This is a genomic window from Candidatus Villigracilis saccharophilus (assembly GCF_016711665.1).
Window position 1 is genome coordinate 1 of the sequence record NZ_JADJSO010000016.1, and the last position, 94,065, is coordinate 94,065.

96 protein-coding genes and 7 pseudogenes are annotated in these 94,065 nt (G+C 48.9%); 45 read left to right on the plus strand and 58 right to left on the minus strand.

Annotated elements, in window-relative coordinates:
- Positions 1-287: 287 nt before the first annotated feature.
- A pseudogene (locus tag IPL17_RS06860) lies at positions 288-822 on the minus strand (dihydrofolate reductase family protein).
- A gap of 143 nt (positions 823-965) precedes the next feature.
- A pseudogene (locus IPL17_RS06865) lies at positions 966-2,125 on the minus strand (CoA transferase).
- A gap of 117 nt (positions 2,126-2,242) precedes the next feature.
- Here IPL17_RS06865 and IPL17_RS06870 point away from each other — a divergent pair.
- Positions 2,243-2,986 (plus strand): hypothetical protein, encoded by a 744-nt coding sequence (locus IPL17_RS06870; protein ID WP_345306338.1) that lies wholly within the window; start codon positions 2,243-2,245, stop codon positions 2,984-2,986.
- A gap of 117 nt (positions 2,987-3,103) precedes the next feature.
- Here IPL17_RS06870 and IPL17_RS06875 read toward each other — a convergent pair whose 3' ends face one another.
- The 5 genes and pseudogenes from IPL17_RS06875 to IPL17_RS06895 form a co-directional block, all read right to left on the minus strand.
- Positions 3,104-3,313, minus strand: a complete 210-nt coding sequence (locus IPL17_RS06875) for a cold-shock protein (RefSeq protein WP_345306339.1) — start codon at positions 3,311-3,313, stop codon at positions 3,104-3,106.
- Positions 3,314-3,485: 172 nt separating this feature from the next.
- Positions 3,486-3,977 (minus strand): nitroreductase family deazaflavin-dependent oxidoreductase, encoded by a 492-nt coding sequence (locus IPL17_RS06880; RefSeq protein ID WP_345306340.1) that lies wholly within the window; start codon positions 3,975-3,977, stop codon positions 3,486-3,488.
- Between the two features lie 5 nt (positions 3,978-3,982).
- Complete coding sequence (dtd, locus tag IPL17_RS06885; RefSeq protein ID WP_345306341.1) at positions 3,983-4,420, minus strand: D-aminoacyl-tRNA deacylase; 438 nt, start codon at positions 4,418-4,420, stop codon at positions 3,983-3,985.
- Between the two features lie 43 nt (positions 4,421-4,463).
- A complete protein-coding gene (trpS, locus tag IPL17_RS06890) occupies positions 4,464-5,450 on the minus strand; it encodes a tryptophan--tRNA ligase (protein ID WP_345306342.1) in 987 nt (328 codons plus the stop codon).
- 3 nt (positions 5,451-5,453) lie between these two features.
- Positions 5,454-5,645: pseudogene (locus tag IPL17_RS06895) on the minus strand (Rdx family protein); the annotation flags it as partial.
- 175 nt (positions 5,646-5,820) lie between these two features.
- On the opposite strand from IPL17_RS06895, the gene IPL17_RS06900 reads away from it, so the two are divergent.
- The gene (locus IPL17_RS06900) at positions 5,821-6,126 is read left to right on the plus strand and encodes a zinc ribbon domain-containing protein (RefSeq protein WP_345306343.1); all 306 of its coding nucleotides are present in this window, start codon (positions 5,821-5,823) and stop codon (positions 6,124-6,126) included.
- A 56-nt stretch (positions 6,127-6,182) separates the two neighbouring features.
- On the opposite strand, the gene IPL17_RS06905 is transcribed toward IPL17_RS06900, so the two are convergent.
- Positions 6,183-7,415, minus strand: a complete 1,233-nt coding sequence (locus IPL17_RS06905; RefSeq protein WP_345306344.1) for an MFS transporter — start codon at positions 7,413-7,415, stop codon at positions 6,183-6,185.
- Between the two features lie 94 nt (positions 7,416-7,509).
- A complete protein-coding gene (locus IPL17_RS06910; protein ID WP_345306345.1) occupies positions 7,510-9,768 on the minus strand; it encodes an NADP-dependent malic enzyme in 2,259 nt (752 codons plus the stop codon).
- 446 nt (positions 9,769-10,214) lie between these two features.
- On the opposite strand from IPL17_RS06910, the gene IPL17_RS06915 reads away from it, so the two are divergent.
- The 3 genes from IPL17_RS06915 to IPL17_RS06925 all read left to right on the plus strand — a co-directional run bounded on the left by IPL17_RS06915 (position 10,215) and on the right by IPL17_RS06925 (position 13,689).
- A complete protein-coding gene (locus IPL17_RS06915) occupies positions 10,215-10,868 on the plus strand; it encodes a RecX family transcriptional regulator (protein WP_345306346.1) in 654 nt (217 codons plus the stop codon).
- Positions 10,865-12,394 (plus strand): ribonuclease Y, encoded by a 1,530-nt coding sequence (gene rny / locus IPL17_RS06920; RefSeq protein WP_345306347.1) that lies wholly within the window; start codon positions 10,865-10,867, stop codon positions 12,392-12,394. Before IPL17_RS06915 ends, rny begins: the two co-directional genes overlap by 4 nt.
- 119 nt (positions 12,395-12,513) lie before the next feature.
- Complete coding sequence (locus IPL17_RS06925) at positions 12,514-13,689, plus strand: threonine synthase (protein ID WP_345306348.1); 1,176 nt, start codon at positions 12,514-12,516, stop codon at positions 13,687-13,689.
- Between the two features lie 55 nt (positions 13,690-13,744).
- Here the strand turns inward: IPL17_RS06925 and IPL17_RS06930 are convergent, their stop codons facing one another.
- The 15 genes from IPL17_RS06930 to aroH form a co-directional block, all read right to left on the minus strand.
- Positions 13,745-14,635 (minus strand): quinate 5-dehydrogenase, encoded by an 891-nt coding sequence (locus IPL17_RS06930; protein WP_345306349.1) that lies wholly within the window; start codon positions 14,633-14,635, stop codon positions 13,745-13,747.
- A 7-nt stretch (positions 14,636-14,642) separates the two neighbouring features.
- Positions 14,643-15,764, minus strand: coding sequence for an SPFH domain-containing protein (locus IPL17_RS06935; RefSeq protein WP_345306350.1), 1,122 nt, complete (start codon positions 15,762-15,764; stop codon positions 14,643-14,645).
- A 34-nt stretch (positions 15,765-15,798) separates the two neighbouring features.
- Positions 15,799-16,437, minus strand: coding sequence for an MBL fold metallo-hydrolase (locus tag IPL17_RS06940; protein WP_345306351.1), 639 nt, complete (start codon positions 16,435-16,437; stop codon positions 15,799-15,801).
- Entirely contained in the window at positions 16,430-17,557 is a 1,128-nt protein-coding gene (locus IPL17_RS06945; RefSeq protein ID WP_345306352.1) for an MFS transporter, read from the minus strand. Before IPL17_RS06945 ends, IPL17_RS06940 begins: the two co-directional genes overlap by 8 nt.
- Positions 17,547-18,332 carry an alpha/beta fold hydrolase gene (locus IPL17_RS06950; RefSeq protein WP_345306353.1) on the minus strand — a complete coding sequence of 262 codons (786 nt, stop codon included), beginning with the start codon at positions 18,330-18,332 and terminating at the stop codon, positions 17,547-17,549. Before IPL17_RS06950 ends, IPL17_RS06945 begins: the two co-directional genes overlap by 11 nt.
- The gene (gene aroQ, locus IPL17_RS06955; protein ID WP_345306354.1) at positions 18,329-18,763 is read right to left on the minus strand and encodes a type II 3-dehydroquinate dehydratase; all 435 of its coding nucleotides are present in this window, start codon (positions 18,761-18,763) and stop codon (positions 18,329-18,331) included. The genes IPL17_RS06950 and aroQ overlap by 4 nt, the downstream gene beginning before the upstream one ends.
- A 2-nt stretch (positions 18,764-18,765) precedes the next feature.
- Complete coding sequence (gene aroB / locus IPL17_RS06960) at positions 18,766-20,271, minus strand: 3-dehydroquinate synthase (protein ID WP_345306355.1); 1,506 nt, start codon at positions 20,269-20,271, stop codon at positions 18,766-18,768.
- A gap of 39 nt (positions 20,272-20,310) precedes the next feature.
- Positions 20,311-21,477, minus strand: a complete 1,167-nt coding sequence (aroC, locus tag IPL17_RS06965; protein WP_345306356.1) for a chorismate synthase — start codon at positions 21,475-21,477, stop codon at positions 20,311-20,313.
- Positions 21,478-21,531: 54 nt separating this feature from the next.
- A complete protein-coding gene (locus IPL17_RS06970; protein WP_345306357.1) occupies positions 21,532-21,879 on the minus strand; it encodes a hypothetical protein in 348 nt (115 codons plus the stop codon).
- Positions 21,857-22,363: a hypothetical protein gene (locus IPL17_RS06975; protein ID WP_345306358.1), complete on the minus strand. Its 507-nt coding sequence runs from the start codon at positions 22,361-22,363 to the stop codon at positions 21,857-21,859. Before IPL17_RS06975 ends, IPL17_RS06970 begins: the two co-directional genes overlap by 23 nt.
- Positions 22,360-23,655 (minus strand): 3-phosphoshikimate 1-carboxyvinyltransferase, encoded by a 1,296-nt coding sequence (gene aroA / locus IPL17_RS06980; RefSeq protein ID WP_345306359.1) that lies wholly within the window; start codon positions 23,653-23,655, stop codon positions 22,360-22,362. The genes IPL17_RS06975 and aroA overlap by 4 nt, the downstream gene beginning before the upstream one ends.
- A complete protein-coding gene (locus IPL17_RS06985; protein WP_345306360.1) occupies positions 23,652-24,506 on the minus strand; it encodes a prephenate dehydrogenase/arogenate dehydrogenase family protein in 855 nt (284 codons plus the stop codon). The genes aroA and IPL17_RS06985 overlap by 4 nt, the downstream gene beginning before the upstream one ends.
- Positions 24,493-25,530, minus strand: a complete 1,038-nt coding sequence (gene aroF / locus IPL17_RS06990) for a 3-deoxy-7-phosphoheptulonate synthase (protein ID WP_345306361.1) — start codon at positions 25,528-25,530, stop codon at positions 24,493-24,495. Before aroF (IPL17_RS06990) ends, IPL17_RS06985 begins: the two co-directional genes overlap by 14 nt.
- 111 nt (positions 25,531-25,641) lie before the next feature.
- Positions 25,642-26,700: a 3-deoxy-7-phosphoheptulonate synthase gene (aroF, locus tag IPL17_RS06995; RefSeq protein ID WP_345306362.1), complete on the minus strand. Its 1,059-nt coding sequence runs from the start codon at positions 26,698-26,700 to the stop codon at positions 25,642-25,644.
- 30 nt (positions 26,701-26,730) lie between these two features.
- Positions 26,731-27,102 (minus strand): chorismate mutase, encoded by a 372-nt coding sequence (aroH, locus tag IPL17_RS07000; protein WP_345306363.1) that lies wholly within the window; start codon positions 27,100-27,102, stop codon positions 26,731-26,733.
- Between the two features lie 273 nt (positions 27,103-27,375).
- Between aroH and coaBC the strand changes: the two genes are divergently transcribed.
- From coaBC to IPL17_RS07030, 6 genes are all read left to right on the plus strand, one after another.
- A complete protein-coding gene (coaBC, locus tag IPL17_RS07005) occupies positions 27,376-28,581 on the plus strand; it encodes a bifunctional phosphopantothenoylcysteine decarboxylase/phosphopantothenate--cysteine ligase CoaBC (RefSeq protein WP_345306364.1) in 1,206 nt (401 codons plus the stop codon).
- Between the two features lie 2 nt (positions 28,582-28,583).
- Positions 28,584-29,315: a metallophosphoesterase family protein gene (locus IPL17_RS07010; RefSeq protein ID WP_345306365.1), complete on the plus strand. Its 732-nt coding sequence runs from the start codon at positions 28,584-28,586 to the stop codon at positions 29,313-29,315.
- Between the two features lie 75 nt (positions 29,316-29,390).
- Complete coding sequence (locus IPL17_RS07015; protein WP_345306366.1) at positions 29,391-30,368, plus strand: DUF4349 domain-containing protein; 978 nt, start codon at positions 29,391-29,393, stop codon at positions 30,366-30,368.
- A gap of 93 nt (positions 30,369-30,461) precedes the next feature.
- A complete protein-coding gene (gene rsmG / locus IPL17_RS07020) occupies positions 30,462-31,172 on the plus strand; it encodes a 16S rRNA (guanine(527)-N(7))-methyltransferase RsmG (protein ID WP_345306367.1) in 711 nt (236 codons plus the stop codon).
- Between the two features lie 98 nt (positions 31,173-31,270).
- A complete protein-coding gene (locus IPL17_RS07025; protein WP_345306368.1) occupies positions 31,271-31,945 on the plus strand; it encodes a lysoplasmalogenase in 675 nt (224 codons plus the stop codon).
- Positions 31,946-31,960: 15 nt separating this feature from the next.
- On the plus strand, positions 31,961-32,398 hold the full coding sequence (locus IPL17_RS07030; RefSeq protein WP_345306369.1) for a DMT family transporter: 438 nt from the start codon (positions 31,961-31,963) through the stop codon (positions 32,396-32,398).
- 2 nt (positions 32,399-32,400) lie between these two features.
- Here the strand turns inward: IPL17_RS07030 and IPL17_RS07035 are convergent, their stop codons facing one another.
- Complete coding sequence (locus IPL17_RS07035) at positions 32,401-33,471, minus strand: hypothetical protein (RefSeq protein WP_345306370.1); 1,071 nt, start codon at positions 33,469-33,471, stop codon at positions 32,401-32,403.
- Positions 33,472-34,028: 557 nt separating this feature from the next.
- Here IPL17_RS07035 and polX point away from each other — a divergent pair.
- The 9 genes from polX (at position 34,029) to IPL17_RS07080 (ending at position 43,712) form a co-directional block, all read left to right on the plus strand.
- Complete coding sequence (gene polX / locus IPL17_RS07040) at positions 34,029-35,750, plus strand: DNA polymerase/3'-5' exonuclease PolX (protein WP_345306371.1); 1,722 nt, start codon at positions 34,029-34,031, stop codon at positions 35,748-35,750.
- An 89-nt stretch (positions 35,751-35,839) separates the two neighbouring features.
- Positions 35,840-36,814, plus strand: coding sequence for a ribose-phosphate pyrophosphokinase (locus IPL17_RS07045; protein WP_345306372.1), 975 nt, complete (start codon positions 35,840-35,842; stop codon positions 36,812-36,814).
- 11 nt (positions 36,815-36,825) lie between these two features.
- Positions 36,826-37,335, plus strand: a complete 510-nt coding sequence (locus IPL17_RS07050) for a GNAT family N-acetyltransferase (protein ID WP_345306373.1) — start codon at positions 36,826-36,828, stop codon at positions 37,333-37,335.
- A gap of 48 nt (positions 37,336-37,383) precedes the next feature.
- On the plus strand, positions 37,384-37,878 hold the full coding sequence (locus IPL17_RS07055; RefSeq protein WP_345306374.1) for a ferritin: 495 nt from the start codon (positions 37,384-37,386) through the stop codon (positions 37,876-37,878).
- A 62-nt stretch (positions 37,879-37,940) separates the two neighbouring features.
- Positions 37,941-38,381, plus strand: coding sequence for a GNAT family N-acetyltransferase (locus tag IPL17_RS07060; protein WP_345306375.1), 441 nt, complete (start codon positions 37,941-37,943; stop codon positions 38,379-38,381).
- A 16-nt stretch (positions 38,382-38,397) separates the two neighbouring features.
- Positions 38,398-40,413: a sensor histidine kinase gene (locus tag IPL17_RS07065; protein ID WP_345306376.1), complete on the plus strand. Its 2,016-nt coding sequence runs from the start codon at positions 38,398-38,400 to the stop codon at positions 40,411-40,413.
- Complete coding sequence (locus IPL17_RS07070; protein WP_345306377.1) at positions 40,413-41,051, plus strand: response regulator transcription factor; 639 nt, start codon at positions 40,413-40,415, stop codon at positions 41,049-41,051. The genes IPL17_RS07065 and IPL17_RS07070 overlap by 1 nt, the downstream gene beginning before the upstream one ends.
- A gap of 156 nt (positions 41,052-41,207) precedes the next feature.
- Positions 41,208-42,527: a cytochrome P450 gene (locus tag IPL17_RS07075; protein WP_345306378.1), complete on the plus strand. Its 1,320-nt coding sequence runs from the start codon at positions 41,208-41,210 to the stop codon at positions 42,525-42,527.
- A gap of 81 nt (positions 42,528-42,608) precedes the next feature.
- The gene (locus tag IPL17_RS07080; protein WP_345306379.1) at positions 42,609-43,712 is read left to right on the plus strand and encodes a hypothetical protein; all 1,104 of its coding nucleotides are present in this window, start codon (positions 42,609-42,611) and stop codon (positions 43,710-43,712) included.
- Positions 43,713-43,798: 86 nt separating this feature from the next.
- On the opposite strand, the gene IPL17_RS07085 is transcribed toward IPL17_RS07080, so the two are convergent.
- On the minus strand, positions 43,799-45,511 hold the full coding sequence (locus IPL17_RS07085; RefSeq protein ID WP_345306380.1) for a hypothetical protein: 1,713 nt from the start codon (positions 45,509-45,511) through the stop codon (positions 43,799-43,801).
- A gap of 204 nt (positions 45,512-45,715) precedes the next feature.
- On the opposite strand from IPL17_RS07085, the pseudogene IPL17_RS07090 reads away from it, so the two are divergent.
- Positions 45,716-46,291: pseudogene (locus tag IPL17_RS07090) on the plus strand (JAB domain-containing protein).
- Between the two features lie 44 nt (positions 46,292-46,335).
- Here IPL17_RS07090 and IPL17_RS07095 read toward each other — a convergent pair.
- The 6 genes from IPL17_RS07095 to IPL17_RS07120 form a co-directional block, all read right to left on the minus strand.
- Positions 46,336-46,635, minus strand: coding sequence for an acylphosphatase (locus IPL17_RS07095; protein ID WP_345306381.1), 300 nt, complete (start codon positions 46,633-46,635; stop codon positions 46,336-46,338).
- A complete protein-coding gene (locus tag IPL17_RS07100; protein WP_345306382.1) occupies positions 46,619-47,845 on the minus strand; it encodes a peptidase MA family metallohydrolase in 1,227 nt (408 codons plus the stop codon). The genes IPL17_RS07095 and IPL17_RS07100 overlap by 17 nt, the downstream gene beginning before the upstream one ends.
- A 4-nt stretch (positions 47,846-47,849) precedes the next feature.
- Entirely contained in the window at positions 47,850-48,767 is a 918-nt protein-coding gene (locus IPL17_RS07105; protein WP_345306383.1) for an AEC family transporter, read from the minus strand.
- A 73-nt stretch (positions 48,768-48,840) separates the two neighbouring features.
- Entirely contained in the window at positions 48,841-50,181 is a 1,341-nt protein-coding gene (miaB, locus tag IPL17_RS07110; RefSeq protein ID WP_345306384.1) for a tRNA (N6-isopentenyl adenosine(37)-C2)-methylthiotransferase MiaB, read from the minus strand.
- 112 nt (positions 50,182-50,293) lie between these two features.
- Positions 50,294-50,656 carry a Flp family type IVb pilin gene (locus tag IPL17_RS07115; RefSeq protein WP_345306385.1) on the minus strand — a complete coding sequence of 121 codons (363 nt, stop codon included), beginning with the start codon at positions 50,654-50,656 and terminating at the stop codon, positions 50,294-50,296.
- Between the two features lie 120 nt (positions 50,657-50,776).
- A complete protein-coding gene (locus IPL17_RS07120) occupies positions 50,777-52,804 on the minus strand; it encodes a hypothetical protein (RefSeq protein ID WP_345306386.1) in 2,028 nt (675 codons plus the stop codon).
- Positions 52,805-52,883: 79 nt separating this feature from the next.
- Here IPL17_RS07120 and IPL17_RS07125 point away from each other — a divergent pair, with 79 nt between their 5' ends.
- On the plus strand, positions 52,884-54,602 hold the full coding sequence (locus IPL17_RS07125) for a glycosyltransferase family 39 protein (RefSeq protein WP_345306387.1): 1,719 nt from the start codon (positions 52,884-52,886) through the stop codon (positions 54,600-54,602).
- Positions 54,599-56,317 (plus strand): glycosyltransferase family 39 protein, encoded by a 1,719-nt coding sequence (locus IPL17_RS07130; RefSeq protein WP_345306388.1) that lies wholly within the window; start codon positions 54,599-54,601, stop codon positions 56,315-56,317. Before IPL17_RS07125 ends, IPL17_RS07130 begins: the two co-directional genes overlap by 4 nt.
- 48 nt (positions 56,318-56,365) lie before the next feature.
- On the opposite strand, the gene IPL17_RS07135 is transcribed toward IPL17_RS07130, so the two are convergent.
- Together IPL17_RS07135 and IPL17_RS07140 are read right to left on the minus strand one after the other, a co-directional pair.
- Positions 56,366-56,758, minus strand: a complete 393-nt coding sequence (locus IPL17_RS07135) for a hypothetical protein (RefSeq protein ID WP_345306389.1) — start codon at positions 56,756-56,758, stop codon at positions 56,366-56,368.
- A 63-nt stretch (positions 56,759-56,821) separates the two neighbouring features.
- Positions 56,822-58,543: a glycosyltransferase family 39 protein gene (locus IPL17_RS07140; RefSeq protein WP_345306390.1), complete on the minus strand. Its 1,722-nt coding sequence runs from the start codon at positions 58,541-58,543 to the stop codon at positions 56,822-56,824.
- A gap of 262 nt (positions 58,544-58,805) precedes the next feature.
- On the opposite strand from IPL17_RS07140, the gene IPL17_RS07145 reads away from it, so the two are divergent.
- From IPL17_RS07145 to IPL17_RS07175, 7 genes are all read left to right on the plus strand, one after another.
- The gene (locus IPL17_RS07145) at positions 58,806-60,092 is read left to right on the plus strand and encodes a sensor histidine kinase (protein ID WP_345306391.1); all 1,287 of its coding nucleotides are present in this window, start codon (positions 58,806-58,808) and stop codon (positions 60,090-60,092) included.
- 156 nt (positions 60,093-60,248) lie between these two features.
- On the plus strand, positions 60,249-60,881 hold the full coding sequence (locus IPL17_RS07150) for a response regulator transcription factor (RefSeq protein ID WP_345306392.1): 633 nt from the start codon (positions 60,249-60,251) through the stop codon (positions 60,879-60,881).
- A 530-nt stretch (positions 60,882-61,411) separates the two neighbouring features.
- Positions 61,412-61,570: a hypothetical protein gene (locus tag IPL17_RS07155; RefSeq protein ID WP_345306393.1), complete on the plus strand. Its 159-nt coding sequence runs from the start codon at positions 61,412-61,414 to the stop codon at positions 61,568-61,570.
- A gap of 536 nt (positions 61,571-62,106) precedes the next feature.
- Positions 62,107-63,054, plus strand: a complete 948-nt coding sequence (locus IPL17_RS07160) for a nucleoside hydrolase (RefSeq protein ID WP_345306394.1) — start codon at positions 62,107-62,109, stop codon at positions 63,052-63,054.
- A gap of 60 nt (positions 63,055-63,114) precedes the next feature.
- Entirely contained in the window at positions 63,115-63,804 is a 690-nt protein-coding gene (locus IPL17_RS07165) for an ECF transporter S component (RefSeq protein WP_345306395.1), read from the plus strand.
- Between the two features lie 108 nt (positions 63,805-63,912).
- Entirely contained in the window at positions 63,913-64,674 is a 762-nt protein-coding gene (locus tag IPL17_RS07170) for an energy-coupling factor transporter transmembrane component T (RefSeq protein WP_345306396.1), read from the plus strand.
- A 4-nt stretch (positions 64,675-64,678) separates the two neighbouring features.
- Positions 64,679-65,527, plus strand: a complete 849-nt coding sequence (locus IPL17_RS07175; RefSeq protein WP_345306397.1) for an ABC transporter ATP-binding protein — start codon at positions 64,679-64,681, stop codon at positions 65,525-65,527.
- A 117-nt stretch (positions 65,528-65,644) separates the two neighbouring features.
- Here IPL17_RS07175 and IPL17_RS07180 read toward each other — a convergent pair whose 3' ends face one another.
- Entirely contained in the window at positions 65,645-66,694 is a 1,050-nt protein-coding gene (locus IPL17_RS07180; protein ID WP_345306398.1) for a transposase, read from the minus strand.
- Positions 66,695-66,804: 110 nt separating this feature from the next.
- Between IPL17_RS07180 and IPL17_RS07185 the strand changes: the two genes are divergently transcribed.
- The 7 genes from IPL17_RS07185 (at position 66,805) to IPL17_RS07215 (ending at position 70,380) form a co-directional block, all read left to right on the plus strand.
- Entirely contained in the window at positions 66,805-67,242 is a 438-nt protein-coding gene (locus tag IPL17_RS07185; protein WP_345306399.1) for a hypothetical protein, read from the plus strand.
- A gap of 86 nt (positions 67,243-67,328) precedes the next feature.
- Positions 67,329-67,676, plus strand: coding sequence for a hypothetical protein (locus IPL17_RS07190; RefSeq protein WP_345306400.1), 348 nt, complete (start codon positions 67,329-67,331; stop codon positions 67,674-67,676).
- Positions 67,657-68,109, plus strand: coding sequence for an amidohydrolase family protein (locus IPL17_RS07195; RefSeq protein WP_345306401.1), 453 nt, complete (start codon positions 67,657-67,659; stop codon positions 68,107-68,109). The genes IPL17_RS07190 and IPL17_RS07195 overlap by 20 nt, the downstream gene beginning before the upstream one ends.
- Positions 68,110-68,216: 107 nt before the next feature.
- Positions 68,217-68,597 carry a carbonic anhydrase gene (locus IPL17_RS07200; protein ID WP_345306402.1) on the plus strand — a complete coding sequence of 127 codons (381 nt, stop codon included), beginning with the start codon at positions 68,217-68,219 and terminating at the stop codon, positions 68,595-68,597.
- 97 nt (positions 68,598-68,694) lie between these two features.
- Entirely contained in the window at positions 68,695-68,901 is a 207-nt protein-coding gene (locus IPL17_RS07205; RefSeq protein ID WP_345306403.1) for a SulP family inorganic anion transporter, read from the plus strand.
- Between the two features lie 47 nt (positions 68,902-68,948).
- Positions 68,949-69,935 carry a SulP family inorganic anion transporter gene (locus IPL17_RS07210; protein ID WP_345306404.1) on the plus strand — a complete coding sequence of 329 codons (987 nt, stop codon included), beginning with the start codon at positions 68,949-68,951 and terminating at the stop codon, positions 69,933-69,935.
- A gap of 82 nt (positions 69,936-70,017) precedes the next feature.
- Positions 70,018-70,380 (plus strand): sodium-independent anion transporter, encoded by a 363-nt coding sequence (locus IPL17_RS07215; RefSeq protein ID WP_345306405.1) that lies wholly within the window; start codon positions 70,018-70,020, stop codon positions 70,378-70,380.
- Here IPL17_RS07215 and IPL17_RS07220 read toward each other — a convergent pair.
- From IPL17_RS07220 to IPL17_RS07260, 9 genes and pseudogenes are all read right to left on the minus strand, one after another.
- Positions 70,347-71,009, minus strand: coding sequence for a lysophospholipid acyltransferase family protein (locus IPL17_RS07220; protein ID WP_345306406.1), 663 nt, complete (start codon positions 71,007-71,009; stop codon positions 70,347-70,349). The two genes, IPL17_RS07215 and IPL17_RS07220, sit on opposite strands and share 34 nt — an antisense overlap.
- Positions 71,010-71,014: 5 nt before the next feature.
- Positions 71,015-71,656, minus strand: coding sequence for a lysophospholipid acyltransferase family protein (locus IPL17_RS07225; protein ID WP_345306407.1), 642 nt, complete (start codon positions 71,654-71,656; stop codon positions 71,015-71,017).
- A 94-nt stretch (positions 71,657-71,750) separates the two neighbouring features.
- Positions 71,751-72,140, minus strand: a complete 390-nt coding sequence (locus IPL17_RS07230) for a PilZ domain-containing protein (protein WP_345306408.1) — start codon at positions 72,138-72,140, stop codon at positions 71,751-71,753.
- A 70-nt stretch (positions 72,141-72,210) separates the two neighbouring features.
- The gene (locus tag IPL17_RS07235; RefSeq protein WP_345306409.1) at positions 72,211-72,507 is read right to left on the minus strand and encodes a hypothetical protein; all 297 of its coding nucleotides are present in this window, start codon (positions 72,505-72,507) and stop codon (positions 72,211-72,213) included.
- A gap of 13 nt (positions 72,508-72,520) precedes the next feature.
- Positions 72,521-72,907 carry a hypothetical protein gene (locus tag IPL17_RS07240; protein ID WP_345306410.1) on the minus strand — a complete coding sequence of 129 codons (387 nt, stop codon included), beginning with the start codon at positions 72,905-72,907 and terminating at the stop codon, positions 72,521-72,523.
- Between the two features lie 221 nt (positions 72,908-73,128).
- Positions 73,129-73,359: a hypothetical protein gene (locus tag IPL17_RS07245; protein ID WP_345306411.1), complete on the minus strand. Its 231-nt coding sequence runs from the start codon at positions 73,357-73,359 to the stop codon at positions 73,129-73,131.
- A gap of 43 nt (positions 73,360-73,402) precedes the next feature.
- Positions 73,403-74,530 (minus strand): transposase, encoded by a 1,128-nt coding sequence (locus IPL17_RS07250; protein ID WP_345306412.1) that lies wholly within the window; start codon positions 74,528-74,530, stop codon positions 73,403-73,405.
- Between the two features lie 29 nt (positions 74,531-74,559).
- A pseudogene (tnpA, locus tag IPL17_RS07255) lies at positions 74,560-74,942 on the minus strand (IS200/IS605 family transposase); the annotation flags it as partial.
- Between the two features lie 313 nt (positions 74,943-75,255).
- A complete protein-coding gene (locus IPL17_RS07260) occupies positions 75,256-76,506 on the minus strand; it encodes an IS110 family transposase (protein ID WP_345306413.1) in 1,251 nt (416 codons plus the stop codon).
- A gap of 327 nt (positions 76,507-76,833) precedes the next feature.
- Between IPL17_RS07260 and IPL17_RS07265 the strand changes: the two genes are divergently transcribed.
- Positions 76,834-77,031 carry a hypothetical protein gene (locus IPL17_RS07265; RefSeq protein WP_345306414.1) on the plus strand — a complete coding sequence of 66 codons (198 nt, stop codon included), beginning with the start codon at positions 76,834-76,836 and terminating at the stop codon, positions 77,029-77,031.
- An 828-nt stretch (positions 77,032-77,859) separates the two neighbouring features.
- Here the strand turns inward: IPL17_RS07265 and IPL17_RS07270 are convergent.
- Genes IPL17_RS07270 through IPL17_RS07280 form a run of 3 tightly spaced genes read right to left on the minus strand, consistent with a single transcriptional unit; the run spans position 77,860 to position 79,602 of the window.
- Complete coding sequence (locus IPL17_RS07270; RefSeq protein ID WP_345306415.1) at positions 77,860-78,951, minus strand: aminotransferase class I/II-fold pyridoxal phosphate-dependent enzyme; 1,092 nt, start codon at positions 78,949-78,951, stop codon at positions 77,860-77,862.
- A gap of 11 nt (positions 78,952-78,962) precedes the next feature.
- Positions 78,963-79,238, minus strand: a complete 276-nt coding sequence (locus IPL17_RS07275; RefSeq protein WP_345306416.1) for a hypothetical protein — start codon at positions 79,236-79,238, stop codon at positions 78,963-78,965.
- The gene (locus IPL17_RS07280) at positions 79,213-79,602 is read right to left on the minus strand and encodes a class I SAM-dependent methyltransferase (protein ID WP_345306417.1); all 390 of its coding nucleotides are present in this window, start codon (positions 79,600-79,602) and stop codon (positions 79,213-79,215) included. Before IPL17_RS07280 ends, IPL17_RS07275 begins: the two co-directional genes overlap by 26 nt.
- 171 nt (positions 79,603-79,773) lie before the next feature.
- On the opposite strand from IPL17_RS07280, the gene IPL17_RS07285 reads away from it, so the two are divergent.
- Positions 79,774-80,382, plus strand: coding sequence for a transposase (locus IPL17_RS07285; protein WP_345306418.1), 609 nt, complete (start codon positions 79,774-79,776; stop codon positions 80,380-80,382).
- Here IPL17_RS07285 and IPL17_RS07290 read toward each other — a convergent pair.
- Together IPL17_RS07290 and IPL17_RS07295 are read right to left on the minus strand one after the other, a co-directional pair.
- Positions 80,366-80,572 carry a hypothetical protein gene (locus tag IPL17_RS07290; protein WP_345306419.1) on the minus strand — a complete coding sequence of 69 codons (207 nt, stop codon included), beginning with the start codon at positions 80,570-80,572 and terminating at the stop codon, positions 80,366-80,368. The genes IPL17_RS07285 and IPL17_RS07290 overlap by 17 nt on opposite strands.
- A 61-nt stretch (positions 80,573-80,633) precedes the next feature.
- Entirely contained in the window at positions 80,634-81,722 is a 1,089-nt protein-coding gene (locus tag IPL17_RS07295; RefSeq protein WP_345306420.1) for a GGDEF domain-containing protein, read from the minus strand.
- Positions 81,723-82,030: 308 nt separating this feature from the next.
- Here IPL17_RS07295 and IPL17_RS07300 point away from each other — a divergent pair, with 308 nt between their 5' ends.
- The 5 genes from IPL17_RS07300 to IPL17_RS07320 all read left to right on the plus strand — a co-directional run bounded on the left by IPL17_RS07300 (position 82,031) and on the right by IPL17_RS07320 (position 85,890).
- Entirely contained in the window at positions 82,031-82,429 is a 399-nt protein-coding gene (locus IPL17_RS07300; protein ID WP_345306421.1) for a hypothetical protein, read from the plus strand.
- Between the two features lie 115 nt (positions 82,430-82,544).
- On the plus strand, positions 82,545-83,075 hold the full coding sequence (locus IPL17_RS07305) for a hypothetical protein (protein ID WP_345306422.1): 531 nt from the start codon (positions 82,545-82,547) through the stop codon (positions 83,073-83,075).
- The gene (locus IPL17_RS07310; RefSeq protein ID WP_345306423.1) at positions 83,032-83,472 is read left to right on the plus strand and encodes an alpha/beta hydrolase-fold protein; all 441 of its coding nucleotides are present in this window, start codon (positions 83,032-83,034) and stop codon (positions 83,470-83,472) included. The genes IPL17_RS07305 and IPL17_RS07310 overlap by 44 nt, the downstream gene beginning before the upstream one ends.
- A 53-nt stretch (positions 83,473-83,525) precedes the next feature.
- Positions 83,526-84,503 (plus strand): UDP-glucose 4-epimerase GalE, encoded by a 978-nt coding sequence (galE, locus tag IPL17_RS07315; RefSeq protein WP_345306424.1) that lies wholly within the window; start codon positions 83,526-83,528, stop codon positions 84,501-84,503.
- Between the two features lie 139 nt (positions 84,504-84,642).
- A complete protein-coding gene (locus tag IPL17_RS07320; protein ID WP_345306425.1) occupies positions 84,643-85,890 on the plus strand; it encodes an NAD(P)/FAD-dependent oxidoreductase in 1,248 nt (415 codons plus the stop codon).
- A gap of 2 nt (positions 85,891-85,892) precedes the next feature.
- Here the strand turns inward: IPL17_RS07320 and IPL17_RS07325 are convergent, their stop codons facing one another.
- The 8 genes from IPL17_RS07325 to IPL17_RS07360 form a co-directional block, all read right to left on the minus strand.
- Entirely contained in the window at positions 85,893-86,369 is a 477-nt protein-coding gene (locus IPL17_RS07325) for a DUF3592 domain-containing protein (RefSeq protein WP_345306426.1), read from the minus strand.
- A gap of 32 nt (positions 86,370-86,401) precedes the next feature.
- Positions 86,402-87,736, minus strand: coding sequence for an alpha-amylase domain-containing protein (locus IPL17_RS07330; protein ID WP_345306427.1), 1,335 nt, complete (start codon positions 87,734-87,736; stop codon positions 86,402-86,404).
- A 68-nt stretch (positions 87,737-87,804) separates the two neighbouring features.
- A complete protein-coding gene (locus tag IPL17_RS07335) occupies positions 87,805-88,404 on the minus strand; it encodes a histidine phosphatase family protein (protein WP_345306428.1) in 600 nt (199 codons plus the stop codon).
- Complete coding sequence (locus IPL17_RS07340; RefSeq protein WP_345306429.1) at positions 88,401-88,787, minus strand: nitroreductase family deazaflavin-dependent oxidoreductase; 387 nt, start codon at positions 88,785-88,787, stop codon at positions 88,401-88,403. The genes IPL17_RS07335 and IPL17_RS07340 overlap by 4 nt, the downstream gene beginning before the upstream one ends.
- A gap of 33 nt (positions 88,788-88,820) precedes the next feature.
- Positions 88,821-89,396 carry a hypothetical protein gene (locus IPL17_RS07345; RefSeq protein WP_345306430.1) on the minus strand — a complete coding sequence of 192 codons (576 nt, stop codon included), beginning with the start codon at positions 89,394-89,396 and terminating at the stop codon, positions 88,821-88,823.
- Between the two features lie 20 nt (positions 89,397-89,416).
- Positions 89,417-89,869: a YqhA family protein gene (locus IPL17_RS07350; protein ID WP_345306431.1), complete on the minus strand. Its 453-nt coding sequence runs from the start codon at positions 89,867-89,869 to the stop codon at positions 89,417-89,419.
- 98 nt (positions 89,870-89,967) lie between these two features.
- The gene (locus IPL17_RS07355; RefSeq protein WP_345306432.1) at positions 89,968-90,798 is read right to left on the minus strand and encodes an MBL fold metallo-hydrolase; all 831 of its coding nucleotides are present in this window, start codon (positions 90,796-90,798) and stop codon (positions 89,968-89,970) included.
- Between the two features lie 69 nt (positions 90,799-90,867).
- Complete coding sequence (locus tag IPL17_RS07360; RefSeq protein ID WP_345306433.1) at positions 90,868-91,878, minus strand: uroporphyrinogen decarboxylase family protein; 1,011 nt, start codon at positions 91,876-91,878, stop codon at positions 90,868-90,870.
- Positions 91,879-91,942: 64 nt separating this feature from the next.
- Here IPL17_RS07360 and IPL17_RS07365 point away from each other — a divergent pair.
- A pseudogene (locus IPL17_RS07365) lies at positions 91,943-93,174 on the plus strand (aminoacetone oxidase family FAD-binding enzyme).
- On the opposite strand, the pseudogene IPL17_RS07370 reads toward IPL17_RS07365, so the two are convergent.
- Positions 93,175-93,939 (minus strand): annotated as a pseudogene (locus IPL17_RS07370) (alpha/beta hydrolase).
- Between the last annotated feature and the right edge of the window lie 126 nt (positions 93,940-94,065).

The following is a 94,065-nucleotide window of genomic DNA, read 5'->3' on the forward strand; positions in this document are numbered from 1 at the left end:
AAACTTTTATCAAAACCTCATTGTCCCCAGCACAGTTTTTCCACATCTTTATACTGTAGAACATCCGGTGATCCGTATTCCGTGAATAGTATAGCTTTCATGATTCTCCTCGATAAATAAAATTGGTTATTTCTTTACGTATTACAGCGTAGGAGGTTTCAAGAAAGTCCTGCAATTTTTACTGCTTCGATCATTCGGCTTTTAACTCCCTCAACACTTCCTGCGTATACTCCTATCAACGGCGAAGATGAGCGATACGCCCATGGTGTATCGCTCATCTTCAAAAGCTATTTCTTATAATGTAACGCAACAACTCCCGAACGAAACGTTTTTGACCCGACAAGTTTTAATGTCAGGTCCCTGCCCGTTTCGAACAAGCGCGGACCTTTTCCCGCAATGATCAGGTGAACGACAAAGTGATACTCTCGTCAATGAGATCCCATTGTGCAACTTGCGCTGCGATGTTTAATCCACCAATGAAATATTTCCCTGGCTGTTGTTTTAACTTCATAATCTCTTCTCGAAGATTTGCGTGGAAAAGCGTCGTGTTGTTCCACTCCGCTCTTCAACGTCGTTGAAAAGACAATCTTTGGGATTGAATCGAATGTACGCGCAATTCGTTGGTCCGTTCGTTTCCGATTGATCCACTGCGACATCGTGCCAGTACGGATACATCAAGTGATACGTGTTGCGTCCGAGAATTTCAACGCCTGAATCACGCAAGAGCAGTGAAGTACTCGTGCATTTGTCGTCGACGATCCCCGTTTCATGACCACAACAGCCGTCTATCGTGATGTTGATTGCAAAAATAACTTTTCTCATTTGTTGTTCTTCTGACATTATTTTAATCCTTTATTATCGAAGGAAAGTGTGCCAACGCAAACATGAAGATTTCAAACGCAATGACTCTGAAATAAAAAATCGTTGGAGATAGTATAAACCCAATTATTTTTAGCATTAAATTTTTATTCATCCCATCCATCATCATTCGGCCTTAACTCCCTCAACACCTGATCCGTATGCTCCCCCATCAATGGCGGATGCAGACGATACTGCACGGGCGTATCGCTCATCTTCAATGGTGAGCCAACCAAAGGCAGTTCGCCAATTGTCGGGTGATCCATCTTCACAAGCATCCCACGCTCTTTGACAGTCGGCATTGAAAAGACCTGCTCAAAGCCTTGGATCGGTCCGCATGGGATTTCGGCTTTGTCCAGTTTCGCCAGCCACTCAGAGACAGAAGCGTTGTTAAAAATGGATGCCAGCAAGGGAATGATCTCTGCGCGGTTTTGCACACGCCCAGAATTCGTGGCGAATTTTTCATCCACTGCAATTTCAGGTTTCCCAAGCATTTCACACAAGCGCAAAAATTGTTTATCATTCCCCACCGCGATCGCAAACCAACCATCACTGGCTTGAAAACTTTGATACGGAACAATGTTCGCATGCGCATTGCCGTGACGTTTCGGCAGTTTGCCAGAGATCAAATAATTACTAGCCACATTCGCCAGCCAGCCCAACTGCGAATCAAATAATGAAATATCAAGATGCTGCCCGCGCCCGGTCATTGTCCGCGCCTGTAATGCGGCTAGGATCGCAATGATCGCATTTTGCCCCGCGAACAAATCCACGACTGCCACGCCTGTTTTCATCGGCTCGCCTTCGGGCTCACCCGTGATGCTCATCAATCCGCCCAGCGCCTGGATCATAAAATCATAACCGGGCTTATCCTTCATCGAACCTGTCTGCCCAAAACCTGTGATCGAGCAATAGATCAACTTTGGATTCAACTCATGCAGGGTTTCAAAATCCAGACCAAATTTTTCCAGCGTACCGGGGCGGAAATTTTCAACCAGCACATCACTTTGCAATGCAAGGTCGCGCAAAACTTTTTGCCCTCATCCGTTTTCAAGTTGATCACAATCCCGCGCTTGTTACGGTTGACGCATAAATAATACGCGCTCTCCCCTCCCGCGAACGGCGGCCCCCAGCCGCGAGTCTCATCACCTTCGGGCGGCTCCACTTTGATCACATCCGCACCCAAGTCACCGAGAACCATCGTACAATAAGGGCCAGCCAACACGCGGCTTAGATCCAACACACGAATTCCTTGTAAGGGTTGCATAACTCTCCTACTTCCCGTCATTGCGAGGAGCGGAGCGACGAAGCAATCTCCGTGACAATGTTGGAGATTGCTTCGGGCGAAAGAACACCGCCCTCGCAATGACGAAAAAAAAACAATATGAAACGTGACCTCTATTTTAGCAAACCAATCATGAATGCGGCGGGATCATTGGGATTCGCGCCTGATCCGCGCAACGGGATTGATCTGGATTCATTCGGGGCGTTCATCACGAATCCGATCTCTCTGCGCTCGCGCCTGCCGGCTGCCCAACCGGCTGTGATCGAATTCCCCGGCGGATTCCTGCTACATACCGGCCTGCCGAATGACGGGTTATCGTCTGTGATCAAAAAACATGGCGCACGCTGGAACCGCGCAGACATGCCCATCATTGTCAACCTGATGGCTGACCGCCCCGAAGAGACTCAGCAAATGGTAAGAAGCCTTGAGAATATCGAGAACGTGATGGCGGTGGAACTTGGCTTCGCGCCATTATTATCGGACGATATTATTCTATTGAATTTGGAAATGTGTGTTGGGGAATTGCCGTTAATATTTTCATTGCCCGCTGAACAAGTATTATCACTGGGGCCAAAGTTAATTCAAGGCGGCGCAGCGGCCATCAGCATATCAAGTCCGCGCGGGGCGGTGATGCAGGGCGAAAAATTGATCACTGGCAGGCTGTATGGCCGATCATTATTTCCGCGCTCGTTGGATCTTGTCCGCTCGGCGAGGATGATCGGGCTTCCCATCATTGGAGCGGGAGGGGTGTGGACAGAACAAGACGCGGCGGATATGCTGTCAGCTGGGGCAATGGCTGTCGAAACAGATGCCCAGCTATGGGTCCCGAAAGAAGCGATTTAGACCATTGACCATAGATGATGGACCATCCCCAGCAACAATAGTCAACAGTCAATTGTCTATCTTCTAAAAAGAAAAGAGCCCCGCTTTTCAGCGGGACTCTTTTTGGTTGGTTAAGAATTACAGAACTACGACGTCAGCAGCTTGTAAACCTTTGGGGCCTTTTTCGATTGTGAATTCGACTTTCTGGCCTTCCTGAAGGTTCTTGAAGCCGTCGCCCTTGATGGCAGAGAAGTGGACGAAGACATCCGGGCCGCCTTCACGTTCGATGAAGCCGAAACCCTTAGTACCATTGAACCATTTAACCGTACCGATTACACGATCAGACATTTTTTGCCTCCTACAGCAAATAAAAAAATAAGGTGACGCAGTATGTCTTTCATCGGGCGGTCAAAAAAACTTCTCAAAGTCGTCCCTTGATCCATTGTCTTTATACTTCCACAACGAAAAGCCACTTGCATCCTACGAGCGCAACTTTATCATGAAATTCTCATATTGACAATTATTTTGCGGGTACCAAAATCATGACAGGAATATGACGGTGAGCGGCGCGGATCTTGTAAAGATCATAGCCTTTGTAATAGGACACAGCCATGTCCCAATATTTTTGGTACTCCTCACCAGCGGCTTCATGAGCGATGTATTCAGCCGATCGCCCTTTCCATTCAACCTGACATTTCGGGTTGGCTTTGAGGTTGTAATACCATGAGGGGTTGTTTGTTTGCCCAAAGTTAGAGGCGATCAACGCGATTTTTTCATGCTCACTAAATCCATACAAGACAAGAGAGCGCGGCTGTTTACTTTTTGCGCCGATCGTTGTGATCCGCAATGCGGGTATCCCCACAAGCTTGCTGGAAAAGAAAAAACGCCCCGCGCTTATCTTCCAGAAAAAGCCATCCACTCTGTGAAGGACGGGAGTGATTACTGCCGTGACCGATCTTTGCATAAAGATGGTAAGCAAGCCGCGTTGGAATTTGTTGGGATGTGATCTCATTACAATTATTTTTCCAGCCAGATCGTGACAGGTCCATTATTGTGAATTTCCACATCCATGTGCGCGCCGAACTGACCCGTTTGAGTCGGCACACCGTGACTGCGTAATAACTCAACAAATCGATCCACTAACGGAGAAGCAACTTCGGGTAATGCCGCGTCAATAAATGACGGGCGTCTTCCCTTGCGGGTATCAGCATACAAGGTGAATTGTGAAACGACAATGGCTTCCCCTTTCACATCCAACACCGAAAGATTGGTCTTGCCTTGATCATCTTCAAAGATGCGCAGGTTCGCTACTTTTTCAGCAAGGAAGGCCGCCTGCGATTCACCATCGCCATGACCAATGCCTAATAAAATCAGCAGACCATTTCCTATTTGGGAAATGGTCTTTTGTTCTACCATAACACTTGCCTGGGAAACTCGCTGGATCAATAAACGCATAAAATTTTCAAGGCAGGGGCGGGGTAACCCCGCCCCTACAAGATTATGGAAGTTGCATCGCTTCGCGCACTTCGACCATGGTCTGCTCGGCGATGGCACGGGCACGGTTTGCACCGTCATGCAAAATATCTTGGATCTTATTTGGGTCAGCCGCCAGTTCTGCGCGTTTGGCGCGGAAAGGCTCAAGATGTTTGTTCAGATTATTGGCGAAGCGTAGTTTGCAATCCACACAGCCAATACCCGCCTTGCGGCATTCGGTATTGATCATGTCCACTTCCTCTTGTTGAGAGAAGAGTTTGTGCATGGTGAACACGTTGCAAATATCCGGGTTGCCCGGGTCCGTGCGGCGCAGGCGAGCAGGGTCAGTGACCATTTCCTTGACACGCTTGACCGTCGCTTCGGGTGTGGTGGCGAGTTCAATGTGATTATTCAAACTCTTGCCCATTTTATCTTTGCCGTCAATGCCAAGCACCTTCAAGACTTCAGTATGTTTCACCTGTGGCTCAACCAACGCCTTTGTATGATAGCGATAATTGAAGGAGCGCACGATCTCGCGCGCGAATTCGATATGTGGGGCCTGGTCAATGCCGACTGGGACAATGTCCGTCTTGTACAGCACGATGTCCGCGGTCATCAACACAGGATAACCAACCAGACCATAATTAATATTCTCAGGCTGCTGGCGGACTTTCTCCTTGAAAGTCGGCAGATCGGTCAACTTGCCGAACTGTGTCACCATCGAAAGATAGGTATGCAGTTCCATCACCTGCGGCACATGCGACTGAACGAAGACAATGGAATCTTCTGGGCGGATCCCCGCCGCGAGCCAATCCAGCGCCATTTCCAAGGTATTCTGTTTCAGTTCCTGCGTGGTCTCGACCGTGGTCAGCGCGTGGACATCCACGATGCAGTAGATACAATCATACTCATTCTGCATCGCGACATAATTATTAATTGCGCCCAAATAATTTCCAAGATGCTGCTTCCCAGTTGGGCGTGCGCCCGAAAATACTCTGCCTTTTTTCGCCATTCTTTATCCTTCAACCATTTTATGAATGAGAGTGAGAACCTCGCCCGCTTCCGCGTGACGTTTCGCCTGTAATTTCGAGAAGACCAGTTCCCCGTTCACGCTGACCTCGAACCTGCCCCCGTCCGAGGGAATTAAAGCCACCGATTCGATCACATGCTCGACCTCTTTGAGTAATTCGTCCACCAGGCTCACGGCCCGATTGGTATAGTGTCAAACTGCGCAGTAGGTGATCTCTATTTTCAGCATGGAATTCTCCGTTTTCGATACTTTTATTAGAAAATTATAACATGGGGTCTCACAGACTTGCCCCTCCCCACCAATCACGCTATAATCTGTAGCGTTGTTATGGAAAGAAATGCAAGGAGAAAAAATGCCAGTCTATACTTATCGTTGTGAAGCTTGTGGGATCCAATTCGAACGCCATCAATCCTTCACAGACACCCCATTGAAGACCTGCCCCGAGTGCCGCAAGAAAGCGCTTAAGAAGGTCATTACCCCAACCAAGATCATCTTTAAGGGTTCAGGTTTCTACGCGACCGATCATAAATCCCCTTCGGGCGATACTTCCAAGATGAAGAAAGCCGACAAGGAAGAAAAGAAAAGCGAATCGAAGGAAACCACATCCACAGAAAGCAAGCCTGCTGCGGCTGAAACCAGCAAAAGCTCGGAAAAATAAAGGGTTGATTGAATAGAGCGGGACGATGGTCCCGCTCTATTTTTTTAAGAGAATGCCTATTTTTTTCGCCCCAGTTTCAAGGTCCAGATCGAAGCGAAGATCAGGGGAATGACAGCGAATGCCGCGCTGACAAACGCCATCGTGTTATATCCCAATGCGGCGAAGATAAATCCGCTGCTTAAACTCCCAACGGCGGAAGCTGACCCGACCATCAGGTCACTGAAGCCCTGCGTGCGCGAACGTTCCAACGGGGAAAGTTGATCGGCCAGCAGAGTGGAGCCGCCCACATAACAAAAATTCCAACCGAGTCCCAACAGAAATAGAGCAACGCCCAGCGGAAGCACATCGGGAGAGATCGTTGCCGCAACACAGGCGATCACAAGCGTCGCCGCGCCGACCATGATGACCTGTCCCCGCCCCCACTGGTCGGAGAGCCGCCCGGAAATGATCGAGAAGGCATACATGCCGACCGTGTGGGCAGAGATGACGATCGAGATGTCACCGAGCATGTGATCATGGTCGCGCATATGCAGGGATGTGATCACCATGACCAGCACCATCACCATCTGTCCCAGCACCATGCTGATCACTGCAACTTGCGCGGCAGGTTGACGAAGGATTTCGCGCACGCTTCGCACTTCGCCCGAGCCTGTCACTGCCTCCGGGAATTTTGCCGCCACCTCTTTACCGATCTCACGCGGATCGGGGCGCAGTCCAAAGAAAACGACCACTGCCGCAATTGCAAACAGGATCATACATACCAGGTAGACCCCTGCGAGTTCATCACCTGTAAAAGGTTTGACCAACGCACCGGCGGGTCCTGCCACAAAAGGACCGATCACCGAGCCGACCGTCCCGCCGATGACCACATTGGAAATGGCGCGTCCGCGATGTTCGGGACGATTGACTTCCGCCGCCGCAAAACGACCTAATTGGACCGCAGAATTTGTAACGCCCATCAGGATCATGCCGCCAAGAAAGACCGGGAATGAGTGGATCATGATGGCATAGAACGCAATGCCCGAACCCAGAACGCCAATGCTCAAGCCAACAGTCAACCCGCCGCGGCGGCCGATGGCATCAAAAACATAGCCCCACATAAATGCGGCAAACGCGCCTGCCAAAAGATACACGGCAGACGGAACACCCGCCCAGCTTGAATGGCCGCTAAGTTCTTTGCCGACAATGGAGTTGAGGGTTGCCGCCGCGATAAATCCCGCCGAAGCCAGGGACTGTTGAGCAAAAAGAATGGTCGTTATTTTGCGCGCAATGGATTCAAGATTCGTCATCGATTGTCCTTATATAAAGATGCGAGATTATACCTGCAACAAAAGCGACCTTGAGCAAAAACTCAAGGTCGCTTTCAAATCAATTATTTTTTTACTATCGTCCCATCGCATCCATGATCGCTACGGAAGCGATCTGAACGATGGCATTCACATCGTCACCAGTCTGCAGGACGTGTACAGGTGCGCCGACGCCGAGCAAGATCGGTCCGATGGCTTTGGCATTTCCAAGACGAGCCAAAAGCTTGTAGGCGATGTTCGCTGACTCAAGCGATGGGAATACCAATACATTGGCATCCTTCACCGCGCTGAACGGATAGCGTTCTTCTCCGATTTCCGGCACAACAGCGGTATCCGCTTGCATTTCGCCATCCACGCGCAGGTCGGGGCGGCGGGCTTTGATCAACTCAACAGCCTTGCGGACCTTGTTCGAAAGCGGGTGCGGCGTGGAACCGAAGTTCGAGAAGGAGAGGAAAGCCACATGCGGGTCTATCTCCAGCTTCTTGGCGTAATCCGCTGCCAGGGCGGCGATGTCCGCGAGGTCTTCAGCTGTCGGATCGATATTCACAGTCGCATCGGTGAAGAGGAAGACTTTTTCCTCAAAGATCATAATGTACACACCCGCTGCGCGTGCGACACCGGGGGCGGTGCCGTGGACCTGCAAGGCGGGACGGATCACATCAGGATAATCATAGGTCAGACCGGAAATAAACGCATCCGCATCACCCATCTTGACCATCAATGAACCGAGGATGTTGGGGTCACGCACTTTCTTGATCGCGTCATGCAGCATCATGCCCTTGCGCTGACGCAGCTCATAGAAGGACTTGGCGTAGGCCTCGATCTTTCCGAATTTATCGGGATCAACCACCTCGGGTTTGTACTCCATGCCAAGGGTGGTAATCTGTGCTTCGATCACATCCTGACGTCCGATCAAAACAGGAGTGGCAATGCCTTCCTCCTGAATTTGATACGCGGCACGGATGATCTTCTGCTCTTCGCCTTCCGCGAACGCGATGCGTTTTGTGCCGCCCGAAGATCGCGCCTTGTTCTGGAAGAAGTAGCGGATGCGCTCGCCCTTGCCCTGGCGGTACGCAAGCTGTTCCTTGTATTCGTCAATGTCAATGGGCTTGCGCGCAAAACCGGTCTTCATCGCCATTGCAGCAACGGCGGGAGCTTCCCAAAGCAGGACACGCGGATCCAATGGTTTGGGGATGATGTACTCGCGCCCAAACTTGATCGCTTCGCCGCCATAAGCGCGGATAACAGAATCCGGCACATCCTCCTTGGCAAGCGCGGCCAAAGCCTGGGAGGCAGCGAACTTCATCTCTTCGTTGATCTGCCTTGCGCGCACATCCAAAGCACCGCGGAAGATGTATGGGAAGCCAAGCACATTGTTCACCTGGTTTGCATAATCAGAACGACCTGTCGCGATGATCACGTCCTTGCGGGCCGCCTTTGCCAACTCAGGCTTGATCTCGGGGTCGGGATTCGCCATCGCAAAGATGATCGGGTCAGCCGCCATGGTCTTGACCATCTCGGGCGTTAATACATTCGCCACAGAAAGGCCGTAGAACACATCCGCGCCTTGAACTGCATCGGACAGGGTACGGTGTCCTTTATCGTCCACTGCAAGAAGGTCCTTGTACTTGTTCATACCTTCCTTGCGTCCTTTATAGACAACACCCTTCGTATCCACGAGCATGATATTTTCGCGCTTCACACCCCAACTGATCGCCAGTTCCGCGCAAGAGATGGCCGAAGCGCCCGCGCCGGAAATAACAATGTTGATCTCATCATGCCGCTTGCCGACAATCTCCAAAGCATTTGCCAAAGCCGCAGATGAAATGATCGCAGTGCCGTGCTGATCGTCGTGGAAGACGGGAATATTCAGCATCTTCTTGAGTTCTTCTTCGATGTAGAAACATTCGGGGGCTTTGATATCTTCGAGATTGATCCCGCCAAAGGTCGGAGAGATCGCGGCCACTACCTTGATGATCTCATCCGGGTCGTGGGAATCCAATTCAATGTCAAAAACATCAATATCCGCAAATTTTTTAAATAACACCCCTTTGCCTTCCATAACAGGCTTGCTTGCCAGGGCACCGCGGTCGCCAAGACCCAGGATCGCTGTACCATTGGACACAACCGCCACTAAATTGCCTTTGGACGTGTATTCATAGGCGTCATCAGGGTTTTTCTCGATATCCAAAACAGGTTCCGCCACGCCAGGCGAATACGCCAAACTCAAATCTCTCTGCGTATCCATCGGTTTGGTCGGCACAACTGCGATCTTGCCAGGCTTACCCTTTAGACGATGATATTCAAGCGCATCTTCACGTGTGATCTTAGCCATACAGCCTCCATTGAAATAGACAGAAATCGTACAAATCCTCCGAATTATTGCACAACCTGTCAGATTCACCTAGTTCCATTTGTCACGAATTTTTTGATTAGGTTTCCCCCTATGCGCAAAAATTAATGTATAATTCAAATAATCCTTCGGGATTTCATTACGAAACTTTCGCCGCGTACGGCTTGGCTTGAAACTAACTGGAAAATGGTGCACGCTCCTCCCCCAATAAATGGGAGTTAATTTGTGAAGTCTATCAGGGATATTTTTTGAGAACATTCAACAGGCTTCACCTGAAATTCTGTGCTGTAGATGATGTAAACCGTCATTTACGTTTTGAACTATCTCCTCTCGCCTCTTAAGCGACTGTGAGTTGACTCAGCCAACCCAGACATTTTCAACAGCCAGGGCCGATTCCGTCGGAGGCCTTGGCTGTTTACTTAATGTTAATGAAAAAGATAACCGCCATCACAGCACAAAAGCACAAACCCGATCGGGTGAATATTTTCCTCGATGGAGAGTTCGCTTTCGGGCTGGCACGCATCACAGCCGCATGGCTAAAAACGGGAGATGTACTCAGCGAAGAAAAGATAGGCAAATTGCAGGCAGACGATACACGCGAACGCGCCTATCAACAAGCACTGCTCTATCTTAGTTATCGCGCCCGTTCAGAAAAGGAAATAAGACAGAACTTACGCAAGCATGAAATCCCAGACGAGATCGTAGAGGAAACTCTTGAACGACTCAAAAGGTCCAGGCTTGCGGATGACAATCAATTTGCCCAAATGTGGGTGGAAAATCGAAGTACATTCCGCCCGCGCAGCAAACGAGCATTGGAGATCGAATTACGCCAAAAGGGACTCAACAATGAAGCAATCCAGGCATCCCTGTCCGAAGTGGACGAAGATGCCCTCGCCTACGAAGCAGGCCTGAAACGAGCGGCCCGATTCAAAGGTCAGGAGTGGAACGAGTTTCGTAAGAAGTTGAGCGAATTCCTTGCCCGTCGTGGATTCTCATATTCCACCATCGCGCCCATCGTCACCAGAATATGGAACGAAACACGCCTTGATGCACAACAATACGAAGACGAGGACATACCATGAATCCTATTTTAGTTTTACTTATTGATTTTATAACGCTGATCATAGGCGTTGCCGCAGGATATTTTTTCCACCGCTATCAAGCTGATATCGCCGCCAAAGCGAAGCAGGAAAAAGCCGACGATATTTTAAAAGCCGCAACGTCACAGGCGCGTTTGATCGAAAGCGGTTCGCGTGAAAGCGCGACCAAGATCATTCAGGCGGCAGAATCAGAAATGAAGGAACGCCGCATAGAGTTGAACCGCGAAACTGAGCGGCTTGACAAACGCCGCGGCGAACTTGACAGCCGCTTCGACAAGATCGAACAACGCGAAGCAACATTGAATAAGCGCCAATCACAAGTTGACAAGCGCGCCAATGAAATTGACAAACTGTACGAAGATCAAGCAAAAAAACTTGAGCAAGTCGCCAACATGACCCAGGATGAAGCGCGCAAGGAATTGTTCGCTTCGGTTGAAAAAGAAGCTCGCGGCGATATGGCGCGCATCATCCGCCAGATCGAAGCGGAAGCACGCGAAGAAGGCGAAAAACGCGCCCGCAAGTTGATCGCAGACGCGATCCAGCGTGTGGCATCTGAACATGTGGCTGAAGTCACTCGCGCCGTTGTGACGCTGCCAAGCGAAGAAATGAAGGGACGCATCGTCGGCCGCAACGGACGCAATATCAAAGCCTTCGAACAGGCAGCTGGCGTGGATGTGATCGTGGACGATACTCCCGATTCTGTGACCGTCTCCTGCTTTGACTCGGTGCGCCGTGAAATTGGCCGCCGCGCGTTATCCAAGTTAATTCTCGATGGACGCATCCATCCCGCACATATTGAAAAGATCGTGGAAGATGAGACCAAGGCGGTTGAAAAGATCATCAATGAAGCAGGTGAACAGGCCGCATACGAAGCCAATGTGACCGGCTTGCATATCGAAGTCCTGCGTATGATGGGGCGTCTGAAGTTCCGCACATCGTATGGACAGAATCAGCTTGCCCATGCAGTCGAAGTTTCCAAGCTGGCTGGCATTCTCGCCGCAGAACTTGGCGCGAACATCGAGCTATCCAAGCAAGGCGGTTTCCTGCATGATATTGGCAAAGCCATGGATCATAATCAGGATGGCACGCACGCAGGCCTGGGCGCGGAATTCTGCAAACGCTATGGCGTCAACCCTGTTGTAGTGAATGCGATCGCTTCGCACCACCATGAAATTGATCAGGATACTGTTGAAGCGGTCATCGCTGAAGCAGCAGACGCGATCTCCGGCGCCCGTCCCGGTGCCCGCCGCGAAGATCTCGAAGCCTACATCAAACGCATCCGCTCACTCGAAGAAATGTCCATGTCATTTGACGGCGTACAACAAGCCTTCGCCATTCAGGCGGGACGCGAAGTCCGCATTCTCGTCAAACCCGATCAAATTGACGACCTATCCTCCGCAAGATTGGCTCGTGACATTGCGAAAAAGATCGAAGAGACCATGCAATATCCAGGTCAGATCCGCGTGACCGTTATCCGCGAAACACGCTCCACTGAATACGCCAAGTAAACATTAAAAAATTAAAGCAATGAACTTCCCCATCGCTCAAGATGCTAAAATCACCATTGCATCTTGAGCGATGTTTTTTATTAAAAAATCACTGTGCTAGAGTTGGCTATGGAGGATCTATGAAAACATCCTATCTCACGAATCTCACCTGCTCAAACTGCGGAAAATCCTATTCCGCAGAAACAGTTCAAACATTCTGTACGGACTGTAATTCAGCGCTTATTTCCAATTACTATCTAAATGCTGCAAGAGAGCATTTGGATCGGGATGAAATTACCAAACGTCCAAAGGGCATGTGGCGCTGGCAAGAACTACTGCCGGTGCGCGAACCGCAAAATATGGTCACCTTGGGCGAAGGCGATACAGGCTTATTACCACTCCCCCGCATTGGAAACACGCTTGGTCTTTCCAATCTCTTTGTAAAAGATGAAAGCACCAACCCAACCGGTTCGTTCAAGGCACGTGGACTTTCAGCGGCGGTATCCAAAGCCAAAGAACTGGGAATCAACAAGGTCATCATCCCCACCGCAGGCAATGCCGGCGGAGCGATGGCCGCCTATGCCGCGCGCGCCGGGATGAGATCGCTTATCTACATGCCCAGAGATACACCCTCGGCAAACATGATCGAAAGCCGCATCGTCGGCGCGGAAGTCATCCTGGTAGATGGACTCATCAGCGACGCTGCAAAATTAGCCGGCGAAAAAGCCCGTGCCGAAGGCTGGTTCGATCTTTCCACATTTAAGGAACCCTACCGCATGGAAGGCAAAAAGATTATGGGATACGAACTGGCAGAAGCCTTCAACTGGACATTGCCTGATGTCATCATCTACCCAACCGGGGGAGGCACAGGTCTGGTCGGCATGTGGAAGGCATTCAATGAACTTGAAGAACTTGGCTGGCTGGAGAAGACCAAACGTCCGCGCATGGTCTCGGTGCAGGCGGAAGGCTGTGCGCCGGTGATAAAAGCTTTCAACTCAGGCGCATCATCTTGTGAGTTTTGGACAGGCGCGCAAACAATGGCGTCTGGTCTGCGCGTGCCAAAAAGTTTCGCAGACCGTCTCATTCTTGCAAATATCCGCGAGAGTGCAGGGACAGCGGTTGCGGTCAGTGACGCTTCCATCATCAAAGCACAAAAAGAGCTTGCCGTGCAGGAAGGCATCTTCGCGGCTCCGGAAGGAGCCGCAACATTAGCGGCTTTGAAGGAACTTGTCATGCAAAAATGGATACAACCTGATGAACGAGTTGTTCTATTCAACACAGGCACAGGATTGAAATATCTCGATCTGGTTGAATAAAAGTTAAACTCAAAGGCGGGAAGGTTAGGCGCTCCCGCCTTTGAGTCGGGGGGGCTTAAAATTGAATCACTGTTGGGTAAAGCATTAATTCATCAATAAATTCATTCAATTCGTCATCCGTCAATCTTCTCCCCATACCCGCATACGCCACGAGCATGGCTTCGTTCATATTTGTACCAAAAGAACGGCCATCGAAACGCGGCGTAGTGGTGATCAATATTTTCACGCCGCGAGACCTTAGCAGATCGATATTTTCTTCCGTAGTAGTGTTCGTCACAACAGTTTTTCCAGACAGATCCATCGGCATGTATTTCCGCATAAAAAGAAAATCACCGGCGATCAAGTCAGACTCATTAAAGTATTTCGTGTACTTCGGTTCTTGTTCCGCGCCGTCACTGCCATAGAAGATCATGTTCATCGGGAAATGACTGACAATCGGCAGCATGACTCGCGCGACTCGTTTGAAGGCGGGGATACCATAAATGGGAATTGGAACTCCCAGGGCAACCATCAAATCACCGAACACAGTTCTATCCGCGACCTCGGCAACTGCTTCAGCCAGACCAGATCGATCCACTGCCACGGGGACAAATGCCTGCTTAAAGTGGACATCTCCCAGTTGAGATTTTGCCAGTTGAAACACACGCCGCTCTAGGGTGTGCTTAAGTCCACGACCATCACAGAGCGGAGTCTGCTTGATACCAGAGACAAGCTTGAGCGCGGCGTGAAGCGGGTATTCTTTTTCATCCAAACGAAGATAAAGATCCACGCCGCCTACGCCAAATGCATCCACTTTTCCGTCCAAATCCAGATACATGCGGCGCGCCTTCTCGATGTCGCCATCTGTGCCAATGCGCTCAACAAGGATCTCCTGCCCATTAAGGTTCACCCGCACACTTTTATCGCGACTTGAGCTTCCAAGACTGATGCTAACCGCGCGTTTCATAACAGCATTATGGATTTACATTGAATGTCGGCAGGGTGCCGTTCGAAAAAATTAAATTTGGGAAGACGCCATCCGGAGTAAATATAAGTTTATCGGTATCCTTGATTGCCGCCGAATTTGCCAGCGCAATTTGCAAGGAAACAAATGCCGGGGAATTCCTGTAAAGTTCAGCCAGAGCCAATTCCTTGGCGATATCGACCAAAGCCTGTTGATCTGCGACTTTTTGCTGGAGTGCGATTAATTCCAATTGGACTTGCGTATTAATTTTTTCCTGCTCGATCACGGCAAGTTCGGCTTCCAACTGCTGGCGCTTGATATCCTGCAAAATAGCCTGCTGCCTTGCCTCTTCCTGCAGTTTGGATTGTTCTACACGAATGCGGCCTTCTTCTACAGCTTGTTGGGCAATGGCTTCCTGTTTGGCCTTTTCTGCGTCCTGTTTTGCTTTTTCAGTGGCCAAGCGGCTTTGCACAATGGCATCCAACCCAGCCTGCACTTCGGGTGATATGGAAATTTGCGGCACGGCTACGTTGCGGACTTCCAATCCCAGCGGTTCAGCCAAACCGCCCAGCTCATCATCGATGCATGCCCGCAGATCGTCGCGCCCGGACCCAATGACAGCTTCATCAAATTTCTTATCACCTACACAAACCTTCATGGCTTGCAAAGTAAAAGCGGTCATGCGTTGCTGAAGAGATTCATCGTTCAAATAAATATTTCGATAGCGTGAATAATTCGAGATAACAATATCAGCTTCGCGCGGACGAAACACATCAGCAGTGACTTCCAAGCCAATACGCTGCTTATCAATCGTGATCAATTCGGGGTCATCGACCGTAATGGCAACAGCGCTGGTCGTGATCTTAACCAGATCCACGAACAGGCCAAAATCATATGCAATTCCAGGCTGTACTACACCCTGGATCTCACCAGCTTCGATCCGTACACCAACCTGATCATTCTCGATTACTTCAAAATACCAGAAAGAACGGCTGATTCCGGCGAGCACAGCGATCACAACGACCGCGATAATCGAACCAATCAGCCAGCCTGGAATTAATGAAAAGAAGGATCTTCTTGGACCAAAAGATGATGAGTCTGTCTTTGGGTTTTGAGCATTCGGGTTTTTCATTTTCATCTCCTTACATTTTGTGAATATAGTGGAATTACTTGATTCCCACGAATGGATTATGTTTCTTCTCATGCCCCACCGTTGTTTCAGAACCGTGGCCTGACAACAAAAGGGTTTCATTGGGCATTGTAAAAATTTGTGTGCGGATACTATTTTCCAATGCAGCCCAATCCCCCCCGGGCAGATCTGTTCGGCCAACGCTGTCTTTGAAGATCAGGTCACCGCAGAAGCAAATACCATCTTTGGCAACATATAAAACGCAAAGTCCGCGCGTATGCCCAGGGGTGTGCCGGACCTCAAATTCGTTCGAGCCAAGTTTGAGAGTCATGCCATGCACAAAATCGATCGTCGGTTCGGGACCGGGGTCAATATCAAAGCCATAGAGTGCGCCGCCCCCGCCCGCACGCCAGAGGACATGGTCATCTGGATGCAGTGCCACATGCGGAAGTGGATTCAACGCATCCGCGATCGCCGCCGCACCACCGATATGATCGAAATGCGCGTGCGTGTACCAAAGATGACCGATCCGCCAGCCGCGATCTTGAGCAGTTTTGAGGATGAGATGTCCATCCCATGAGGGGTCAATGACAGCCGCTTCTTTAGTTTCAGCATCAGCAACAAGATAGGCGTTCGTTTGGGCAGGACCCAAAGTAAAGGATACTATTTCAAGCATGGCTCACCTTCCGGGGTAAAAACATATAACTTACAACGATCGAAACCATGATCAACCCAACCGCAAGCGGATAAAGGATCATCGGGTCACGTTCAAACAAAAAACCAGCGATTGGCGGTGTGAGAATAAAGATGATCGCGCTGACAGTTTCCATGATGCCATAGGTCACCCCCATTTGCGATTCATGCACAAGCTCGCGCGCCTGCGCCATTGCCATCGGACGGCTTGCGCGGAATCCGCCCAACAGGAAATATCCCAAGGCGAAAGCAGGCAGAGACGTACCTTTCCAAATTAACAAAGCGAACAGGATCACCAAAGCCTGAGTAAATAAATATCCGCGGCGGGGGTTGGCACGGCTGAACGTGATGGCCAGCAGTGAGTTTCCCAAGGCACCCGCTGTAAAGATCAAGCCAGTCTGGCTCAGGGAAAGTCCGCGCACCCCTTCAAGGAAATTCGGAGTGAGCGGCTGTGCGATGTACATTGAAAAAATGGCAAATGCAAGCACCCCGATGAGCGTGATAAATTGTTTGTTGCTCCTCAGGCTCGGCGGAGGATCATCCGGGTCATGATGGTCGATTGGCTGACTTTCAATAAAGTACATAAAAATATTTGAAAAAACAAACACAACTGCGGCAACATAAAAACTCATGCGCATGCCGTAATGGTCACCAATCCATCCGCCTGTAACAGGTCCCAGCACCATGCCCATGCCAAAGGTCGCAGTGGTGAGCGAGAGCACAGTTCCCACAGGCCACTTCCCACGCGCAGCAGTCACATAACTACCCAAAGGGGATGAGACAAAAGCCGTCAACCCGTAAGCAAACAGGCCGACCAGAAAAAGCGGCAGTTTCAGAGCAATGCCCATGGTCAATGTAGAAACCAATCCAAGTACCCACGCGCCAACCAGCAGCGGTCTGCGCCCGATTCGATCAGCAAGATGCCCCGCAGGGATATGCGTGATCGCCATGAAAAAACCAAAAGCGCCGAGGATCAATCCGATCTCAGATTTACTTAAAAGAAATTGCAGGTCAAGATAGATCGGCACAAAATTAAAGAACATCCCTTCGCCAAATCCCCACAGGAATAAAGCCGCCGCCACGAAAAACAAATTACGATTCAATTCGACTCTCCACCCGCTGGATAAATTTTCCGGCAGTTTCAAACACCTGATGGCGAGCCGCATCACGCGTAACAACATGACCTGATCCAGTCACGTATAGCTTGGTCTTGTCTGATGCATTCACCAGACGTTCGTAAATCTTCTCCATATTCTCAGGCAGCACATACGCATCATCTTTTGAATGGATCAGCATCACAGGCACGGTTATTTTAGGCAAAGCCGCATGCATCTTATCCAGCAAAAGCTTCAACTCCGCCGCCGAGCGGATCGGATTCAAAGGATATGAGATATGTTCCTGATAGGCTTCCTTGTCAAACCAGCCTGTGCCAGGCTCGCCCTTGGTCTTTGGAAGATATGTTTTGAAATAGCTATAGAGTTGAATTTGCCACGCGGGATGTTCATCTGGGATCTCATACGGCGCGGAAATGGTTAACACCCCTCTCACATCCAGTTTTGTGGACATCAGCAAAGACAATGCCCCGCCCATCGAAAGTCCAACGAAATAGATCCGATCCGTTACACCCCGCAGGAGATTGTAACCATCTTCAACAGAAGCAGTCCAATCGGTCCAGCGCGAACGAACCATATCCTTGGGGCGGGTTGCGTGTCCCGCCAGTCTCACACCGAGACAGGTGAAACCAAGTTCACGATTAAGGTATTCCCCCATCCAGCGCATTTCCTTGGGCGTGCCGGTGAATCCATGAATAAGCAAAATGCCTGTACGATTACCAGGCAGGAAAAAAGGTTCAGCAGTTTGTATGGTTTGAGTGTTCACGCGTTGATTATATCAATGAGCCCGCGCAACCCCAATTCATACGAACGCCAGCCAAACCCGCTGACCTTCCCCTTACACACCGCCGAAACAAAAGATGTATGCCGAAACTCCTCGCGCGCATACACATTTGAAAGATGAACCTCGATCACAGGAATCACAATTGCGGAAATCGCATCACGCAGCGCAACAGAAGTGTGAGTGTACCCGCCAGGATTAAATACCACACCGCTCGCCCAAGTCCGCGCATCGTGCAACGCATCAATCAACGCGCCTTCATGATTCGATTGCAGACATTTTATTTCCGTGCCAAGTTCTTTTCCCAGCGCGATCATCTTTTCGTTAATATCATCCAAAGTCATCGCGCCATAGATTTCTGGCTCACGAGTACCAAGCAAATTTAAATTCGGACCGTGCAAAAGTAAAATTTTCATATTCACTCCAATACCGATTCCAAGTCAGTCACCTCCACCAACTCCACCTTGCCGATCTCAACAGGCAAAGCAAAGCGAATGGCTTTCACATTCTTCTTTTTATCCACCCGCATCGCGCGGATGATTTCTTCACGCGGCATGGCTTCAGGGATTTGAACTGGTAGTCCCAGCGACTTGAACGACTGAGTCACCGCCTCTACCAACCCGTCGCCTGCCAGCCCTACACGGGCAGCATACTTCGCCTCAGCCACTGTGCCAATAGCAATCGCCTCTCCATGCCGCAGTTTAAACTTGCTGACAAGTTCCACCGCGTGCCCAACCGTATGTCCCAAATTCAACGCCGCGCGGATTCCCTTTTCGTACGGGTCCTCCTCAATGACTTTGATCTTGACCGCCATCGCGCGTTTGACAACTTCTTCGAGATTGGCTTTCACCCAATCCAATCCACGTAAACATAAATTGAATAATTCAGGGTCAGAAATAATTCCATGCTTGACCACTTCCGCCATGCCAGAGATCAACTCCGCTTCGGGCAATGTACCAAGCAATTGCGGATCAGCCAACACCAACTTTGGTGGGTAAAAAGCACCGATCAAATTCTTTCCTTCGGGCAAGTCAAAGCCCGTCTTCCCGCCAAGGGACGCGTCCACCATGGAAAGCAAAGTTGTTGGCACACCAACCCAATTAATTCCGCGCATATAAGTTGATGAAGCAAATCCCGCCATGTCACTGATCACACCGCCGCCAAGGGCAATGACTGTGCTTTTACGATCCAATCCGTTTTCGAGAAAGGCTTTCCACATACGAGAGATGGTTTCAAGGTTTTTATGCTCTTCACCTGCAGGGATAATGATAGCCTTCGCCTGCAAGAGGGCTTGCATCTTTTCGAGATGAAATTTCGCCACGTTCTCATCGGTGACAAGGATGGGGTTTTGCATGGGGAAGTTTGCCAGGTTGGAAACCTGACCTACGATTGCATCGTACTCGCCCATCGCGGAGAGATGATGTCGTCCCAACACAACTTGCGCATGGTGGGCATTTTGCTCGGCAGTTTTTCCATCCACATGGATCAGCATGGGGAAAGAATTGTAATGTTCTGCGCGCTTTGACAACAAAGAGGTTAACTTCTCGTGCAAGTCACCAGCCAGCAAAGGACGATTTCCAGCCTCATAATGCAATCGTTCGAGCAAAGTAGACAACTCCGCCATCAGAAGTAGAACCTTGCCATTGCTTTCAGCGATATTACGATTCTCATCACGCAACAAAGCGCCGCCACCCAAGGCAAACACGCTTTCTTTTTCATTCAACAAATTTCTCAACGCTGTAGATTCAAGATCACGAAAAGTAAGCTCGCCTTGCTGTTCCATGATTTGCGAAATAGGCATCCCTGCATTTGTTTCAATGACGCGGTCAAGATCAATGAAGGGAAGTTTGAGATTATGGGCAAGTTTTTTTCCGACTGTGGATTTGCCAGTCCCAGGAGGGCCGTAGAGGAAGATGTGAGTCATAGTGAAAAGAATGAATGATGAATAGGGGATGTTTACTTCTCATTCCCAAAAAATATGCGAGACGTTATCCATCGGCAGGTCTTCGAGGGTGGCTTTACGCAAGGATTCGAAGCGCGGCTTCATTTCGTTGAGCGAGTCACCACCGAGTTTTTCGAGGAGCGCATCTGCTAAAACGAAAGCAACCATTGATTCCAAAATTGGCACGGCACGCGGCACGGGGCAGAAATCGGAGCGTTCATATTTGGTGGGAGATTCTGTCCCTGACGCCAGATCAACTGTCGGCTGGGGAAGAAGCGTGGTGGCGATCGGCTTCATCGCGGCGCGGATGATGATCGGCTGCCCATTGCTGATTCCCCCTTCGATACCGCCTGCTCGATTCGAGTGACGAGTAACGAGTGACGAGGCAAGAGACATTGCATCGTGGGCTTCGGTACCGATTCGTTTTGCATTTTCAAATGCATCGCCAACTTCCACGCCTTTAATGGCTTGCACAGACATAATGGCGAGTGCGAGTTTGGCTTCGAGACGGCGATCCCATTGGACAAAACTTCCCAGGCCAACAGGGACATTGAGTGCAACGATTTCAAGCACACCACCGAGAGTGTTTTTGCCATGAATGGTCTTTTCGATTTCATCACGCATTTTTTTTGCAGAGGATTCAACGGGGCAGCGCACATCGGATTCTTCAGCGCGGGCGAAGCGTTCTTCAAAAGGCATGTCGCCGAAATCAGTTTGCACTTCACCAATGGATGAGACATACCCTCCGACGATTATCCCAAACTGCGCAAGAAAATGTTTGCATACCGCACCAGCTGCGACACGCATGGTAGTTTCGCGGGCAGAAGCGCGTTCCAACGCAGGGCGTAGATCTTTGTATCCATATTTGACCGCGCCTGTTAAATCCGCGTGGCCTGGGCGAGGGGCGGTCATCGGCTCGATGGCTTTTCCCTTCCATTTGACATGGTCATCGTTTTGCACGAGCAATGCAATCGGCGCACCTGTGGTCTCGCCGCCCATCACACCACCGAGGATTTGGACGGTATCTTTCTCGATCTTCATGCGCCCACCAGAGCCGTATCCCTGCTGGCGGCGGGCAAGTTCTTTGTTGATAATTTCGGGTGTGAGGGGAAGTCCAGCGGGGAGACCATCGAGGATGGTGGTTAATGATGGACCGTGGGATTCTCCAGCAGTTAAAAATCGAAGCATAATTTCTCCATTCACAAAGTAGGGGCGACCCATCATGGTCGTCCATGGTTTTAATTAATCAGGTCGGGTCGCGCTTACGGCATCAAACAGCACATCTCTTGGCGGGGTGTGACCTGTCCAGAGTTGAAAGGCGAGGGCGGCTTGTTCAATTAACATGCCAAGTCCTGTGACAGCAGAACATCCCTGTGCACGGGCGTCTTTCACCAATTTTGTTTCGCGTGGATTGTAGACCAGATCATAAATCATGGTATGTTTGGAAAGAATTGCATCTTTAGGCAAAGGTGAGGTCCCAATGTTGGGGGTCATTCCCAAAGGTGTGGTGTTGACGATCAAAATGAAGGTTGAAGGTTGAAAGTCAAAGGTCGAAAGTCGTAATTGGTCAACTTCGCAAATGATTGGCAAGTTGTTGGGCTTGTTCGATTCTGCGGGCGGCGAGGGTAATGTTCCAACCGTCATTGAGCAGAGCATACACAACAGCCCGCGCTGAACCACCTGCGCCTAAAATCAATGCGGAATGATGATTGATGAATGATGAATTCCAAACCCGTTTCAAATCAGTAAGAAATCCTAGCGCATCAGTATTTTCTCCAATGAGTTTATTTTCACGCATATAAATCGTATTAACAGCACCAATGGCTTGAGCAGTTGGTGTGAGTTCATCCATGAATTCGATCACATTTTGTTTATGGGGAATGGTGACATTTAGCCCAGTTATTTCTCCAGAGCGGATGCGGCCAAGCAAATCTTTCAATCCCTGCTTATCGTCAGGAGCAATTGGAAACAATGAATAGTTCCCATTCAAGCCACATGCTTTCAATGCCGCGCCATGAATTTTTGGGGACAAACTATGCCCGAGTGGATAACCGATCAATCCAAGTTGAATCATCGCAAGGTATCCAATACTTCAAAAAAGTCAGGGAAAGTCTTGGAAACACAGGATGGGTTTTCGATAGTTACCCCGTCGAAGCGCAAACCTATAAGAGAAAATGCCATTGCCATGCGGTGGTCATTATAGGTTTGAACGTTGGCAGGTTTGAAGGTTTGGCACGGATAAATGGTCATGCCATCTTCGTGTTCTTCGACTTCTACTCCAAGCCGTTTAAGCTCGGTGCAGGTTGCATGGACGCGGTCTGTCTCTTTGACACGCGCGGAAGCAATACCGCGAATTCTGGTTGGGGATAAAGCAAATGGCGCAACAGCCGCAAGTGTTTGGGCGGTATCAGGGATGTCGCGCATATCCACGTCAACTCCGTGGAGGGACGATGGAGAGTAGACAGTGATTGAGTTATCGGCTTCTTCAACTTTACATCCCATCTGCTTCAAGACATCGAGGAAGGCGATATCACCTTGCACAGATTTACGCGAGATGTTTTCCACTTTGACCGTTCCACCGCAAATGGCGGGAGCGGCGAAGAAGTAAGAAGCAGCGGAGGCGTCAGATTCAATCGGGTAATTGGTAAGTGGTAAGTAAGATGAAGGATGAATAGTAAAACGTGAATATTGATCGCGCTGGATATCCACGCCAAAATCTTTCATGATGGCAATGGTCATGGCCACGTAAGGTTTGGAGTTTAAGTCGGTGGTGAGTTCGATTTCAATGGCAGATTGAGCGTAAGGGGCGGTCATCAGCAAAGCGGATAAAAACTGAGATGAAATATCCCCCGCAATTTTTGTCTTTCCTCCCTTCAAACCTGTCGCAGTAATTTTTACTGGCGGACAAATCTGCTTTCCGCCTTCTGTCTTCTGCAACGGTTGAATATCACACCCTAGCTCCTCTAAGGCTTCGACTAAATCTCCAATTGGACGCTCGCGCATGCGCGGCTCGCCGTCCAAAATGTATTCACCATTTCCGAGGGTGAGAAACGCGGAGAGGAATCTCGCGGCAGTGCCAGCGTTGCCGATAAAGAGTTCTGCTTTGGCTGAAGGGATTTTTCCGTCCATGCCTGTGACAGTCATTGAGTGATTGGCCTCATCGAGTTGAACATCAAATCCGAGGGTTTGCAGCGCTTTTGCAAAGTAACGGGAGTCATCGGAAAACAAAGCATTTATTAAGTACGTGGTCCCATTTGCAAGCGAAGCAATGAGCAAGGCGCGATTGGTCAACGACTTTGACCCAGGCACGCGGACAGTCGCATTCAGCGGGTGTGAGATCGGGTTGATTTTTAGTGAAGAGTTCATTGAGTAAAAGTCTGGTATTTGCTTTGTGCTTCGTTCAAAATGGATTCGAGTTTTGAGAAATCTTCCAAGGTCAAAGCGGATTCGATCTCTGTCAGTTGACTTTGCATTCCATGCAAAGCGTTTAATACATTTTCGCGGTTTGATTGCAAGACACCCAGCATCATGGATGAAGATGTGCCAGCCAATCTACTTGTCGATTTGAAACCTGGGCCGATAAAGGATGTGACATCTTCTGAAGTGGCGAGTGCAAGCGCAGAAGATATCAAAAACGGTAAATGGCTCGTAGATGCGAGGATGCGGTCATGTTCAACAGCATCGAGGATTTTGCCTTTTGCTCCAAGAGATTCAATGATCTGATTCGCGGCGGAGAGTGCTCGCTGAGATGTTCTCGCCAGCGGGGTCAGCAAAAACGGCGCTGCGTAATATAAAGTTCTTTCAGCGTTTGCCAGCGAAAGTTTTTCCTTACCGCAGATAGGATGTCCGCCGATAGGGTCAAAATTTCCGGGCAGGCGTGACATGGATTCAACGATCAACTTTTTCGTAGAACCCATGTCCATTACGATGCAAGAGTTGGGTGTGAACGATGGCAGCTGCTCAAGCAGAGTCAAGATCGCGGGGACAGGCGCGGACAGGATCACAAGGTCAACTTCAGGGAGCAGGCTGGCGGGGTTACTGTCGGCAAAATCCACAATATGTTGGGACAAAGCAAGATCGAGCGTAGGGGGGTGCGGATCAATCCCATAAAGCGCAGCACATTTGCCGCGTAAACCCAACGCGAGCGAGCCGCCCATCAATCCCAATCCGATGATCGCGATTTTTGATTCTGCGAGATTAAAGTCAGGCTGTTGCATGTTGAGAGACGACGAGACGACGATCAACCGCTTCTGCCACCGCTTTGACCTGCTTCACCATTTTGGCAAATGCCTCAGGGGTGAGAGATTGCTTGCCATCTGAGATGGCATGTGCGGGATCTTGATGAACCTCGACGATGATGCCGTCAGCACCTGCGGCAACGCCTGCCTTTGCAACAGCGGAAACAAATGCTGAGTCACCTGTGGAGTGACTTGGATCAATGATGACGGGCAGATGTGTAAGTTTCTTGAGAACAGGAACAGCATTGATATCAGTGGTATTGCGCGTGGCGGTTTCAAAAGTGCGGATGCCGCGTTCGCACAACATGACGCGTGTGTTGCCGCCACTGATGATGTATTCACTCGCCATCAACATTTCTTCGATGGTGGCGGACATACCGCGCTTGAAGAGTACAGGCGTGCGGGTTTCGCCGATGGCGCGCAGCAAATTAAAGTTTTGCATGTTCCGCGCGCCAAGTTGAAAGACATCCACATACTTGGTCATCATTTCAATTTGCGAAACAGCCATCACTTCGACAACCAGAGGCAGACCTGTTTTTTCGCGGGCCTCGACCATATATTCGAGGCCCTCTTCACCAAGACCCTGAAATGCATACGGTGATGTACGCGGCTTAAAGACGCCGCCGCGCAACGCGTTTGCGCCGCCTTCCTTAACTGCCTGCGCGATCTCGAGAATTTGCGCGCGGGACTCAACTGAGCATGGACCTGCAATGATCGGGATTTCAATGCCACCAATGGAGAAACCGTCAAGCTGAAAAACAGAATCCTGTTCGTGGAATTGACGTGAGGCGAGTTTATACGGTTTGGAAATACGCTGGACTTCCATCACACCTGGGAAGGCTTCGAAGATTTCCTTGGCAACGTAGTGACCGTCACCGACCGCGCCAATAATGGTTTGCTCCACCCCAAAGATGGGATGGGATGTTAATTTTTGTTTTTCGATCTCGGCAATAACTGCGTCAATTTGTTCGCGGGGCGCACCTGGGTGCATGATGATCATCATAGTGGAACTCCTTAAGGATGAAATATGAATTATGAAAGATAAATAAAACGTATTGCGAATGCGTTTTTTGCTTTTCACATCACGCTTTTACTTTTTACTGATCACTGCTCTTTATGCCCAACCTTGTTTCAATGGTTGAACACTTCCCTGAGTAGTTGCAAGTCTGCGGCCCATGATTTGGGCAATTTGGCCAACCTGCTTGACCATCTCGGCAAATTTTTCTGGCTTGAGAGATTGCTTGCCATCGGAGACTGCCTTGGCTGGGTCAGGGTGGACTTCTATGATGAGTCCGTCCGCCCCCGCGGCAATGCCTGCGCGCGCAATGGCGGCGACATAATCCGCGTGACCTGTGGAATGGCTTGGGTCAAGAATAATGGGCAGGTGTGTTAAATGCTTTAGAACGGGAACAGCATTGATATCGGTTGTGTTGCGTGTGGATGTTTCAAAAGTCCGAATGCCGCGCTCGCACAACATCACACGTTGATTTCCCCCGGCCAAAATATATTCGGCAGACATAAGTAATTCTTCGATGGTGGCGGAGAGTCCGCGCTTAAGTAGAACAGCAGTGCGAGTCTCGCCAATGGCACGCAACAAATTGAAATTCTGCATGTTACGCGCACCTATTTGAAACACATCCACATATTTCACCATCATATCCAATTGCACCTGTGACATGATTTCCACAACGATGGGTAAACCTGTTATCTGGCGTGCTTCGGCGAGAAGCTCGAGGCCTTCCTCACCCAGACCTTGAAATGCGTAAGGTGATGTGCGCGGCTTGAACACTCCCCCGCGCAAAGCGGACGCGCCCGCTTCTTTCACAGCGATGGCTGTTTCTATTATCTGTGAGCGACTCTCCACTGAACACGGTCCCGCAATGACAGCGATCTCATTCCCGCCGACAGCGAATCCACTCAAAGGGATCACCGAATCTTCGGGATGAAACTGGCGCGAGGCAAGTTTGTAAGGCTGGGTGATGCGCTGGACAATATCCACGCCATCCAAACCTTCGAAACGTTCCATGGGAATGCTGTGCGTTTCGCCGATCGCGCCGATAATTGTGGCTTCGACGCCCTGCGAAAGATGGACGGCAAGTCCCATTCCTTTAATTTGCGCGATCACCGCTTCCACTTCCTGCGGCGTGGCGTTGGCTTTCATTATGATCATCATGGTGATTTCTCCTTGTTTACTGTTTTCTTCTCACTGTGCCGCGACCAAATCTGGTCTTAGTTTCACTGCATCCCGCAAATATACGTGAGTGATCTCATTCTGGCGCTTTTCTGTATTCCAGTGAACAAGCACGCGGATCACTTTGGGCAAACTTCCTGGGACGGGAATTTCGCGCGCACAGGTCATCGGGACAAGACTCCAACCCATTTGCCGCGCCGCCTGCGCCGGGAAGGTGGAAGCGAGGTCATCGGTCACAGTGAATAGCGCGCTGCCTACATCTTCGGGGCTCATGCCGGCGTTGGCATTCAAAATAGCCTCCAATAATTCCCGTGTGGCTTCGAGAATTAATTCAGGTTCATCTGCCGATACAGTTGTTGCACCACGGATGCCACGAATTGACATTGATCGCTCCTTAAGATCCCTGTCTCAAAAAAGGAGAGGGATGGGGTGAGGGTAAACAAAAAAGAGCAAGACCGTGTGGTCTCGCTCTTTTTGCATACAGACTTATATTCTGTCTACTTAAGCGCCACCAACGGCAACCAGATCCTGGAAACCGTAATAAAAGTAAAACGCAAACCAACGACTGGACTTAAGCATATTGGGCGCTATTCTATGCTTGTACTTCAGATGCGTCAAGGGGCAATTTAATAGTGAGGTGGAAGTATAATTAACAGCATGTCCGTATTCACTGAAAAACACATACTGCTCGGCGTGACAGGTTCCATTGCGGGATACAAAGCCGCTGACCTCGCTTCCAAGCTAGCACAGTCAGGCTCACAAGTGGATGTGATCCTGACAGGCGCGGGCGAAAAATTTGTAACACCACTTACATTTCAATCAGTAACCGGCCGCCGCGCTTACATTGACAGTGACCTGTGGGGAAACGAAGCCCATGTGCTGCACGTCAGTTTCGGCAAATCAGCGGATTTGCTTGTCATTGCGCCGTGCACGGCTCACACCCTTGCAAAGCTCGCGCACGGGCTCGCAGATAACTTGCTCACAGTAACAGCCCTGGCTGCTGAATGTCCATTGGTGATCGCCCCTGCAATGGACGGTGGTATGTTCTACCACCCCACTACGCAGGAAAATATTGCAAAATTAAAAGCAGGCGGAGCGATCATCGTCGGCCCAGCGGAAGGTCATCTAGCCTCTGGATTAACTGGCAAAGGCAGAATGATTGAACCTGCGGAGATCCTGGGGCATATTCGAATCATTCTTGGCAGAAATGGAAAATTAGCGGGAAAAAAAGTCGTTGTCACCGCGGGCGGGACTCAGGAATCAATTGACCCGGTGCGTGTCATTTCAAATCACTCGTCTGGCAAACAGGGATATGCTCTCGCTCAAGCCGCGCTCGATTCAGGCGCAGAGGTATGCCTGATCACTGCGCCGACGGCACTACCGCCGCCTGTAGGCGCACGCGTGATAAATGTAAATAGTGTGCAGAACATGCTGGATGCAGTAATGGGTGAATCAGCGGACGTCCTGATCATGGCGGCAGCTGGGGCAGATTTCCGCCCGACCCATATCGCTAAAGACAAATTAAAAAAGCGCGACGGTATTCCACAGATCGAACTCGAAGCTGCTCCTGATATTCTTAAAACAGTGGCAGGCTCAAACTCAGAAAAGAAGCGTTTCAAAGTCGTGGTCGGGTTTGCGGCGGAGAACCGCGACCTGCTTGAGAATGCATCCGAAAAGTTAACATCCAAAAAATTGGACCTCATCGCCGCCAACGACATCTCCGCAAAAGACGCCGGATTCGCAGTGGATAATAATCGCGTAACGTTATTGTTCGCGTCCGGAACGACAGAAACTTTGCCATTGCTGAGTAAAATGGAAGTGGCGGAAAAGATCATTGAACACACCTCAAGATTGCTGGAGTAAACATGCGCGTTTTGGTCGTATCAGATATTCACGCGAACTACACCGCCCTTAAGGCGGTGTTGGAAGATGCTGGACAGGTGGATGAGACTTGGTGCCTTGGAGACCTTGTCGGCTACGGTCCCGACCCGAATGCAGTGGTTGAGGAAGTGAGTGATATTCCAAACCTAACCTGTATCCTTGGGAATCATGATGTGGCGGTCATCGGCAGAATGCCATTTGAGTCATTTAACGGCGACGCGCGACGCGCGCTGATCTATCATGAAAAAGTTCTGTCCGCGAGCAATATGGACTTTATGCGCGCTTTATCATCAAACGCAAAAGTGTGCGGCGACGCCACGCTCGCCCACGGAAGCCCGCGCGAACCTTTGTGGGAATATATTCTGAACTCCGTATCGGCACGCACCAACTTTGACCACTTCAGCACCCCGTGGTGTTTTGTGGGGCATTCTCATATTCAATGTCTGTTCGCCTTAAATGAAAAAAATGACCGTGTGACTCTTGAACAAACGCAGCCCGAAAAATTAATCTCACTTAAACCAAGGTTGATCTTGAATCCAGGTTCAGTCGGCCAACCGCGGGACCGTGATCCGCGCGCCGCGTATGCCATCTATGAAACTGAGGATCGCACCTGGACTCCTCGTCGTGTGGAATACAACATCGCCGAGGTTCAGCAGCGCATTCGAGAATCAGGCTTGCCTGAGAAACACGCCGTGCGCCTCTCCGATGGCTGGTAGCTTGGAATATAAAAGCAGGAACTATTTCTCTATAAGGTTCGTCCAGTGTGTAGAGAAATCAAAGGAGAAGAAGTCATGAAAAACATAATGTCATTTGGTTTGATCCTGGTTGCCGCTTTGATCCTTACCGCATGCGGAACAGCAGCGGCAACAGAGGCTCCGGCAGATTTTTATAGCATTTCCCCGGAAATGGGCGGCGCCCCTGCTGGAGCACAAGACGAACTGATGCCTGCCAGCGCACCAGAAGCGAGGTCGGCAGAACAAACTGTGTCAAACACCGCCTCGGGAGTTTCGGCATCGGCGGTGGAACGTATCGTCATCAAAAATGCAGACCTTGCCATTGTTGTCGCGGATGTGGAAGGGCGCATGAAGAACATTCAGATATTGGCTGAGCAAATGGGTGGATTTGTAGTCTCCTCAAATTTATATCAGAGCTACACAAGCGATTATATTGAAGTCCCCGAAGCGCAGATCGTCATCCGCGTGCCGTCTGAAAAATTAGACGGCGTACTGGAACAGATCAAGAAAGATACAGTTGAGGTTCAAACTGAAAATATCTCAGGCCAAGATGTCACTGCTGAATATGTAGACCTGCAATCACGCTTGAAGAACCTGGAAGCCGCCGAGGCGCAATTGGATGATATCTTGAAGACAGCCACAGAGACTGAAGATGTGGTTAATGTTTTCAATCAACTCGTCTACTATCGTGAACAGATCGAGCTGGTAAAGGGACAGATCAAATACTACGAAGAAGCTGCCGCGCTCTCAGCCATTAGCGTTCGCATTATCGCCGAAGAAACCATTCAACCTGTTGTTATCGGCAAATGGGAACCCAAAGGTGTGGCGCTTGAAGCAGTCCAAGATCTGATCAATTTCCTGAAAGACTTCACTGAATTTATCATCCGCTTTGTGATCTACACGCTGCCAGTATGGATCATTGTGGGCATCCCGTTGTACCTGATATTCCTTGGCGCGCGAAAACTCTTCCGCAAGCTGCGCGGCAACAAAGCCAGAAATGAACAGCCGCAGGAAGCTTCTGTGGAAAAGAAGTAAATGGTAAGTAAAAAAGAGGCCGCCGCTGGCGGCCTCTTTTTTACTTGAATAGTTTTTTCCTGAAGCAATCGCTCGTTAGGTATAATCACTTCCATGGAAAACCTGACGCGTGAGGCGCTCTCCCTCTTCAATATTCATTTAACAACACGGCAAATCACAGCGCTCATCACCTACGAGCGGGAATTGATGGAGTGGAATCAAAAATTCAACCTCACCGCCATACGAGACGTGGAGTCGATTCGCACTAAACATTTTTTGGACTCTTTTTCGTGTGTACTGGCATGGAAAGCCACTCCCCCGCTTCGCCTTATAGATGTGGGAACTGGCGCTGGTTTCCCGGGCATTCCTTTAAAAATACTGTACCCCGCCATGCAGTTGACATTGGTGGAGTCTGTCGGGAAAAAAATCATGTTCTGCCAGCACATTGTCCGCGAACTGGGCCTTGAGGGCGTATCCGTCATTCAAGCCCGGGCAGAAGAGCTTGGGCAAAAGCACGAACATCGCGAGATGTATGATTGGGCAGTCGCGCGCGCAGTGGCCAATCTCAATGTACTTAGTGAATACCTACTGCCGCTGGTAAAGATCGGCGGGACAATTCTGGCACAAAAAGGTGAAAGTGGGCCTGCTGAAGCGCAGTCTGCTGAACAAGGGATGAAGCTATTGGGTGGAAAATTAAAAAAGTTGATCCCTGTTAATTTGCCCGGAATCGCGGATGACCGTTTTCTCGTTCTTGCAGAAAAAGTTGCAGCCACTCCGCCAAAATATCCGCGCAATGCAGGCGTCGCGGCAAAATCTCCGTTGTAGGCGTAAAAAATATCCTTATCGATGAAAATCTTGCATAAAAATTGGAAAGTATTTTGCGTTAATAGAAATTGATAGATGGTACGATAACAGACAAGGAGATGAACATTAATATTTTTCTTTTATTCGCAATTCTTTTTGCCGCACTCGAATCACTGGCTTTATGGAAACGCTGGCTGAAATTAGAATGGGTTGCAAAACCCGCTGTCATGGTCATCCTTTTCATTTGGTTGTTCACCTCCACTGGATTGAAAGGAGCTTCACTTTGGTTCGGGTTGGGAATAATCTTTTCACTAGCCGGGGATATTTTATTGATGTTCTCGCTCGATCGCTTCTTTATCTTTGGATTGGCCGCGTTTCTTCTGGCGCACCTTGCGTATGTGATCGGATTCAACATCCCAATGCCTGATTTTTCAGTCTGGGGAATCGTCTTTGCAGTCATGGTCAGTCTCGGCGGGGCACGCATCATTCGCCGCATTTTGGATGCGCTTGCCTCAAAAGGTCAGGCGCACATGCGAATGCCGATCATTATTTACAGCACAGTCATTTCGTTCATGTTATTGTCAGCGATGATAAAGTTAATGGACATCACTTGGGGCGCGTCTGAAGCGTTATTGGTCAGCGGCGGTGCGTTCCTGTTCTATATATCAGACATTATTCTAGCGTGGAATAAGTTTGTAGCTCCCATTCAACATGGACGCATCTATAACATCGGCGCGTATCACATAGGTCAAATTATATTGATCGCAGGCGTGATCTCGCAGTTCGGCAATTAATCAAAAGAGACAAACATGCAAACGGTATTGATCATTATTTTCATTGGCTTGCTTGGTGGAATGGCGGTTGGGGTACAAGCGCCCCTGTCGAGCATGATCACACAACGACTTGGAGTGATGGAAAGTGTTTTCATTGTGCATATCGGCGGCGCGCTGGCAGCGTTAGTTCCACTAATTTATTTTGGCGGCGGAAAACTTGGGAACTGGCGCAGTGTTCCCTGGTACGCTTTAGCAGCGGGAGTTTTCGGTCTCGTGGTTATTTTTTCCATGAGCTACATGATTCCCCGCATTGGAGTGGCGACCGCCTTAATCATTCTCCTGGCAGGCCAGCTGGTTATCGGCACCATCCTGGATCATTTTGGATTGCTGGGAGCAAGCGTCAGGCCGATTGACGGTACCCGGGTCATCGGATTGTCTGTTGTATTGCTGGGTGTATGGCTGTCAGTCAAATAATATCAATTCACAACTCGATACACAGTGACATTATGTTCATCGCTGCGATACACAAGAGTGTATTTTCCAGGGGCACTATTCAAAATCGGCAAAAGCTGTTTTTCGACACCTTCATCCAGAATTGTGCTTCTAGGTGTCTGGAGTAAAGGCGAAATAACGATGTAGTCGATACCCTGATTAACTACATAATTCTCGATGTTTTGCAGATCCCTGGGGTACCCCACTGTTTTTCTGTGTGCCTGCACATAAGCAGGTACAGGTTCATTAACCATGACAATCGCATCTTTCGGGGCGTTCTCTGCGATCCAATCTGTTCCAATAGACAAGTCTGTCATCTGCAAGTTGACCGGATTCAGCCAATCCTGAACATTGCGCGCCACCAGGGATAAAGTAACCGCCACCGCAACTCCAAACACCAATCGCGCGGTAATTAAATGATTTTTTGTAACCCGTTCAAATATCCACTTCATCCCCCCTATTAGATAAAAATACAAAAATGGAATCATCGGAATTAAGAAACGCACCTTGACGCTGCCTACTTTGGGATTCCAAAAGGCTAGAATAGCAACAAGATAAATCAACACATACACATCGAATAATTTAACTCTCTTCCAAGAGATCAGAACCCCTAGAATGACCAAAAGCAAAATCCCTGTATTGGCCATCCACGGAATAGCTGAACCTAAAATGTATGTAACCCTTTCTCCAAATACAGGGATCAATCCACCTGCTATCGTCTCGTTAAGATAGCCAAGCAAGTTGGTCCACATCTGTCCGATCTTCTCCAGGATCGAGCCATTGAATACTTGAGATTCATACCCGGCTGAAATCACGGATCCGCCGTTTCTGAGATTTAACCAAAATTGGAACAGAGCTCCAAAAGAAAATACTCCAAATGTAATTGCACTTTCTTTAATTCGGCGTGAAAATAGCAAATATAGGAACAATGCGAAAAAAATAGAAATCCCGATTGTGCGGATCAATTGAGTAAATAAAGCTGCCAAAGCGATCAGAATGACAAGCCAGTAATTTGGTCTATCGTTCTGCGAATCGAAAAGAACCAGTGTGATCAAGGAAAATAGCAAATAAGAAGACTCAGACATGACTGTGACGGACATCCCCACTAATAAAGGATTAAGCGCAAGTAGTCCGAAAATTATTTCAAGATACGGGGATTCGACCTTCTTCATAAAAAGTTTGTATATTAATAAAAGAGATATCAGCCAGATAATTAATGTATAGACCTTGAGAACGCGATAATTGCCCGGGAAAACGGATGTCAATGGCGCAAGTAATATCGGCCAACCGGGCGGAAATGCTCGCTCGATCTGCGGTCTGGGGAAGTTGATCAACTCATACCCTTCCCCACTGGACAGACTCTCTGCCAGAATAATGTAATGAGCGTCATCGTACGAAGCACCCAGTTGCAGAGAATTAAATCGCAACAATCCCAGCGCAGCGCTGATGACCATGAATAAAACAAGTATATATTTTGAGAAACGATCAGCTTGCAACATTACGCGCAATCATATCAGCAACCCCAAACTTCGGAAATCTTTAAAGACTTCCGAAGTTTGGGGAGAGACAGGTTTTACACGTATAATTTATCAATGGAGAAAGGATTATCGTTATGATGAACAACCGCCAGCTCGCAGACACATTCACCCTGATCGCCAATCTATCCGAGATCAAGGGCGAAGTCATTTATGTCATCCTCGCCTATCGCAAGGCATCTGAAAATTTAATGACGCTCGGACGCGAGGCCAGCGAATACTGGAAGGAAGGCAAACTGCGCGAGATCCCCGGGGTGGGCAAAGCCATTGCGGAAAAAATTGACGAGCTGCTCACCACAGGCAAATTGGAATTTTTAGAGAAACTTAACCAGGAAGTACCTGCCAGTTTGGCAGATTGGCTGCAGGTCACGGGACTCGGACCGAAAAAGATCGCGTTGATCTGGAAGACATTAAACATCACGGCGCTTTCTGAGTTGGAATCTGCCGCAAAAAACGGACAGTTGCGCGACCTGCCAGGCATGGGCACAAAATCAGAAGCGGCGATCCTTGAAGGGATCTCAGCTCTCGCAAGACGTTCCGGGCGGATTCCCCTGGGACGCGCATATCCGCTGGCACACGAGATCATTGCGACTCTCAAAAGAGTGAAGGGAGTCGTCGCGGCGGAACCAGCTGGCAGTTTAAGAAGGATGCGCTCCACAGTTGGAGACCTGGATATTTTGGTGGCATCCCAAGATTCGTCAGCTGTGATGGAAGCGTTCATCAATCTGCCTGGTGTGAGTCGTGTGCTTGGAAAAGGCGAGACAAAATCCAGCATTGAATTTACAGACGGCGTGCGCGCGCAGGTCTGGGTGCATGCGCCAGAAAAATTCGGGACAGCCTTGCAATATGCGACCGGCTCGAAAGACCATAATGTTCAGTTAAGACAGATCGCGCTTGCAAAAGGGTTGTCGTTATCCGAACATTCATTTACAAAAGCGAATGAGGAGATCTTTTGCGCCACCGAAGAGGAAGTTTACGAAACGCTCGGCTTGCCGTGGATTCCGCCCGAACTACGCGAAGATCATGGCGAGGTACAGGCCGCGAAAGCAAATAAACTTCCGAAGTTAATTGAAGTGAAGGATGTCAAAGCAGACCTGCAAACTCATTCGACATGGAGCGATGGAAAGTTATCCATGCTGGAAATGGCGCAAGCCGCCGCACGACGCGGAATGAAAATTATCGCATTCACAGATCATTCTGTCAGCCTTGGCGTCACGGGCGGATTGAGCATGGAAGATCACAAAAAACAGGCTGCGGAAATTAAAAAGATACAAAAACAGCTTGGCGATAAAATCCTGGTCTTGCACGCCAGTGAAGTCGAGATCAAAGCCGACGGCACGCTGGATTATCCCGATGAATTTCTTGCGACGCTCGACCTTGTCGTTGCATCCATGCACACAGGGCTGCGCCAGCCGCGCGAGAAGGTCACACAACGCACGATCAACGCCATTCGCAATCCGCACGTGGATATCATCGGACATCCGACCGGCAGGTTGATCCCAGACCGGGAAGGCGCGGATCTGGATATGGAAGCCGTACTCAATGCTGCCGCTGAAACCGGCGTGGCGCTGGAGATCAACGCCCACCCATCCCGCCTCGACCTGGACGATATGTATGCGCGCCGCGCAAAGGAGTTGGGCATTCCCATCACCATCAACACTGACTCGCATTCTGAAGCGGATTTCGATAACCTATTTTATGGCGTTGCCACTGCAAGGCGCGCCTGGCTGACCAAAGATGATGTGATCAATTGCTGGTCTGCAAAGAAGTTGTTGAATTGGCTGGAGAAGCGCGGATAGGGATTAAATTTTAAAACACACTTGTGAAATTACGTGGTATATAAATATCGCTACTTCAGCGATATTTCATTTTCAAACATAGAGGCAACATGACAAAAGCACCAATTCCCGCTGGAAAGGTACGCTTTTTTAGCGGAAGTTCGAATATTCCGCTGGCGGGAAAGATCGCATCACACCTAGGCGTGCCCCTCGAATCAACTAAAATCACGCGCTTCAGCAATGACAATTTATACATCCAGCTCGGAGCCAGTGTGCGCTACCGCCGTGTGTATATCGTGCAATCTCTTTCTCAGCCGGTCAATGATCATTTGATGGAACTGCTGATGATGATCGATATTGCCCGCGGAGCAGCCGCATCCGAGATCCACGCCATCATTCCCTACTATTCCTTTGGGCGTTCAGACAAAAAGGATGCGCCCCGCATTTCGATCACCGCCCGTCTGGTCGCGGATCTGCTGAAAACAGCCGGCGCCACGCATGTGATGAGCATGATGTTCCATTCGCCGCAAGTGCATGGTTTTTTTGGAGTTCCCACAGACCCGCTAAGCAGCCGCATGGTTTTCAAGGATTATCTGGAAAGCCTGGATCTTAGCGGAGCCATCATTGTCGCCCCAGATATGGGTCAGGCAAAATCTGCGGCACGGTTTGCCAAGACTCTCGGGTTACCCGTCGCCGCAGGGAATAAAGAACGGGTTTCAGATACCGAAGTGATCATCAGCGGTTTGGTGGGCAATCAGGTTAAGGGACATAAGCGCGCGTTGATCTATGACGATGAGATCGCCACGGGCGGCTCGATCCTGGAAATAAGCCGAGTGCTTATCGAGCAAGGCATTGAGGATATTAAGGTGGTTTGCACGCACGGAGTGTTCAGCCGCAATGGTCTTGAACGGCTGGCAGTTGTTCCTCAAATTACTGAGATCATCACCACTGACACAGTTCATATGCCGCCTGAAAAAATACACCCCAAGCTCACAGTGCTTTCGGTCGGGCATGTCTTCGCGGATGCCATTCGCCATAACATCAACCGCGAGTCTCTCAGCGATCTGTTTGTGTTCGGCGAGTAGGTGTATTCAGTATGCAAGGGGTTGAATCTGCCCGCCTGATTTTGCAGGCGCTGAGTCAACATCAACTTGAACTTTGCCTGAATGATCTGTCTATATTGGAGCATGAACTTGGTTGTGCCGTTGCGAACGATGTGATCGATAAAAATGTGATCCGCGCTTTGAACATGAAAATAAAAAAGATGGAGAGCGCAGATCCATCTCAGCATGAGTGGTTCACTTATTGGTTGATCGTTCTCAGGGAAGAAAGTATCGGCGTGGGATTGATCGGATTCAAAGGGTCGCCTGATGCAACAGGCTCGGTTGAGATCGGGTACGGGATCAGCCCAGCCTATCAGGGGCGGGGATTGATGAGCGAAGCTGTCCGCGTGCTGGCGGCTTGGGCGCTGAATCAGGCTGAGTGTCAGTGTGTGACCGCGACCCATGTCACAAATCCCGCTTCACGCCGTCTGCTTGAAAAATTAGGGGCGCAGCTGGTGGAAGAGAATCAAAGCGGGAGTTCCTGGAAGATATACAGAGTCTAACAAATGGTTAATAATTTGAATTTATAATCCAATAAAAAAGGAGAACCTATGATTAATAAATCACTGCAAGACGCAATGAATGACCAGATCAACAAGGAATTATATTCCTCATATTTGTACCTCTCGATGGCGGCATTTCTTGAAGAGAAGAACCTGCCCGGCTTTGCGCATTGGATGCGCATTCAGGAAGCTGAAGAGCGTGAACATGCCATGAAGTTCTATGATTACATGGTGGAACGCGGCGGAAGAGTTACACTCAAAGCCATTGATGCTCCCAAAACCGAATGGAAGTCCACGCTGGAATTGGCGGAGGAAGTCGCCGCGCACGAGGCCATGGTGACAGCTTCGATCTACACGCTGTATGAACTGGCGCTCAAAGAGAAGGATTACCCCACCCAGATCATGCTGCAATGGTTCATTAGTGAACAGGTGGAAGAGGAGAAGAATGCCGCTGAGATCGTCTCGAATTTGAAACTGATCGAAGACCGCGGCACAGCCATCCTGATGCTCGATCATCGTCTCGCCAAACGCGGCGGGGAATAGGTTTATACTTAAGACCCTAAAGGTTTTGAACCTTTAGGGTCTTTTTTTATTTTAGGAGAGCCATGGAGATCACAATTCGCCGCGTTACACAGGAAGACAAAGCTGAATGGTTTCGCATGCGCAAAGGCATCTGGCCGGATGTGCCTGATCACTATATGACCTTTGATATGGACGCTCTCCTTGCTGACGATAATTACCTGGTCATCTTTGGATGTGATGGTGACAGACCGATCGGCTTGACCGAAGCGCGGCTCAGAGATTATGCGGAGGGATGCTCGACCAGTCCAGTTGGATATATTGAAGGGTGGTATGTGCAGGATGAGTATCGCGGACAAAGAATTGCAGGGATGATGACCCAGGCAGCCGAAGATTGGATGCGCGCAAAAGGCTGCACAGAAGCGGCTTCAGACACCTGGCTGGATAATGAACCCAGTATCCGCGCACACCTGAACATGGGGTACAACGAAGTGGAACGCCTGATACACTTTATGAAAAAATTATAGATCAACATCTCGCATCATGAAGAAACAGATCCTGCTCTTCCTCCCAATTTTAGCGGTCCTCGCAATTGAGATCGCAGCTTTCAGTTGGGCAGTCCAAGCAACAGGTCAATCCACGCAAAATATGGCAACCCTCTTTTCTGCCGCGGTTGCCATCCTTATCTTGATTTCAGGTCTCGCGCCGGCGCTCATCAAACCGCAGAACAACCACACATTGGTCGCATGTTTTGCAATTGTTTTTGCCTTTTTCATTCTGGTCCCATTTGAATTAAAAGACCTCCCGCTTCTTCAGCCTGGCAAACCGTTATATCAATTCATCAATATCTATTTATTTTTACGCCTTGCAAACGCCGCGATCTTGCTGCCAATGGCCATACATGTCAGCGCGCGTTTTCCGCGCCCCACGAACGTACCCGCCCGAGTCATCGCATACAGCTACGCGCTTTCGATCTTTCTGTTCATACCATTCCTGCTCAGCTCCCGCCCCTGGCAGCGCATCCTGACCATCTCCCTGCTTTTCCTATGGTTCACAGTCGTTATCTTTTTCTTCATTCGCAATTTATTCATGATCGCGCGCGATCCAAACCCGGAGAATCAATTGGATGCCCAGCGCGCGCGCGTGGTCATGTTCAGCATGATCCTTGCGGAAGTTCCACTCTGGTTGCGTCCGCTGACACTCGCCTTTGGGCTGGATATTTTCCATTATGAACTTTTACTGATCTTTCAATTGTTCATTCCCATTGGGATCGCCTACGCCATCCTGCGGCATGACCTTTTTGGAATTGACCGCATCCTGCGGCGGACCCTGGTTTATGGGCTGGTCTCGCTTCTGCTCTTAACTTTATACCTGTTCCTGACCTCAAGCATTACCTCCCTTTTTACCGATTCGATTACCTCCCGCCCGATGGCACCCGTCATTAGTTTATTCATCTCCGCCCTGCTCTTTGAGCCGGCCCGCAAATGGATACAGGGTTGGCTTGATAAACTTTTATACCCTGACAGATTAAAATTCCAATCGGCGATCCATTCGATGCAATATCTGCTTGGCCGCGCGAACAGGCGCGAAGAGATCATGCATCTGCTCAATGATATTTTCCCGAACCAAATCGGCGCGGAGTGGGGCGCGTTGAAATTATTTCCCGAGCCAGATGTCGCGCCCGCGCACCTCTCCCCTGCATGGAGCACGCGCCTCGTCGCGGGCAGCGTCCCGGTCGGCGGCTATTGGCTGGGAGCACGCCGCGCTGGACCTGCCTACGACTCTGAGGAACGCAATCGCCTGAGCGCATTGATGGGACAAGCTGCGCTGGCACTGGCTTACTCTAATGCGTACGAATCTCTTTATGAGTTAAATAAAAATCTTGAGGCGCGGGTTCAAGAACAAACAACAAAAGCCATTACCGGCCAAAAAGCCCTTGCCGCGTATGAAGAACGCCAGCGCATTGCGCGCGACCTGCACGACTCGGTCACACAAAGCATTTTTGGCATGAACCTGATGGCACGCGGATTAAAAGCCGCCGCGCCAGATTCGTTCAAGGGTCAACTGGCTGAACTGGAAACCATGGCTGGAAACATCCTCAAGGAAATGCGTCTGCTCCTCGATCAACTAAGAAATGCCGAAGGAGAAGTGAATGCCGATCTCTCAGGATCAATTCGCGGGTTGTGTGATGCGCTCTCCCGTCAAAGCGGCCCGGAGGGAGGTCCGCTTCTCTCCACTGGGCTGGAGATACCAGCAGGAGTCATCATCCCAAAACCGATCGCAGAAGAAGCCCTGTGGGTTTTACGTGAAGCGCTGCAAAATGTGATCAAGCACAGCGGGAGCCGAACAGCGAAAGTTGAAGTGAAAAAAGATTCTGCATTGCGTGTGACCGTTCGTGACGATGGATTTGGCTTTGAGCCAGGCGTGACACTGTCCGGGCATTACGGCCTGCGCGGCATGCGCGAACGGGTGCTGGCTCTCGGCGGGGAATTCAAGATCGAGTCGGAAATTGGAATTGGAACATCCATTTTTTTTGTACTACCTTTGCCGAGGTCATGATGTTAAGAATATTGATCGCAGATGATCATCAAATTGTGCGTCGTGGGTTGCGAATGACGATCGAAGCAGAAAAGGACATGCAGGTTGCGGCTGATGCAGAGAACGGCTCACAGGTTTTGTCGCTGATCAAAAAACACAAACCCGATATCGTCCTGATGGATATGCAAATGCCAGAAATGGACGGTGTGGACGCGCTCAAGCAATTGCGTGTTGAATTTCCCGCGCTGCCTGTTCTGATCCTGACCACCTTTAGCGATGACGCGCATGTGTACGCTGCCTTGCGCGCAGGAGCAAGTGGATTTTTATTAAAAGAAATGAATGGCGATGAGCTTGTGTCGGCTATTCGCGGGGCAGCGCAAGGAAAGCCGCAGCTGCATCCTGAAATCGCGCGCAGGTTAATGGCACGCGCTCCCATGCCTGACGACCCGTTCGAATCATTAACTGAACGCGAGCGCGACATCTTGAAATTGATCGCAAAAAGCATGAGCAATAAAGAGATCGCCTCGCAATTATTTTTGACGGAGATGACGGTCAAGGGCTATGTCAGCGACCTGTTCGCAAAGCTGGGAGTGAACGACAGAACCCAGGCGGCACTGATGGCTGTCCGCTTTGGGTTGGTCAAGCCCGAAGAGTTGTGAAATACCGGGAATTTTTACATCACCCTGCACAGGTCACGTTTTAAACGCGGCCTGTTTTTTTTACCTACGAACGAGGGGAAACAATTCCCCACCCCAGCGGGGGGACATAACCGTGGAGCGCGAGTATCCTTTGGCCATTGAACACGGAGAAAACCAATGGATACAAAATTAGTCCTCGACCTGCCTAATGAAAAAACAGCCAATTTCGGGTTTATGTGGAATATGCTCCGCAACCCGCTTGAGGCGTTGACTCACCTTGCGCAGGATCAGGGCGATATTGCCCGTGTAAAACTGCGCAAACGTGACCTGTTCCTTCTCAGCCATCCTGATTTCATCGAGCAGGTATTGGTAAAACAACAGAACAATTTTATTAAAGGACAGAGTCTGCAACGCGCACGCATTATTTTAGGCGACGGTCTGTTAACCAGCGAAGGCAACGAACACCGCGCTCACCGGCACATGTTACAACCCGCGTTCTATCATCAACGCGTGGAAGAATACCTGCCCATAATGAACGAAAACACATTTAGGCAGATGTCACCATGGCGGGATGGCGCGAGCATAGATATGTCCGATGAAATGATGCGCCTTACGTTGAACATCGCTCTTTGGTCATTCTTTGGCAACGCTCCTGAAGGCGCTGTAGAACGGGTCAATAAATCAATGGGAACGCTGACAAAACTCTTTCCGCTGACCCAGCTTCCAGTTCCAGATGTGCTGCGGAGATTGTTGCCCGGGTTCAAAAAAGCGAATGCAGACCTGCGTGAAGTGACTGAATCTCTGTCAAAAAATCCGCGCTCTGAAAAAGCAAAGAATGCGCTGATCCACATCCTGAAGGAAAACTGTGAGGCGCAATTTACGAATGAACAGATCCACGCGCATACCCTGACCTTTTTGCTGGCGGGTCACGAAACAACTGCGCTTCTTTTGACCTGGTGTTTGGATATGCTTGCACACCATCCGCAAGTTCAGGCAAAACTTCAGGGAGAAGTCGATCATGTGCTTGGTGACCGTTTTCCACACGGGGAGGATCTTCAAAACCTGCCCTACACACGCACCATCATCAAAGAGACTTTACGGCTGCGTCCGCCCGCGTGGGCAATAGGCCGTCAGGCTGTACAGGATTGTGAGATTGGTGGACAACATATTGCCGCAGGTTCGACTGTCCTTGTCAGCCAATGGGTAACGCATCACGATGCGCGCTTCTATGAAGATCCGCATCAATTTCGCCCAGCGCGTTGGTACGAAATCGAGAATGTTATTTTTCCCCGATATGCGTACTTCCCATTCGGCGGCGGGAACCGGGTTTGCATCGGCGAGCATTTTGCCATGACCGAAGCGATGGCAGCCCTGGCAATGATGTCACGCAGATGGAGTTTTATGCCCGTCCAGGAAGCGCCCGCAAAACCCAGTCCGAGTATTACGTTGCGGCCAAACAAAAATGTTAAGTTGATAATAGGGAGGCGCGCTGTATGATATGTAAAGATAAATAAAAAAAACTGAAACACGTATTCACGTGAAAAAACAACAATCAAAAAAATAATTGGAGGAACATAAATGAAATCAACGCTACGAACTGTTTTGAGCACACTTGTATTAGCCAGTATGCTGCTCGCTTGTGGAACGCAGACGCCAGCCACAACCGCGCCTGATACCGTCAGTACTGCCGTGGCGGGAACTCAACAAGCAGAAGCGCTTGCCCAGGCGACCGTGAACTCCACTACCCTGACTGCTATGCCTGCCACTCCCACCCCGGGACCTGCGATTGAATATGTTGCTCTCACCGAAGAGGAATTGGCCGCGCTGATCGATGAGGCAGTCGCTCAAGCAATATCTGCCACCGAACAAGCCACAACGGCAGTCACAACCACGACAACAGACGACGCGGTCACTACCGAAGAAGTTGTTTACGTCTACGATTACTATTACTACGCTGATTATTATGTGGAATATGCCGAAGATCTAATGGCTGAGTATTACTCTCTGTACTCAGACCTGGCAACTGAAATGATCACAGAGTTGAACTCGATCGAAACAGAGCTTGCCCAACTGAATGACACGCTCACATCTATTGACTCATCCCTGCAGGAGATCAGCGGCACACTTGAACAGGGTCTGGCTGTCGCGGAAGAATCCATTGCCCAGCTTGAAGCTGCCGCCCAGCAGGCGCAGACCAACGCGCAGGAATTGCAGACCCAGGCACAGGATATGATCTCCGTTTTGCAGGCAGAGCAACAAGGACGCGTGGATCAGCTTTCACAGATCCAGCCGAACAATATTCCGGCTGACAAAGCCGCCGCTCTACAATCTGCTTTTGATTTCGTTGATTTTGCAAACACAGCCATGGGCGATAATAAACTAAGCATGGATGAGTTGACCAATCTTGCGCAGCTTGGCAAAAATACACAGGCGGGCTTCACGAGTTTTGGCGGAGTTGGCGGCGGTCCAGACCTGACCCAATTCTCAGGCAAGTTTGACGAGATCACCACTCAACTCGCCCGCGGACAAATGCCACAGGCGCGCGGAAACATCGGTCAATTTGAATCTTCCCTGGGCTCACGCCCCAGCCCCGGCGCTGGCGGTGGTCTGCCAGGTAGTGGCGGCGGATTACCCGGCGGAGGCGGTGGTCTGCCCGGCGGTGGACCTGGTCCGCGACCGTAACGATGTTGGGAACGGGAACATCCATTCGATAAAAAATTACAGGTGAGGCAATTGCCTCACCTGTTCACATCTTAATCAATGAAATATTACTCTGGCAGGGTCAAAACATTATTAATTTTTTCGATCAAGCGCGGATTCAATTTTTCCATTCGATTCGTCTCACTGGAAAAAGCAAGCAAAAAGCTTATACAAATTGATAACACTATAAGCAAATTGGACAGGCCAACAAAATATTTTGCCGCTTTGGAATTTGATGTTTGGCTTCTTAAGATCAACTTCCAATATCCCATGACAGCAAGAAGCGTGATCTGGGAAATGATATCCACAAGAAAACGCATTTGACCAAAGAAATAAAATAAGATGGTGAGAAAACCAATTAAAAATGACCCAAGCAGAAGATAAATGGGAAAATTGTGTGATTTGGTACGGTCAGGCAAAGTATTTTTGTGATCGGAAAATAAATGGACCAGACTTAATATAAGGAATGGCGCACAAAATAACAGGCCGGTTACTCTCCCGGCTGCATATAGATACGGCGGCGTTATATTTAACCTATTCAGGATACCGGAGCCATTTATCGGTTGAATGAATGGAAATCGGGCAATAAATTCAAAGGGCTGGAATACATATCCATATAGATTTGGAAGAAAATAATCCGGTTGAAATACCAATCCCATTTGTTTATTTAAGTTGAAAATAGTAATCTGATAACGCAATCCGAATTCAAGCGGGGAATCGAAACGCGCCCAGTTGTACCATCCTATGGCAACTGCGCCGATCATCAATGGAATAAAAAGCGGAGCGATCAACTGCGGAATCTTGATCCAGTTTATGGGTCTGGGCAGATTCCTTACGATCCAAAATACTACAAATGCCGCAAAAAATATCACGGAAAATGTGTTGATCGCCCTGGAGCCAACTGAACAAGCCCAGAAAAAACCCGCCCAAAAAAGTTTCCATTTATCAATGGATGAGTCATTTTCGAAAGCTGACAGAATAAAATATACCCCGCCGATCAAGAAGAATTGACCGGCACCGATGGCCGCTTCATACACATCAGGAATATTTACCGACCAAAGAATTGGCAGGATCAAACCGATAAGTGGAATACAAACAATGGCATTCCATATTGTTATATTTGGGAAAAATATTCGCCTTAATTTAAAAATGATCAGGGAATTAAAAATCAGCAATCCTGCGGAAAAGAAGTAAACGATAAAAATATCCGCGATCTTTTTATCGACCAATAATTGGATCGGTGTAATTAATATTGCAGGAACTGGCCCCCAATACAAATACAATTTCTCCTTGTAAAGCGACAGATCCCAAATCTCATCCGAGAAAGAAGGTCTGGTTATCGGGCTGTAGGGATCCTGTGCCTCCAACATGGCCTGCCCCGGTGACCGGTCTACATAAAGGTGTCCTTTCCCAAACGCATCTGCCAATTGCGTGTAATACTGGGTTGAATGATTCCATGTAGTGAAATTGCCAAAAGTAATAAACCAGGCGTATATAACAAAGATCAAAATCCATAAATGCCCAACCAGAAAAACAGTCTTTACATTTTCAGATCTAATCGCTAATTCAAGAAAGCTATTTTTTCTTTTGAAATAATTCAAAATAAGAGAACTAAAAATGAGCAGCGTACCCAACAAGATCAAAAAATAACGTGTGCGTCCCCAGGTGATATTCGGGTCAACCCCGATTTCGTATGCGAACACTGCCATCAAGACACATATCAGACCGTCAACTACCAACAAGGTCGGGATTAAGAAATCAGAAATAGTTTTTTTTTGCATGGATTAAATTCTCTGCTCGCAGGCTTGGCCTGAAAAAATAATCTTCACATAGAGTGTATTCAATTCTACCGCTTGTTGAATAAATTACTCATAATACTTGAAGAGATCCTCATGGAATATCAAAGTGCGTTTTTTATTAATCGCGGTATCCTATAACAGGATGGAATTGTTGTAAAACCACATAAATCGCAATAGGGAAAAGCCATGACAGAACCCAACACAAAACCTGTTTACCGCATCGCCGACCTGCACGAATCAGACCGACCACGTGAGCGGTTATTGTTACTCGGTCCGCAAGCATTGACCAATGCCGAGTTGATCGCCATTTTATTGCGCGTGGGAGTGAAGGGGGAGAACGCCGTGGAAGTGGGTCAACGCTTGTAAAAAATTCAGTGGCATTAGCGGGCTGCACCGTACGCCGATCAAGGAACTGATGCAACAACATGCAATGGGTGAAGGCGTATCCATTAATAGTCCGTCGGATGCGGCTTCGCTTGTGCCGTATGAGATGTCTGCATTGGAGCAGGAACATTTTCGCGTGATTCTATTGGACAGAAGAAACCACGTATTGGAAATTGTGGAGATTTACAAGGGTTCGGTCAACTCTTCGCAGGTGAGGGTCGGGGAATTATTCAAGGACGCGGTCCGAACGAACGCGTCTGGAATTATTGTTGTGTATAACCATTCCAGCGGCGAGCCATCCGTACAGGCGGGAAAGCTATTGGATGTGGATGTGCTTGATCACATGGTGAGATCGGACAGGGGAAATGGGTGTCGTAAAGAAAAGAGGATTGGGCTTCACCTGGTCTCTGAACATCGATATCCTACACACTTCTTTTCACGTCAAACCCATTAAACTCCCCTGTCACAGGTTCATATTCCACACAAGCTTCATCCACCCGCGAGGCGCGCGGACCTTGCTTTACCAATTCGACAAATTTTTCAATTCGGTGGCGGGCACCTTCGGCGATCGTTTCGACACTGTCCTGCCCGACATTTCGCACCCAGCCCGTCACCCCGATCTGCAGCCCATAATACTCTACATGCGCGCGGAACCCCACACCTTGTACACGTCCAGTTACTCGAATATGCACACGCAGTATTTCATCAGGAATTGTTTCCACGTTTTCTCCTTTGACGCAACAGGTCTATGGCACCCCACAATGGGACCAGCAACGCCAGTACCAGTAGTAAAACGAATGGTAAGAGATTTCGAACCGCCACTTCAACAAGATCTTCCCCCAGTACGTTTTCACGCCAACGCGCCTCCAATTGGTTGAGCGGAGCGCCAAGCGCGTTCGTCGCACCCAGTTCACACGGATATCCATTGCCATATTCCTCGATCAATCTGGTCAGGCCGGGAATCCCATATGTATCACGGATGTAGGTAACAAATGATTGGGATTGGGCATATGCCAGATAGGCGTTGCCTGCATCAGCGGGAAAAGAGGCGCACAAGTCATCAAACGAGAGCAGTGAATCATTTTGACTCGCAATTTCCAACGCGTTCGCATAATCCGGATTTGGATAGCGTTCCACCATCGAAGCCAGCCCCTCAAGCAGCCATCTCGGCTGAAGAAAATATTTTTCACGAAGCGCTTGGTACAAAATCACATGCGTCAATTCGTGCGGGATCGTGTTTTCCATTTCGATAACCTGACTCTCACCAGGCGCAATGGCAACCAACACAACACCGGTCTTCGGACTGGCCTGTCCGCCCACCCATTCTTCTCCGCCAATCAATAAGGTACTTTGCAGGTCAGTGGCATTGGAGTAAATATAAATATCGATCGGATCGGAAAGCGAGAGCGGAATGATTTCGTTCAAGGCAAGCAAACCCGCGCCCGCCGCATCCATTGCCGATGCACCAAAGGCATCATCGCCCGCGTACCAATGTACGATCACATTCGCCCGCGATGATTCTCGCCAGGGGAATCGCTCATCGTTATACGGAAAACTGATCGGCGCGCTCGTGTAGGTCTGGTCATCTGTCAGCGTGGCTTGATACCAGAAGACAACCCAACTGAAGGGAGGTAAAACGTTCAGCGAAGCATCGTACGTAAAACTCACCGACCCGTCACTTGCAACCTCGACCATCTCAACGCGTGTCGCTTCCTCATTCACGCCGCGAAAAAGCAGGGAAGCTTGTTGTATGGGGATCGAGGATCTTATCTTCGCTGTAAAAATAATCGTGCGCCCAAAATTGATCTCCACTTTGGCATCTTCCACCACGATCCCTCCCTGAGCGTGAACCTGCTCGTGGTTCCTTGACATGGTTCCCACAAAAAGCGCGATCAGGATCATCCGTATTATAAATTTGCGTGAATTCAACATTTCGCTACCTCGCTAAATACACAAGCAATGGAGTGAGCGTAAGCGGACTCAGCGCCGTGCCGAGAAAAACGATGGCGGTCACAAGAGCGGGCTCCAGTTGATATTCGGTTGCAACAACCGTAGTTGCAACTGCCGCGGGCATGGCGGCTTCCAACACACTCCCCTGCCGCGCTGTGTGTTCCAAACCGAACAGACTCGCAAGTAATAATCCCACCAGTGGACCAAGCAAAAGTTTAGCGAACACGCCAATGCCCAGCGCACGGAAATTATGCGACCATTGGATGCGGGTTAATTCCAATCCAAGCAAAATGAGCATGACGGGTATCGCGCCATTGGCGGCGATTTCAATGGTACGTGATAATGGCAAAGGGAGTTCAATTCCCCATGCCTTGACCAGAATTGCCAAGAGTACGCCGTACATGATCGGCAGTTTGAAGATCCCAAGCACCGCAGACCTCAGATCCATATGACCAAGGGAAGCGATGATCACGCCGACCGTGTTGAAGAGAATGGTTGTTGTCACATAGAAAATTGAGGCGACCGCCAGCGCGTCATTTCCGAACGCGAATTTGACCAGCGGCAAACCATAGTTGCCGGTATTGCCGAAGGCGACTGTCAAAATCACAGCCAGCATATATGGTCTTTCGAGTTGAAATATTTTACTGAACAGGAAAGCCAGTAATCCCATGACCGTGATCACAGAAACCGTGTATCCAACCGTGGTCAACGCCTGCCCCAGATCGAGTCTACTTTTTATCATCAAGTCAAAAACGAGCAATGGACTGAACACATAAAAGACCACGCGCCCAAGCGAACGCGAATCGACGGTGAGGAATTTGCCAAGGATAAATCCTGATCCACTGACCAGCAGAATGGGCAGGAGATTATTTGCAAAGGTGGTGATGAGTTCGTTGAGAAACATAAGATTGTGGCGAAATTATAACCCCCGTTAAATAAGTGTAGTGGCGCAGCAGTGCTGCGCCACTACACTGTGATTACAAAGAAATCAATGCGGTTTGTTTCAGCACCGCTTGCATGGACCACGGCCCTGTCCATGTGACGGTGACGGGGAGGACTTTGCCGCGCAGGTCATCTTCTGATTCCACGAAGACGATCTTGTTGGTGGGGGTGCGTCCGCGCCAGCGGTTTTTGACTTTATTTTCAAATAAAACATCAACGGTTTCGCCGAGATATTTTTTATTGATCTCGGCCAAAATACCTTCCTGTAGATCATCGAGGATGTGCAGGCGGCGTAGTTTGTCTTCTTCCGGTACGTTATCATCCATGCGACGGGTGGCGACGGTCCCCTCTCGAAGGGAGTAGCGTGCCAGATGCGCCACATCCAGTTTCAGGTCAGACAGGACACGGTAGGTTTCCATGAACTGTTCCTCTGTCTCGCCGGGGAATCCAACGATGATGTCAGTCGCGATGGAACATCCAGGAATTTGTTCGCGGATCTTTGCCACAAGGTCACGGTATTGCTGTTGAGTGTATCCACGCTTCATGTTGGCAAGGACTTCATCATCCCCAGCCTGAATGGGCAGCTCAATGTGCGGCATCACGCGGGGAAGATCCGCGATGGCTTGGATGAGGTCATCTTCAAAATAATTGGGATGCGAGGTCAGGAAGCGGATGCGCTCGATGCCCTCGACTTCGTGAATGAGATGCAGAAGTTTTGCGAGGTTGGGGCCGTCGGGGATGTCCTTGCCGTAACGGTCCACGATCTGACCGAGCAGAGTTACTTCTTTGACGCCCTGTCTCGCCAGTGAGCGGACTTCACCCACAATATCGCCGACGGGGCGCGAGCGTTCTCCGCCGCGTTTGGATGGGATGATGCAGAAAGTGCAGGCGTGTGAACAGCCATACACGATCGGCACATGCGCGCTGATGAGTTTTCCCTGCTCTGCCACGGGGAGAATTAGCTCCTCGTCCATCATCAGGAAGCGGCGCGTGGTTTCCGCGTCTTCCAGTGAATGGATTTCACCCTGCGTAAGGAGCGAGATCAACGGGCCGGGATCAGAGGGCGGGGAGAAGACATCCACGTATGGAAGTTTCTCGCGCAATTTTTCCGCGCCGCGCACACCGACCATACAGCCCATGAGGTTGATGACAAGATTCGGATTTTTCTTCTTGAGCGGCATTAACGAAGTGACACGCCCATAGGCTTTATCTTCGGCGGATTGGCGCACCACGCAGGTATTTAAAACAATAACATCCGCTTCTTCGATGGTTTCGGTAAGGGTGTAGCCAAGATGTTCAAGCGAAGAACCGACCCGTTGCGAGTCGGCTACGTTCATTTGGCATCCTTCTGTCCAGATGTGATACTTTTTTTCCATAGGCGCGAATTATACCAAGTCTGTCGGGATTCAAGTTTCGGGATTTGAATATAACAAACAAGCCGCCGCTCGAAGGCGGCGGCTTGTGTAAGTAAATCGACACGATAGGTTTCTAAGGATGGAGGCAAGCCTGTAAAGCGTTAGAAGCGTTGTCAGCAATAACTTGTAGATGATCGCAGTGATGCGCTTCGTCTTCATCATGTGCAGCCAGACAAGCATTTAAATCTGCCATGGCAGCGTTATACGCATCCTGCTGCACTGAGCAATCTGGAGCGGGCGGAACTACAACCCCACCCACCTCGCCCAAACTTAATGCAGACAGAGAATTATTGATCTGACTGAACACATTGCCAATAGCTGGGCCTAGAATCATCAATGCAGCGATGACCACAAGTGCAACCAATACAAGAATGAGCGCATACTCCACCAACCCCTGGCCCTTATCGCATTTTTTCCGAGAGTTTGATGAATTCATACCGAACGCTCCTATCCAAAAACTATTCAATTTATTTAATAGTAAATCTTATACTTTTCTTGCACGCAAATGTCAATACCGCAATCCTTTAGGCTCGCTCACACGGATTATTTATTGCAGTTATGGTTCACAGCCTTCCTGTAATGTAGTTTGGGCGCGCACAGAAGATCCTTGAATTTGCGAGACACGCTCCCAAAGAGTAACAAGCGCCGGACATAATGTTTTTTGTTCATTAATAGTGCGTTCAGTCAATTTAATTGCTGTATCCTCATCTCCGGTGACCGCAAAGGCTTCAATGAAAGGCAGGTTTTCAACAGGGGCAGAAGCGCTTAATTTTCCCTGCTCTGCCTGATCGTATAGTTTCACAATCCCATCCCAATCAGACCGCTGGCGGGCGAGTTCAGCCTTTTCAAAAAAATAACACCAGCCGTGCGCAGGTTCAGCGCCGAATAAAGTTCCATCCAAAACAGGCTGAAGAGCTTGCGCCTGGATCAAGCCCGGGTTGGAAAGCGGTACGGCGTTGAGCAAAAAATAATTTGCGCCGGGCACTGTCTCAGCATTTGCATATAAGGAATCAAGCACGCGCAGACAGCCATCAGCGTCCTTGTATATCACCACGCTGTCGGTGGTCGAGCCGTTGAATTCAACAGTACGATATTGGAGATGGATCGGTTCGTCAGGTCGAAGGGAAGGCAAGGTCGTTGAATTAAATCTACTTTTTATATATAAAAGCAAATAGGGAAGCTCTCGATCCGTAATGGTCGAAGCGTACATCCAATTTAGCGGGGCAGTTAATTGCAAGTCTGATAGATAGTTAAGCGGCAGTTCATACGTTAATAAGACCGTGCCTTTTTCCAGGGCAGGCATGCGCCATGCCATCTGCCAGAAAATATCCTGTAAGTTGGCCGTGTCGCGGCGGAAGGTGTTTGAAACGGTGAATTGATAGGCTGTTGATAATCCGATCAACAGGCTGAGGATGAAGAACTTGCGCTTCCCATCTCTTAAGAGAAAAGCTGCCAGCCCGACGATGAAGAGACTCGCCCCGAACATGATGGAGAGAAAGAAGCGGTCATAGTCAAACTCAATCTTCAACGGCAAACCTGCGGCCCACGACGGCAGACGACCTGCGAATATCGCCACAAGTCCGATGAGCATGGCCCATCGTCCCCATGAATCTTCTTTCGGATGCTGATCAGTTGTCCCGTTGGATAGGAAGCGCACCGATATAAAAATTACCATTGCTGCGCCAAGCAGGATTCCCAGCGCAATGATCTGCGTGACCGTCCCGTCAATTGTTGAGATCAGGCTGAATGTATTGATCCATGATACAAACCCAGAGAGGGAAATGGTCTTTAAAATTTCATTGACGATTGCGAGCGGGGAAAAGGACGGACTGGATAGAATGTTTATTTCGTACGAGTTATAAGCCGTCGAACGATGATATGCGTATGTCCAGGCAGCGTTAAGAATCCATACACAAAAATAGGGAAGCCAGGAAGTCGCGGCTTTCCGTAATATATCTTTTCGTGCGGTTAGAGTCTCGGAAAAAATGGACAGTAAAAAGAAGAAACGTAAAATTTCAAGACCGAAAAAATATTCGGTTGCGAACAGTCCCATGGCCTGCAATACAATCGCAAGGATGGCGGCTCTTTTTCGATGGCGGTCATTTCGGATCGCGTACGCGGTCAAGCCAAAAGAGGCGATCAACCATGTCAGCGGAATGATCTCCTGATTGACATGTGTCAAAGAAACCCATTGCTGTTGATACCCGGGGTACACAGTAAACAAAAGCGCCACCCACAGCACATTCCATCTTTGAGAAGGCCAGACCGATCGGAGAACGTACCAGACCTCGAGGGAGAGGAAGAAGCGCAGCGCCAATCCAACCAGCTGCCAGGTAAAGGGATGCCCGCCAAACAAGGCGGTCGTCACTGTAAAGATCGGTCCAAGGAACGGGCGGAATGGGCGAAAAGATTCAATGAATTCTATGGGACCAAAGAAGCGCAGGAACCAGGCAAAAGGCCAGTCATCCCAATAAAACCCCATGCGCGGGGTCAGCAAACCATAAGCCAGCAATACCAACAGAAATAAAATGGCTGGGACAACGATGAATTCTTTTTGGCGAAGTTTTTCAATCATATTTTTCATGTGTGAGATCTGATATGCGATTTTATCATCAATGTAACGAGGGAAAATCATGCAAAATGCGCATGTTATAATCCGATTCATGCTTCAGAATCGAATAAAAGATATTGCAATCTACATTGTGTTGATCATTGTTTTTTTAGCACCGCGCATCCCAAAGATCGATTCATTCGTCACACTTGATGAACCGTCCTGGCTGAGTCAGGGTGCGAATTTTTATTACGCGGTTGCGCAGAGGGAATTTGAGAATACAGTCTACGAATATCAGCCGGCCGTAACTACGATGTGGATCATCGCTTTTGGAATGTTGGCGTATTTTCCTGAATATCGCGCTCTTGATCAGGGCTACCTTAATTACGAAAAAGGGCGGCTCGACCCGTTCATGATCGAGCACGGGAAAGATCCGCTTGCGCTTTTAACCTATTCGCGGGTGATCCAAGTATTTGTCATCCTATTCCTTTTCCTGGTGCTTTACTATCTTCTCCAAAAGTTAATTCCCAAAATAAGCGCGGCTTTTATTGTAACCTTTGCCACTTTCGATCCCTTCTATGTAGGTATCTCACGGCTACTTACGCATGAAGGTTTGGTGTCAATGTTCGTACTCGTTTCCCTGATCTCATTTGCCGTGTATCTCGCCAGAGATAGAAGAATTATTTTCCTTTTGATTTCCGGTGTTGCCGCTGGATTCGCTCAATTATCGAAATCCTCAGCAATCGCCATGCTTGCCGGGATGGGTATTCTATTACTGATGCAATTATTTCAAGAGCGTCAGCACGGTTGGGGAAAAGCAATTCTAAATAGCATAAAGTTTTTCTCCATTTGGCTTGTTTTCCTAATTGTCACCTACTTTATCTTTTGGCCGGGAATGTGGGTCGCGCCCGGAAAAATGTTATATGAAGTCTACGGTAATGCCTTCAGTTATGCCTTTCAGGGTTCGCGGCTCACAGTTACCCAGGAACTGGATGTTTCTAGATTCAGTCTTAGTAATCTGTCAGGATTATGGGAAATGACAAGTGTGCTGCTCTATCGGACCACTCCCATCACATGGCTTGGAGTCCTCTTGGGATTGGCCATTCCGTTCACACGCGACCGTGAACTGGTCGGCCCATACAGGCTTCTGTTTACCCTGTTATTAATAAATGCTTTAGCATTTATTTTCCTGATCGGCATTGCCCAGGGACGCAACTCCCCGCATTACATTTTGACCAGTTATCTATCCTTAAACCTATTAGCCGGGTTAGGATGGCTTCACGTTATTAATTGGAGCGTATCTCATTTTGCAGAGAAGAAAGTGAAATTACAGTATGCCGGGTTGGCTGTAGTTTTACTCCTTCAAGCTTGGAATGCAATTTCATATTTCCCTTATTATTTCACATATCGCAATCCAATCCTTTACTCGCTGGGTTGGTATAAGGATTATCCAAACTTCCCATATGGAGAAGGCCTCGAAATTGCGGCTCAATATCTCGCCCAACTTCCTAACGCGGCGGATACAACTATATTTTCATATTACAGCCGCGGATGTTTTTCATACTTCCACCCCGGTGAAGCGATCAGTTTTCGTCCCTATTATATTGATGGCGAACATGCAGAAGATCTCCTAAGTAATCTCCGAGGGTCGGATTACCTGGTTGTGTACTATGCCAATCAGAGTCAAGCAGAAAAGTATTGGCCATTTCTCAACATTCTCGCTACTGTCAAGCCGTTCCATGAAATTTGGATGAATGGTTATGAGTATGTGCGGATCTACAATGTGGATTCCTTACCGCCGGAAATATTCGAAGCGCTAGCCAATCTATGAACAACCTCTTTTCAAAAATAAACCAGAGAAAAGTATGGCTCGCCATACTTCTGCTTGTGATCACCTTTCCTTCACGGATGATCCATATTGACCGCGCCATTAACATTGACGAACCTTTCTGGGTGATCTCCAGCTCTAATTTTTATTACGCAATTACGCACAAGAACTTTGAAGACACTTATTTTGAATATCATCCGGGGGTCACAAATATGTGGATCATATCCACAGCTTTGTTTTTCTACTTCCCCGAGTACCGCGCTTATGAACAGGGATTCTTCGATACCCGTAAACCGAAATATGAAGAATTTATGCGAAGTCATGGCAAGGAAGCCATTGAATTGGTACGCATCAGCCGCTATATTCAAGCGGGCATTTTGACTTTTCTTGTAATAGCAGCCTTCCTACTTTTAAGTATTTTGATCGGGGAAAACGCCGCCTTACTCGCCACCGCACTGGCGATCATTTCACCATTTTTCCTTGGGCATTCCCGTCTACTTAACATGGAAGGCATGGTGGCCTTATTTGTATTGGTATCTTTATTGGGGATGCAGGTATATATAAATAAGGAAAGAAAAACAAAATATCTACTTCTTTCTGGTCTAGCATTTGGCCTTGCGCAGTTAACAAAATCCACATCCATTGTGTTAATTGGAGTAGTGACCCTTATATTATTTATTGACCTGTTCAAGAGAATTGAGCAAGATTTCAGTGTGAAATTATGGAACACCATTCGAACATTTTTAATCTGGTTGGGCGCTGCTGTTTTGATCTACTTTCTTTTGTGGCCCGGGATGTGGGTTGCGCCCGGAAGAATGCTTTCGGAAGTATATGGAAATGCGTTCAGTTATGCGTTTCAAGGCGCACGCCTTGAAGTGACCGAACAATTACAGCCAGCAAGCTTCAGCCTTACCACCCGTTTTGATGGAATTTTTCAATATCTGCAAAATTGGACGACTTCGACAACGCCAATTACCTGGTTGGGATTGATATTTTCCATATTTGCAGTCTTCTCAAAAGATAAACAAAGATCGCAATCTCCAATGAGATCAACTCTTGTTTACTTAGCCATTCTGGGCGGATTATTCATCGCCATGTTCGGCATTGCGCAGGGGCGTAACTCTCAGCACTATATTCTCAGCAGCTATGTCTGTTTTGATGTAATGGCGGGAATCGGCTGGGGCTATGCGTGGACATGGATGCAAAGCCGATGGACAGTGATAAACCGTGTTTATATTTCCATATTGTTTTTTATCGTTCTGATCGGGACTCAAATTTCATTGGGACTTCCCTACGCGCCTTATTATTTTAACTACAAGAGTCCATTCGCCAGTGAAGCCGCCACACTTGGCTATGGCGAAGGACTGTCACAAGCTGCGGATTACCTGGCACAAAAGCCGAATGCAAAAGACATCCGCGCGTATGTCTATAACGGCATGGGAACATTCTCCTTCTTCTTCCCCGGAGAAACTTTGGTTTTCAAGAGGGTATACTTAATAACCAGTGATTACTCAACCATTACAAATGAAATGAGAGAATCGGATTACCTGGTTCTCTACCCGATCATACGGAAACAACAGCCTGAAACTGAAAAAATCTTTCGCGCATTTCAAGATATAAGCCCTGAAAAAACCATCATCATTAACGGACTTGATTATATTTATATTTATCGAACTATAGATATTCCAGAAGCTGTGTACGAAAAAATTCTTCAATAATGATCATAAAAAGGACTGGAAAATTTCCAGTCCTTTTTATATTAATATCTATCTGCACAGGTATAAAGTTGTCCCTTGATCGGGACCGCCTCCGCCCAAACCTTGGGGCTGATTCTCTCCCTGCGGCATTTGTGGTCCGCCAGTGCTTAGCTGGCTAAATTCCTGCACCACCGAACAGGATGCACTCAACCAATTGGCAATATCTTGTTTACCGCCGCGATCGCCGCCGTACATCACATATCGCAACTCGCCATTTGCCACCATCGCGGATAGATCCCCGGCTGTCACCACTGCATCCTGCCCGCCGAAGCCGCCCATATACAGCACGGGGCGACCAGTAGCGATCACAAGCGATGAACCCTGTTGAGAGGAAGGAACGGCCAAAAGATACTCCACATCCTGCGTGTTCGCTTCAAGATAGGCTAGCAGATCCTCGTTCACATTTGATGCGGGACCTGACCCTTGCGGAAAGCACGATTCGCGCCTCCCAATCCATCCTGCTGATCACTGCCCGAATACGCAGTGGGTAAATTTATGTTCGGATTGGATGCAACGGTCATGACCGTCCAATACATGGGGATGATCAGCATTGCAGAGAGAAGTGTGACGTAAGCAATCCGCTTTCCGCGACGCGACCATTAGGATGATTCCCGCAACGAAGAGGATTCCCGCTGGGAGCATCCACCATAAATTCTCGCCATACTGATCCATCGCAAAATATTGAAAACCGAGTGTGATCGCAGACATTAAGATAAACAAGATGCCAGCCCAATTCCTGTCCCGGCCCCACGACCATAATTGACTAAATCCGATCCCGACCATTGCGCCAAGTGCCGGAGCGAGCATAATGGCATAATACGAATGGAAAATACCGGAGACCATGCTGAAGAAAACTACACAGGTCATCAACCATCCGCCCCAAACGAGCAGGGATTTGTGAACACCAGATTCGATTGGAAGTTTTAAACGAGAGCCAAAGAGCGCCAGCAAAACACTGATCAATGCGAACGGCAGCAGCCACGACATTTGTTTCGATAACGGCTGTGTGAAGAAGCGGAAAACCCCGGGCTCACCAGTTTCCTGGCTGAATTGCGTTCCACCTCCCTGACCATTTGGGCCGCCGACTAAAGGACTTTGTCCATTTTGCTGTGGAGTCATTCCCTGTGGTGCGCAGGCTAACACACTTTGATTTGGAGGCGTGATGCAAGAACCGTTGATCGTATTCCCATTTTGCTGAGTGAATGAACATGCATCCCCTTGCGCGGAACTGGCACAGGCATCTAATGCCTGTTGCGGCGGTCCTTGACGAGTACCCTGCTGAGGCTGAATCCTTTGATCGGAATCAGTACCAGCCATCGGCGCAGAGGGAGGCGTTCCTCCTCCTGGTCCGCCAGTGCTTCCGAGCCGCGAGACTCCGTTATGACCGAAGATCAATCCCATGACGGTGTTGTTATCGCTGGAGCCAATGTAGGGACGTGAGTCGGCTGGAGTCAAATCCACGATCACTGCCCACGAAAGGGAGACTGCAACAAGCAGAACGGTTGCGATGCCAAGGTTGACCATCTTGCGCAGCCAGGCTTCTTTTGAACCAAAAAAATAAAGTGCGTAAAAAGCCGGGAGCGGCAGGAAGGCCTGCATCATTTTGATGTTGAAGCCAAGCCCGACAATGAATGCACCGAGTAAAAGCCATGTCAGTTTGCCTGACTCTGTCGCTTGGATAAATGCCCACGCGGCGAGGAGTAAAAAGAAGACCAGCAGACCATCCATGGTGTTATTGCGATTGGTGGCGACAAAGACCGGAGTGATCGCCATGACAAACGCGGCGATAAGCCCGGCGAGTTCACCCATATATTTTTTGACCATCGCATACAACAGCGGAATTCCAAAAACGCCCGCGAGGATGTTGGGCAGTGAAACGCTAAAACCGCTGACGCCAAGGAAATATGCAAAGACCGCTTCGATCCATAATCCCAGCGGAGGTTTATCCACTGTGACCGAGCCGCCAGGTTCCGCGGCAACGAAGAAGAAATTGCTCCAGGATTGCAGCATGGATTTGACCGCGGCGGTGTAATATGCATTCGCGTCGCCAATTGCTTCGATGTTGTACATATGCAATCCAAACGAAAATGCCATGATGACGAGAACGAGAACTGTCGAGATCGTCAGGCCGAGGAAAAGTTTTCTCTTTAAGAATGAAGATTGAGTTGGAATGGTTTCTGTTGTCATGTGTTGCTCCATATTATTGTTTACTTGGGTGGTTGAGTGGAGTTCGCTATCGCTCAGTTCTACTCAACCACCAACAATTCTTTCTTCTTACTTCTACTATTTTATATTTCCCTTCAAAAACCTGAGAGTGAAGCCAGTCACCAGTTATCTTATAAACCCGTGAATCTAACCAGCCGTATCCATGACAGGTGTCATGGGTGATTCGGGAGAATCATGACGGCATACACACGGCGCGCAGGCCTCGTCATGATAAGATTTGCATATGCACTCCCCGAAAGAATCAACACGACTTCTCCGTACTGCAGCATGGATCTGGCTCGGCTTCCTCCTGGCAATGGCTGTCATGGATCTTGTGCTTTACACCCAGACCAATCTTCCCATCACACAAAATCTGCCATTACAGCAGATGACTCCCGGACAGCAACTCCCGCCCAATCAACTGGGATTTCAACCCAGTCAGCCGAACAACCTGCAGAGAAATCCTTTAAGACCCGTCTATCTTTTTTACAGTGCGAGCGGATTGGTCGCTCTGTTCTTTTTTATCTTTGCCCATTCAACCTGGATACAAAAAAAACTTGGGCAGGAGTTCTACCCACTGCTTCTGCTCACCATTTCGACCGCGCCGATTATCATCAACGTGTTGATCACGCCGCGCTTCCCGCAGGGTCCGCTGGCGAACGCGGAAGGCATGGCGCTGCGTCAACTACCGGTGTTGTTTGTCGCCCTCGCGCTTGTAGCCTGGGAATATGAATTAGCGCACGTCATCTTTTTCAGCATTGCCACCACCACCCTTGAACTCGGTCTCATTTATTTCAGCGCGATCGATTACAGAAGTATTTCTGTTTTTATTTTTATTGCCATCGTCCGCACGATCAGTTTTATCGCGGTTGGTGTCTTTATCAGTTTACTGGTGGCACAACTTCGCCAGCAGCGCGAATCACTGCGTGAAGCAAATGCCAACCTCAGCCACTATGCGTCCACGCTGGAACAGCTCACAGTGAGCCGCGAACGCAATCGTCTCGCGCGTGAATTGCACGACACATTGGCGCATTCCCTGACCGCAATTTCAGTCTCGCTTGAAACCGCCAAGGCTTATTTCGACATCGATTCCAACAAGACCCGTGACCTGATCGACAGATCATTGGAATCGACCCGCCTTGGTGTGGATGAAACCCGCCGCGCGCTGAAAGCCTTGCGCTCATCGTCGTTGGAAGATATGGGACTTAATCTCGCCATCCAACGCGCATCCGAATCTGCAGCGGCACGCTTCCACCTTAATCTGACGCTGGATCTTAAAAATCCCATGCCTTCCCTCAGCCCGGACGTGGAGCAGACCATCTACCGCATCGCGCAGGAATGTATCGAAAACATTGCCAGCCACTCGCGCGCAAAAAATTTCAGCGTGCGCTTGGACAGCAACGGTCACACCACGCTTACGATTCAAGATGATGGTATCGGATTTGATCTTGATGCTGAAAAATCAACGGGGCATTTTGGTTTGATCGGTATGCGTGAACGCGCCGAACTTGTAGGCGGAAAATTAAAATAGAAAGTGAAAAAGGAAAAGGCACGAAGGTTGTGCTGACGATATAATTCCCCCACATCATTGCGAGGGCGATGTTTTTCGCCTGAAGCAATCTCGGTCACTGTAATGGAGATTGCTTCGTCGGGAAGAGCACCTCCTCGCAATGACGGAAAGATACATATGAAAATCCTCCTTTGTGACGACCAGGCCGTGATCCGCGATGGACTTGAAATGCTCCTCAACCTTGAGAGGGATTTTCAAGTGATCGGCGCTGCGCAGGACGGTGCGGAAGCGCTTGAACTCGCCGCTCAAAAACAGCCAGACCTGATCTTGATGGATTTGAAAATGCCGATCATAAATGGTATCGAGGCCACACGCCAGATCCGCGCAAAATTCCCCAATATAAAAATCCTGGTATTGACCACATACGATGACGATGAATGGGTCTTCGATGCGATCCGCGCGGGGGCGTCTGGTTATCTATTGAAAGATACTTCACGCCAGAAGATCGTTGAGGCTATCCGCGGAACGATGGATGGAAAATCGTTCGTAGATCCCGCCATCGCGGGGAAACTGCTCAATCAGGTTGCCAGCAGGCAAACCCAGCCCGCATCCATACTGACAGATAAACTGACCGAACGCGAACTGGATGTATTACGTTTGATCGCAAAAGGCATCAACAACGGCGAGATCGCCGCACAATTACACTTATCCGAAGGGACAGTACGCAATCATGTCAGCGCCATTCTTGAAAAATTGGGTGTTTCAGATAGAACACAGGCGGCGGTTATCGCCATACAGCATGGTTTGTAAGTTAAGTTTTATTTTTGCTTATTAAAAGGACAGCGTAAACGAACCCCACAGCTAAAGCAGGGGGCTTTGTCCCTGAACACGAAGGTTCGAGACCATTGGCAGGTTTACTTCTGCCCTGACTGCGATATTGACAGCTACTATGTCCGCATTGCCAGAGAAGTTGCAAGCGCTACAAGGAAAACAGATTGAGACTTACGATTGGCTTTATCAACACCCCACCGGCGAGGTGTTTCTTGGATCAACGAAGATCACAGGAACCCCACGCGCCCGGCTTTTAACGATGTACTGCCTCAGTTGGTAGAACGACCAATTCGCATGTCTCGCTCTCTGCTGCGTCCTTTTACGGGAGCCTCACGGATACCGCCCAATTCTTCAAGGGCAATCGCTCGATGAGTGTCATACGCAATCTGTACGAGAATTTTGCTAATTCTATGGTTGGTTGTTTTTGAAACCGGGGGGAGAGCCCGGGGATTTTTTGAGGGGGTGGGGGGGGGGGATTGGGTCTGTTTCTTTTGCAAATTGCTTCTGCGATGTCCAAACTTTCGGCGGTTATCTTCGAGCGCGCCGCGCCGCTGAACCCGCCACCGTCCGAAGTTGCGGCGATCTGGACAAGACCCAGATCAACCCCCAACACCCCTTCCACGTCAATTGGCTTGGGTGCCTCCACCTCGCAGACAACCATCAGGTAAAACTTGCCTTTGACCAGGCACAAGCGTGGCCTTTGAGAATTCCATGCTGGCGTTTTCCGCAGGCAAAGGGACATCTTTGTCTGCCCTCTACTGTCCAGATGCTCAACTCCATCCTGTCCAGTTTGTAGGTCAGGATGCGGTCATCAAAGCAATCGCGCCATGCGGCTTGAAAGTACGTTTGACTTTTCTATCCAGCTTATAAGCATCTGCAACTTTCGAGATGCAACGAACAACCACCTGTGCGGTCAAGCCAAACATTTCCTTGACAGCGAAAAGTTACGTAAGTTTGTGGATTGGAAATTGTTTGAATGTCTGACTTCCACGCCTGTTCGCTGATGTAATTGCAGGCGGCGTTTGCAACCTCAAGAGTTTTACGAAGGGCTTGCGCTTGTTCAGGCGTAGGCAGGAGTTTTATTTGAGCGATCAATTTCATGGCGTGATCATACCGCGCTTCAATCTGTCGAAACTTGCCGCGCGCCCCCCCCCCCCGCCCCCCCCCCCACTGCTAAAGCAGGGAGTTTCTTGCCGAGGTCAGGATGACAAAACGCATCATTCTTGACACCGATCCCGGCATTGACGATTCTCTCGCAATCCTTCTCGCCCTTGCATCCCCTGAAATTTCCCTTGAAGGATTAAGTGTGGTGCATGGAAATTCTTCCACTGAGCAGGGAACGATCAACGCTCTTTCAGTATTGGAACTGGCAAAGGCAAGCCATATCCCTGTTTATCGCGGCTGCCAGTTGCCGCTTGTGCAGCCATCCCTGCTTGCACCTGAAACACATGGAGATCATGGAATTGGGTACGCAAAACTCCCAGCACCGCTGAATCAGCCAAAAACCCAGAAGGGAAGCGACTATCTAATTGAGAAGATCATGTCGTCACCGGGGGAGATCACATTGGTCTGCATCGGCCCGTTGACAAATATCGCATTGGCAATTCGGCAGGAACCGCGTATTGTGGAAAACGTCAAAGAGGTTTTCATCATGGGCGGCGCGATCCGGCATGAGGGCAACACCACTCCACTGGCGGAATTCAATACGTATGTTGACCCGCATGCCGCGCATATCGTTTTTCACTCGGGTATGCCTATTACGCTCACGCCGCTGGATGTGACCTATCAATGCATCTTTTTGAAGGACGACCTGAACAGGTTATTGAAGATCGAATCACCGATCACTAAATTCATCTCCGACGCGACCCGCTTTTACATGGAATTCCACGATGAGTATCAAAAAATTGACGGGTGTGTGATCAACGACCCGCTCACAATGGCGCTGACCTTTATGCCTGAGCTATGTGACTATCAGGATTTGTATGTGGATGTTGACCTTTCCGGCGGGGTTTCGATGGGCAACACGTTCGCGGACTTCTACAAAATGACAAAAAAAAGTGCTAATATGAGAGTGGCGCTGGGTGTTCGCTCGCGCGATTTTATGGAGCTATTTTTGGAAAGGATGGAAAAACTGGCAAAATCCATTGCGTGACCTTTGAATTCGAACAGTGTTGTTATGGACAGAAATTCATTCATTCTTTCGGAGGATACCATGCTCGAGAAGATCAAGAACAATTTCAACACCCAGACCTGGGTACTCATCCCCATCGCCATTGCCATCAATGTTGCGGTTGGACAGATCGTTCTTCTGCTCAAACTACCCGTTTTCCTTGATTCTATCGGCACTGTGCTGGTGGCTGTCCTGTGCGGACCGTGGGCTGGCGCATTAACTGGCGCACTTTCCAATATCATTTGGGGCATTGCCATTGACCCGGGCGCTTTGCCCTGGTGGCCTGTTGCAGCCATGATCGGTTACATGGCTGGACGTATGGCTCAATGGGGCTTCTTTAAATCCTGGTGGAAGGTCGTTGTCACAGGTTTCGTTGTGGCGTTGACCGCCGCGATCGTTTCAACCCCCATCGCCGTTTATTTGTTCGGCGGAATCACAGCCAGCGGATCATCCTTCATTACAGCCTATTTGCTCCAGACTGGTCAGGGAATTTGGTCCGCCGTGGTCAGCACCAGCTTCCTCACTGAACCTGTGGATAAGATCACCACAGCCATGCTTGCTTTTGCGATCATTCAGGGTCTGCCCAAACGCACGATCGGCGGCTATCCCAAAGCAGAACAAGCCGCAGTTGAAGGCGGAGCGAGCACAAATCAACTATACATTGCAGTCGGTGTGGTTGTACTGCTCGTTTTGTTCGCGGCGTTCATGCTGCGCAATATCCTCGGCGGATAAATAACATAACCGCTATGCGAGGAGGGCGCGTACCTCCTTGCAATAACAACACAAAAAAGAGAGCAGATATTCGCCTGCTCTCTTTTTTGTCGTTTATAATCAGCACTTATGCATGAGCGACTATCATTTTATGTCAAACGCAATAGCGTAATTCATGATCTCAATCCCCTAACAAAAGTAATCCTAACCCTTTCGCTGATCCTGATCGCCTTCAGCAGTCCCTGGTATTGGACACCGCACCTGCAGGTATTGATCGCCATCATCCCTCTGGGATTTGTCGGCAAAGTAGCGCCTGAGTTCTTCAAGACGGCCATCCGTCTCATCCTACCCGCGGCAGGGTTCCTGTTCCTGATGCAGGCGTTCTTCCAGCCAATTGGGCAGGATGTGATCTTTAAGTTCTATTTTCTGGATGTGACACAGGAAAGTCTGATGTTCGCTTTCCGAAGTTCCATGCGCGTGTTCGTCATGGTATCGGCGTTCACATTTCTTTTGCTGACCACCCATCCCAGCGAATTGATGTCCGACCTCACCCGCCGCGGTTTACCCGGCCAATTTGCTTATGTGATCATTTCAACCCTTCAAATTTTGCCGCAAATGCAAGCCAAGGCACAAACGATTATTTCTGCACAACGCTCCCGCGGACTGGACACGGAAAGCAGTTTCCTTAAAAGAATGGGCTCGCTCTCCCCGTTGATCGGTCCGCTGGTCTTTGGTTCTCTGGCGGAAGTGGAAGAACGCGCCATCGCCATCGAAGCACGCGGCTTTACATCAAAAAATCAAAGACTTCCCTGCACGAGATCCCCGATCACCGTTCTGATCGGCTCATTCGCTGGGTTCTCATCATTCTTGTCATCATTTCCATTGCGCTAAAACTATGGCTCTCATAAACCTGCAAAACGTCACATATAAATATCCGCTCACGAAAACGCTCGCCCTGCAAAATATCAATTTGCATATCAATGAGGGTGAATTCGTTGCGGTCATTGGTCCGAACGGCGCGGGCAAGTCCACGCTGTGTTATGCGCTGGCTGGCTTTGTGCCGCATTTTTTCAAAGGCGAGATCAGCGGAAGCATTGAAGTCGCTGGCATGGAATCCAGCAAGTCCACGCTGGATGAGTGGGTCTTGAATGTGGGGCTTGCGTTTCAGAATCCGTTCAATCAGATCTCTGGCGCAAAATACACCGTCTTCGAAGAGATTGCTTTTGGATTGGAAAATAACGGCGTGCCGCGTGAAGAAATTCGTCCGCGCGTGGAGGATGCCATGAAGCTGACCGATATCAGCAATCTGGCAGACCGTTCCCCCTATTCGCTCTCAGGCGGACAACAGCAGCGCGTCGCTTTGACCTCGATCCTGGTCATGCAGCCCAAACTGCTCGTTCTCGACGAACCGACCTCACAAATGGACCCGATCGGCACGCGCGAAGTCTTTGGCGTGGTGCGCCGAATGGCCGAGGGCGGCATGACAGTTGTAATGGTCGAACACAAAATGGAATGGATCGCGAATTTCGCAGACCGAGTCATTGCGTTGAAAGATGGTCAGATCCTTATGCAAGGAAAACCCAACGAAGTCTTGACCTCTGATGTTCTGGCGGAAAACGGATTTGGAATTTCTCGTTACACATCCACAGCCAGGGAAGCCAAGAAGCAAGGCTTGTGGAAAAAAGAAACTTTACCTGTCACCTTGGATGAAGCCGTGGAAGGATTCCTGAAACGTGATGCGTAATACGTTTTCAGAGTCACGTTTCACGTTTGCGAAAAGTTAAGACAATTGTAAACGAACCCCACAGCTAAAGCAGGGGGCTTTGTCCCTGAACACGAAGGTTCGAGACCATTGGCAGGTTTACTTCGCCCTGACTGCGATATTCACAGCCGCTACTATGTCCGCATTGCCAGAGAAGTTGCAAGCGGTACAAAGGAAAACAGATTGAGACTTACGATTGGCTTTATCAACACAACCACATTCGGGGCAGGTGCGCGAGGTGTTTCTTGGATCAACGAAGATCACAGGAACCCCCACGCGCTCGGCTTTGTACACGATGTACTGCCTCAGTTGGTAGAACGACCAATTCGCATGTCTCGCTCTCTGCTTGCGTCCTTTTACCGGAGCCTCACGGATACCGCCCAATTCTTCAAGGGCAATCGCTCGATGAGTGTCATACGCAATCTGTACGAGAATTTTGCTAATCCTATGGTTGGTTATTTTTTGAACACGGGATTGAACGCCAGATATTTTCTTGAGTTTTCGTCTGGCGGATTTGGTCTGTTTCTTTTGCAAATTGCTTCTGCGATGTCCAAACTTTCGGCGGTTATCTTCGATAGCCGCGCCGCTGAACCCGCCACCGTCCGAAGTCGCGGCGATCTGGACAAGACCCAGATCCACCCCCAACACCCCTTCCACGTCAATTGGCTTGGGTGTCTCCACCTCGCAGACAACCATCAGGTAAAACTGACCTTTGACCAGACACAAGTCGCTTTCCCCATGCTGGCCTTTGAGCAATTCAAGCTGGCGTTTTCCGCAGGCATAGGACATCTTTTGTCTGCCCTCTACTGTCCAGATGCTCAACTCCATCCTGTCCAGTTTGTAGGTCAGGATGCGGTCATCAAAAGCGATCGCGCCATGCGGCTTGAAAGTACGTTTGACTTTTCTATCCAGCTTATAAGCATCTGCAACTTTCGAGATGCAACGCACAACCACCTGTGCGCTCAAGCCAAACATTTCCTTGACAGCGTAATAAGTAAGTTTGTGGATTGGAAATTGTTTGAATGTCTGACTATCCCACGCCTGATCGCTGATGTAATTGCAGGCGGCGTTTGCAACCTCAAGAGTTTTACGAAGGGCTTGCGCTTGTTCAGGCGTAGGCAGGAGTTTTATTTGAGCAATCAATTTCATGGCGTGATTTTACCGCATATTCAATCTATTGAATATGCTCCAGCGAAAGTACATCGCCAGCGGCTATCCCTCTCCACTGCTAAAGCAGGGAGTTTCTTGCCGAGGGCTCGATGAATATTCTGATCAAGAATGGTACGCTCATTACCGCATTCGAAACTTTTCAAGCCGATATTTTGATAGAGGATGAAAAGATCACGCGCATCGGACTTAATCTGGAAGCTGATTCTGCCCAGGTGGTGGATGCATCGGGCAAGCTGATTATGCCCGGCGGCGTCGACCCGCACACTCATTTTGACCTGCCCATGTTCGGCACGGTCTCATCTGATGATCATTACACTGGTCACAAAGCCGCGGCCTTCGGCGGCACAACCACCGTCATGGATTTTGTTGTGCAGGAACCGCAAGGTTTCAAACACTCAGTAGATTTGTGGATGCAGAAAGCCGCGAAAGCCGCCATTGATTATTCCTTCCACATGAACCTGACCCATTTCGATGACAATATCCGAAGGAAATCCTTCCCTTGCCCGAGATGGGGATCACAACGCTAAAAGTATTCACAGCCTATAACGGAAAATTACGCCTTGACGATGGCGGGATCTTCAAAGCATTTTAAGAATCGAAAAAGAGAACGGGCATGCTCGCTCATGGCGCATTGCGGAAACGGGGATGTGATCGACACCTTGATCTCAGAGGCGTTATCACGCCGGGGCACACAACGCCCGAATGGCACGCGTTGACCAGACCAAGCTGGGGCGCAGTTGAATCCACTTTACGAATGGCGGGCATGGCCGCGAAGTTGATGCGCCATGGTGTACATCGTCACATGAACGCGGGCGGCGAAGCGGATATGCTGAAATATGCCCGCGAGCGCGGAGTCAAAGTTACGGGACCCGCAGTATCTGTTCTTCACAATAGATCACCTGCGCCGCACAGACGGCTCGAAGTGGATCTGCTCCCCGCCCATGCGGACAGAAAAGGATAACGCGCGGCTGTGGGAAGGATTGCATGACGGCACAATTCAAACCATTGGCACGGATCATTGCGCGTTCTTCTTCGACGGCACAAAACCGATCACCTATGAAGGCAAACAGATCGCCATCCCCGGCAAGGAATTGGGCAGGGATGATTTCACCAAAATCCCCAACGGATTGCCCGGTGTCGAGGATCGCATGCCGATCATGTGGACGTATGGTGTGCGCGCCGGTCATATTACCGCAAATCAATTCGTAGCATACAACTCTACCAACCCCGCGAAGATATTTGGCTTATATCCACGCAAGGGTACACTCCACCCCGGCGCTGATGCGGACATCGTGATATGGGATCCGAAAAGAGTGAATTACGGCGTAACTAATCCCATCAGCGTACCGACTACAACTTTATATGAAGGCTGGGAATTAACCAGGTTACCCTGAAAAGTTTTCCTGCGCGGAAAACTCATCGTGGATGGTGATAGGCTGACTTGGCAAATCCGGTAACGGTCAATTCTTGAAACGCGGCGAAGGTGAAATTCTTTAGAGCCATGTCAACAAAAAAGCCGATCATCCATTGTGATGCGCTGGTAGTCCATTGTATGGACTACCGGCTGCAAAAATATCTGCAACCGTGGATAACGGTTCGCTTCGGGTACGACAATTTCGATATCATTTCACTGGCGGGTAGTGTGCATGATTATGAAATGGTTCTGAAATATGTGCAGCTCGCAGTGCGTATCCACGGCATCGATACGGTCTGTCTTATCAACCATGAAGATTGCCGCGCCTATGGACGCGAGGGGAACTTACAAACGCCACAAACACGATTTGCTGAGACTCCCCAAAACAAAATCACAGCCTTGTTCCCCGACTTAAAAGTGGAAACCTTCTATTTGCATCTTGACGGAACATTTGAATCAATTTCGTAACCTAACCATGCCTAAATAAAATCAATGGTGATAAAATTGCCGTAGATAAAACAAAAGGACGCCTTGGGGAGCATCGAGCCTTTGTTAAAATAATTGCTTGAGAATCAAATATGCCGCGTCGCTCACTCGCTCGTCTCTACAAAGACGAGTTCTCTGGATATTCATTTGCAAATTTCAACAAGACCTGCTCGCAGGGCTGACGGTTGCCGCAGTTGCGCTTCCGCTCGCCTTGGCATTCGGTGTTGCCTCTGGCTCAACAGCATCCGCCCGGGCTGGTGACCGCCATCATCGCCGGAGTTCGTGATCGGGCGCTGGCGGGTGCGCCATATCAGATCTCCGGCCAACGGCGCAATGAGCGCGGTAATAATGCTGCTTGTTCAAAAATACGGGTTGACTGGAATATGGGTCGCTGGTTTGATGGCGGGTATTTTTCTGACGATCATTGGCTTGTTGCGGCTCGGACGCTTTATCGCTTTCATCCCATCCCCGGTCATCACCGGTTTTACTTCAGGCATCGCACTGATCATCTTCATCGGTCAAATGGATAATTTCCTCGGCGTCAAAACCACAGGCGCAGACTCAGCGGCTCTTAAATTTATAGGCTACTTCAAAGGCGGATTCATTCCTGACTGGCACGCCATCGTCCTGGCTGGGATCGTCATCCTGACCATGGTACTCTGGCCGGTCAAATGGAATGCGAAATTTCCCGCTTCATTATTGGGTATCATCCTGGCAACGGTTCTTAACGCCGCCCTGAACTGGCCTGTCAAAATGATCGGAGTCATCCCCCAGACATTGTTTCTCGCTGACCGCATGAACTTCTCTATGATCCCTTGGGCAAATCTTGGTGATTTTGTTGCACCCGCATTAACCATCACCGCGCTCGGCGCGATTGAAAGCCTGCTGTGCGGTGCGGTCGGCTCGAACATGACCGGCATCCGCCTCCAAGCCAACCAGGAATTGATCGCTCAGGGTTTGGGAAATATACTGATCCCATTCTTTGGCGGTGTCCCAGCCACGGCGGCAATCGCCCGTGCCAGTGTCGGTATAAAATCCGGTGGACAGACCCGCCTTGTCAGCATCATCCACGCGGTGGGATTATTGCTCTCGATGTTCGTGCTCGCCCCGCTGATGGCGCGCATCCCGCTCGCAGGCCTGGCAGGGGTGCTGATGGTCACAGCATGGCGCATGAATGAATGGGAAGGCATTCGTTTCATTTTTAGCCACCGTTTCAAAACTGCGATGATCACATTCGGCATCACACTAATTGCAACCATCACGCTTGACCTCACTCAAGCCATTCTGGTGGGTGCTTTCCTGTCTGGGGCGATGTTCTAAGCAACATCGCCACGCTTGAAGTGGAAGTCACTGAAGTGGATGCGGAAAATTTACGTCAAAGAGGAATTGAGAACGCCGGGCAGTGCAAACATGCAAAGAGTCGCCCTTCCTGACTGGTCCCCTGTTCTTCGCGGCGACAGGACAATTTAACGAGGCATTTACAAAGCTGGGCGATACGCACGCATTAATATTGTCAATGCGCGGTGTGCCATTAATTGATGCATCGGGTTTGGAAGTGATCCACCGTTTGTATGAAAAGATCCATAAACAAGGCAGCACATTGATGTTTGCCGGAGTCCATGAAAATGTGCGCACCATGATGGAGCGCGGCGGATTGGTCAAATTGGTCGGGGAGGAAAATTTCTTTTGGTCGAGTGACCAGGCCATTGTCGAGGCAGAGAAGCGCGGGTGCTACTTCTGTTCCAGTTCCCTCACCCTTGGATAATCCTTATAAAATCCGCGATAGCTTTCTGGAAGTTTTGCCGCGATCTGGCACATGATCTCATCCGTCGCGCTTCGCATCGCTTCTTCGCGTCCTTTGCCTTTGGGAATTTCAATATAAAATAAATCTCCGGCTACAGCTTTGATCTTTGATCGGCGAAAGCGTTTGAGGTTGGATATAATACCGCGGTCTTCGGTGCCGGTCAGCGCGATGGGCAGAACAGGGTAGCCGCTTTTGCTCGCGAGAAATGCCGCGCCCATTTTGCCTTCCTGCAACGACTCTGTTTTTGATCGTGTGCCTTCCGGTGCGATGACCATGAGCCCGCCTTTTTGCATCCTCGCCAAAATCTCACGCAGCGCAGAAAAATCCGCTTCGAAACGATTCAACCAGATTGCGTTCACAGAACGCCCGATCGCGCCAAAAATCGGGTGATCCTTATATTTTTCAGCCACTGCCATGATCAGGTCTTCCCGCTCGAGCGCATAGATCAATACCGCCGTGTCAAGGCGGCCCAGATGATTGGCGGCGAGGATGACATTGCCATGCGGAAGTTTGTCTATACCGACAACTTCGACATCAGCAATGATATTCATGACAAAACGAACCAACGAACGTATGGTTTTATATTTCATATTTTTTATTCACTCAACAATTCCTTTAAACGCGGATGCTCCGCATAATAGCCGCGATTCTTTTCGAGCAGCATGACCGCGATGCGGCACATGATCTCATCGGTATATTGCTGCAAAACTTCTTCGCGCTTTTCTTTCGGAAAAGGCGGCAGTACAAAAGATTTGCCCGCTGTAAGTTTAATATGTGTTCGACGAAACCGCTTAAGATTTCCGAGGAAGATGCGGTCTTCTGTGCCAGAAACCGCCACAGGCACGATCTGCCAATTCATCTTGGACGCCAGATAAGCAACCCCGGGTTTGCCCCGCGCCATCTTCTCATCTCGCGCGCGTGTGCCTTCCGGAGCGATCACCAGGGTCTGACCTTCGCTCATACGATTGATCATCTCACGCATGGATTTAAGGTCAGGATGGAAACGATCAATAAAAATCAAGTTAAGGTATTTTCCCAGCCATTTAAGAATCGGGATCTCTCCCCATTTTTCCGCGACAGGAATAAAAAGATTCCAGTTGTCCAGCGCGTAGAACGCCATGGGTGTATCCAGGATACCAAGATGATTGACAGCGATCACAAATCCGCCTTGTTTGGGCAGATTCTCATATCCATCAGCTTCTATTTTTGTGATGATCCTTAGGACTGTATGTATCAACCAGCGCAGGAACTTTTCATATTTTTAATTTTACACGGTTTTCTCAAACGAAGTTTCAAAGAAAAAGCCCTGCTTTGACAGAGCTTTTGTGACCTTATCCCCAGATATATTCTGAATTACTCCGACGGTGGGCTGTACTTTTGATTCCATAGACATCGAACATTTTCAGGAAAACTTCGTAATCAGAAGGAGGCATGTTCGTGATATTAAAACCAACCTGATAGGTACTGGGGTCAAGATAATCCATCTTGCACCATATGGCGCGCGCAGAAAAAATTAAGAAATGTTTGTCTGAGATATCGCTGGTCTGATCAATACGCAAACGAAAATCCACTCTTAACTGAACAGGTCGTGAACAAACCAATTTAAAACCGTCTGTACTGATATCTGAAAGATGTCCGATCAATTTACCAGTGACTTCATCCAGGACCCGCATGTAATAAGAAAAATTTCGCCGCGATAATTTCCGTCTTTCTGCAACCATCCAGCCTCCTTGCAAATATGAAAGGTGCCTGGAGTATAAGCCCAAATAACTTACACGACAATATAACTAATCAGTTTTCAGAGCGCAAAATATGGGTCAAGATCGTAGCGCCCGAGCCGCCAATATTTTGCGCCATGCCGATCTTCGCGCCATCCACCTGGGTGGGACCACACTCGCCGCGTAGTTGTTGGACAACCTCCACAAGTTGATACATCCCCGTCGCACCGACCCGGATGACCTCGTGCTTTTTAATCCGCCGCGAGTACAAACGGGCACTCTGCCTGGATGCTGATCTCGTTATCGAGAGCAAGTCGAACGCCCCGCCTCTTTCAGCAAACCCGCTGGCTTCCAATGATAATGCCGCCATGATGGAAAAGGCGTCAGTGCAATTCAAAAACATTAATATCACTGGGTGTTACCCCCGCCATCTCATAAGCCCGCTTTGAAGATTGATATGCAGCCTGCAAAAATAAAGGGTCTTTGCGCGAATGTACCGCGATCGTGTCGGTTGCCGCAGCTGAAGCAGAGACAAGGATGCGCGGCTTGCGCAATACCCTCTCTGCAGGAACAATAACCATCGCAGCAGCCCCATCGCCGGTTGGGGAGGCATCCAACAAGTTGATCGGTGTTGCGACCATGGATGATCTTTCAAATTTCTCAACAGAGATTTTTTCGTGCAAGCGGGCATTTGGGTTGTGCATCGCATTCGCATGTGCATTGATGGAGAAAGGGGCAAAATCTTCATGCTTCCAACCAAATTCATGCATGTATCTTCGCATGACCAGGGCGTTGATGCCAACAAATGAAATTCCCTGATCAACCTCATAATCCGCATCATGGCGGTTGCCAGTGCGGCAGTGACGTCGCGTCGGCTTTATCCGTCATTTTTCGACGCCCACCACCAACGCTGACTCTACATCACCAGAGGCAACAGCCATCAGCGCAGCGCGAAATGCAGCAGCGCCTGGGCCGCAGGCAGCTTCTATCTTCACCGCTTCCTGTTTCCACAGCCCAACCCAATCAGCAAAAATGTTCCCAGTTGATTCTGTCCATTTACCAGCGGGGACAGCATATTGCCCACGAAGAGCGCGTCCACTTTTTCAAGGCCGGCATCCTGCATGGCGGCAAAAGCGGCATCGCCTCCGATCTCGCGCAGGGATTTTTCCCAATGCTCGCCTATTTTTGTTTGACCTATTCCCAGAATGGCTACTTTTCTCATATTGTAAATTCTACCGCAATTGCGCTATCAGGAACTATCGTGACTACTCCCCACGCCGAAAGGCGGGGGCTCCCAGGCTCTCTAGTCCGAGAGCTTCTATGTTCAGGGAAGCATTTAGATCACGATCAAGAACCAAACCGCACGAAGGACATTCATGTACGCGAACCGACAAATCTTTTTGAACCACAGTCTGACAGCCAGAGCATCGTTGCGAAGTACCACGAGGATCAACCAATTCGCACACCCCGCCAGCCCATTCTGCCTTGTATTGTGTGTATTGAATCAATTGCCTCCAAGCCGCATCGCCAATGCTTTTGGCAAGCTGGTGGTTTTTCATCATGTTCTTGATGGAAAGATTTTCAAAGAAGATCACGCCGTATGCGCTCACAAGTTCATGGCTCAATTTATGGGCAAAGTCTTTTCGCCGGTTGGCAATGCGTTGGTGGATGTTGGCGATGACCTTGCGGCGTTTGGGGGTTTTGTCCTTGGAATACCTGCGTTGTGCCCGCCCAAGTTCATATTCAGCACGGCGAAAGAAACGGGGATTATCTACGCTGACCCCATTCGAGAGTGTGGCAAAGGTTGCGAGACCCATATCTATTCCAACCGCCAGATCATCCACAGGACTGCTTCGCTGGTTGAAGGGCAACGCTCTCGGTTCCACTTCGCAAGCGAAGCAGGCATACCAATTCCCAACCGCATCCCGCTGAATATTCAAGGTCTTTACGCGATGCCTGCCTTCGATCGGGCGATGCTGGATGATTTTGATCGCTCCAATTTTGGAAAGCATCAAACCATTCTCGAGGAGTTCAAAACCTGTTTGCGGGTATGTGAAGCTATTGTATCTGCCATAGCCTTTGAAGCGCGGATAGCCTGCCTTTTCAGCATGTTCTTTCACGCGTCGAAAGTAGGATTGAAAAGCAAGATCAACTCGCGTGCAAACTTCCTGCAAGACTTGAGAATAGACCAGCGACAATTCAGGCTTTTCGGCTTTCCAAATTGGAAGCAGTTTAATGGTGTCGAAGCGCGTGATCGATTTCTTCTCTTGCTCCCATGCCTTCTTGCGTGTCGCCAACGTCTCATTGAAAACCCAACGACACAGCTCCAGCGCTTGCAGGAGTTTCGTGCGTTGGCTTTTGGAAGGGGCAAGGCGAAACTTGAAGGTTTGCATACCGAAGGGTATCCTGTAGATCTACACGTCTTTTGGTTTTCGATGTATTGTCTGATGACTGCCAGTGGAGCACACCCACAGTGGCTGTGAAATACGAGTGCGTCCAGAAGGTCGAGTCTGCTTTTCAACGTCTTTGCGAAGCAGGGATGAACTAAGTCCCTTGACCCGCTTCACAAATTTATGAACCCCGAATTGTGGATCCACTTCGCAAAGCATATGAACGTGATCGGGTATGATTTCAAATTCGATGATCTCACATTCCAAATCATCAGCGACTTGCTGAATGATTGTCCTTCAACCGAATATCTATGCCGTCTACAAGTACCTTGCGGCGATACTTCGGACAGAAAACAACATGGTACTTGCAGGAGTAAACAATATGACGATTGCTTTTATATGTTTGTGTACTCATAGGACAGGATTATACAGATACTCGCTATATAGCACAAAGTCAAAACTGTTCCTTACACTTGCGCTGCACGCCAGTGCAGGTGTATCTTCACGCCGAAAGGCGCGAGTTTTACGGAACATTCGATAAATTTGGGGAACAAAATCGTTGCATACCCGTCTATTTCTTGCTATGCTTGTCAAAGCGATTCGGTAATATGTCAAGGAGTAAATGAAAAAGAAATAAAGGGAAAGAAGGATGAATAACAGACGCAGTAATAGAACGAGCTCGTTCAGCACGTTAAAAAAGAAAGTCAGAAATGAATGAAGAAGGAGAGCTAAATCCTCCGCGGCAGGTAGGGCTGGTTGGTTGCCAGTAGTCGAACCACGAGCCGAACCAATTTGCGAGCGGTCAAGACAATAGCGCGTTTGTGACGATGGGTGCGAGCTTCTTTGAACTTGCGTTGGTAGTAAGCGCCATATTCGCTGTCACACCTTTGGACAGAGAAGGCAGCTTCACAGAAGTAATAGCGCAGGTAGGAGTTGCCAGTGCGCGTGAGATGGGTGTCTTCGGCCTGAAACTCAGCCGAACCGGATTTGCGCCATTTGAACCCGGCGAACTTGGCGACTTTGGCCTCGTCACAGTCAAAGCGCTGGACGCCACCGATCTCAGCCATAATGCCTGCGGCTAACACAGGACCGAGCCCCGGAATAGTTTGGAGGGTGTTGGGGATGGAGTCCATTTGTTCAGCAATGGCTGTGTCCAAGCGCTTGAGCAAGCCTTCGAAATGACTGATGCTTTTCAGGCTGAGGCTCAAGACCAGATTGACAGCGGGCTGCAAAGGCTCGGGCAAGGGATACGAATCTCTGGCGATCTGCTGTAAGCGTTTGGCATTCTCGAGCGGGTCGGAAAAACGATGCTTGCCTTGATCATCGATCCAGGCGGCCAGGTTCTCAAAAGGCATGGCCGCGATTTCTTCCATCGAAGAGAATTCCTGGAGAACCGCGCGGCTGGCAGCCCCGAACAGGTTGCTAAAGGCTTGTTTGTCTTCGTTGGAGTATTCACTGGCTTTGAGATACAGGATGGCGGTGCAATAGGCCTTTTCGCTGGCGAGTTGATGGATCACGTGATAACGGTAGCGTGTCAGGAAACGCAAAGAGAGGAGTTCAGGCGCATAGTTGAAAGGGATCGTGATATCTCGCCCCCAGCGCAAACGATCCGCGATCACGTAGGCATCAATCGGGTCACTCTTGTCCAGATCTACGTAACTCTTTTTGAAGTTGGCCGTCAAGCGTGGATTAAGCAGAAACAATTCGCTCGGCCAATCCTGCAAGCTGGGGTCGCTTCGCAAGGTTTCAAATAAATGGAACCAGTACCAGCCAGTGGCTTCCGCTGCCAGACGCAATTCAGTAAAACCATCTGTTTGCATGATCTGCCTGACTTTCTCTACCAAAGCTTGTGACCCCGGGCGGTGATTGCCCAGGCTAAAGCGTGGGACGACTTCCCGACCTTCCTGTGTCATCAGACAATAGGTATTGGTCTTGCGGTGAACATCGACCCCGACGATGAGTGCAGTGTTTGTCAACATTTTACCTCCGTCAAGTACGTGTGTGCCTAGTGAGAGATAGGTTCCTGGCTTTTCGTGAGATCAACAGCCTCGTGGTCAATGAGAGTTTCGCCTTGGCTGATGGTGTTCCCAAGTCTACTGCCTCGGGCAGTCCAAAGTTACAAACAAGTTTCGAGTTAGAAGTACCCACGAAAACGAGGTGCGCATGCTTTGAAAGCAGTCACTAGTGTGCCGCAAGGAGATCAAGCGCATCCCTCCCTAGGCCAGCTCTTAGGATGCCAGAAACCTATCTTTTGTCAACTGTTGATTTGCTGGAATCAACAATTCATATCATACGAGGAGATTAATATGTCACGAACCATTTTTTTATACGCACTTCTTGTCAGCCTGCTGGTTTCAGGCTGCGCCCCGTCCGCTGCCCCGGATTTACTCAATACCCCTACAGCAAAAGCGCCGATATCATCCAAACCACCAGTACTTGAAGGAAGTTGGCGAATCAGAATGGGTTACTCTGGCGGCATTATGGGGATTATCGCGTTCGATTGATATCACATCAGATGGAAAATATACCGTTACAGACGAAAAGACAAACAAAGCACTTATGGGCGAACTTACTGCGAATGTATTATCAGAATTAACACAACAGGTTCTAGCCCTTAATTGAATCCCAGCCAACATACCTGATAGAGAGCGGGCTGCGCTGATTGTTTTTCATACGATCGAAATCCAAAGAAATGGAGAGAAATTCACGGTTCAATTCACTGATGCTTGGTATGCAAAATTCTGGATTTGGATCATTAATAGCAAATCTGCGGCGTGGTATGATCGATACAGCTTTGAATTTGAAATAGAGAAAAAGTCATTCAATCGAATAGTTAACCTACGCGACTTACAAAACTAATAGGTAATTTTAATGTACCGTCTCTTCTTTTGTAGTATTCTAAAGACAGAAACAAAAAGGAGGTCGCACCAGAACATATACCACCTAATTGACACCAAGGGAAAGATCGTAGACCCTGATCTGATTTGAACCTGTCCTTTAGAAATCAGATATTCTCAAAAAAAATAGAGTTGCTAAAAGGAGGTTGCGATAGATACCACCTGAACAACATAAAATTGGGAAGGTCGAAACGCACTGACCTGGTCCAAGTCCAAACTTGAGCACCAGACGTTCCCCAAACGATATGAAGGCTGCTGAGTCGTGCCTTTCCTAATATAACGAAATTCTGACGGATGAGTTAACCCTCATCCGTTTTTTTATAAAAGACCCTGAAGGTTATTGGACCCTGAGGGTCTTTTTTAGAATTTATATTGATTTGAGCGCTTTCGATATCCGATCAAGACCCTGTTCAAGCAGTTTGCGAAGTCCCAAAATTAAGCGGACATGGCCTTCCCCACTCGCGCCGAACAGTTTCCCATCACTGAAAGCGACCTTAGCGTTTTCAGGAAGAATTCATAAGGCGAACCGATCATTCCAGTCTGAGTGAAATCAAGCCAACCGAGATAAGTAGCATCGGGCATCGTCAAGCGGACTTGTGGCATGTATTCGGTAACATATTCCACAAGAAAATCGCGATTGTCTGTCAGATAGCCACGAAGTTCCTTAAGCCATCCGTCACACACACCAGAGAAAGCAGACTGGGCAGCAATTAATCCCATACTGCCAACATGCATACGCTGGTGAGTGACTTCCTTTTCATAGCGATCGCGCAGTTCATTATCGGTAATGATCGCAAAACCACAGAACAACCCTGCGATATTGAAAGTCTTGGATGGAGCGACCAAAGTGATAGTATGCTTTGCGATCTCAGCAGACAATTTCGCCAACGGGGTAAATTTGTTATCATCCAAGAGCAGCTCGGAATGAATTTCGTCTGAGACGATCAAGACATTATTCTTGATACAAAGTTCCGCCATTTTCCTCAGATCTTTACGAGAAAAGATAAGACCCAATGGATTATGCGGGTTACACAACAAGAACATCCCAGCTTTCTTAACTTGCATTTCAAATATATCCCAGTCAATTTCGTAACTGAGGATATTTCCAACCACATGCTTGATCAATGGAGACTCAAGCTGCGGAATGCCGATGTTATTTTTCACTTCATGGAATTCATTATAGACAGGTGTTTGTATGAGCACACCTTTTTGGGTCGTACAGGCAATCCGCGCTGCAACCCTAAACCCGCTAACAATTCCGGTCACCGTCACAACCGCTTCAGGCTTGACCCTCCAGCCGTATAACTTATCCATGCGGGAGGCGACAGTCTCCTTTAGTGCATTCGATGGGAGTTCATATCCAAGCACACCATGATCCACCGCTTTATGAAGCGCGCGCAAGATCGGCTTAGGCGCAGGAAACTCCATATCCGCAACCCACATAGGGAGCACCTCTTTAGAATAATATTGCCACTTAATTGAATTACTGGACCTGCGACGATTTGGCACTTGATTGAAGTCTGTCATGAGTTTTCCTCTTATTTTTTATAGGCTATTATCATTCCGTCGCGCATGGGCGCAAGCGAAACAATCCAATCCTTATCAGCAATAATGCGCCGTGTAAATTCACGCACACCTTCCGTCGCGGGTGAAACATCTTTTTCATCGAAAACCCGTCCGCTCCAGAGCATATTATCAATGATCAACAACCCGCCGCTACGGAGTTTCATCTTGATCGGTTCCAACGACTCAGGGTAGGCTTCCTTATCAATGTCGTTGAAAATGATATCAAACAGAACTCGATTGCTTGCCAAGAGTTTCAACTGCCTCAGCAACATGAAACTGGACAAGGTCAACACATCCCAGACTTAACATGTAACTGTTGGCCATTTTCGATAGCTCCTTGTCCCAGACTGTGTGATGCACCACGCCTCCGCCATTCTCCTGTAGAGCCTTCGCAAACCACGCGGTTGAATAGCCATAGCCCGACCCCAACTCAAAGATGGATTTGGCACCGATCATACGTGCCAATTGATAACAATAATATCCGCAAGCGGGGCCAATAATGGGAAAATCATGCTTTTCAGCATAACTCTCCATTTCCAGCAATACCTGTTCGCGCGGCGGGATAAGGGATGTCAGATAATCCTGCGCTGCTTGATAAGTTAATTCACTCATAACACCTCCAAAAATTCAACGTTGAATCAATTTTACTGCTCTTTTACCTGCCGCAATTCAGCAGAGACACTATTTTTGCGCAATATAACTGAAAAGTGGTCTGGACTATCATAAAGTTGATTAAAGGAAACGCTCAGGTTGTAGAAAAGAAATTTCGCATTGGAGTCCTCCATGACTTTAAGAAACAAGTCATTAATTATCATTGTTTATGGGCGTGGAACTTCAAGCCAAACCTACGTTTTGCGAAATTCACCACAAATTCATATCCAGACAGATACATCCAATCAACCTGTGCGAGATTATCCACTGCAGAAAGGCTACCTCTTTTACTTAAAGAACGTAGGCTTTACGCAGACTTCGACAGTGACATTGAATATCATTGGTTGGTGGGGTTCTGGTTATGAAGAACCTATTTTCCTTATCACCAACATGGAGAATGCCTATGAAGCCTGTCAATATTATCGGCGACGATTTCGGATTGAAACATTCTTCTCCGACCAAAAGAGCAGAGGCTTTCATATTCACAAGAGTCACTTGGCTGATCCTACTCGCTTGAGCCGTTTGTTGATCGCTGCATGTTTAGCTTACATTTGGATGATCACCCAGGGTTTTTTTGTCATCGCGGAAGGCAAGTTATCTTTAATTGACCGCACAGATCATCGCGATAAAAGCCTCTTTCGTTTGGGTCTGGATTGGCTCACATGTGCTTTGAAGCACTCTATTGACTTTCAGCCTACTTTTTACTTTATACCTTTAGAGACCCTCATTCATGTACGGTAGAGAAATTTTCTTTCACCCATGTCAGCGCTGTCTTTTTGGGTATGGTGTAAATGTTATTCAACTCCCTTGCCAGCCAGTCTGCAAGGGATAGTTTCTCTGTCCATGAAGAAAGATTGAATACAACGGGAATGGACTCTGTCACATCGGCGCGAGCACGCTCGATCAACTGGCGGGCCAACTCCAAAAGCATTTTGGTTTTTATGGGGAATATTACGGAGGTTGCCGCTACCTTTTCGAAATTAGTACAACGTTCAATCCCAGCCGTGTACCTTTACGCAATTTTTCCCGCTGATCTTGCCCTGATACATCGCCTGGTCAGCGCGATTGATGCACCCAGAGGCGTCTGTCTCGTTATCAAACTCGGCGATGCCAAAGGTCATCGTGATATTGTTCTTATTTTCGCCAATAGGAAGGCTCATAGCGGAAATCTTCTGACGCATACGTTCGGCGACAAGCTTAGCGCCCGCTGCATGCGTTCCAGGTAACAGAGCCAGGAACTCTTCACCTCCCCAACGGCCGACCCGATCATGTTCGCGCATGCAGCCAAGTAGTGTTTCGCCCACCATCACCAGTATCTGGTCACCCGTATTGTGCCCATAGGTGTCGTTGATTTTTTTGAAATTATCGATATCGGTCAAGATTACACAGAAAGGATCGGGGTTGACCAAGTAAGAAGTCACCATGGCCTCAATACGCTCTGTAAGGTCACGTCGGTTTGGTAGTTTGGTCAGTGCATCATTGTGCGCCTGTTGTTTCAACTTCATATTGGCTTGTGTCAGGGCGTTTTCGGCGTTAGTTGCTGCCAGACGGTAATAATTTGACACCGCTGCAAAGACAATAAAGAGGGTGACAATGTTCGCCACGCCGACGGAATGCAAGCGTATCGGGTCGGTGGCAACCAGTGGCAATGATAAAAGAGCATTGAGATAAAGCGAGATATACACCCCGCAAAGGATGCTGGTAAGTAACAGTTTGGTGGAGAGGCGCCACGATTGGGAATAGAAGATCAGCGGGATAAGACCAATGACGTAATATTGGAAGCCGCTCTCCCAGCCCACGTAGATCTCAGCCAGGAGGGCGTGAATTGCCACTTCAAGGACCCCCAACAGCAATGCTATATGAGGAATTCCGCGCCAATTGAGCCAGAAACAAAATAGAAAAATGGCGCAACTGCCGATATTTACCCAAGCCATCTGGTTTACGCCCAGCCACAAAAAAAGAAAGATAAAAAGGAAGTGACCGGCTGCCCCAATGAGTGAAGTGAAATGTATCACTACCGCAAGATTGAAGTCGCCAGATGGAAGCCGCCATTTATTTTTTGGGGTTAGCAGGTTGTTCATAATGAGTTATGGTCTTTTCACGCCGTCATTTGCCAGTAATACAATAGAAGCTACCCTTGGCATGAACCCGATAAATCTATGCCCAAGTTGTTTTATTATACTGTTTTCCTCCGTTTAGACAGCAACAAGTTCATTGCCGTTCCAGTTTGTATTGCCCATATTTGACTTTGTGTTTCTGGTGTCGGAAAGCAGGATCGGGATTGCTTTGATCCTTAGTTGAATTCTCCCTGATGCGGAAATTCCGGGTGGGCGTCCTTCCATATCCTGATCTGTTCTGATGCATAGCCTACCGAAAAGAAAATCTCAGAGTGTGCACCAACCAACAAAATAATTGGAATAAGGATAAGCCAGCCAACAACAAGAGCGGATACACCGGTGTTTACTGGTCACAGCAAAAGCAGAGATGGTTCGCCAAGATAAAAGAAAATGGGAAAATTAGATATATTGGATCGTTCAGAGACATACAAGACGCCGCAACCGCACGAGAGAGAGAAGCAAAGCGAGTGTTCGGTGAATATTACCGAAAGCCAGCGGCATTTCCCGGCTTCTTTCTTTTTTCTGTTTGGGGTCTTTGCTCATCCAAATTTCCCCAAAAAAATTCGCCGCATTTTGCTTGTCTGATCAACATTATAAGCAGTTTTAAAAAGGTTCAGGAAGAAAAATTACTTGCAAGTACCAAACAGGAACGAATCAAAAACGATCTATGATTAAGAACATTCATGAACTCAATATTATAGGATATGGATGATCTGAGCTGATCTTATGCTTCCAATGCAGTTGCGCGCATCTCGATGAACTGAACCGGCCGGGTATAATGCGAGGATGAATACCCGTCAAACCCATGCCCTGACGACTTGCCTTGTGCTTCTCATTGGGCTTTCAGCATGTTCACGAGTTAAAGCGCAAAGCGCTCCGATCCAGACGATTTCCCCAAATACCCCAATGGTGGCGGTCTCCCTTACCCCAAGTCCCATTCCTGTTACGCTGATTCCCAGCCCGATCCCGGCTACGCCTACACCAACTCCGTTTGTTTGCAGCGGAGAGGTGGGGCTTGTTGAAAAGGATGTGGTCTCTGTCACAAATCCGCCGCAGGAATTTTTTATTTACCTGCCGCCCTGCTATGAAAATTCTGGCGACATGCGTTTCCCGGTCCTGTATTTATTGCATGGATTAACGTACAACAAGGAGCAGTGGGTGAGGCTGGGCGTGCCGCAGATCGCGGACCGTCTGATTTCGTCAGGTCAATTCCCCCCGTTTATCATCGTTCTGCCTGATGATCCGTATTGGAATTCGCAGGCTGGGCCGGGATTTGGAGACCGGGCTGATCGATCATGTCATTCCTTATGTGGATGAAAATTACCGTACGCTGGCAGACCGCGATCACCGCTCCCTTGGCGGACTTTCGCGCGGCGCGGGCTGGACAATAGATCTAGGGTTCACTTACCCCGAATTATTTGGGGCACTTGGTATGCATTCACCCGCCATACAAAATGAGATCGCTCCCTACCTTGGGAGACTCATTAAAGCGGTTCCTGAACAGGACCGCCCGCAGCTTTGGATCGATATTGGTGATCGGGATAATGAATTGGCGACCGCGCTTGTTTTTGAACAACAACTGACCGTCAATAATTATGTGCATGAGTTCCATCGAAACAACGGTGATCATTCTGAGAATTACTGGGGCGCCCATGCCGAGGAATATCTGCGATGGTATGCGGAAAAATGGCGTCAAGAGCTTCCGGATCCATAAGATATAATCTTTTAATCTGACACTGGTCAGGTTATTTTGTCATAGGAGAAATCATGAATATTTTTGTTACGGGTGGTGCTGGCTATATTGGTTCCGCCACTGCAGAGGGATTGATCAAGGCCGGGCATTCCGTTACCGTTTATGACTCGCTCGTTACCGGTCACCGCGCTGCCGTGCCGACTGGCGCGAATTTCATTAATGCCAGTCTTGAAGACAGCCGCGCGCTGACGGAAGCGCTCACATCCAATAAGTTTGATGCCATCATGCACTTCGCCGCTTTTATTGAAGCGGGTGAAAGCATGAGGGATCCCGGTAAATTCTTTCGTAACAATTTTTCGAATTCCTTGCAATTAATTGAAACCGCTGTGCAGGCTGGAATTAAGAAACTTGTTTTTTCGTCCACCGCCGCCGTCTATCAATCCAGTGAACAACCGCTAACGGAAGAATCTACCATTGGTCCCACCAATGTATACGGACATACCAAGTTGATGACCGAGCAGGCCATTGAGTGGTATCGTCAGATCCACGGTTTGCATTTTGTCGCCCTGCGTTATTTCAACGCCTGCGGAGCGTTGCCCGGCCGCGGGGAGGCGCACCAGCCCGAATCACATCTGATTCCGCGCGTCCTGCAGATTGCACTCGGACAGGCTGAATCCGCAACCATATTTGGCACAGACTACCCCACCCCCGACGGTACCTGTATCCGCGATTACATCCATATTGCAGACCTGGTGTCCGCGCATATTCTGGCGCTTGGCGCTTTGGATTCCAGGGACAGGATGATCTATAACATCGGAAGTGGGAACGGTTTCTCGGTGCGGGAAGTGATCGAGACGGCGAGACAGGTTACCGGTCACGCCATACCCGTGATTGAATCTCCCCGACGGGCCGGCGATTCCGCGCGGCTGGTTGCCTCTCCGCAAAAGATCATCAGCGAATTAGGCTGGACGCCGGAGCACACCAACATGCGGGAGATCCTCTCCAGCGCCTGGGAGTGGCACACCACTCATCCAAATGGGTATGAAGAATAATCCTGTTGTTTTGAAAGACCGTCCATTTATTGGGCGGTCTTTTTTTTATTAGGTATTTTAAATCTTAACAAATAGGATAGTTTTTGTTATAATAATAGTGAATTATTTCACAAATAAGATTTAAATTATTGAGGCTTCCATGAATACAAACAACCTTCCGCATATTGTCATCATCGGCGCAGGGTTCGCAGGACTCGAAACCGCGCATGGGTTATCCAGCGCATCCGTGCGCATCACTTTGATCGACAAAAACAACCACCATCTATTTCAGCCGCTGCTTTATCAAGTCGCGATCGCTGGATTGCTGCCCTCACAGATCGCGTATCCCATCCGCACGATCTTTCGCAGGCAAAAAAATCTCACCTTCCAAATGGGAGAAGTGAGCGTGATTGATCTGGATGCGAAATTTATAAAGCTCAATGGTTCCATCATCGCTTATGATTATCTTGTGCTGGCTGTCGGCGGACGCACAAATTTCTTTGGCTTCGATGCCATTGAAAAAGATGGGTTCCAGCTCAAGGACCTTGAGACCGCGGTCAAAACGAGAAATCATTTGCTTTCGATGTTCGAGCGCGCCAGCATTGAAGGCGATGCTGAGAAGCGCAAGGCTCTTTTAACTTTTGTGATCGTTGGCGGTGGCCCCACTGGCGTGGAAACAGCCGGCGCGTTGGGTGAGTTGATTTCGCACGTGATGGTAAAGGATTTTCCGCAACTGGATGTCAACGACACACGCGTGATCCTGCTTGAAGCGTCTGCGCATTTGATCGGACCCTATCCCGATGAATTACGCAAAGCCACCGAAAAATTATTGCGCCGTAAAAATGTCGATGTTCGTTTGAATACCAAGCTCGAAAGTTTCACTGGACAGCGCATAACCCTGGGAGATGGAAACCAGATCGAAACCTCTACTGTGATATGGACTGCGGGGGTAAAAGCTACTGAAATTGTAGATGGATTGGGTGTGGAGCAAGCCAGCGGGGGACGGGTGCGCGTCGAACCGACCTTGCAGCTACCCGGGCGTCCTGAAACATTCGTTATCGGCGACGCAGCCTTCCTGACCGAAAATGGATCGCCCCTGCCTATGTTATCCACGGTTGCAATTCAACAGGGAAGATCTGCCGCACAAAATATTCGACGCAAGATCAATGGCAGTCCATTGCTCCCATTTCGGTATAAAGACCCCGGCCTGCTCGCCACCATCGGACGCAATGCTGCTGTCGCGCGCATATGGGGAATCTCCTTCAGCGGATTTATTGCATGGGTGATCTGGGTTTTCCTGCACATCTATCGTATCATCGGATTCCGCAACCGCATTGTTGTGCTGTTCAACTGGGCATGGGACTATTTCTTCTACGATAATCAGGTCAGGTTGATCACAAAGGAATAAACTTAATTGTCCATAGAATCCCCGCGCCGCCAGGCGCGGATCAAGAAAAAGTTAACGATGATGGCGGCGATAAGCATGGCAGGAATGAGGAGGATCGGTGTGAGCCAGCGTTCGGAACTTTTATCTATTTGCGCGGTGTTGGGGTTGCCCGGGTCAAAGCGAACATCCACGCGATCTCCGATACTGTATTGCGGCGGATTGGATGATATGTTTCCTTTAAATGAATGGGTTTCGCCGTTGGCTTCAAATTCAATGATCGGTGAGTAGGTTGTCGAGCCGTCCGTTGTGGATGCGTCCATTTCAACGACAATGCCTTCAGTAATTTTTCCTTTTGTTTCCAATTGCACGGATACATATAACATGTAGACTCCCCATAAGCAGAAGCCAGTAAAAAGCAGGTTGGCGAATAAAAACATGCAGCCTGTCTGTATCCGATTGATGCCCCTGGCAGCACTTTCAACTTTAGCAAAATTGGACATGGCTTCACCTGTAAGATATCTATAAGTTTGTTTTATTGAACCACATACACTGCATATCCGCGCGCAGGCGAAAAAAAATGACCGCGTCCATCGGAGTTCGTGAATTGGTCTGCGGGGCGGGACATGTCATTATTGCCCCACCATGCCACAGGTCGGAATGAGGCGTTTGCCCATTTGGTGTTGACCCATTGTCCGTGCCAGTCATCGCCGTTGTTATTGAGTACATAGATCAATCCGTGTTGATCGCCATATCCAGTTCTCTGCATGATGTAAAGATTGTCGTCGAGGTAGAGAACATCAGTTGAGCCCGCTGCATATTTTTCATGCGCCTGAATCAGCGCGTCAATTCCATTCGGCGAATCTTTCAGAGCGAGGTTGTAATTAAAATAATCCTTCCAAAAGACGCACGGATAGCCTTCATGCGTGAGAATAAATGAATATGCCAGCAGTTTATCGTTTGTGATCGGGCGGCCTTCGTCGCGCAGGTCGTGATTTTCAACAAAGGTCACCGTGGATTGTGGCTGCGCGCGCAAAATTGAATCGCCATTCACCAGGTTCTTTAAACTAAATCCATATTGATCGCACATGCCTTTGAGTAGTTCGCGCAGGGGAAAATCAAATGCGTCCACAGGGTTGGAGTTGGAGAAGTTCACTTTGTTCACCCAGTGAAGTGTGTTGTTGGCAGAGTCCCAATATTCTGCAACGCCGTAGGGAATAAATGGTTTGCCGCCGCGCATATAACGATATTCCTGAATGGCTGTGATGGTGTTCGCGCCATAGCCTTTGACAAAGTCATACCGAAAACCGTCGAATCCGATCTCTTCGATCAGCCAGCGTGTGAGTTTGAGCAGTTCGGCATATACATAATGATTGCGATGCGAAAGGTCGGGCATATCACCGAAGGTCATCTCATCCCACGACTCATACATACTTGGGTGAAAACTTTCCCAGTTCCGCGCGAACTTACCGCTTTTGGGGTTGAACAGGGTCCAGCGTGACTGCCCTGTGATCGGATTCTCTTCCTGCGCATCAGCACCAGAATTATGATTGATGACGATATCCGCGATCAGACTTAACCCGTGACTGTGTGCGCTTTCAATAAGAGTCTCTAATTCCTGGCGCGTGCCAAACCAGGTTGGGATGCTTCCCTTCTGGTCAAATTCACCGAGGTCATAAAAATCATACGGGTCATATCCCATTGATGGACCTGAAAGATTCGCCGCCTTATGAATAGGTGGCAGCCACAGGGAAGTAAACCCCGCCTTTGCCAGCGCAGGGACTTTTTCATTAATGTAATTCCACCATTGAAATTCTTTGTTATCTTCACGTGGACAATCCCAGTGAAATGTTTGCATCATGACGCCCATGAGTCATTCTCCTAAAATAAATTTGGGGGATTTTACTGTGATAATAAAAAATAGCTAACGTTCTGGCGTCAGCCAAAAGTACTTATCATAACCAGCCTATTCGACATCAATTCTGCAGCAACACATTGCGTGTGACCAAATCCGTTGGAGAAGAAGTCCTTATCAATATTGTTCAGTACCAGCGGAAGCATCAAAGTGAACAATCCACCATGCCCGATCAAGAGGATGTGATTGTCTACATATAAGTTTTCATTAGTTATTTTTTCGATAAATGGAAGGAATCGATTCTGAATATCTAAAAAACTTTCCCCGCCTTCAGGCTTGTAATGAAAATTCTGTCGCAACGTCCATTCCTGGTAGGTGGTGCGATGCGCTTCCCAGCTTGCCTGATCCGATTTGTCCTCGAGAATGCCGCAGTCATATTCCCGCAAAGACTCAGTTACCTGGATCGGGAGTTGAAATTTCTGTGACAATATCTCTGCTGTCTCTATGGCTCGCAGAATGGGGCTTGAGAAAATGGAAGTCATGGGAATGGATTTCAGGCTTTCTGCCAATTCAGCGGCTTGCCTTTTCCCAAGAGTGGTGAGTCCAAAAGGACTCTCCCGATTTGAAATTACATGACGGGTGTTGGCTTCACTTTCCCCGTGCCGCACAAAATATAGTTTCATGCTGTGCTCAAATCAATCCCCACCACCAGGGCTGTTCTTCCCCAATCGCTCAACGCATTGCCCTCTTTCCAACCTTGATATTTTCCCGCCAGCATATAGCGTGCCATCATCTCTTCTTTTTCTATGCTCACGATTCTTGCAATGCCGTTGAAGTTCTGCTTCGCAATTCGCACAGTCACATTTGGGTTTGCGCGCAGGTTTTTCACCCACTGTGATTTATCTCCGCCGCCTGATAAAAGATAGAGCGAGTTTCCATTGATTCCGAACCAGATCTCGATCTCACGTGCAAGCCCGCTTTTGCGTCCAGTCGTGGTCAGGTAACAATAATCTTCCCTTGAAAGTTTGGAGAGAATGTCGGACAGGTCATCTGTTATGCTTTTCATACAACCTCTAAATCAAGTGACAGTCATCTTTGGTTAATGATCAAACTCGTTAATATCATGCACATCGTTGGAGAGAAAATAGGTCTGCGCAGGCAGGAGCAGATGCTTGCGTTTCCAGGTATCGTATGCGGTGGTGCAGGAAGAACGAGGCAGGCGTTTGATCAAGGAAGAATCATAGAGAATGATCGAACGGTTGGTGATCTTTTCGATCACGGTCCAGTGATCATGATAGCCATCCAGCCCAAGGACAACAGCGCGCCCGGGCGTTCCATCCAAAAAATATTGAATGGACTTCCAGAAAGCTGTTAGGTCGGGATTGGGTACGCCGCGCCAGGGGATTTCAACATTCGAAATGCGTTTTTTTCCCACTACTTTTTTTATGATCACCAGCATCTCGGTATGGATGATCCCGCCGATCAGGAATTTGGGTAATAATCCACGACGTGAGAGATAGTGGATCAGATCATCGAATAATTGTTGAGTCTCTTCATCTGTAGAACGGTTGATCATTGTCTCGGCATTAATGATGCTGTATAACCCGCAGAGTGAATCCAGGCCGCCTTGTTGAAAGGGAGGGAGTCCGGATAAAGGTCGAGAATACCGTGCCATCGAAGTTTCCCGAAAAAAAATTAATCCTTCTTTCCAAAATATCCAAACGCGATCAACATTGCAGAGACCAGTGCCGTTGCAATTCCTGTTTGTAAAAGCGCCTGTGCATCTTTTAACTCCAGTAATTTCTCAAGAAATTTTACCGACATCACCAGCACGATCATGCTGCTCAATTTGCCTTTGAGATCATACAAATTGTGCGCAAGCATCCAGTCCGGGAGGTCAAGTTCGCCAATGAATAGTTCATACAGGCTTGCGGCAAAGATCAAAATGGCGGTGGCGATCAGGAAACTGTCCACGACTTCGATCAATTCGATCGTAATGCCCGCATCCCTGCCTGCGGATTGGATTACCAATAAGGCGGCATTAATTGTTTTTAGCGTTCCCCAAGCAAAAGCGGCCACCGCCGCGATCAAAAGAGAGATCACGCCAATGACGGCAAGATACCGTGATTTTTCGAGGATGGTTTTCAATTGAGATTCTCCTTTTCCAATTCAGCCCTGTTATACAAGATGTTGCAAACTCGTGCACGAGCCTGCAACATCTTGGGTTTATTTACCCTTCAAAATGATTATTCACCATTGATCTGATGATACAGCGTTCGCAAATTTCGCCGGTGCAATGTCTCTGCCAGACCGCCAAGATATACACGGCTCTTTCCGCATGATTCAATTGTGATGGCATCCAGATATTCATCCACGTTCTTGCGCTTGCCCGCAGATTTAACCGCTTTCTTAATGTTATTCAGGTAGTTTAAATTTTCTTTCACAGCCGCGTCGATCTCGCCGCGCAGGATGATGTCGCCGTGGCCTTGAATGATATTTTCCAAGCCCATCTTTCCGATCTTTTTGATGGAGGTGATCAACTCCTCCACGTCGCCATCCACGATGTAGGGCAGGGGCATGAAAGCGTCGCTGGCGAACAGCACGCGGTCTTCCTCCACCAGTACAGAAATACTATCTTCGCTGTGGCCGAATGTTTGAGAGAAGACCAGATTCTTCTTCCCGACGCGCATGGTCAACTCACCGGATGCAAACGTCAGGTGGGGGGGAACGATCTTTACCTGTCGTAAACTTGGGTTTTGCTTTTTTGCGCCCTCTAACGACGGTACGCCATGTTCGATCAACAGTTCACGGCATTTGGCGTGGCCGATCACAGTCGCGCCGGGGAAGAAACAATTTCCCCAGGTGTGGTCGGCATGGTAATGCGTGTTGATCACGTAGCGCACCTGCACGCCCAATTCATGTTCAATGAATTCGCGCATCCCAAGGGTTTCATCGGGCAGAGCCAGCGTATCGATCACAACCGCCCATTGCGGACCAACGATCACACCTGCCGTAACTTGCGCATAGACTTCACTTTGGAACCAAAAAACATTTTCTGACACTCGTTCACGATGCATACGACAACCTTGTTATTATGATTTTATTCTGATTATTAATAGCACACTCCTGTCTTAATTACAAGTTGACTAGACAATTAATGCATTGATATTTTGAATTGGGGTCCGGATAACAAGGTCACAGCCCGGCCAGATTGCGTCCACGCCCGCCTCTTTTGCCCTGATCACTGATTCAGCGACTTGGACAGGGTCTCCCTGGTAGAGAGTCTCCACGGGGTCGAGGTTTCCAAACAGCAAGGTATCTTTCAAAATCAGTCGCGCCGCCACGAGATCAACTGTCTGATCCAGCGATAGTGCATCTGCGCCTGTTTGCGCCAGCAAGTGAAGGGAACTCGTCACATTGCCGCACACAGACAACACTCGCGGCTGGGGTAATTTCTCAATTAAAAATTTTTCAGCGGGAAAAGCGAATTGTTCATATTTTGACGGTCCAATGAAAGCAGGGGAGCCGCCCATGTCATGGATGGTGATAAAGTCTGCACCTGCATTTTTGTATGCAGCGCCAATTTTTACAAGAAAAGATGAAAGATGAAAGAGAGCGTCCTTAACTGCCTGGGGTTCCTTCTTCATCTCAATGAACATATTTCTTACATCGACAATCAGCAACAGTAAGGTATACGGCCCGGGGATCATCCCGCCGATAACCACATCATTGCCCACATCTTCCTTTAAAAACTTGATCGCATCACAAACTAATTTAATTCTGCCCTTATTTAAAACATTGGTGGTTTCTTCGGTAATCTCTTTTGCCGACCCAAATAATCCCGCTTTCATTACCTGTGGGAATTCGAACTCCCGATCAGCGCGGAAGTTGATCTCAGCGCCAAGTGCTTCTGCTTCCACATACATATCCAATGGCACAACTGCAGATGGCAAACCACTCAACTTAAATGTGCTTGCTGCCGATTTTGCCATTTTATGCGCATCAGTATGTGTTTCATGAAATGCTAATCCTTCCTTTTGCAGTCCTTCCGCGGTGATGTGGATCAAACCGCTGAAGGCTGGCTGGACGTTGATTTTTTTACCAGAGAGTAGATTTAGAATTTTTTCTCGCATGTTCACCTGTACGATGTTGTTCATGATTTTACCTTACGAAGTTTAATCTGTTTCGGATATTTTCCCGGCCTGCCTGTATAATCGCGTAATGGCTAAATTATCTTCGATCCAATGGGATGTGATCATTATCGGCGGGGGGCCTGCTGGATTTTTTGCGGGTATCCGCTGCGCGGAATTAAACCCTGACTTACATGTTCTCATCATTGAAAAGGCACAACAGACTCTCGGGAAGGTGCTCATTTCCGGCGGCGGGCGTTGTAATGTAACGCATGCCTGTTTCGACCCTGCGCAGTTGATCAGCTATTATCCGCGTGGAGGAGCGGCGCTACGCGGCGCATTCACGCGCTTTCAGCCAGAGGATACGATTCGGTGGTTTGAAAAACGCGGCGTGAGATTAAAAACAGAAGGCGATGGGCGCATGTTTCCTGTCACAGACTCGTCCGCGACAATTGCGGATTGTCTGCGCGAGAGTGCCAAGAAAGCTGGAGTTACCGTGCAGACGGGGACAAGCCTGCAAAAGGTGGATCCACTTTCAGAAAACGGATTCAGGCTCGAGGTCAGAAATGAAGCGCAGGAGTTCCATCTGCAAACAAAAAAATTATTGCTTGCGGCTGGGAGTGATCCGAAAATACGCGATATGATCAAATCGCTTGGGCATGCCATTGAAGAGCCAGTGCCTTCTTTATTCACTTTCAATATTTCAGATAAACGCCTGGAGGGATTGTCGGGTGTGTCGGTTGAGTCGGTCACCGTGAAAATGGATTCGCTCACACAACGAGGTCCGCTGTTGATCACGCATTGGGGAGTAAGCGGGCCAGCGATTTTGCGGCTTTCCGCCTGGGGCGCGCGAACTCTATTTGAAAAGAAATATCGCGCGGTATTGATCGTAAATTGGTTGGGGGATACTTCATTTGATAAGGCGATTGAGTATTGCAAAGACACAAAGAGTGGCAGTGAGAATACGCGTAAAAGTTTCAGCAGATCCCGCGTTTAGCCAATTACCTGCGCGGTTATGGAAGCAGCTTGCTTATTTGTCGGCGAGAAAAATTGGGGTGATATTTTAAAGTGGAGATCAGAGAAACTGGCTGAAGATTAACTTGGGAAATTTGAGATCATCGGCAGGACAATTTAAAGAGGAATTTGTCACATGCGGCGGCGCCGTGTTTGGATGAAGTGAATTTCAAGACCATGCAAAGCCGTGTGGTTGAAAAATTATTTGCGGGTGAAGTTTTTTGGGATATTGACGGTATCACGGGCGGATTCAACTTTCAGTCTTCATGGACGACGGGCTGGCGTGGCGGGAATGCTGGCTTCAACTGATTAGGAACGGATAAATAAAAAAATTCTTGCACGAATAATTTTCGCGCAGTTCTTTTTTCTACCTAAGCAAGTATCCAGAAATTTGATCACCAGATTTACGTTTTCTTCTGCTTCAAATTGTAAACCGCCTGGCCTGCCTTCGAGCGAAGTGTAGGTCACCTTGTCCGCGCCGATGACTCCACCAAGTGCGTCTGCCAGATTTTTGTTTTGAATGGGCGGGATATTGCAATCAGCGGTACCGTTTTCAATGAAGAAAGGCGCGTCGTCAGCGGTGATGTAATTCATCGGGTTGGTGGTGGCAACCAGTCGGGGGACAGTTTGAGCTTTCAGCGCCGACCAGTTTTGATTCAGGTGAATTGGCGGCGTTGTGACTTTGCTCACAGCTCGTACCTGCAAATTGCTCATCCTGTCTTCAAGAAATCTATCGGGCCGAACCAATCCACAACTGCCTGCACACAACTGGATTGGATCCGCATTACCAAGGTCACCTTCCAATTCAGCCACGCCGCAGGTGCTGAACAGTGATACCAAATTCCCACCAGCCGAAGCGCCCCACGCGCCAAATTTTCAGAGTTGAGATTATGCTTGGGCATTCGCGCGCAGGAAGCGGACAGCCGCCTTGGCATCGAATATCTGCGCAGGATATTGCGCTTCGCCGCTTAGCCGATAGTTGATACTCGCCACGGCATAACCAGCCGTGAGGAGTTGATCCACACCCGAAGCCCATGCCGTCAGCTTTATCTCCGAACATAAATCCGCCGCCATGGACCGTGATGACTCAGGGAACGGTCCTGTGCCTTCGGGAATGTACAGGTCAAGTTTCTGTGTTTGAGAAGCTGAGGCATACGCCAGATCGGAGTGAGGTCGGGCGACAGATGAAAAACTGCCTGA

What these genes read in the sequence shown, in the direction of transcription:
- IPL17_RS06870 (WP_345306338.1), top strand. Translation starts at nt 2,243, where the DNA reads ATGAAACGTGACCTCTATTTTAGCAAACCAATCATGAATGCGGCGGGA.
- IPL17_RS06875 (WP_345306339.1), bottom strand. Translation starts at nt 3,313, where the DNA reads ATGTCTGATCGTGTAATCGGTACGGTTAAATGGTTCAATGGTACTAAG.
- IPL17_RS06880 (WP_345306340.1), bottom strand. Translation starts at nt 3,977, where the DNA reads ATGAGATCACATCCCAACAAATTCCAACGCGGCTTGCTTACCATCTTT.
- dtd (WP_345306341.1), bottom strand. Translation starts at nt 4,420, where the DNA reads ATGCGTTTATTGATCCAGCGAGTTTCCCAGGCAAGTGTTATGGTAGAA.
- trpS (WP_345306342.1), bottom strand. Translation starts at nt 5,450, where the DNA reads ATGGCGAAAAAAGGCAGAGTATTTTCGGGCGCACGCCCAACTGGGAAG.
- IPL17_RS06900 (WP_345306343.1), top strand. Translation starts at nt 5,821, where the DNA reads ATGCCAGTCTATACTTATCGTTGTGAAGCTTGTGGGATCCAATTCGAA.
- IPL17_RS06905 (WP_345306344.1), bottom strand. Translation starts at nt 7,415, where the DNA reads ATGACGAATCTTGAATCCATTGCGCGCAAAATAACGACCATTCTTTTT.
- IPL17_RS06910 (WP_345306345.1), bottom strand. Translation starts at nt 9,768, where the DNA reads ATGGCTAAGATCACACGTGAAGATGCGCTTGAATATCATCGTCTAAAG.
- IPL17_RS06915 (WP_345306346.1), top strand. Translation starts at nt 10,215, where the DNA reads ATGAAAAAGATAACCGCCATCACAGCACAAAAGCACAAACCCGATCGG.
- rny (WP_345306347.1), top strand. Translation starts at nt 10,865, where the DNA reads ATGAATCCTATTTTAGTTTTACTTATTGATTTTATAACGCTGATCATA.
- IPL17_RS06925 (WP_345306348.1), top strand. Translation starts at nt 12,514, where the DNA reads ATGAAAACATCCTATCTCACGAATCTCACCTGCTCAAACTGCGGAAAA.
- IPL17_RS06930 (WP_345306349.1), bottom strand. Translation starts at nt 14,635, where the DNA reads ATGAAACGCGCGGTTAGCATCAGTCTTGGAAGCTCAAGTCGCGATAAA.
- IPL17_RS06935 (WP_345306350.1), bottom strand. Translation starts at nt 15,764, where the DNA reads ATGAAAAACCCGAATGCTCAAAACCCAAAGACAGACTCATCATCTTTT.
- IPL17_RS06940 (WP_345306351.1), bottom strand. Translation starts at nt 16,437, where the DNA reads ATGCTTGAAATAGTATCCTTTACTTTGGGTCCTGCCCAAACGAACGCC.
- aroQ (WP_345306354.1), bottom strand. Translation starts at nt 18,763, where the DNA reads ATGAAAATTTTACTTTTGCACGGTCCGAATTTAAATTTGCTTGGTACT.
- aroB (WP_345306355.1), bottom strand. Translation starts at nt 20,271, where the DNA reads ATGACTCACATCTTCCTCTACGGCCCTCCTGGGACTGGCAAATCCACA.
- aroC (WP_345306356.1), bottom strand. Translation starts at nt 21,477, where the DNA reads ATGCTTCGATTTTTAACTGCTGGAGAATCCCACGGTCCATCATTAACC.
- IPL17_RS06975 (WP_345306358.1), bottom strand. Translation starts at nt 22,363, where the DNA reads ATGATTCAACTTGGATTGATCGGTTATCCACTCGGGCATAGTTTGTCC.
- aroA (WP_345306359.1), bottom strand. Translation starts at nt 23,655, where the DNA reads ATGAACTCTTCACTAAAAATCAACCCGATCTCACACCCGCTGAATGCG.
- IPL17_RS06985 (WP_345306360.1), bottom strand. Translation starts at nt 24,506, where the DNA reads ATGCAACAGCCTGACTTTAATCTCGCAGAATCAAAAATCGCGATCATC.
- aroF (WP_345306361.1), bottom strand. Translation starts at nt 25,530, where the DNA reads ATGATGATCATCATGCACCCAGGTGCGCCCCGCGAACAAATTGACGCA.
- aroF (WP_345306362.1), bottom strand. Translation starts at nt 26,700, where the DNA reads ATGATGATCATAATGAAAGCCAACGCCACGCCGCAGGAAGTGGAAGCG.
- aroH (WP_345306363.1), bottom strand. Translation starts at nt 27,102, where the DNA reads ATGTCAATTCGTGGCATCCGTGGTGCAACAACTGTATCGGCAGATGAA.
- coaBC (WP_345306364.1), top strand. Translation starts at nt 27,376, where the DNA reads ATGTCCGTATTCACTGAAAAACACATACTGCTCGGCGTGACAGGTTCC.
- IPL17_RS07010 (WP_345306365.1), top strand. Translation starts at nt 28,584, where the DNA reads ATGCGCGTTTTGGTCGTATCAGATATTCACGCGAACTACACCGCCCTT.
- IPL17_RS07015 (WP_345306366.1), top strand. Translation starts at nt 29,391, where the DNA reads ATGAAAAACATAATGTCATTTGGTTTGATCCTGGTTGCCGCTTTGATC.
- rsmG (WP_345306367.1), top strand. Translation starts at nt 30,462, where the DNA reads ATGGAAAACCTGACGCGTGAGGCGCTCTCCCTCTTCAATATTCATTTA.
- IPL17_RS07025 (WP_345306368.1), top strand. Translation starts at nt 31,271, where the DNA reads ATGAACATTAATATTTTTCTTTTATTCGCAATTCTTTTTGCCGCACTC.
- IPL17_RS07030 (WP_345306369.1), top strand. Translation starts at nt 31,961, where the DNA reads ATGCAAACGGTATTGATCATTATTTTCATTGGCTTGCTTGGTGGAATG.
- polX (WP_345306371.1), top strand. Translation starts at nt 34,029, where the DNA reads ATGATGAACAACCGCCAGCTCGCAGACACATTCACCCTGATCGCCAAT.
- IPL17_RS07045 (WP_345306372.1), top strand. Translation starts at nt 35,840, where the DNA reads ATGACAAAAGCACCAATTCCCGCTGGAAAGGTACGCTTTTTTAGCGGA.
- IPL17_RS07050 (WP_345306373.1), top strand. Translation starts at nt 36,826, where the DNA reads ATGCAAGGGGTTGAATCTGCCCGCCTGATTTTGCAGGCGCTGAGTCAA.
- IPL17_RS07055 (WP_345306374.1), top strand. Translation starts at nt 37,384, where the DNA reads ATGATTAATAAATCACTGCAAGACGCAATGAATGACCAGATCAACAAG.
- IPL17_RS07060 (WP_345306375.1), top strand. Translation starts at nt 37,941, where the DNA reads ATGGAGATCACAATTCGCCGCGTTACACAGGAAGACAAAGCTGAATGG.
- IPL17_RS07065 (WP_345306376.1), top strand. Translation starts at nt 38,398, where the DNA reads ATGAAGAAACAGATCCTGCTCTTCCTCCCAATTTTAGCGGTCCTCGCA.
- IPL17_RS07070 (WP_345306377.1), top strand. Translation starts at nt 40,413, where the DNA reads ATGTTAAGAATATTGATCGCAGATGATCATCAAATTGTGCGTCGTGGG.
- IPL17_RS07075 (WP_345306378.1), top strand. Translation starts at nt 41,208, where the DNA reads ATGGATACAAAATTAGTCCTCGACCTGCCTAATGAAAAAACAGCCAAT.
- IPL17_RS07080 (WP_345306379.1), top strand. Translation starts at nt 42,609, where the DNA reads ATGAAATCAACGCTACGAACTGTTTTGAGCACACTTGTATTAGCCAGT.
- IPL17_RS07085 (WP_345306380.1), bottom strand. Translation starts at nt 45,511, where the DNA reads ATGCAAAAAAAAACTATTTCTGATTTCTTAATCCCGACCTTGTTGGTA.
- IPL17_RS07100 (WP_345306382.1), bottom strand. Translation starts at nt 47,845, where the DNA reads ATGTTGAATTCACGCAAATTTATAATACGGATGATCCTGATCGCGCTT.
- IPL17_RS07105 (WP_345306383.1), bottom strand. Translation starts at nt 48,767, where the DNA reads ATGTTTCTCAACGAACTCATCACCACCTTTGCAAATAATCTCCTGCCC.
- miaB (WP_345306384.1), bottom strand. Translation starts at nt 50,181, where the DNA reads ATGGAAAAAAAGTATCACATCTGGACAGAAGGATGCCAAATGAACGTA.
- IPL17_RS07115 (WP_345306385.1), bottom strand. Translation starts at nt 50,656, where the DNA reads ATGAATTCATCAAACTCTCGGAAAAAATGCGATAAGGGCCAGGGGTTG.
- IPL17_RS07120 (WP_345306386.1), bottom strand. Translation starts at nt 52,804, where the DNA reads ATGAAAAATATGATTGAAAAACTTCGCCAAAAAGAATTCATCGTTGTC.
- IPL17_RS07125 (WP_345306387.1), top strand. Translation starts at nt 52,884, where the DNA reads ATGCTTCAGAATCGAATAAAAGATATTGCAATCTACATTGTGTTGATC.
- IPL17_RS07130 (WP_345306388.1), top strand. Translation starts at nt 54,599, where the DNA reads ATGAACAACCTCTTTTCAAAAATAAACCAGAGAAAAGTATGGCTCGCC.
- IPL17_RS07140 (WP_345306390.1), bottom strand. Translation starts at nt 58,543, where the DNA reads ATGACAACAGAAACCATTCCAACTCAATCTTCATTCTTAAAGAGAAAA.
- IPL17_RS07145 (WP_345306391.1), top strand. Translation starts at nt 58,806, where the DNA reads ATGCACTCCCCGAAAGAATCAACACGACTTCTCCGTACTGCAGCATGG.
- IPL17_RS07150 (WP_345306392.1), top strand. Translation starts at nt 60,249, where the DNA reads ATGAAAATCCTCCTTTGTGACGACCAGGCCGTGATCCGCGATGGACTT.
- IPL17_RS07155 (WP_345306393.1), top strand. Translation starts at nt 61,412, where the DNA reads ATGTCCAAACTTTCGGCGGTTATCTTCGAGCGCGCCGCGCCGCTGAAC.
- IPL17_RS07160 (WP_345306394.1), top strand. Translation starts at nt 62,107, where the DNA reads ATGACAAAACGCATCATTCTTGACACCGATCCCGGCATTGACGATTCT.
- IPL17_RS07165 (WP_345306395.1), top strand. Translation starts at nt 63,115, where the DNA reads ATGCTCGAGAAGATCAAGAACAATTTCAACACCCAGACCTGGGTACTC.
- IPL17_RS07170 (WP_345306396.1), top strand. Translation starts at nt 63,913, where the DNA reads ATGCATGAGCGACTATCATTTTATGTCAAACGCAATAGCGTAATTCAT.
- IPL17_RS07175 (WP_345306397.1), top strand. Translation starts at nt 64,679, where the DNA reads ATGGCTCTCATAAACCTGCAAAACGTCACATATAAATATCCGCTCACG.
- IPL17_RS07180 (WP_345306398.1), bottom strand. Translation starts at nt 66,694, where the DNA reads ATGAAATTGATTGCTCAAATAAAACTCCTGCCTACGCCTGAACAAGCG.
- IPL17_RS07185 (WP_345306399.1), top strand. Translation starts at nt 66,805, where the DNA reads ATGAATATTCTGATCAAGAATGGTACGCTCATTACCGCATTCGAAACT.
- IPL17_RS07190 (WP_345306400.1), top strand. Translation starts at nt 67,329, where the DNA reads ATGCTCGCTCATGGCGCATTGCGGAAACGGGGATGTGATCGACACCTT.
- IPL17_RS07195 (WP_345306401.1), top strand. Translation starts at nt 67,657, where the DNA reads ATGCGGACAGAAAAGGATAACGCGCGGCTGTGGGAAGGATTGCATGAC.
- IPL17_RS07200 (WP_345306402.1), top strand. Translation starts at nt 68,217, where the DNA reads ATGTCAACAAAAAAGCCGATCATCCATTGTGATGCGCTGGTAGTCCAT.
- IPL17_RS07210 (WP_345306404.1), top strand. Translation starts at nt 68,949, where the DNA reads ATGAGCGCGGTAATAATGCTGCTTGTTCAAAAATACGGGTTGACTGGA.
- IPL17_RS07220 (WP_345306406.1), bottom strand. Translation starts at nt 71,009, where the DNA reads ATGAAATATAAAACCATACGTTCGTTGGTTCGTTTTGTCATGAATATC.
- IPL17_RS07230 (WP_345306408.1), bottom strand. Translation starts at nt 72,140, where the DNA reads ATGGTTGCAGAAAGACGGAAATTATCGCGGCGAAATTTTTCTTATTAC.
- IPL17_RS07235 (WP_345306409.1), bottom strand. Translation starts at nt 72,507, where the DNA reads ATGGCGGCATTATCATTGGAAGCCAGCGGGTTTGCTGAAAGAGGCGGG.
- IPL17_RS07240 (WP_345306410.1), bottom strand. Translation starts at nt 72,907, where the DNA reads ATGCATGAATTTGGTTGGAAGCATGAAGATTTTGCCCCTTTCTCCATC.
- IPL17_RS07245 (WP_345306411.1), bottom strand. Translation starts at nt 73,359, where the DNA reads ATGAGAAAAGTAGCCATTCTGGGAATAGGTCAAACAAAAATAGGCGAG.
- IPL17_RS07250 (WP_345306412.1), bottom strand. Translation starts at nt 74,530, where the DNA reads ATGCAAACCTTCAAGTTTCGCCTTGCCCCTTCCAAAAGCCAACGCACG.
- IPL17_RS07260 (WP_345306413.1), bottom strand. Translation starts at nt 76,506, where the DNA reads ATGTTGACAAACACTGCACTCATCGTCGGGGTCGATGTTCACCGCAAG.
- IPL17_RS07265 (WP_345306414.1), top strand. Translation starts at nt 76,834, where the DNA reads ATGTCACGAACCATTTTTTTATACGCACTTCTTGTCAGCCTGCTGGTT.
- IPL17_RS07270 (WP_345306415.1), bottom strand. Translation starts at nt 78,951, where the DNA reads ATGACAGACTTCAATCAAGTGCCAAATCGTCGCAGGTCCAGTAATTCA.
- IPL17_RS07280 (WP_345306417.1), bottom strand. Translation starts at nt 79,602, where the DNA reads ATGAGTGAATTAACTTATCAAGCAGCGCAGGATTATCTGACATCCCTT.
- IPL17_RS07285 (WP_345306418.1), top strand. Translation starts at nt 79,774, where the DNA reads ATGACTTTAAGAAACAAGTCATTAATTATCATTGTTTATGGGCGTGGA.
- IPL17_RS07290 (WP_345306419.1), bottom strand. Translation starts at nt 80,572, where the DNA reads ATGCTTTTGGAGTTGGCCCGCCAGTTGATCGAGCGTGCTCGCGCCGAT.
- IPL17_RS07295 (WP_345306420.1), bottom strand. Translation starts at nt 81,722, where the DNA reads ATGAACAACCTGCTAACCCCAAAAAATAAATGGCGGCTTCCATCTGGC.
- IPL17_RS07305 (WP_345306422.1), top strand. Translation starts at nt 82,545, where the DNA reads ATGAATACCCGTCAAACCCATGCCCTGACGACTTGCCTTGTGCTTCTC.
- galE (WP_345306424.1), top strand. Translation starts at nt 83,526, where the DNA reads ATGAATATTTTTGTTACGGGTGGTGCTGGCTATATTGGTTCCGCCACT.
- IPL17_RS07320 (WP_345306425.1), top strand. Translation starts at nt 84,643, where the DNA reads ATGAATACAAACAACCTTCCGCATATTGTCATCATCGGCGCAGGGTTC.
- IPL17_RS07325 (WP_345306426.1), bottom strand. Translation starts at nt 86,369, where the DNA reads ATGTCCAATTTTGCTAAAGTTGAAAGTGCTGCCAGGGGCATCAATCGG.
- IPL17_RS07330 (WP_345306427.1), bottom strand. Translation starts at nt 87,736, where the DNA reads ATGGGCGTCATGATGCAAACATTTCACTGGGATTGTCCACGTGAAGAT.
- IPL17_RS07335 (WP_345306428.1), bottom strand. Translation starts at nt 88,404, where the DNA reads ATGAAACTATATTTTGTGCGGCACGGGGAAAGTGAAGCCAACACCCGT.
- IPL17_RS07340 (WP_345306429.1), bottom strand. Translation starts at nt 88,787, where the DNA reads ATGAAAAGCATAACAGATGACCTGTCCGACATTCTCTCCAAACTTTCA.
- IPL17_RS07345 (WP_345306430.1), bottom strand. Translation starts at nt 89,396, where the DNA reads ATGGCACGGTATTCTCGACCTTTATCCGGACTCCCTCCCTTTCAACAA.
- IPL17_RS07355 (WP_345306432.1), bottom strand. Translation starts at nt 90,798, where the DNA reads ATGCATCGTGAACGAGTGTCAGAAAATGTTTTTTGGTTCCAAAGTGAA.
- IPL17_RS07360 (WP_345306433.1), bottom strand. Translation starts at nt 91,878, where the DNA reads ATGAACAACATCGTACAGGTGAACATGCGAGAAAAAATTCTAAATCTA.